The 115,343-nt window shown below is 48.5% G+C and carries 110 protein-coding genes, 1 pseudogene and 1 other annotated feature (2 of these 112 cut by a window edge); of the genes and pseudogenes, 64 read left to right on the forward strand and 47 right to left on the reverse strand.

Annotation, left to right across the window (positions count from 1 at the left end):
- The 6 genes from ACSTTG_RS06020 to ACSTTG_RS06045 form a co-directional block, all read right to left on the reverse strand.
- On the reverse strand, positions 1 to 349 hold the 5' portion of the coding sequence (locus tag ACSTTG_RS06020) for a hypothetical protein (RefSeq protein ID WP_438474120.1). The gene continues 11 nt to the left of window position 1, outside the view; only the first 349 of its 360 coding nucleotides appear in the window; the start codon lies at positions 347 to 349; the stop codon falls past the left edge of the window.
- A complete protein-coding gene (locus ACSTTG_RS06025; protein WP_438474121.1) occupies positions 339 to 740 on the reverse strand; it encodes a hypothetical protein in 402 nt (133 codons plus the stop codon). Before ACSTTG_RS06025 ends, ACSTTG_RS06020 begins: the two co-directional genes overlap by 11 nt.
- A gap of 165 nt (positions 741 to 905) precedes the next feature.
- A complete protein-coding gene (locus tag ACSTTG_RS06030) occupies positions 906 to 1,304 on the reverse strand; it encodes a hypothetical protein (protein ID WP_438474122.1) in 399 nt (132 codons plus the stop codon).
- Positions 1,301 to 1,747, reverse strand: a complete 447-nt coding sequence (locus ACSTTG_RS06035) for a hypothetical protein (RefSeq protein ID WP_438474123.1) — start codon at positions 1,745 to 1,747, stop codon at positions 1,301 to 1,303. Before ACSTTG_RS06035 ends, ACSTTG_RS06030 begins: the two co-directional genes overlap by 4 nt.
- A gap of 113 nt (positions 1,748 to 1,860) precedes the next feature.
- The gene (locus ACSTTG_RS06040) at positions 1,861 to 2,250 is read right to left on the reverse strand and encodes a hypothetical protein (protein ID WP_438474124.1); all 390 of its coding nucleotides are present in this window, start codon (positions 2,248 to 2,250) and stop codon (positions 1,861 to 1,863) included.
- A 109-nt stretch (positions 2,251 to 2,359) separates the two neighbouring features.
- Positions 2,360 to 4,108: a recombinase family protein gene (locus ACSTTG_RS06045; RefSeq protein WP_438474125.1), complete on the reverse strand. Its 1,749-nt coding sequence runs from the start codon at positions 4,106 to 4,108 to the stop codon at positions 2,360 to 2,362.
- A 44-nt stretch (positions 4,109 to 4,152) separates the two neighbouring features.
- Here ACSTTG_RS06045 and ACSTTG_RS06050 point away from each other — a divergent pair.
- Both ACSTTG_RS06050 and ACSTTG_RS06055 read left to right on the forward strand, forming a co-directional pair.
- A pseudogene (locus tag ACSTTG_RS06050) lies at positions 4,153 to 4,581 on the forward strand (solute carrier family 23 protein); the annotation flags it as partial.
- 120 nt (positions 4,582 to 4,701) lie between these two features.
- Complete coding sequence (locus ACSTTG_RS06055; RefSeq protein WP_438474126.1) at positions 4,702 to 5,778, forward strand: PQQ-dependent sugar dehydrogenase; 1,077 nt, start codon at positions 4,702 to 4,704, stop codon at positions 5,776 to 5,778.
- Positions 5,779 to 5,861: 83 nt separating this feature from the next.
- Here ACSTTG_RS06055 and rluB read toward each other — a convergent pair whose 3' ends face one another.
- From rluB to rnm, 3 genes are all read right to left on the reverse strand, one after another.
- Positions 5,862 to 6,830, reverse strand: a complete 969-nt coding sequence (gene rluB / locus ACSTTG_RS06060; RefSeq protein WP_438458158.1) for a 23S rRNA pseudouridine(2605) synthase RluB — start codon at positions 6,828 to 6,830, stop codon at positions 5,862 to 5,864.
- Positions 6,831 to 7,744: 914 nt separating this feature from the next.
- Positions 7,745 to 8,365: an L-threonylcarbamoyladenylate synthase gene (locus tag ACSTTG_RS06065; RefSeq protein ID WP_438474127.1), complete on the reverse strand. Its 621-nt coding sequence runs from the start codon at positions 8,363 to 8,365 to the stop codon at positions 7,745 to 7,747.
- Positions 8,362 to 9,234, reverse strand: a complete 873-nt coding sequence (gene rnm, locus ACSTTG_RS06070) for an RNase RNM (RefSeq protein ID WP_438474128.1) — start codon at positions 9,232 to 9,234, stop codon at positions 8,362 to 8,364. Before rnm ends, ACSTTG_RS06065 begins: the two co-directional genes overlap by 4 nt.
- An 85-nt stretch (positions 9,235 to 9,319) precedes the next feature.
- Here rnm and trpL2 point away from each other — a divergent pair, with 85 nt between their 5' ends.
- The 7 genes from trpL2 to trpA all read left to right on the forward strand — a co-directional run bounded on the left by trpL2 (position 9,320) and on the right by trpA (position 16,274).
- Positions 9,320 to 9,433, forward strand: coding sequence for a tryptophan operon leader peptide (trpL2, locus tag ACSTTG_RS06075; RefSeq protein ID WP_438458155.1), 114 nt, complete (start codon positions 9,320 to 9,322; stop codon positions 9,431 to 9,433).
- A gap of 188 nt (positions 9,434 to 9,621) precedes the next feature.
- Positions 9,622 to 11,184 carry an anthranilate synthase component 1 gene (locus ACSTTG_RS06080; RefSeq protein ID WP_438458154.1) on the forward strand — a complete coding sequence of 521 codons (1,563 nt, stop codon included), beginning with the start codon at positions 9,622 to 9,624 and terminating at the stop codon, positions 11,182 to 11,184.
- 5 nt (positions 11,185 to 11,189) lie between these two features.
- A complete protein-coding gene (locus tag ACSTTG_RS06085; RefSeq protein ID WP_438474129.1) occupies positions 11,190 to 11,771 on the forward strand; it encodes an aminodeoxychorismate/anthranilate synthase component II in 582 nt (193 codons plus the stop codon).
- A 25-nt stretch (positions 11,772 to 11,796) separates the two neighbouring features.
- Entirely contained in the window at positions 11,797 to 12,807 is a 1,011-nt protein-coding gene (gene trpD / locus ACSTTG_RS06090; RefSeq protein WP_438474130.1) for an anthranilate phosphoribosyltransferase, read from the forward strand.
- Between the two features lie 4 nt (positions 12,808 to 12,811).
- Positions 12,812 to 14,239 carry a bifunctional indole-3-glycerol-phosphate synthase TrpC/phosphoribosylanthranilate isomerase TrpF gene (trpCF, locus tag ACSTTG_RS06095; RefSeq protein ID WP_438474131.1) on the forward strand — a complete coding sequence of 476 codons (1,428 nt, stop codon included), beginning with the start codon at positions 12,812 to 12,814 and terminating at the stop codon, positions 14,237 to 14,239.
- Positions 14,240 to 14,280: 41 nt separating this feature from the next.
- Complete coding sequence (trpB, locus tag ACSTTG_RS06100) at positions 14,281 to 15,471, forward strand: tryptophan synthase subunit beta (protein ID WP_438458150.1); 1,191 nt, start codon at positions 14,281 to 14,283, stop codon at positions 15,469 to 15,471.
- Positions 15,471 to 16,274, forward strand: coding sequence for a tryptophan synthase subunit alpha (gene trpA, locus ACSTTG_RS06105; RefSeq protein WP_438474132.1), 804 nt, complete (start codon positions 15,471 to 15,473; stop codon positions 16,272 to 16,274). Before trpB ends, trpA begins: the two co-directional genes overlap by 1 nt.
- A gap of 87 nt (positions 16,275 to 16,361) precedes the next feature.
- On the opposite strand, the gene ACSTTG_RS06110 is transcribed toward trpA, so the two are convergent.
- Together ACSTTG_RS06110 and ACSTTG_RS06115 are read right to left on the reverse strand one after the other, a co-directional pair.
- Positions 16,362 to 18,896, reverse strand: a complete 2,535-nt coding sequence (locus tag ACSTTG_RS06110; RefSeq protein WP_438474133.1) for a PAS domain-containing sensor histidine kinase — start codon at positions 18,894 to 18,896, stop codon at positions 16,362 to 16,364.
- A gap of 141 nt (positions 18,897 to 19,037) precedes the next feature.
- Complete coding sequence (locus ACSTTG_RS06115) at positions 19,038 to 20,411, reverse strand: MATE family efflux transporter (RefSeq protein ID WP_438474134.1); 1,374 nt, start codon at positions 20,409 to 20,411, stop codon at positions 19,038 to 19,040.
- Positions 20,412 to 20,604: 193 nt separating this feature from the next.
- Here ACSTTG_RS06115 and ACSTTG_RS06120 point away from each other — a divergent pair, with 193 nt between their 5' ends.
- The 10 genes from ACSTTG_RS06120 to ACSTTG_RS06165 all read left to right on the forward strand — a co-directional run bounded on the left by ACSTTG_RS06120 (position 20,605) and on the right by ACSTTG_RS06165 (position 29,538).
- Positions 20,605 to 21,879, forward strand: a complete 1,275-nt coding sequence (locus ACSTTG_RS06120) for an alpha/beta fold hydrolase (RefSeq protein ID WP_438474135.1) — start codon at positions 20,605 to 20,607, stop codon at positions 21,877 to 21,879.
- 124 nt (positions 21,880 to 22,003) lie between these two features.
- Positions 22,004 to 23,386 (forward strand): DNA-3-methyladenine glycosylase 2 family protein, encoded by a 1,383-nt coding sequence (locus ACSTTG_RS06125; RefSeq protein WP_438474136.1) that lies wholly within the window; start codon positions 22,004 to 22,006, stop codon positions 23,384 to 23,386.
- Positions 23,383 to 23,868: a methylated-DNA--[protein]-cysteine S-methyltransferase gene (locus ACSTTG_RS06130; protein WP_438458145.1), complete on the forward strand. Its 486-nt coding sequence runs from the start codon at positions 23,383 to 23,385 to the stop codon at positions 23,866 to 23,868. The genes ACSTTG_RS06125 and ACSTTG_RS06130 overlap by 4 nt, the downstream gene beginning before the upstream one ends.
- A 260-nt stretch (positions 23,869 to 24,128) precedes the next feature.
- Positions 24,129 to 25,385 carry a dicarboxylate/amino acid:cation symporter gene (locus ACSTTG_RS06135; RefSeq protein WP_438458144.1) on the forward strand — a complete coding sequence of 419 codons (1,257 nt, stop codon included), beginning with the start codon at positions 24,129 to 24,131 and terminating at the stop codon, positions 25,383 to 25,385.
- A 129-nt stretch (positions 25,386 to 25,514) separates the two neighbouring features.
- On the forward strand, positions 25,515 to 26,993 hold the full coding sequence (locus ACSTTG_RS06140) for an FAD-binding domain-containing protein (RefSeq protein ID WP_438474137.1): 1,479 nt from the start codon (positions 25,515 to 25,517) through the stop codon (positions 26,991 to 26,993).
- A 169-nt stretch (positions 26,994 to 27,162) separates the two neighbouring features.
- Entirely contained in the window at positions 27,163 to 27,708 is a 546-nt protein-coding gene (locus ACSTTG_RS06145) for a septation protein A (protein ID WP_438458142.1), read from the forward strand.
- A 6-nt stretch (positions 27,709 to 27,714) separates the two neighbouring features.
- Positions 27,715 to 28,128: an acyl-CoA thioester hydrolase YciA gene (yciA, locus tag ACSTTG_RS06150; protein ID WP_438474138.1), complete on the forward strand. Its 414-nt coding sequence runs from the start codon at positions 27,715 to 27,717 to the stop codon at positions 28,126 to 28,128.
- A 40-nt stretch (positions 28,129 to 28,168) separates the two neighbouring features.
- Complete coding sequence (locus ACSTTG_RS06155; RefSeq protein ID WP_438474139.1) at positions 28,169 to 28,465, forward strand: YciI family protein; 297 nt, start codon at positions 28,169 to 28,171, stop codon at positions 28,463 to 28,465.
- Between the two features lie 2 nt (positions 28,466 to 28,467).
- A complete protein-coding gene (locus tag ACSTTG_RS06160) occupies positions 28,468 to 28,848 on the forward strand; it encodes a GspS/AspS pilotin family protein (RefSeq protein WP_438474140.1) in 381 nt (126 codons plus the stop codon).
- Between the two features lie 126 nt (positions 28,849 to 28,974).
- Positions 28,975 to 29,538, forward strand: a complete 564-nt coding sequence (locus tag ACSTTG_RS06165) for a VC2662 family protein (RefSeq protein WP_438458138.1) — start codon at positions 28,975 to 28,977, stop codon at positions 29,536 to 29,538.
- Positions 29,539 to 29,631: 93 nt separating this feature from the next.
- On the opposite strand, the gene ACSTTG_RS06170 is transcribed toward ACSTTG_RS06165, so the two are convergent.
- Positions 29,632 to 30,186, reverse strand: coding sequence for an NUDIX domain-containing protein (locus ACSTTG_RS06170; RefSeq protein WP_438458137.1), 555 nt, complete (start codon positions 30,184 to 30,186; stop codon positions 29,632 to 29,634).
- A 151-nt stretch (positions 30,187 to 30,337) separates the two neighbouring features.
- Here ACSTTG_RS06170 and ACSTTG_RS06175 point away from each other — a divergent pair, with 151 nt between their 5' ends.
- From ACSTTG_RS06175 to ACSTTG_RS06185, 3 genes are all read left to right on the forward strand, one after another.
- Positions 30,338 to 31,072 (forward strand): dienelactone hydrolase family protein, encoded by a 735-nt coding sequence (locus tag ACSTTG_RS06175; RefSeq protein WP_438458136.1) that lies wholly within the window; start codon positions 30,338 to 30,340, stop codon positions 31,070 to 31,072.
- Positions 31,073 to 31,277: 205 nt separating this feature from the next.
- Positions 31,278 to 31,976, forward strand: coding sequence for an aspartate/glutamate racemase family protein (locus ACSTTG_RS06180; protein ID WP_438474141.1), 699 nt, complete (start codon positions 31,278 to 31,280; stop codon positions 31,974 to 31,976).
- Positions 31,977 to 32,103: 127 nt separating this feature from the next.
- Positions 32,104 to 32,760: a nitroreductase family protein gene (locus tag ACSTTG_RS06185; RefSeq protein ID WP_438458134.1), complete on the forward strand. Its 657-nt coding sequence runs from the start codon at positions 32,104 to 32,106 to the stop codon at positions 32,758 to 32,760.
- 366 nt (positions 32,761 to 33,126) lie between these two features.
- Here the strand turns inward: ACSTTG_RS06185 and ACSTTG_RS06190 are convergent, their stop codons facing one another.
- The 4 genes from ACSTTG_RS06190 to ACSTTG_RS06205 all read right to left on the reverse strand — a co-directional run bounded on the left by ACSTTG_RS06190 (position 33,127) and on the right by ACSTTG_RS06205 (position 37,520).
- Entirely contained in the window at positions 33,127 to 34,032 is a 906-nt protein-coding gene (locus tag ACSTTG_RS06190; RefSeq protein ID WP_438474142.1) for a manganese-dependent inorganic pyrophosphatase, read from the reverse strand.
- 113 nt (positions 34,033 to 34,145) lie between these two features.
- Entirely contained in the window at positions 34,146 to 35,936 is a 1,791-nt protein-coding gene (locus ACSTTG_RS06195; protein ID WP_438474143.1) for a glycoside hydrolase family 36 protein, read from the reverse strand.
- 287 nt (positions 35,937 to 36,223) lie between these two features.
- Positions 36,224 to 37,195, reverse strand: coding sequence for a lytic murein transglycosylase (locus ACSTTG_RS06200; RefSeq protein ID WP_438458130.1), 972 nt, complete (start codon positions 37,193 to 37,195; stop codon positions 36,224 to 36,226).
- Between the two features lie 49 nt (positions 37,196 to 37,244).
- Positions 37,245 to 37,520 carry a YcgL domain-containing protein gene (locus ACSTTG_RS06205; protein WP_438458129.1) on the reverse strand — a complete coding sequence of 92 codons (276 nt, stop codon included), beginning with the start codon at positions 37,518 to 37,520 and terminating at the stop codon, positions 37,245 to 37,247.
- A 187-nt stretch (positions 37,521 to 37,707) separates the two neighbouring features.
- Between ACSTTG_RS06205 and minC the strand changes: the two genes are divergently transcribed.
- Genes minC through minE form a run of 3 tightly spaced genes read left to right on the forward strand, consistent with a single transcriptional unit; the run spans position 37,708 to position 39,466 of the window.
- Complete coding sequence (gene minC / locus ACSTTG_RS06210; protein WP_438474144.1) at positions 37,708 to 38,367, forward strand: septum site-determining protein MinC; 660 nt, start codon at positions 37,708 to 37,710, stop codon at positions 38,365 to 38,367.
- 19 nt (positions 38,368 to 38,386) lie between these two features.
- Positions 38,387 to 39,199, forward strand: coding sequence for a septum site-determining protein MinD (minD, locus tag ACSTTG_RS06215; RefSeq protein WP_438458127.1), 813 nt, complete (start codon positions 38,387 to 38,389; stop codon positions 39,197 to 39,199).
- Positions 39,200 to 39,205: 6 nt separating this feature from the next.
- Positions 39,206 to 39,466, forward strand: coding sequence for a cell division topological specificity factor MinE (minE, locus tag ACSTTG_RS06220; RefSeq protein ID WP_438458126.1), 261 nt, complete (start codon positions 39,206 to 39,208; stop codon positions 39,464 to 39,466).
- Positions 39,467 to 39,519: 53 nt separating this feature from the next.
- On the opposite strand, the gene serC is transcribed toward minE, so the two are convergent.
- Both serC and ACSTTG_RS06230 read right to left on the reverse strand, forming a co-directional pair.
- Positions 39,520 to 40,614, reverse strand: a complete 1,095-nt coding sequence (gene serC, locus ACSTTG_RS06225) for a 3-phosphoserine/phosphohydroxythreonine transaminase (protein ID WP_438458125.1) — start codon at positions 40,612 to 40,614, stop codon at positions 39,520 to 39,522.
- 140 nt (positions 40,615 to 40,754) lie between these two features.
- Positions 40,755 to 42,011 carry a DUF945 family protein gene (locus tag ACSTTG_RS06230; protein ID WP_438474145.1) on the reverse strand — a complete coding sequence of 419 codons (1,257 nt, stop codon included), beginning with the start codon at positions 42,009 to 42,011 and terminating at the stop codon, positions 40,755 to 40,757.
- 180 nt (positions 42,012 to 42,191) lie between these two features.
- Here ACSTTG_RS06230 and ACSTTG_RS06235 point away from each other — a divergent pair, with 180 nt between their 5' ends.
- The 3 genes from ACSTTG_RS06235 (at position 42,192) to ACSTTG_RS06245 (ending at position 45,352) form a co-directional block, all read left to right on the forward strand.
- Positions 42,192 to 44,135 (forward strand): ATP-binding protein, encoded by a 1,944-nt coding sequence (locus ACSTTG_RS06235; protein WP_438458123.1) that lies wholly within the window; start codon positions 42,192 to 42,194, stop codon positions 44,133 to 44,135.
- On the forward strand, positions 44,132 to 44,632 hold the full coding sequence (locus ACSTTG_RS06240) for a response regulator (RefSeq protein WP_438474146.1): 501 nt from the start codon (positions 44,132 to 44,134) through the stop codon (positions 44,630 to 44,632). Before ACSTTG_RS06235 ends, ACSTTG_RS06240 begins: the two co-directional genes overlap by 4 nt.
- Positions 44,633 to 44,809: 177 nt before the next feature.
- Complete coding sequence (locus ACSTTG_RS06245; RefSeq protein WP_438458121.1) at positions 44,810 to 45,352, forward strand: hypothetical protein; 543 nt, start codon at positions 44,810 to 44,812, stop codon at positions 45,350 to 45,352.
- A 75-nt stretch (positions 45,353 to 45,427) separates the two neighbouring features.
- Here the strand turns inward: ACSTTG_RS06245 and ACSTTG_RS06250 are convergent, their stop codons facing one another.
- Positions 45,428 to 45,997 (reverse strand): TfoX/Sxy family DNA transformation protein, encoded by a 570-nt coding sequence (locus tag ACSTTG_RS06250; RefSeq protein WP_438458120.1) that lies wholly within the window; start codon positions 45,995 to 45,997, stop codon positions 45,428 to 45,430.
- Between the two features lie 410 nt (positions 45,998 to 46,407).
- Here ACSTTG_RS06250 and ACSTTG_RS06255 point away from each other — a divergent pair, with 410 nt between their 5' ends.
- From ACSTTG_RS06255 to ACSTTG_RS06275, 5 genes are all read left to right on the forward strand, one after another.
- Entirely contained in the window at positions 46,408 to 47,328 is a 921-nt protein-coding gene (locus ACSTTG_RS06255) for an HDOD domain-containing protein (RefSeq protein WP_438458119.1), read from the forward strand.
- Positions 47,329 to 47,370: 42 nt separating this feature from the next.
- Positions 47,371 to 48,276 carry a LysO family transporter gene (locus tag ACSTTG_RS06260; RefSeq protein WP_438474147.1) on the forward strand — a complete coding sequence of 302 codons (906 nt, stop codon included), beginning with the start codon at positions 47,371 to 47,373 and terminating at the stop codon, positions 48,274 to 48,276.
- Between the two features lie 12 nt (positions 48,277 to 48,288).
- On the forward strand, positions 48,289 to 48,807 hold the full coding sequence (locus ACSTTG_RS06265; protein ID WP_438458117.1) for a hypothetical protein: 519 nt from the start codon (positions 48,289 to 48,291) through the stop codon (positions 48,805 to 48,807).
- A gap of 117 nt (positions 48,808 to 48,924) precedes the next feature.
- On the forward strand, positions 48,925 to 50,571 hold the full coding sequence (gene panP, locus ACSTTG_RS06270) for a pyridoxal-dependent aspartate 1-decarboxylase PanP (protein WP_438458116.1): 1,647 nt from the start codon (positions 48,925 to 48,927) through the stop codon (positions 50,569 to 50,571).
- Between the two features lie 312 nt (positions 50,572 to 50,883).
- Positions 50,884 to 51,738 carry a MurR/RpiR family transcriptional regulator gene (locus ACSTTG_RS06275; protein WP_438458115.1) on the forward strand — a complete coding sequence of 285 codons (855 nt, stop codon included), beginning with the start codon at positions 50,884 to 50,886 and terminating at the stop codon, positions 51,736 to 51,738.
- A gap of 59 nt (positions 51,739 to 51,797) precedes the next feature.
- Here ACSTTG_RS06275 and ACSTTG_RS06280 read toward each other — a convergent pair whose 3' ends face one another.
- Positions 51,798 to 53,045, reverse strand: a complete 1,248-nt coding sequence (locus tag ACSTTG_RS06280; RefSeq protein ID WP_438458114.1) for an iron-containing alcohol dehydrogenase — start codon at positions 53,043 to 53,045, stop codon at positions 51,798 to 51,800.
- A gap of 402 nt (positions 53,046 to 53,447) precedes the next feature.
- Here ACSTTG_RS06280 and ACSTTG_RS06285 point away from each other — a divergent pair, with 402 nt between their 5' ends.
- Positions 53,448 to 53,711, forward strand: a complete 264-nt coding sequence (locus ACSTTG_RS06285) for a GrxA family glutaredoxin (RefSeq protein WP_438458113.1) — start codon at positions 53,448 to 53,450, stop codon at positions 53,709 to 53,711.
- A gap of 248 nt (positions 53,712 to 53,959) precedes the next feature.
- Complete coding sequence (locus ACSTTG_RS06290) at positions 53,960 to 55,642, forward strand: aspartate:alanine antiporter (RefSeq protein ID WP_438458112.1); 1,683 nt, start codon at positions 53,960 to 53,962, stop codon at positions 55,640 to 55,642.
- 181 nt (positions 55,643 to 55,823) lie between these two features.
- Here the strand turns inward: ACSTTG_RS06290 and hisIE are convergent, their stop codons facing one another.
- Both hisIE and hisF read right to left on the reverse strand, forming a co-directional pair.
- Positions 55,824 to 56,459, reverse strand: a complete 636-nt coding sequence (gene hisIE / locus ACSTTG_RS06295; RefSeq protein ID WP_438458111.1) for a bifunctional phosphoribosyl-AMP cyclohydrolase/phosphoribosyl-ATP diphosphatase HisIE — start codon at positions 56,457 to 56,459, stop codon at positions 55,824 to 55,826.
- Positions 56,456 to 57,229 (reverse strand): imidazole glycerol phosphate synthase subunit HisF, encoded by a 774-nt coding sequence (hisF, locus tag ACSTTG_RS06300; RefSeq protein ID WP_438474148.1) that lies wholly within the window; start codon positions 57,227 to 57,229, stop codon positions 56,456 to 56,458. Before hisF ends, hisIE begins: the two co-directional genes overlap by 4 nt.
- Before the next feature lie 791 nt (positions 57,230 to 58,020).
- Between hisF and ACSTTG_RS06305 the strand changes: the two genes are divergently transcribed.
- Positions 58,021 to 58,950, forward strand: coding sequence for a polysaccharide lyase family 7 protein (locus ACSTTG_RS06305; protein ID WP_438458109.1), 930 nt, complete (start codon positions 58,021 to 58,023; stop codon positions 58,948 to 58,950).
- Between the two features lie 456 nt (positions 58,951 to 59,406).
- On the opposite strand, the gene ACSTTG_RS06310 is transcribed toward ACSTTG_RS06305, so the two are convergent.
- The 4 genes from ACSTTG_RS06310 to hutW all read right to left on the reverse strand — a co-directional run bounded on the left by ACSTTG_RS06310 (position 59,407) and on the right by hutW (position 63,817).
- Complete coding sequence (locus ACSTTG_RS06310) at positions 59,407 to 61,206, reverse strand: ABC transporter ATP-binding protein (RefSeq protein ID WP_438474149.1); 1,800 nt, start codon at positions 61,204 to 61,206, stop codon at positions 59,407 to 59,409.
- Positions 61,207 to 61,288: 82 nt separating this feature from the next.
- On the reverse strand, positions 61,289 to 61,831 hold the full coding sequence (hutZ, locus tag ACSTTG_RS06315; protein WP_438474150.1) for a heme utilization protein HutZ: 543 nt from the start codon (positions 61,829 to 61,831) through the stop codon (positions 61,289 to 61,291).
- A complete protein-coding gene (gene hutX / locus ACSTTG_RS06320; protein ID WP_438474151.1) occupies positions 61,828 to 62,346 on the reverse strand; it encodes a heme utilization cystosolic carrier protein HutX in 519 nt (172 codons plus the stop codon). Before hutX ends, hutZ begins: the two co-directional genes overlap by 4 nt.
- A gap of 121 nt (positions 62,347 to 62,467) precedes the next feature.
- Positions 62,468 to 63,817 carry a heme anaerobic degradation radical SAM methyltransferase ChuW/HutW gene (hutW, locus tag ACSTTG_RS06325; protein ID WP_438474152.1) on the reverse strand — a complete coding sequence of 450 codons (1,350 nt, stop codon included), beginning with the start codon at positions 63,815 to 63,817 and terminating at the stop codon, positions 62,468 to 62,470.
- A gap of 214 nt (positions 63,818 to 64,031) precedes the next feature.
- On the opposite strand from hutW, the gene ACSTTG_RS06330 reads away from it, so the two are divergent.
- The 6 genes from ACSTTG_RS06330 (at position 64,032) to ACSTTG_RS06355 (ending at position 70,580) form a co-directional block, all read left to right on the forward strand.
- Entirely contained in the window at positions 64,032 to 64,901 is an 870-nt protein-coding gene (locus ACSTTG_RS06330) for a heme/hemin ABC transporter substrate-binding protein (protein ID WP_438474153.1), read from the forward strand.
- Positions 64,901 to 65,944, forward strand: coding sequence for a FecCD family ABC transporter permease (locus ACSTTG_RS06335; protein WP_438458103.1), 1,044 nt, complete (start codon positions 64,901 to 64,903; stop codon positions 65,942 to 65,944). The genes ACSTTG_RS06330 and ACSTTG_RS06335 overlap by 1 nt, the downstream gene beginning before the upstream one ends.
- Positions 65,941 to 66,708, forward strand: coding sequence for a heme ABC transporter ATP-binding protein (locus ACSTTG_RS06340; RefSeq protein ID WP_438458102.1), 768 nt, complete (start codon positions 65,941 to 65,943; stop codon positions 66,706 to 66,708). The genes ACSTTG_RS06335 and ACSTTG_RS06340 overlap by 4 nt, the downstream gene beginning before the upstream one ends.
- 19 nt (positions 66,709 to 66,727) lie before the next feature.
- Complete coding sequence (locus ACSTTG_RS06345) at positions 66,728 to 67,369, forward strand: NAD(P)H-binding protein (RefSeq protein WP_438474154.1); 642 nt, start codon at positions 66,728 to 66,730, stop codon at positions 67,367 to 67,369.
- Between the two features lie 126 nt (positions 67,370 to 67,495).
- A complete protein-coding gene (locus tag ACSTTG_RS06350; protein ID WP_438474156.1) occupies positions 67,496 to 69,472 on the forward strand; it encodes a TonB-dependent receptor plug domain-containing protein in 1,977 nt (658 codons plus the stop codon).
- Positions 69,473 to 69,485: 13 nt separating this feature from the next.
- The gene (locus ACSTTG_RS06355; protein ID WP_438474157.1) at positions 69,486 to 70,580 is read left to right on the forward strand and encodes a hypothetical protein; all 1,095 of its coding nucleotides are present in this window, start codon (positions 69,486 to 69,488) and stop codon (positions 70,578 to 70,580) included.
- 255 nt (positions 70,581 to 70,835) lie between these two features.
- Here the strand turns inward: ACSTTG_RS06355 and ACSTTG_RS06360 are convergent, their stop codons facing one another.
- From ACSTTG_RS06360 to hisG, 9 genes are all read right to left on the reverse strand, one after another.
- Positions 70,836 to 72,233 (reverse strand): sensor histidine kinase, encoded by a 1,398-nt coding sequence (locus tag ACSTTG_RS06360; RefSeq protein WP_438474158.1) that lies wholly within the window; start codon positions 72,231 to 72,233, stop codon positions 70,836 to 70,838.
- 61 nt (positions 72,234 to 72,294) lie between these two features.
- Positions 72,295 to 72,438 carry a hypothetical protein gene (locus ACSTTG_RS06365; protein ID WP_438474159.1) on the reverse strand — a complete coding sequence of 48 codons (144 nt, stop codon included), beginning with the start codon at positions 72,436 to 72,438 and terminating at the stop codon, positions 72,295 to 72,297.
- Between the two features lie 292 nt (positions 72,439 to 72,730).
- A complete protein-coding gene (locus ACSTTG_RS06370; RefSeq protein ID WP_438474160.1) occupies positions 72,731 to 73,651 on the reverse strand; it encodes a glycosyl transferase family 90 in 921 nt (306 codons plus the stop codon).
- 165 nt (positions 73,652 to 73,816) lie between these two features.
- The gene (hisA, locus tag ACSTTG_RS06375) at positions 73,817 to 74,551 is read right to left on the reverse strand and encodes a 1-(5-phosphoribosyl)-5-[(5-phosphoribosylamino)methylideneamino]imidazole-4-carboxamide isomerase (RefSeq protein WP_438458096.1); all 735 of its coding nucleotides are present in this window, start codon (positions 74,549 to 74,551) and stop codon (positions 73,817 to 73,819) included.
- Positions 74,552 to 74,564: 13 nt separating this feature from the next.
- Positions 74,565 to 75,179 carry an imidazole glycerol phosphate synthase subunit HisH gene (gene hisH / locus ACSTTG_RS06380; RefSeq protein ID WP_438458095.1) on the reverse strand — a complete coding sequence of 205 codons (615 nt, stop codon included), beginning with the start codon at positions 75,177 to 75,179 and terminating at the stop codon, positions 74,565 to 74,567.
- 12 nt (positions 75,180 to 75,191) lie between these two features.
- Positions 75,192 to 76,265 (reverse strand): bifunctional histidinol-phosphatase/imidazoleglycerol-phosphate dehydratase HisB, encoded by a 1,074-nt coding sequence (hisB, locus tag ACSTTG_RS06385; RefSeq protein ID WP_438474161.1) that lies wholly within the window; start codon positions 76,263 to 76,265, stop codon positions 75,192 to 75,194.
- Between the two features lie 72 nt (positions 76,266 to 76,337).
- Positions 76,338 to 77,378 carry a histidinol-phosphate transaminase gene (hisC, locus tag ACSTTG_RS06390; RefSeq protein WP_438474162.1) on the reverse strand — a complete coding sequence of 347 codons (1,041 nt, stop codon included), beginning with the start codon at positions 77,376 to 77,378 and terminating at the stop codon, positions 76,338 to 76,340.
- Entirely contained in the window at positions 77,378 to 78,676 is a 1,299-nt protein-coding gene (gene hisD, locus ACSTTG_RS06395) for a histidinol dehydrogenase (RefSeq protein ID WP_438458092.1), read from the reverse strand. The genes hisC and hisD overlap by 1 nt, the downstream gene beginning before the upstream one ends.
- A gap of 4 nt (positions 78,677 to 78,680) precedes the next feature.
- Positions 78,681 to 79,577 (reverse strand): ATP phosphoribosyltransferase, encoded by an 897-nt coding sequence (gene hisG / locus ACSTTG_RS06400; RefSeq protein WP_438458091.1) that lies wholly within the window; start codon positions 79,575 to 79,577, stop codon positions 78,681 to 78,683.
- Between the two features lie 51 nt (positions 79,578 to 79,628).
- Positions 79,629 to 79,762, reverse strand: a sequence feature (His leader region).
- Between the two features lie 215 nt (positions 79,763 to 79,977).
- On the opposite strand from hisG, the gene imuA reads away from it, so the two are divergent.
- The 6 genes from imuA (at position 79,978) to ACSTTG_RS06430 (ending at position 87,708) form a co-directional block, all read left to right on the forward strand.
- Entirely contained in the window at positions 79,978 to 80,655 is a 678-nt protein-coding gene (gene imuA / locus ACSTTG_RS06405; protein WP_438474163.1) for a translesion DNA synthesis-associated protein ImuA, read from the forward strand.
- 3 nt (positions 80,656 to 80,658) lie between these two features.
- Entirely contained in the window at positions 80,659 to 82,122 is a 1,464-nt protein-coding gene (locus ACSTTG_RS06410; RefSeq protein ID WP_438474164.1) for a Y-family DNA polymerase, read from the forward strand.
- Between the two features lie 45 nt (positions 82,123 to 82,167).
- The gene (locus ACSTTG_RS06415) at positions 82,168 to 85,254 is read left to right on the forward strand and encodes an error-prone DNA polymerase (protein ID WP_438474165.1); all 3,087 of its coding nucleotides are present in this window, start codon (positions 82,168 to 82,170) and stop codon (positions 85,252 to 85,254) included.
- A gap of 134 nt (positions 85,255 to 85,388) precedes the next feature.
- Positions 85,389 to 85,988, forward strand: a complete 600-nt coding sequence (trmY, locus tag ACSTTG_RS06420; protein WP_438458087.1) for a tRNA (pseudouridine(54)-N(1))-methyltransferase TrmY — start codon at positions 85,389 to 85,391, stop codon at positions 85,986 to 85,988.
- Between the two features lie 241 nt (positions 85,989 to 86,229).
- Positions 86,230 to 86,622: a cytidine deaminase family protein gene (locus ACSTTG_RS06425; RefSeq protein WP_438474166.1), complete on the forward strand. Its 393-nt coding sequence runs from the start codon at positions 86,230 to 86,232 to the stop codon at positions 86,620 to 86,622.
- Between the two features lie 357 nt (positions 86,623 to 86,979).
- A complete protein-coding gene (locus ACSTTG_RS06430; RefSeq protein ID WP_438474167.1) occupies positions 86,980 to 87,708 on the forward strand; it encodes a CPBP family intramembrane glutamic endopeptidase in 729 nt (242 codons plus the stop codon).
- A 254-nt stretch (positions 87,709 to 87,962) separates the two neighbouring features.
- Here ACSTTG_RS06430 and ACSTTG_RS06435 read toward each other — a convergent pair whose 3' ends face one another.
- Positions 87,963 to 88,922, reverse strand: a complete 960-nt coding sequence (locus ACSTTG_RS06435) for a LysR substrate-binding domain-containing protein (RefSeq protein ID WP_438474168.1) — start codon at positions 88,920 to 88,922, stop codon at positions 87,963 to 87,965.
- 102 nt (positions 88,923 to 89,024) lie between these two features.
- Between ACSTTG_RS06435 and add the strand changes: the two genes are divergently transcribed.
- Entirely contained in the window at positions 89,025 to 90,032 is a 1,008-nt protein-coding gene (gene add / locus ACSTTG_RS06440) for an adenosine deaminase (protein ID WP_438474169.1), read from the forward strand.
- A gap of 528 nt (positions 90,033 to 90,560) precedes the next feature.
- On the opposite strand, the gene ACSTTG_RS06445 is transcribed toward add, so the two are convergent.
- On the reverse strand, positions 90,561 to 91,391 hold the full coding sequence (locus ACSTTG_RS06445) for a LysR family transcriptional regulator (RefSeq protein WP_438474170.1): 831 nt from the start codon (positions 91,389 to 91,391) through the stop codon (positions 90,561 to 90,563).
- 123 nt (positions 91,392 to 91,514) lie between these two features.
- Here ACSTTG_RS06445 and ACSTTG_RS06450 point away from each other — a divergent pair, with 123 nt between their 5' ends.
- The 4 genes from ACSTTG_RS06450 (at position 91,515) to ACSTTG_RS06465 (ending at position 96,961) form a co-directional block, all read left to right on the forward strand.
- The gene (locus ACSTTG_RS06450; RefSeq protein ID WP_438474171.1) at positions 91,515 to 92,162 is read left to right on the forward strand and encodes a glutathione S-transferase family protein; all 648 of its coding nucleotides are present in this window, start codon (positions 91,515 to 91,517) and stop codon (positions 92,160 to 92,162) included.
- 355 nt (positions 92,163 to 92,517) lie between these two features.
- Entirely contained in the window at positions 92,518 to 95,043 is a 2,526-nt protein-coding gene (locus ACSTTG_RS06455) for a metallophosphoesterase family protein (RefSeq protein ID WP_438474172.1), read from the forward strand.
- A 126-nt stretch (positions 95,044 to 95,169) separates the two neighbouring features.
- Entirely contained in the window at positions 95,170 to 96,024 is an 855-nt protein-coding gene (locus tag ACSTTG_RS06460) for a hypothetical protein (protein ID WP_438474173.1), read from the forward strand.
- Positions 96,014 to 96,961, forward strand: a complete 948-nt coding sequence (locus ACSTTG_RS06465) for a HupE/UreJ family protein (RefSeq protein ID WP_438474174.1) — start codon at positions 96,014 to 96,016, stop codon at positions 96,959 to 96,961. The genes ACSTTG_RS06460 and ACSTTG_RS06465 overlap by 11 nt, the downstream gene beginning before the upstream one ends.
- 182 nt (positions 96,962 to 97,143) lie before the next feature.
- Here the strand turns inward: ACSTTG_RS06465 and ACSTTG_RS06470 are convergent, their stop codons facing one another.
- On the reverse strand, positions 97,144 to 97,956 hold the full coding sequence (locus ACSTTG_RS06470) for a class I SAM-dependent methyltransferase (RefSeq protein WP_438474175.1): 813 nt from the start codon (positions 97,954 to 97,956) through the stop codon (positions 97,144 to 97,146).
- Positions 97,957 to 98,269: 313 nt separating this feature from the next.
- Here ACSTTG_RS06470 and ACSTTG_RS06475 point away from each other — a divergent pair, with 313 nt between their 5' ends.
- Positions 98,270 to 98,539 carry a type B 50S ribosomal protein L31 gene (locus ACSTTG_RS06475; protein WP_438474176.1) on the forward strand — a complete coding sequence of 90 codons (270 nt, stop codon included), beginning with the start codon at positions 98,270 to 98,272 and terminating at the stop codon, positions 98,537 to 98,539.
- Position 98,540: 1 nt separating this feature from the next.
- Positions 98,541 to 98,681, forward strand: a complete 141-nt coding sequence (ykgO, locus tag ACSTTG_RS06480) for a type B 50S ribosomal protein L36 (RefSeq protein ID WP_438458075.1) — start codon at positions 98,541 to 98,543, stop codon at positions 98,679 to 98,681.
- A 216-nt stretch (positions 98,682 to 98,897) separates the two neighbouring features.
- Here ykgO and glpD read toward each other — a convergent pair whose 3' ends face one another.
- From glpD to ACSTTG_RS06515, 7 genes are all read right to left on the reverse strand, one after another.
- A complete protein-coding gene (glpD, locus tag ACSTTG_RS06485; RefSeq protein ID WP_438474177.1) occupies positions 98,898 to 100,379 on the reverse strand; it encodes a glycerol-3-phosphate dehydrogenase in 1,482 nt (493 codons plus the stop codon).
- Positions 100,380 to 100,475: 96 nt separating this feature from the next.
- Positions 100,476 to 101,291 carry a phosphodiesterase gene (locus tag ACSTTG_RS06490; protein ID WP_438458073.1) on the reverse strand — a complete coding sequence of 272 codons (816 nt, stop codon included), beginning with the start codon at positions 101,289 to 101,291 and terminating at the stop codon, positions 100,476 to 100,478.
- 4 nt (positions 101,292 to 101,295) lie between these two features.
- Complete coding sequence (locus ACSTTG_RS06495; RefSeq protein WP_438474178.1) at positions 101,296 to 102,369, reverse strand: ABC transporter ATP-binding protein; 1,074 nt, start codon at positions 102,367 to 102,369, stop codon at positions 101,296 to 101,298.
- 10 nt (positions 102,370 to 102,379) lie between these two features.
- Positions 102,380 to 103,168, reverse strand: coding sequence for an ABC transporter permease (locus tag ACSTTG_RS06500; RefSeq protein WP_438458071.1), 789 nt, complete (start codon positions 103,166 to 103,168; stop codon positions 102,380 to 102,382).
- A 2-nt stretch (positions 103,169 to 103,170) separates the two neighbouring features.
- Positions 103,171 to 103,983, reverse strand: a complete 813-nt coding sequence (locus tag ACSTTG_RS06505) for an ABC transporter permease (protein ID WP_438458070.1) — start codon at positions 103,981 to 103,983, stop codon at positions 103,171 to 103,173.
- A 50-nt stretch (positions 103,984 to 104,033) separates the two neighbouring features.
- Positions 104,034 to 105,053, reverse strand: a complete 1,020-nt coding sequence (locus ACSTTG_RS06510) for an ABC transporter substrate-binding protein (RefSeq protein WP_438458069.1) — start codon at positions 105,051 to 105,053, stop codon at positions 104,034 to 104,036.
- Complete coding sequence (locus ACSTTG_RS06515; protein ID WP_438474179.1) at positions 105,043 to 106,086, reverse strand: substrate-binding domain-containing protein; 1,044 nt, start codon at positions 106,084 to 106,086, stop codon at positions 105,043 to 105,045. The genes ACSTTG_RS06510 and ACSTTG_RS06515 overlap by 11 nt, the downstream gene beginning before the upstream one ends.
- A gap of 507 nt (positions 106,087 to 106,593) precedes the next feature.
- Between ACSTTG_RS06515 and ACSTTG_RS06520 the strand changes: the two genes are divergently transcribed.
- The 9 genes from ACSTTG_RS06520 to ACSTTG_RS06560 all read left to right on the forward strand — a co-directional run bounded on the left by ACSTTG_RS06520 (position 106,594) and on the right by ACSTTG_RS06560 (position 114,635).
- On the forward strand, positions 106,594 to 106,749 hold the full coding sequence (locus ACSTTG_RS06520) for a hypothetical protein (protein WP_438458067.1): 156 nt from the start codon (positions 106,594 to 106,596) through the stop codon (positions 106,747 to 106,749).
- Positions 106,750 to 106,799: 50 nt separating this feature from the next.
- On the forward strand, positions 106,800 to 106,955 hold the full coding sequence (locus tag ACSTTG_RS06525; protein ID WP_438474180.1) for a hypothetical protein: 156 nt from the start codon (positions 106,800 to 106,802) through the stop codon (positions 106,953 to 106,955).
- Between the two features lie 49 nt (positions 106,956 to 107,004).
- Positions 107,005 to 107,163, forward strand: coding sequence for a hypothetical protein (locus ACSTTG_RS06530; protein WP_438458065.1), 159 nt, complete (start codon positions 107,005 to 107,007; stop codon positions 107,161 to 107,163).
- A 49-nt stretch (positions 107,164 to 107,212) separates the two neighbouring features.
- The gene (locus tag ACSTTG_RS06535; protein ID WP_438458064.1) at positions 107,213 to 107,371 is read left to right on the forward strand and encodes a hypothetical protein; all 159 of its coding nucleotides are present in this window, start codon (positions 107,213 to 107,215) and stop codon (positions 107,369 to 107,371) included.
- Positions 107,372 to 107,789: 418 nt separating this feature from the next.
- The gene (locus ACSTTG_RS06540) at positions 107,790 to 108,611 is read left to right on the forward strand and encodes a DUF4437 domain-containing protein (RefSeq protein WP_438474181.1); all 822 of its coding nucleotides are present in this window, start codon (positions 107,790 to 107,792) and stop codon (positions 108,609 to 108,611) included.
- 254 nt (positions 108,612 to 108,865) lie between these two features.
- Entirely contained in the window at positions 108,866 to 109,513 is a 648-nt protein-coding gene (locus ACSTTG_RS06545; RefSeq protein WP_438458062.1) for a recombinase family protein, read from the forward strand.
- A gap of 95 nt (positions 109,514 to 109,608) precedes the next feature.
- Positions 109,609 to 111,372, forward strand: coding sequence for an ABC transporter ATP-binding protein (locus ACSTTG_RS06550; protein ID WP_438474182.1), 1,764 nt, complete (start codon positions 109,609 to 109,611; stop codon positions 111,370 to 111,372).
- On the forward strand, positions 111,366 to 113,159 hold the full coding sequence (locus ACSTTG_RS06555) for an ABC transporter ATP-binding protein (protein ID WP_438474183.1): 1,794 nt from the start codon (positions 111,366 to 111,368) through the stop codon (positions 113,157 to 113,159). Before ACSTTG_RS06550 ends, ACSTTG_RS06555 begins: the two co-directional genes overlap by 7 nt.
- A gap of 249 nt (positions 113,160 to 113,408) precedes the next feature.
- Complete coding sequence (locus tag ACSTTG_RS06560) at positions 113,409 to 114,635, forward strand: GGDEF domain-containing protein (RefSeq protein ID WP_438458060.1); 1,227 nt, start codon at positions 113,409 to 113,411, stop codon at positions 114,633 to 114,635.
- A 122-nt stretch (positions 114,636 to 114,757) separates the two neighbouring features.
- Here the strand turns inward: ACSTTG_RS06560 and ACSTTG_RS06565 are convergent, their stop codons facing one another.
- The gene (locus ACSTTG_RS06565; protein WP_438474184.1) at positions 114,758 to 114,940 is read right to left on the reverse strand and encodes a hypothetical protein; all 183 of its coding nucleotides are present in this window, start codon (positions 114,938 to 114,940) and stop codon (positions 114,758 to 114,760) included.
- 13 nt (positions 114,941 to 114,953) lie between these two features.
- A protein-coding gene (locus ACSTTG_RS06570; protein ID WP_438474185.1) for a hypothetical protein crosses the window boundary here: on the reverse strand, positions 114,954 to 115,343 show its 3' portion. Its footprint extends 12 nt past the window's final position; the window shows 390 of its 402 coding nt (coding positions 13–402); the start codon falls outside the window, past its right edge; its stop codon occupies positions 114,954 to 114,956.

Consider the following 115,343-nt stretch of genomic DNA (forward strand, 5'->3'; position numbering starts at 1 on the left):
CGCCATCAGCGCCGGATGTTTGTTGAACTGCTTTGAGTACTGCTTGTTGGTCTCTAAGCATTTCGATTTCTGTGCGGAGCTTGGTTAGCTCCAGCTGATACAGGGTATTGCAATCTAGTGACTTGATACCGTTGCCGAACTTGTAACTAAGCTCGATCCCCGCCACCACTTCATCGACCTGATACCCGTAGTCGTTACCTCTGGCCGTCTCTGTGTAGGTCTTCAGCTCAAAGGGTTGATCATTCACGTTGTTAGAACAGCTAACCCCGCCCGATGTCCTGATGCTGTCCGCCGCCGCGTGGTTGGATATGGCGAGCAAGATTGTTAAGGCAATGGCTCTAGTCTTCATTTGGTCTCACCCCTATGATGCGAACCTTGGTACACACTGCGAAGCGCGCCCCGCCGTTGTTCTCCAGTTTCTCTATCGCAGCCAATGCGCACACTTTGTGTTCCTCTCGTTTGTACATCTCGCGAACTTTAACGGGCACATTCATGTAGCTGATCATCCCGTAGTCGATAGCTGGCGTGTAACCGTAGAACTCACCGTCAACATATATTTCGTATTTGGTCGGGCGGTCTTGGTCAGTGTTCTTAACGCCGATGCGGGCAATTTTGGTCCCGTTCATGGCGATAGACTCAAGGGGCTGATCCTTTCCGCCGATAACACTCGGCGTGATGCCGACTGCGTTGGCTCCAAAGCTCGCCGCAATCAATGCCGCTGCTAAAATCTGCTTTTTCATGGTCATCTCTCTCATGGTAGGATTTACCGTAAAGTTACCTACCTAGTTTTAAAAGGAAGGGGCTTTGTTCTTTTAGCGCGCCCCGTCTCTCTATGGGTCTTAATGTAACCTGACTTGTTTTCGTGGTCAAGCACTTTTTATAACTTTTTTCGTATCATTGCCGGATTATTTCGCAGCCAAGACCACCGCCGCCAAAAACTCGCCGAAAGTCATGTGCTTAAAGTCAGCACGCCACGCAGCCGCCAGTTTTTCGCGCCACTCACCAAACACTCGATCTTGTGCCAACTCCGCACGGCGCATGGCTATAACCTTTTCAAGTCGGTCAAGGTCTCGATCCGTGGCGTTCTCCAATAGGGCCAAGCAGGCTTGGCGACTATTTATTCCCGCCTTCGCCTTGGGCGTAAAGTAAGGCGCTACCACTACTGGGCTGACATTGTCGCCCCTAGGCGCGCTGTCAAGCTCTCTGAGCCCTTCTGACAGTGCCGCTAGTGCTACCCTACCGTTAGGCGTTCTTTGTTGCTCTCGGCGCATTAGAGCGCGATATGGTACGTGTTCTTGACTCATTCGCCCCACACCTCCATACATGTGTAATCAAGCTCTACACGTTTGTAGTCGGTCAGGGTGTAGGCAAAGTTCAATCGAACATCCTCAACGTTATCGAAGATAATGATCGCCTTGGCCAGCTTGGCTGACGGGTCACACACTCCAGTAACCATCGACTCTAGTTGCTCACTCATCAGGTCTTTAAACGCGACCATATCAAGATCATCGGACGCATAGTCAACCGAGTACGCATAGTTGATCGATAGCTTGGAATCGAAGTGAAGCGCGACAACCGAGTCTAGCATCGTCACGTCGTCAACTCGAACGCCAGCCATAGCGCTGAAGCTCTTGTTTAGCTCGTTGACGAGACCATGGTCGATGTTAATGCCCGTCTCTGGTAGGTCGAGCCCTGCCATAGCCGGAGCCGTGGCGAATAGTGCTAGTGCTAGTAATGTCTTCTTCATGTAACCCTCGCTCGTTGGTGGGGCACCGCGCCCCGTTGATGTACATATTACGCTTGACTGAATTTTATAGCAAGTACTTTATTCGTAAAACTACCTAATTTACTTCGAAAGTATTAGGCGTTGGTGTTGCGGTCAAGCGCGCCCTGAAGCTGATCGACCGTGTCGGTTAGCGTGCGGATGAACTGAATCAAGGCACGTTTCAAAGGCAACTTTTCGATCTGGCGGTCATCCATCTTGCCCACGTTGTCCATTACCTCGGCTGCTGTGTCGAACGTGTAGCGAGGCGTGTCTTGTGGGTCTGACACAAAGTTAAACGTATGACCTCCACCAATGAGCGCCATTACGTTCAAATAGCCGCCCGTGTAGCTTAGGTCTGATGCTAGGCGCACCACGTAAACGCCGTCAATGTTCTGCTCATTCAGCGCGTGCTTGGCGCTGTAAATCTTAGCGTTGATGTCGTCGATAGTATCTTGCATCAGGTCGATAGTTGCTTGCGTGATCATGGCGTAGCCCTCTTGGGTTGCTGGGATGGAACCGCTCCGCCCCTTCGATGTAGATAACTATACATGGGTGGCGGAGAGAAAGCAAGTAAAAATACGAATAAATTTACGGTTAATTTGTAAGTCCCTGTTCTATATGAAAATGTTGCCACTCTTCCGCCATAGGTCGGATGACACTTACCGCGCCCGTTTTGAACTCCACCACCGCAACCCCTTGCGTCCGGTCCTTGGTGGTGCCAACCTCTAGCGCATGGGCTATCACGTCCTCGTCGACTCCCATCGCCCGTAACTTGTCCGCGTGCGCCTCGGGGTCGGTCTTGTATCCGGTCCCATAGGTGTAGATCGTGATGCGCTCGATAAACCGATGAATGAGGATCTTAAGCTTCAGGCGCAGATCGTCGGGTATTCCGTCACCGTCTACCATGCTCACCAACTCCATGTATTGATCCTGTATGGTGGTTTCATCCCCTACCATGGAGTTGATCACGTCTTCCAGTTCCCCGACTTTCTCGGTCGCCTGTTTGATAGCCTCACGCCCTTGGGTAAACTTCTCTTTCAATAGCGGATCGTCGCCATCGGTCAAGGTGAAAAGCTCTATCAGTTTTGATTGCTGGCTGGTCAGCTTGGCGAGTATCGCTTGCTCGTCGGCTAGTGCGATCTTTGCCTTCTCCAACTCTTCGGCCTCATCCCCGAACGCGTCAGAAAAGTTAACCTTTGACGCACAAAACATCAGCAAAGCGTGTTCCAACTTCTCGGCGTTCATGGAGCCACCCGCGCATTGCAGTGAGTACTTTTTCACGTAGCCCGAGCAAACAAGCGAGCGGGTCACCTTGGCGTTGGGTCGCCTGCTGCGTCCGTCCGACTTGGCGATGATACCCGACCCACAATATCCGCATACACACAAGCGCTGGCCCGTAAGCATGGCTTGAACCAATGAGTTGCGCCCCTTGCCCCCTCCAGTGCCACGACTGGCTATGATTTCCTGAAGCTTGAGAAAGTTAGCCATGTTGATAACCTTGGGGTAATACCCGTCCACCACTACCGGATCATCGCCCGCACGGTTGAATGTCGCCTCGCCTATCAACGCCCTGTTCTTTATCATCCTACTGATGGTCGACGAGTGCCACACCCCTGATGTGTCGTTGTGGTTGCGCTTCTGCCCCTGAACGGTCCTGAACGGTGCCTCTCCGCGTTCGTTTAGCTCTTTGGCTATCATTCCCGCCCCCATGCCCGCCAAGCTCATGTCGACGATTTCACGCACGATTTTAGCCCGTTCTGGAATGAGCACCCACGATTGATCCTTGTCACGCTGGAGCCAAGCCGGAGCGCGCCCGATTTTAACCGCGCCGCTTTTGGTCTTGGCGTCTTTGAGTTGCTTGTCATATACGGCGGTCATCCGCTTTGACTTCTTCAAGCTCTCCTCGTGTGATAGGGATATGGAAAGGATCGAGGTTAGGATCTGTGATGTGTCGGCTATGCTTACACTGTCGATCAGTTCTTCGCGGTGGGCAATGTAAACGCGGATACCTTGATCCAGTATTCGCTTAAGGATCGAAAGTACTTCGAGGGGATCTTGTCTGGATAGGCGGTCAAAGTTCTCAAGCACCAACACTGACCCGCTCGGGATCATGGCCCCGCCGATGATATCGGACATGATACCCTCGGACGTGTTGACCCCATGGAAGGCGCTCAAGCCCTCATCCGCCACGGTGCCTACCCATGGCAGAGATAGATCATTCTCTAGGCGTTCGCCCGCCATGGTGACGACGTCGGTCTGTCTCTTGATGCCCTTCCCGTCCCTCGCTTGCTTGTCACTGGACACACGCAAGTAACCCAAAATACACGGCTTTTTATGCTTCATCTATCACCTTCCTTGTTACACAAATGTATACGACTTATTGGTCAAATACTACCTACAGTGAAGTGACTGGCGCGGTGATGCTCACCAAAGCCTTCAACCCTGTTGTTATGACTTGGGCCGCTGTGACTGCCATTATTCTCGCGCTGGTTGGCAAGCTGGGCGCGCTGCTACAGACCATTCCGGTCCCAGTAATGGGCGGTATCATGATCCTACTGTTTGGCTCTATCGCCACAGTGGGCCTGAACACACTAATCAAAAACCGCGTTGATCTGCATGACTCGCGCAACCTAGTTATTGTCGCTGTGACGCTCGTCTTTGGTATCGGTGGCATGGCGTTTGGTATCGGTGACTTCAGCCTTCAGGGTGTCAGTCTGTGCGGTATCGTCGCTATTACACTCAACTTGGTGCTACCGAGAAAACTGGGCGATAACCACGTGGTTGATAATGCACAAATGGACGATGAAAAGGCCTAATTTTACTTAACCTCTTTTTAATTCAGGCATCCTTTCTCCAAGTGGTGCCTTTTTCCCATCAATATTCCGCCTCGCGTGCTATAACTTTATATGAATCAGTAAAATAGTTATGGAGTCGATATGCGACGGTTTGCTCTAACTCTATTACTCAGCACCTTGGCAGCCACCAGCTCTGCACAAGACTATCACGCAGAAAAAGTCATTGAAGGGCTTTCTATTCCTTGGGCTATCGAATTTGTGTCTCCAACTGAAATGGTGATCAACGAGAAAAATGGCACCATCTCGCTACTCAATATCGAGACCAACCAACGCCAGCCCCTCTATTCTATTAACGATGTCTATCAATCGGGTCAGGGCGGGCTGCTCGATATCGCGCACCTTTCCAATCCCGATGGCTCACACACCCTTTACTTTTCCTACAGTAAGTCAACCCCAGATGGCGTCACACTCGCTGTCGCGCAAGCCGAATTGCGTGGCAATCAATTAGAAGAGTTCAACGATATCTTTGTCGCCAATGCTTACTCTAATACCTCACGTCATTTTGGCAGTCGAATTGAGGTTGCCAAGCAATATCTCTATATCACCATCGGAGACCGAGGAGAGCGGGAAAACGGTCAAGACCTGCAAACCCACGCAGGAACCATAGTCCGCCTTAATCTCGACGGCACAATCCCAGACGGTAACCCATTTGTTGCCAAGCCCGGGTTGGATGAGATTTGGAGCTATGGCCACCGTAATCCACAGGGCCTATTCTATGATCATAAAGAGCAACAACTGTGGTCTATCGAGCATGGTCCTCGCGGTGGGGATGAGATTAACCTGATTGAGCGCGGCAACAACTATGGTTGGCCAAAGGCCTCGCATGGCAAAGAGTATTGGGGTCCGCTCGATGTCGGTGAGGCAGAGTCATTACCTGGCATGGAAGATCCTCTGTTGGTCTATGTTCCCTCTATTGCGCCAAGTAATATGATTTTGTACCGCGGCGAAGCTTATCCTGATCTAGACGGGAAGTTACTCGCAGGCGCCCTCAAGCTCGCGCACATCAACGTAGTCTCTATTACTGACACTGGTTTAGTCGAGTCACAGCGTCTGCTTGAAGACCTTGGAGAGCGCATCCGAGACATCGCACAAAGTCCAGGAGGTGAAGTTTATTTTTCTGCCGACAGTGGCACTATCTACCGCTTAAAAGTTGAATAATCTTGAAATAATCCCTGTGCTCCGAAAAACAAAAAGCTCGCTATGAGAGCGAGCTTTTTAATATTTGAGTGATAAATCAGTGATTAACCGCGACGATTATTACGACTCGGGCGACCTTGATCTTGGCGAGTACCCTGAGCGTTACCAGTGCTAGAGCGACCTGGCTTACGCGTCGGTTTACCACGGCCACGACCTGGGCTGCTCACGCGCTCCTCATGGCGCTTAACCGCACGGCGGATCTTCTGACTCTTAGCACGCTCACGCTTGCGCGAGGTGTTGTCTTTGTTCAGATCCAGCATGGTCTCTTTTTCAGCGCGCAGCTCTACCATATCACGTAGGTAGTTCACGTCTTTCAGTGACAGTTCCATCCAACCGCCACGAGGCAGTTTCTTATCGAGGAAGATATCACCGTAGCGAACACGCTTCAGGCGAGACACGGTACAGTCTTGCGATTCCCACAAACGACGAACCTCACGGTTACGACCTTCGTTGATCACAACATAGAAGGTGTGGTTCATGCCTTCACCACCCGCATAAACCACGTCTTCGAAGCGTGCTAGGCCATCTTCAAGCTCTACGCCGCGAACTAGGCTCTTGATCTTCTGCTCATTCACATCACCGAACACGCGCACAAGGTATTCACGCTCAACCTGACGGCTTGGGTGCATTAGGCGGTTGGCAAGTTCACCATCGGTAGTAAATAGCAATAGGCCTGAGGTGTTGGCATCCAGACGACCAACCGAAATCCAACGTGAGCCACGAATCTTAGGTAGACGGTCAAATACGGTGCGACGACCCTCAGGGTCGTGACGAGTACACAGTTCACCTTCTGGCTTGTAGTAAGCAAGAACGCGACAAATGACCTCTTCTTGAGCCTTGCCTGAAACGGTATGTCCGTCGATACGGATAACAGCGTTTTCATCCTCGAGACGCTCACCCAGCTTAGCCACGATACCATTCACACTCACGCGACCCGCCTTGATCAGTGCTTCAAGTTCACGACGTGAACCGTGACCTGCTCGAGCTAAAACCTTCTGTAACTTTTCGTTCATTTATCTACCTAATGTTGTCGTCTTCACAGACGTCATAATGAATACGTTTAAAAACAATAACTTAGAAATACAAGTCACTGTTTGGGTGGGTATTATACACTGTCCACTCTGTTTTGTACTAAAAATGTCACCACTAAATAGTAAAGCACAGAATCCGCTCAATACGGTTAATAATCTCGCCTAACCTAGCAATGAACCATCTAGCCACACATCGACCTTTGCTCTAAAGAATTCACAAGCTAATACTGCAGCATTTCATATGCAAAACATAAAGTTACCAATATCGACATGCGCAATTGGGTTTATATTGTTCTATGCTTTAATTGAAAGGACGCAGAGCACTTGGTGACAAACTTCCTCCGGTCTAGCAACACCAAGTAACGATCCTTAGACATCCTACTTTTCCATATATTGCCAACCACAGGGAGTGTGTTGGCTTTTTTTTTCCCTCGGGGAAGAGGCGGGATCGCTGCGCTGCGAGAGGCGAGGTTATAAGCGCGCGCGTTCGGTTAGTCGGTCACCTTTATCTATGCAAGTTAAGAAAATTATGGGTCACAGAAAATAAGATTGCATATAACCATGTATGCAACAGAGCACCTATGAGTTACTGTAGTTGTGTGTTAGGGCTACAACTCTCCTAGCGCACGTATGACAAGTATTGGAATTATCCTTTTGCATTCGTTTAGCCAACCATTGCGGTTGGCTATTTTTTTCCCTATTGGGAAGAGGCGAGAAGCGAGATCGCTTTGCTGCGAGAGGCGAGAGTGATTCGTGCGCGCCTCGACTCTCGCTTCTTTATTCAAATTTTAGTTACGAGGAGCGAGTATCACTTCGTTCTGGGTCGCGAGGAGTACGTCATGTGCTAAACTCCTCGCACCTCGAAGGGCTTTGCCCGTCCCCGCACCTCGCACCTGCTATTCAAACGGTGCTGGATCGCCCGAACCAACTCGCATCACAACCGGGTCTTCATCGCTAAAGTCGACAACCGTGGTTGGCTGTTCGCCAAGGTAGCCGCCGTTTAGGATCACATCTACGGCATGCTCGAGCTTATCGCGGATCTCTTCCGGATCGGATTCTGCGATATCACTGCCTGGCAACATCAATGACGTTGACATTAATGGCTCACCCATCGCTTCAAGTAAGTCCAGGGCAATACGATTGTCAGGGACACGGATGCCGATGGTTTTACGCTTGGAGTTCATCAAGCGACGCGGAACTTCCTTGGTGCCCTTGAAGATAAAGGTGTAAGGACCGGGTGTGTTGTTCTTTAGCAAGCGAAACGCGGTGTTATCGACACGCGCATAGAGGGAAATCTCAGACAGATCGCGGCACAACAGAGTAAAGTTGTGCTTGTCATCGATGCGACGGATCTGACAGATCCGGTCCAGTGCTTGCTTATTTTCGAGTTGGCAACCGAGCGCATACCCAGAGTCCGTCGGGTAGACAATCACACCACCATTACGCACGATGGCAACCGCTTGACTGATCAAGCGCGCTTGCGGGTTCTCTGGATGGACATAAAAAAACTGGCTCATTCTTGTTCCTCTTCGTTGTTATCGTTTCCCAACGCCAAATTTTGCCAATCCTTCCACACCGGCTCGACACCAGCGGGAAGCCATAGGTTTCTCCCCAACTCCATCCATGGAGAGGGGTAATGAAAATCACTGCCTTGTGAGGCTAATAGTTTGTATTGTATAGCATAATCAGCCAAGTTGCGCCTTTCTTGTTGCGCTTGTTGTGGCTGAGCGACCTCCATCGCATCCCCGCCTGCTTCCACAAATGCCGCCAGCAGTCGCTTGACCCACTTCGCTGTTAGTTGATAGCGCCCTGGATGGGCTAGCACCGCTTGTCCCCCCGCTTGGTGGATCGCATCGACAGCATCACTCATTGAGCACCATGCCGGCGGGACATAGCCCGGGTTATTGCGGGTAAGGAATTTTTTAAATACCTGCTGAGGGTTTTTGGCAAACCCCTCTTCAACCAGCCATTTCGCAAAGTGCGCCCTGGTGACAGGTGCATCACCGGCAATCTGCTTGACCTCTTCCAATACGCCTTCTCGAGTGGCTTTTGCGAGCCTATGCGCAATCAGCTCTGCGCGCGACTCGCGGTGACGCTTTTGCTGCTCAATCAGCGCTTGCAAAGCACTAGAGTCCGGATCAACGTTAAGCCCAACGATATGAATGTCTTTGTTCTGCCAAACGGTTGAGATCTCAATGCCGTTTATCAATTGGATCGGCAACTGGTTATCTTGAATATATTGATGGGCCGGAGCAAGCCCCTCTAACGTATCGTGATCCGTGATCGCCAAAACATCTAAATCAAAGCTCATCGCCCGATCAATCAAGGCTTGGGGGGTAAGACGACCATCAGAGGCGGTTGTGTGACTGTGTAGATCTATTCGCATAATTATATAAAAAAGTAATTGACTTTTTGCCCTTGCACTAGTTAACTAGTACGCAATTACATAGTCACTGAACCAAAGGCTACTCATGTTACAAGAATTTAACCAAAAGCAAAGCAGCAATAGCGCAATTACCCAAGGTAATTGTGTCTCTGTTGTATGTTCTTGGTGGCGTTCTTGGACTCTTAACGAGTGGGCCTAGACGTGCGATAAAGTAAACACAAATTCATCGTCAAGCCCGCTCACCGTAGCGGGCTTTTTGTTTTGCCGTCTATCTCACATTTAACTGCTTAAACAATCAGCAAATCGACAAAATACAGGATTGGGTCAGTTTGCGCTTTGTGCGAGTATGTACGGCAGGAAGAGATACAACCATTAGAGGGATGTCTTGTGAACAAGACCATTGAAATAAATCACTTGGGTGAACTAGAGGTACTTAATGCAACCGTACCCTACTTCCAGGACCCTACCCGCCTGTTCCACACCCTGTGTGAGAACAAGACTGATAGCTTATTGCTCGAATCTGCGGAGATTGAATCAAAGCAAGACCTAAAGAGCCTACTAATCGTTGACTCTGCCGTGCGCATTGTCTGCTACGGCCACAAGGTGCAAATGACCGCGCTGACGGCCAATGGTCGCCACCTGCTGACTCACCTTGAGCAAAACATTCGCCACAACATCACCAGCGAGTTTTGTGGTGAGGTGCTTACCCTGCATTTTGCCACGCCATGCGATACGCTTGATGAAGACTCTCGCCTGCGTGAGGCGTCTTCTTTTGATGCACTGCGCCTGATACAGCATAGCTTTGATATCAGTGAACAAGATAAACACGCGATCTTTATCGGCGGTCTGTTTGCCTACGATCTTGTGGCCAACTTTGAGCCGCTTGGCGATGCTAAAGCGACCAACCAGTGTCCTGACTACGTGTTCTATGTCGCTGAGACCTTGCTGGTCGTTGACCATCAAACCGAGTCTTGTCAGTTGCAAGCTACCCTGTTTGCCAATCGTGAGCAAAAAGAGACCCTAACTGCGCGTATCGAAGAAATCGCAAAACTTTGCGCTGAGCCAAAACCGTTGCCGGCGGCGGTGAAGGTTGCGGATATGACAACGCAGGTTAGCGTCTCAGACGAAGACTTCTGCCAAACCGTACGCGATCTAAAAGAGTACGTGGTTAAGGGCGATATCTTCCAGGTTGTACCATCTCGTCGCTTCACGCTGCCGTGCCCATCGCCGCTGGCTGCCTACAAGCAACTGAAACAAAGTAACCCAAGCCCTTACATGTTCTACATGCAAGATGAACTATTTACCCTATTTGGTGCATCGCCAGAAAGCGCACTGAAATACGATACAGACACCAATCAAATCGAGATCTACCCAATTGCTGGTACGCGCCGTCGTGGTAAGCACCCTAGCGGTCAGATTGATTTTGATCTCGATAGCCGTATCGAGCTCGAGCTGCGCACTGATATCAAAGAGAACGCTGAGCATATGATGCTGGTAGACCTGGCACGTAACGATGTGGCGCGCATTTCTCAGGCTGGTACTCGTCACGTGGCAGATCTGCTTAAAGTTGACCGTTACAGCCACGTGATGCACTTAGTTTCTCGCGTTGTCGGCCAACTGCGCGGTGACTTAGATGCCCTGCACGCTTATCAAGCTTGTATGAACATGGGCACCCTGACTGGCGCGCCAAAAATTCGCGCCATGCAGCTGATCCGTGATGTTGAAGGCACACGACGTGGCAGCTATGGCGGTGCGGTAGGCTACCTGACCGGTGAGGGAACGCTCGACACCTGTATCGTGATCCGTTCAGCCTATGTTGAAAATGGCATCGCCCAAGTACAAGCCGGCGCCGGCGTTGTATTTGACTCCGACCCACAAGCTGAAGCCGACGAAACACGCGGTAAAGCACAAGCAGTCATCTCTGCTATCCAAGTTGCCCATCAGGAGTGATCATCATGGCGAATATTGTCTTTATCGATAACTTTGACTCATTTACCTACAACCTAGTCGATCAGTTCCGCTCTCTGGGTCATCAGGTCACAATCTACCGCAACAGCATTGCCGCTGATGCGATTGAACAAGCGGTCAGTGAGCTAGATAACCCGGTGATTCTGTTATCACCTGGACCTGGTGCACCGGCTGACGCGGGCTCGATGCCTGAGATTATTCAACGCTTTAAAGGTAAGGTCCCTATGATCGGTATCTGCCTTGGTCATCAAGCCATCGTTGAGGCCTACGGCGGTACGGTAGCTGGTGCTGGCGAGATTATTCACGGTAAGGTGTCGATGATGGCGCACGACGCGCACGCCACCTACGCTAATCTGCCTTCACCGCTTGCCATTGCCCGCTATCATTCTTTGGTAGCGACATCGGTACCATCTAGTCTTACCATTACCGCAGAGGTAGACGGACTGGTGATGTCAGTGGTACAAGAGCAGGACAAGGTGTGTGGCTTTCAGTTCCACCCTGAGTCCATTATGACAACTCAAGGCGCAACGTTGTTGGCAAATGCCATCGACTGGGCGCTGGCGAAATAACTGCGCAAGGATAGGAAGCAAGACCATGGAAACGATTTATAACAAACTGTATGACCAGCAATCACTTACGCAGGAAGAGAGTCAAACGCTATTTGATGCCATCATTCGGGGCGAAGTGAGTGATATCCTGTTGGCATCAGCACTGACCGCACTCAAGATTAAAGGCGAAACACCGGAAGAGATCGCGGGCGCAGCCAAAGCGCTGCTGGCGAACGCGAAAGCGTTTCCGACGCCTGATTACGATTTTGCCGATATCGTTGGCACGGGCGGTGATGGACATAACACCATCAACATCTCCACTACCGCGGCGTTTGTTGCTGCAGCCTGTGGCCTGAAAGTGGCGAAGCATGGTAACCGCAGCGTATCGAGCAAGTCAGGCTCTTCTGATCTCCTTGATTCGTTTGGTATCGACTTGGCGATGAGCCCAGAGACCACTCGCGAGGCGGTTGACGCCCTGGGCGTTGCCTTCTTGTTTGCGCCTCAGTATCACGGCGGTATCAAGCACGCGATGCCAGTGCGCACTACGATGAAAACGCGCACCATCTTCAATATCCTAGGTCCACTAATCAACCCAGCTCGACCAAATATCGAGTTGATGGGTGTCTACAGTGAATCATTAGTGGGCCCTATCGCTGAGACCATGCTCGAGATGAACATGAAGCGTGCTGCCGTCGTTCATGGCTCTGGTCTTGATGAGGTGGCGATTCATGGTGAAACTAAAGTGGCCGAAATTAAAGACGGCGTCATCACTGAGTATGTACTGACCCCTGCGGACTTCGGCCTAGAGAGCTACCCACTTGAGGCAATCAAAGGTGGCGAGCCTGAGGAGAACCGTGCGATTATCACCAATATCCTGACCGGTAAAGGGACGCCAGCTCAAGTTGGTGCGGTCGCAGCGAACGTTGCGCTATTGATGCGCCTATTTGGCCATGAAGACTTGAAAGCCAACACCCAGCAGGCGATTGAGGCAATGAACTCTGGCAAAGCGTTTGATCTGGTTCAGCGCCTAGCCAAGCAGCAATTTGGAAATGACTAAGCCAATGACAAATTCAACCAACCAACTGTCTGATCATGTATCAGTCGCCGAAGCCGAGATGGCCGAAGTGCTCGCCAAAATTGTGCGTGACAAGTATCAATGGGTAGCAGAGCGCAAACAAACTCAGCCGCTTGAGGGCTTTAAGTCCGAACTTACCCCCTCAGATCGTAGCTTCTATACTGCGCTAAGCGGTGAGCAATCAGCGTTTATCATGGAGTGTAAGAAAGCCTCGCCATCTAAGGGCTTGATCCGTGATGATTTTGACCTTGATTACATTGCATCGGTGTACAACAACCACGCCAACGCGATCTCGGTTTTGACCGATGAGAAATACTTCCAAGGCGATTTTGAGTTTCTGCCTCGAGTGCGCAAGCAGGCCAAACAGCCGATTTTGTGTAAAGACTTTATGGTCGATAGCTATCAAGTCTATCTTGCGCGCCACTACAGTGCGGATGCGATCCTGTTGATGCTGTCGGTCCTTGGCGATGAAGAGTACCAACAGCTTGCTGATATCGCACATAGCCTGAATATGGGTGTGCTAACCGAGGTCAGTAACGAAGAAGAACTGCACCGCGCGGTGAGGCTCAACGCTAAGGTAATTGGTATCAATAACCGCAACCTGCGTGACCTGTCGACTGACCTCGATCGCACCAAAGAGCTTGCGCCGCTGATCCGCAAACTGGCACCAGAGGCTACCGTGATCTCGGAATCGGGTATTTATACCCACCAGCAAGTGCGCGATTTGGCCGAGCATGCTGATGGCTTCTTGATTGGTAGCTCGCTGATGGCAGAAGAAAACTTAGAGCTTGCGGTGCGCAAGGTGACATTGGGCGAGAACAAGGTGTGTGGTCTGACCCACCCTGATGATGCGGCTAAAGCCTACCAATCTGGTGCGATTTTTGGCGGCCTGATTTTTGTCAGTCAATCCAAGCGCGCGGTCGACCTTGAAAGCGCACGCCTGACCATGAGTGGTGCCCCACTGCGTTACGTGGGTGTATTCCAAAATCACGACTCAGGCTTTGTTGCTGAAACGGCCAGCAGTCTGGGCCTTAGTGCGGTACAACTGCACGGCGATGAAGACCAGGACTACATCAAGCATCTGCGTGTACAGCTCGATGACAATGTCGAGATCTGGAAAGCCTATGGCGTGTCTGACTGTGCGCCTACACTTATTGATAAGTTTGTCGATCGTCACCTGTTCGATGCCCAAGTGGGCAATCAAAGCGGCGGTACCGGTCAGACCTTTGATTGGTCACTGATCGCAGAGCCGTGCCAAGTGATGCTCGCCGGTGGCCTAGGTCCCGACAATGCTAAACAAGCGGCGCAGCTTGGCTGCCTTGGGTTGGACCTCAACTCTGGAGTGGAATCGGCTCCCGGTAAAAAAGATCTGGTTAAGTTGCAGCAAGCCTTCGCGGCAATCCGTGATTACTGATGCAGCTTACCATTAATGAATTATTTTAAGGAATGAGAACCATGGCAAAACTCGATGCCTACTTTGGTGAATACGGCGGTCAGTATGTACCGCAGATCTTGGTCCCTGCCCTAGAGCAGTTGGAGCAAGCCTTTATTGACGCACAGCAAGACCCGGAATTTCAGAGCGAATTTATGGCGCTGCTGCAAGAGTATGCTGGCCGCCCTACCGCGCTGACTCTGACTCGTAACCTGACCAAGGGTACTAAAACCAAGCTTTACCTTAAGCGTGAAGACCTGCTGCACGGCGGCGCGCACAAGACCAACCAAGTGCTTGGTCAAGCGCTACTGGCCAAGCGTATGGGTAAAAACGAGATCATCGCAGAAACCGGCGCTGGTCAGCACGGCGTGGCAACCGCACTGGCGTGTGCACTCTTGGGCCTTAAGTGCCGCGTCTACATGGGTGCGAAAGATGTTGAGCGTCAAAGTCCAAACGTTTTCCGCATGAAACTAATGGGCGCTGAAGTGATCCCGGTCCATTCAGGCTCTGCAACACTGAAAGATGCGTGTAACGAAGCGCTGCGCGACTGGTCAGCAAGCTATGAAGAGGCCCACTACCTACTTGGTACTGCAGCTGGTCCTCACCCATTCCCAACTATCGTGCGTGAATTCCAGCACATGATTGGTGAAGAGACTAAGAACCAGATCCTCGCTCGCGAAGGTCGTCTTCCAGACGCTGTGATTGCGTGTGTTGGCGGTGGCTCAAACGCGATTGGTATGTTTGCCGACTTTATCGAGGAGCAGAGCGTGCGCCTAATTGGTGTTGAGCCAGCGGGTAAAGGTATTGACACTGATCAACACGGTGCACCGCTTAAGCATGGCACGACCGGCATCTTCTTCGGTATGAAAGCGCCACTGATGCAAGATGAACACGGCCAAATCGAAGAGTCGTACTCGGTGTCGGCTGGTCTCGACTTCCCATCAGTCGGCCCACAACACGCCCACCTCAATGCGATTGGCCGCGCGGAATACGACAACGTTACCGATGATGAAGCACTGGATGCCTTCCAAGAATTGGCGCGCAGCGAAGGCATCATCCCTGCTCTAGAATCGTCACACGCACTGGCTCAAGCGCTGAAAATGGCGCGTGAGAACCCAGAGAAAGAGCAGCTGCTGGTAGTCAACCTATCTGGACGTGGTGACAAAGACATCTTCACCGTACACGCCATCCTAGAAGAAAAAGGAGTGATCTAATGGATCGTTATAATGCGATGTTCGCGCGCCTCAACGACAAAAACCAAGGCGCTTTTGTACCGTTTGTAACGGTCTGTGACCCAAACCCTGAGCTGTCTTACCAGATCATGGAGACGCTGGTAGAGTCTGGCGCAGATGCCCTGGAGCTGGGTATCCCATTCTCAGACCCATTGGCTGATGGCCCAACGATTCAAGGTGCGAACATTCGCGCACTGGAGTCGGGTGCTACCCCTGCTATCTGTTTTGAGCAGATTGGCAAGATCCGCGCAAAATACCCTGAGCTACCAATCGGCTTGTTGATGTACGCTAACCTAGTGTACTCGCGCGGGATTGACAACTTCTACCAGCGCTGCGCTGAGGCGGGTATCGATTCTGTGTTGGTGGCTGATGTGCCAACCAACGAGGCGGACGAGTTTATTCAAGCAGCGCGTAAGCATGGTGTGCACCCAATCTTTATTGCGCCACCAACGGCTACAGACGAAACACTCAAGCAAGTTTCTGAGCTAGGCGGCGGTTACACCTACCTACTCTCACGTGCAGGCGTCACCGGCGCAGAGACCAAGGCGAACATGCCAGTTGGTGATATGCTAGGTCGCCTCAACCAATTTGATGCGCCACCAGCACTGCTTGGCTTTGGTATTTCTGAGCCAGCGCAGGTGAAGCAAGCCCTTGAAGCCGGTGCAGCAGGCGCAATCTCTGGCTCTGCCGTGGTGAAAATCATTGAGGCTAATGTTGAGCAGCCAGACACCATGCTCAGCGAGCTGAGCACGTTTGTTAGCTCGATGAAAGCTGCTACTGCTTAATTCCCCTGGGGGAAGAGGCGAGAGGCGGGAGCGCTTTGCTGCGAGAAGCGAGGGGTTCTCGCTTCTCGTCTGTGGAACAAAGAGGCGTCATACATGGGTTGAAGAATCTTGGCTCTCGCCTCTCGATTCTCGACTCTCGCTTCTCAGCGGGAGGCGAAGGTTAAACTCACTACCGACGCCTAACTTGCTTGAAGCTGTGATCTCTCCGCCCATATTCGTCACAAGCTGATGACATATGGTTAGCCCCAGCCCAGTGCCTCCGTATTGGCGGGTTGTGCTGTTGTCGGCTTGGTTGAACGGCTCGAAAATCGTTTCTAGTTGCGCCTCGCTCATGCCAATCCCGGTGTCGGTGATGGTCACCAGTAACTGCCCATCTTGATAAGCACCTTTAAGCTCTATCCTGCCCTGATGAGTAAACTTAACGGCATTACTCATCAGATGGTGCAATACCTGGCGAATACGCACCACATCGCCTTTTACCCACTCTTTTTCAGGTATAACTGAACAGAGAAAGTCTATCTTCTCAGCGCGACAAGCGGTGCGATAGTAATGCTCGATAGGACTGAATAACTCATCGAGGGCGAAGGGCTGGAGGTTGAATTCCATGTTGTCACTCTCAAGGGTAGAGAAATCGAGAATATCATTCACGATAGTCAGTAAATGCGCGCTTGAGCCCTCTATCACATCCAGTGCTTCATTCCACTCTTGTTGGTCATGCTCTGACCCTCTGAGCGCGTTCGCCATCCCCAAAATGCCGTTCAATGGTGTTCTTAGCTCATGTGTCATAGTGGCTAAAAACTGGCTTTTCGCTTGATTGGCTCGGTTGGCGGACTTGGTTGACGCCTTTAGGGCCTGCTCTTTCTGTTTGCGGTCAGAGATATCTCGCTCTATCGCTATCAAGTGTGATACCTGTTTGGCAGTATCAAACAAGGGCATAAGGTTGATATCCGCCCAGTAGCGCTCACCCGACTTGCGGTAATTGACCAACTCGATCTGGCAAGGTTGCTGTTGGTCAATCGCAGACTTAAACTTTGCCTTGATCTCTTGATTATCATCAACGCTAAACAAATGTTCGATGTAGTGTTTACCCATCAGATCATCGAGCTGGAAACCGTTGATATCCTGGCTGGCCCTATTGACCCAAATTACTCTGCCATGAGCATCACAGATAGTGATGCCGTCAATAGAGCTGGTGGCGACTTTGGCTAAAATCTCATTTTGCGTTTCGAGCTTACTCAGCGATTGCACCCAAGTATTCGGACCACCATCACTCTCAAGCAGAGGGTTACTTATTGGGCGTGAGGCGAGCTTAGAGACCACTATCGCAAACGCCGAAACCACCAAAACTAGTGCAATTGAACTTTGTAGGATGCGTTCTTCAACCACAATGAGGTCCGCATGCGCCTCTGCTAAGGAGATCTCCGAGAATACATACCAGATGTTGTTAATGACTTGGAGCTGATTAGCGAGTACCAATACCTGCTCGCCTTCAACATCGGTCGATATCGACAGTCTTTCGCCCTGTGAAACAAACGCGGTCACGTGAGGGGTAAGCTCTTGTAACAGCCCTATGGTCGAGCCTGAAGAGTTGATCATGCCGCTTAAGTCACTATCTTCTACTGCCGAACTTTTTAGCAGAAAGCCAAAAGGATCTTCAAGGTATGCACGCCTGTCACTGCGTAAGGTTTGGTCATTAGCAACCAGGTAGCTATCTCCTGTTTGACCCAACCCGACCGATGGCCAAGAAAAGTCATAGGTCATGATGCGATTGATTGTGTAGCGTGGTATTTGAAATACCAGCGCACCAACGAACACTTCACCTTGATATATGGGGTGTGAGACAAACGCTGCTGGGTCGTTAAATGAGGGAGGATAAGAGCTAAAGTCTTCAAAGTGGGTAAACCTCATACTTGGATCACTCACTGCGCTAAAGGCACGGGCCAGACCTGTATCGCTGTACATGTCACTTACCAGGTTGGTGGCAAAATCGACCTCTTTAAATACCGAGTAAACAATATTGGCCTCAGCATCGATCAAAAAGACATCGTAATAGCCGAAATCCTGTTGAATGGCATGCATAAAGGAGTGAATTTCGCGGTGGGCTCTATCATAGTCATCATTGACGCTCGAGGAGACGAGCTGATCTTTGTCACCAATGATATAGGGGTTATTGGCGATATAACGATATTGAAGCCCAAGTGTGCTGGGCGAAATTTCTATTCGACTGTCATCGTTTTCCGGGGCATCTAAAGTGACTTCAAGGTTAAAAACCTCACGATAAAATTGATTCAACGTGTCCAATTCTGCTTGACTATCACCAGGCTGAACAAGAGCAAAGGCTTGAGATAATGACTGGACGGCGGATACAATTGTCGGCGAGTTAGAATATAGCTCGATTTGGTGCTCAATTTGCTGAAAGTGGCGCTCAAGCTCAAATTTTTTGCTCTCGTTAATCGCACTCAGTTGATCGACGGCGCGTGACTTTATCGCTTCTTGTGAGGTACTGATTGACTGCCATGCCACCAGCCCGGCCGTCATACTGATACACAATATACAAATCACCGATACCGAAATAACGACTTTATTGACCAGTTTCATCCAATCCCCTTGCTTGATAGCCATCCATCTCCTTTCAAGTTAATACCTAAAAAGGCAATAAGGGTTTGATATTACTCACACAAATAAGCATGCAATTGCTTATAGAGTCGCGTTATATCTAAACGGTCAACAAAGTCGTCAATATGTACAACGCTTATATTGGCATTAATCGTACATCAGATGCTTAGCCTGCTCCTGATCAAAGCTGGCCAGAGTTCGTTTTGACAGGTTTCGTAGCGGAAATGCGCGAATAAATTCCTCAAAAGGCTGCACAGCAAACGCCCAGAAAAAACCGTTGTCGAGATAGACCACGATTGCGACACACAAAGGAATTGAGATCACCCACTGACCGACAAAGTTAATCTTAAATACTGCCGTAGTTTTGCCCAACGCACGCAGCACATTTCCATGCACAGTGTTGTAGCCACGCACAATAGGCAGCAAGATATACAGAGGCGCAATCAATGCTAGTGCTTGGTAGGTCGATTGATCCAAATCTGGATAGATGTTGCCAATAACAAGGCTTAAGCCAAAAAACGCTATGGCTATAGTCACCGAAATACCAATCGCTATCGTGATGCTAGTTCTGACGTTAGTCGCCAAGTCATTAAGTTTCCCTGAGCCAATTGCCTGGCTGACTGTGATGGCAGAAGACTGCGACCAAGCACCAATAAACTGGGTTCCTGAGCGAATCCAAGGTGCCATCAAACTGATCGCCACGTAGGCATGGATGTCCAATTGTGAGTACAGCAACTGATAGACCGTGGCACCGATCATCAAAATGGTAACATTAGCCGCTACCGGAAATATTTCCTTAAAATGCTGCACAGTATTGCGCGTCATGGCTTTTTCTTGGCGAACTGTCGCTAAATCTATATCACCTCCAAGACGCAACAAAAACGCAAACAGGAGCAGCCGCACCCCAATAGCGAACACACTGCCCACCGCTGCGCCTTGTACTCCCATTCCCGATAGCCATTCACTACCGTTAAAAGACAAGCCATAAATACACACATAACTCACTAGGGTGTTGACGGGCAGCTCGACAAGATAGCCACGAAAAGAGATCTTGCTTTTACCCATGCTATTAAACAGGGCTATCATCACTTGCGTCACCGCAGTGAAAAGAACCAGATACTTGGAGATACTGAGGTAAGTGGCTATATTCTCGACAAGTAGCGGGTCATCACTCAAGGCTGTAATCAAGGGTTGATCAAAGAGTGTCAGCAATACCCAGAACAAACTTGCCACGGAGCAATTGATGAGCAAAGCGGACACGAACGCCTTTGTTAATGAGCTCTTGACTCCTGACCCTACAGCACGGCTCAGTACCAGCTGACTTCCATTGGCCAGCGCCATTTGGATCGCAAGGATAAAGGCTAGAATCGTCGTCGCGATCCCCATTGCCGCTAGTGACACTTCACCCAGTGGAGAGACCAACAGGGTATCGATCATCAACATGGATTGCATTAACAGCCCATTCAATGCCAAAGGCCAAGCGATAGAGAGGTTCTTTTTTACATAGGATTTTGACGACACTGGACAACCTTATCAAAACGAAAATTACATACGCGCCAACTGGCTGAAATATAAAGTAATATGATATAACAACTCGAAACGATAACAAATGGATATATTTGCTGTAAGGTTCTCTTCTGTGCCTTAACTCGGTAAAGTAAAAACAGCGCATTACCTATGCAAGCTTATAAAAACACACAAAAAGGCAGCCACTATGAACGCTCAACCTTACGTCGATAATGGCGTTTACTATCAACCACACCAATTTCAGCTACCTCTAGACTATGCACAGCCAGATGGTGACCTGATCAAGGTATTTGCTCGTGAGGTGCGCCTCATCGATGAGCACAGTACGAATAAACCTTGGCTGGTGTTTTTTCAAGGCGGACCCGGTTTTGCTGCGCCACGCCCAATGGGCAATCAAGGTTGGCTTAAACGCGCTCTGAAGGAATATCGTGTCTTGCTCCTAGATCAGCGAGGTACCGGAAACAGCACTCCAATTACGCATCAAACTCTGGCCCATCTCTCTGCACAACAACAAGTCCACTATCTTTCTCATTTTCGCGCAGACAACATCGTGCGCGACGCAGAAGCGATTCGCCAGCAACTTGGCGTGACGCGCTGGGCAACACTTGGCCAGAGCTTTGGTGGCTTTTGCAGCCTCACCTATCTGTCAATGTTCCCAGGCAGCCTATTGCGCAGCTATATCACCGGAGGTATTCCTCCTTTAGAAGGCCATTGTGACCAAGTCTATCAAGCAACATTTGAACGCACCCTTGACAAAAACAAGGCGTTTTTTCGACAGTTTCCCGATGCACAAGCCCGCTGCCAAGCCATCGCTGATCATTTGCTGATTCAAGACGAGCGACTACCCAATGGGCAGCGTCTTACCGTTGAGCAGTTTCAACAGATTGGTATCTGTTTTGGCGTGAGCGACAGCTTTTTACCCACCTACCATCTACTTGAAGAGGCGTTTGTTGAGGTAGATGGAGTCCAACGTCTTAGTTACCACTTCCTCAATCAGGTACTCGAGCAACAGAGCTGTCAAACAAACCCGATTTATGCCCTATTGCATGAGGCCTGTTATTGTCAGGGATTCGCTTCAAACTGGAGCGCGCAGCGAGTACGTGATCAGAGGCAAGACTTTAACTATCAACCGGGTAAGCCTTTCCTCTTTACCGGAGAGATGATTTTCCCATGGATGTTCAAGCAATATCACAATCTTAAGCAACTCAAAGAGGCGGCAGATATCATCGCCGCTAAGTCAGATTGGCCAAGTCTTTACGATCCATCCGTTCTTGAGCAGAACTCGGTTCCAGTCAGTTGCGCAGTCTACGCAGAGGATATGTTTGTTGAATTTGACCTTAGCCGTGAGACCCTGCGTAAAATTCCGAATACTCACGCCTGGATAACCAATGAGTACGAACACAACGGGCTTCGCGCTGATGGAGAGCGCATTCTAGATCGTTTGATCACCATGACCCGTTAAATCCGTTCCGGCGGCCTAAGGCAGCTTAGGTCGCCGCAGGCAACAATAACAGTTCCGAAAATGGCTAGTAACACGAAGGGAAAGCGATACACTTGTGTTAGTCGCTCCAAGCAAGGAACTTAATGTGTCGCATGTAGCCAAGCTCGTCCCTAACCAAAAGCTGTACCAACAAGCGCGCCTGTCCCGAGACAGGCGTTTTGATGGGCTTTTTTTTGTTGCGGTAAAGACCACGGGTATTTTTTGCCGGCCGATCTGCCCGGCTAATTTGCCTAAAGAGCATAACGTAGAGTATTTCGAACACGCCGCAATGGCGCTCAAGGCCGGCTATCGACCTTGCAAGCGCTGCCATCCAGATAGTGCACCAACCTCTTGGCGTTGGTTGGGTACCGAGACCACGTTGCAAAGAGCAGTCCAATTGATCGACCAAGGCTATTTACAACACAATAGCCTCGCGGCACTGGCAGACAAACTTGGTATCAGTGACCGCTACCTGCGCACTTTATTCACTCGCTATATGGGGCTGTCACCAAAACAATACGCCCAATACCAACAGCTGATGTTTGCCAAAAATTTGCTGCATAATAGCTCACTAAGCATCACAGATATTGGGTTAGCCTCGGGGTTCAATAGCATTCGCCGCTTTAATGATGCGTTTCAAAAAGTGCTCCAGATGACCCCGACAGACCTGCGTCGGCAACAATCATCTGTGAAGAGCACCAATCAAGTTATGTTAGCCATTAGAACACCCTACGACTGGCGAACACTGCTGGCCTTCTATCAAACAAGGTCTATCCAAGGCGTGGAGACGGTATCAACGAGCAGTTATCGTCGCTCATTAATCTATCAGAACAAACTTTGCTGGTTTGAGGTCGACTTTAGCCCGTTAGAAAAAGGCCTGCATGTCGTCGAGCTGAGATTTGATCTTGCTGAACTTACTCAGTTGCGTACTCTATTAGTTAAGGTGCGTCGCATGCTGGATCTCGATACGGATACCGAGGTGATTGAGCGCCATCTATCGGTTCTCGAGCCACATCTAATCCTTAAACCAGGTCTGCGCATTCCAGGTGTCTGGGATACATGGGAAGCGGGTGTACGAGCGATACTCGGTCAGCAAGTATCGATTAAAGCCGCGATTGGTCAGCTCAACCTACTAGTCCAGACACTTTGCCACTCTGATAATCTTTACTTTCCAACACCAACTCAAGTCGCTCAGGCTGACCTGAGTTTTCTTCGCATGCCGCAAGCACGCAAAGATACCTTACGCAGGTTGGCAGAGTTTATGATTGAAAACCCAAACAATCACCCGGAGCAATGGCTTGAGTTAAAAGGGATTGGGCCTTGGACAGTCAATTACGCCATGCTACGTGGCCTGTCGGATCCCAACTGCTTTTTATCTAGCGATCTGGTAGTCAAAAAAGCACTCGGTCATTTTCCTAATCTCGATCCCAAAACGACTTCTCCGTGGGGAAGTTATGCCACCTTTCATTGCTGGAGTCATTACTCATGAATTACTTTACTGTATTTACTAGCCCGCTTGGCAAAATCACTGCACAAGCGAATCAGACCCAGTTACTTGGAGTCTGGTTTGAGATCCATACCACCAAGCCTGAATCACTCGGTGAGCGTAATGACAACCACCCTGTCCTACTCGCAGCAAAACAGCAGATCACGGAGTTCTTTTCAGGCCGACGTACCCAGTTTGACTTGCCGCTAAAGACCCAGGGGACCGACTTCCAACAGAGCGTTTGGCGAGCTCTGCAAGATATCCCCTTTGGCGAGACATGGAGCTACAAACAGCTTGCCGAGCATATCGGCAAGCCAAAGGCGGTGCGAGCGGTTGGCGCCGCCAATGGCAAGAACCCCATCTCTGTGATCATCCCCTGCCATCGGGTGGTGGCCAACGATGGTCGGCTGTCCGGTTATGCCGGAGGAGTTGAACGCAAACGGGCACTGCTAGATTTGGAAAGTTCGATCCAACCCACAAACTAACAACATTCATATAAACCCTCACCAACAATTTGACGCACTATGTTAGTGCGTCACTGCACCAAGTTAGCGCAATGACGCAAACGTTTGCTTTATGCGCTGACGCACACCTTTTTTGTGCCTAGATTTGGGCTAATTTAACCAATAAGCACTTGATCTCCCCACTACTTACCTGTAAAACAGCAACATAATCATCTGCACCTACGGTCGTTCATAGGCGCAATGACTATAAACATACAATATGACAGACAGGAGTTGCTAAAATGTTAAGTAAAGACGGACTACTTGGGAATCTAGGCGTGCAAGTCGTGCTCGCCATGATCGTTGGTACAGTAGTCGGTGCGTTGATGGGTGACAGCGCAGTTATGTTTGCCCCATTGGGTGCCATCTTCATCAACCTAATCAAAATGCTGGTGATCCCTTTGGTTGCTGTGGCGCTGATTTCAGGCGCGGCCGGTTTGGGCAACAGCTCAAATGCCGGTAAAGTGGGCTTAGTTACCCTTGGCTACTTCGGTATCACTTCCGCACTGGCCGTCGCACTAGCGCTGGTTATGGGTGCGATATTCCAACCAGGCATCGGTATTGATGTCACCGGTGTTGAGGGAATGTTCTCTACTGAGTACGCATCAAAAGGTGAACTACCTACCTTCTGGGCAACAATCACAGGTATGATCCCAGAGAACGTGTTCCAATCGCTTAACGAAGCAAACATCCTGCAAATCTTGGTATTCTGCCTATTTTTCGGTATTGCTCTATCTAAGCAGCCAAAAGAGCGTCGCGAGCCTATGGTGAATGGCGTTAACACTATCGTTGATTCTATGGTTTGGATGATCAATAAGGTGATGATCATCGCACCAATCGGTGTGTTCGGCTTGATGGCTGAAGCAGTAGGCTCATTCGGCTTCTCTGCCCTAATGGTGGTATTTAAACTGTTTGTGGTTTACGTTGCAGCAATCTTGGTGTTCGGTTTTGTTGCTTACCCGCTAATGATTCAACTGTTTACCAAAACCTCGGCTAAGAAGTTCCTTTCTGTGATGAAGAAGCCACAAGCGGTTGCACTGTCGACCTCTTCATCAATGGCAACTCTGCCAGTAACCATGAACACGGTTGAAAACGAGCTAGGTGTGAAGAACTCAACGGCGTCTTTCGTTCTACCGCTGGGCGCAACCATCAATATGTCTGGTAATGCGATCTACTACGGTTTGGTAGCGATTTTCTTCGCCCAACTGTTCAATATCGACCTGTCTATGGGTGCTTACATCGCTATCATCCTGACTTCAACTCTTGGCGCGGTTGGTCAAGCTGGTGTTCCAGGCCCATCATTCCTTGTAGTGGCGGTACTGCTGGCTGCGGGCATCCCAATCGAAGGTCTACCGCTTCTGTTCGCTCTCGACCGTATCTTCGATATGATCCGTACAGCACTCAACATCACAGGTGATGCAGCGTGTGCGCTTATCGTCGACTCTCTTGTTGACGAGGCGGACCTAGAGCAAGCTGAGCTAGAGCAGCAACAAGCATAATCTACCCTCTATTGTTTAAGCCCGGCCTTGGCCGGGCTTTTTTGGTTCTGTGTCCAAGTAAAACCAAACTAAATCCTCGCTTCACCATACAAAAACTACATTCGCCAGTAAAAAGCAGGCAACGCAATCATGCAGACCGTTAACCTTGTGTGGTTCAAGCGCGACTTGCGCCTGGAGGATCACGCCCCACTCAAATTCGCACAGCAGAGCGGTGTACCTTGCTTGCTGGTGTATATCTTCGAGCCGATGTTGCTCGACAACCCTCACTATTCTGAGCGACATTGGCGCTTCGTCTGGCAGTCCCTTGAAGATATCAATCGCCAGCTTGAAGCGCATCATACCAAGGTGCTGGTCATGCGCGGCGACGCGCTCGTTTGTTTCGAGTTTCTCTGTTCAACCTACCGGATTGAGAGCGTCTTTTCTCATCAGGAAATTGGCCTTAATTGTACGTTTGAGCGAGATAAATCCATTGCCCAATGGCTAGCAGCGCAGAATATCAGTTGGCATCAACTGCCAACTGGTGCTGTTATTCGCGGAGCGAGAACCCGAAACAACTGGGATAAACATTGGCAAGCCGTAATGCGCGCGCCTCTTGACTCGCCAAACCTCGAACAAATCCATCTTGTCACGCCCCCAAAATTGCCCAGCGAGTTGTCGATGCCAATTCCTGAATCATGGCAGCACAAGCACCCGGGCATACAAACAGGGGGGCCAACATTAGCTCGGCAAACTCTTGATGACTTTTTTGCCCGTCGGGGAGCCAAGTACTATTGCTCCATTTCTAGTCCCAGTCTGTCCAGAAATGCCTGCTCTCGACTGTCGCCCTATCTTGCTTGGGGCAACCTTTCCTTGCGCCAGGTTTATCAAACCTTGCTGGCACACTGGCAGCAGCCCGGATTTCGCCGCAGCCTGATAGCACTCTCATCTCGTTTACACTGGCATTGCCATTTTATCCAGAAATTTGAGTCTGAAATCGAGATGGAATACCGCTGTGTCAATCGAGCTTACGACGCCCTATTGGCTGAGCAAAAGGAGTCTAACACTGTGCTGCTTAATGCTTGGAAAACCGGACACACCGGTCTGCCACTAGTCGATGCCTGTATGCGCTGCCTAATCGACACCGGCTACATCAATTTTCGTATGCGCGCCATGCTCGTCAGTGTGCTGACCCATCATATGAACCTAGACTGGCGCTTAGGTGTTGCTCATCTTGCCTCGCTGTTCTTAGATTTTGAGCCAGGTATCCACTACCCTCAGTTTCAAATGCAGGCGGGCGTAACCGGCATAAACACGCTTAGAATCTACAACCCGATCAAGCAAGCCAAAGAGCACGACGCAGAGGGCGTGTTCATCAAACGCTGGGTACCCGAATTAGCCGAACTCCCACCACCATTGCTGTTCGCCCCCTGGACCATGACGGCAATGGAAGCGCAGATGTATTCATTGGCACCCGACAGCCGCTACCTCGATCCCGTGATTGACATCGAAACCGCCGCCAAGCAGGCACGAGATCGCCTTTGGAGCTGGCGCAAGCGACCCGATGTCAAACAAGAGGGCAAACGTATCCTCGCTACCCATGTCCGCCAAGACAGTTCACGCAACCACTAGTCTCATTGGCTACAAGAAGTTGAATCATTGACAATACTCCTCGCCCCCCGGAACGAAGTGTCCCCGTAACTTGCGCCCGTGTTTATCGTATTTAATTGTTATTTCCGCTAGGTTTCTGCCCGCTTTGTTGGGTACACTAGTTACTCGACGGTGACTTGTAGTATTAATTATGAAACAACTGATTGATTTTATCCCTCTGATCATCTTCTTTGTCCTGTACAAGATGTCTGACATCTACACGGCGACCGGTGCACTTATCATTGCAACGGCGATTCAGGTTGGCTTAACCTATGCCATCTACAAAAAAGTTGAAAAGATGCAGTTGATCACCTTTGTGATGGTGGCGATTTTTGGCGGCATGACCATCTTGCTTCAAGACGATAATTTCATTAAATGGAAGGTGACCATCGTCTACGCTGTTATGGCATCGGGACTGGCTGTCAGCCATCTGATGGGAAAATCCGCTATCAAAGCAATGCTGGGTAAGGAGCTCACCCTGCCGGAGCATGTATGGGCCAGTATCAACTGGGCCTGGGTCGGTTTCTTCAGCTTTTGTGCTGGATTAAACCTCTACGTCGCCTACCAAATGCCCCTGGATGTTTGGGTTAACTTTAAGGTCTTTGGTCTTCTGATCGCGACCTTTGGCTTCACTATTGCAACTGGCTTGTACCTGTACAAGCACCTACCTAAAGAAAATAACAAAGAACAGGAATAGTAAACTATGTCCCACTCTACCCCCAACCCCGCGGGCGATTTACTGTTGAGAACGCTGGCCATGCCTGCAGATACTAACGCCAATGGTGATATCTTCGGTGGCTGGATCATGTCTCAACTTGACCTTGCTGGTGGCATTTTAGCCAAAGAAATTTCGAGCGGCCGCATCGCGACGGTATCGGTATCAAGTATTGAATTTAAAAAACCGGTTAAAGTTGGTGATGTGGTGTGCTGTTATGGTGAATGTACTCGGGTAGGACGCACCTCGATGTCGATTCACCTTGAGGTTTGGGTCAAACCCGTCAAAGAAGACGGTGTGAAAGATCGTTACATGGTATGTAAAGCAACCTTTAATTATGTTGCTATCGATTCTAATGGTCGCCCACGTCCGATAAAGGCAGACCCAGTTAAAGCACAATAGTATAAACTCATAACACGTAATACAGTGAAAGGAACTCTGAATGTGGTACGTAATTTTTGCTCTAGATACTCCCGACTCTCTCGATAAGCGTTTGGCCGCTCGCCCAGAGCACCTAGCTCGTCTGCAATCGCTTCGTGACGAGGGTCGACTCCTTACCGCGGGCCCTATGCCTGCGATTGACAGTGATAACCCAGGTCAAGCTGGCTTCACTGGCTCCACCGTTATCGCTGACTTTGATTCATTGATCGCCGCAAAAGCTTGGGCGGATGATGACCCTTATCTTCATGCTGGTGTTTACCAGCATGTCACTGTTAAACCATATAAAAAAGTATTCTAATCATGCGAAAGACTCTTCTCATCGCCCTTATTACTGCCCTTGCTGGCTGTGCCTCTAACAACGACAAGCAGCAACAACTAGAACTGCTCGCGTCTAACCGTGCTAGCCTTCTCGCGGCTGAGCTGCCAATTGAGCAGGGCCCACTGTCCATCATGCGTGCATCCTCGCGCGGCAGTACCATCGAAATCATGATGATCTTCAACGATGATGCGCCGGGTACAGTGACAACCCAACAATTGCTCAACAACAGTATGGCGCAATACTGTTTCAATGAAAATGTGCGTCGAAACCTCGATGTGGGCTTGAGTTATCGACTTAAAATTCGCAATAGTCGCGGTCAATTAATTGTTGACCAAATGGTCGATGCCAGCCAATGTAAATAGATGATGCGACATTCGTCAGTCACATTCGATCAACGTGACTAGAAAGGCGGCAGTTCAAATTCTACTAAAATGCGGCGCTTGCGCCGCACTACTTTGCTGTAATGCATCAAGTAAATGGAGAGGCTCATGAAAAAAACACTCACCAGTCTTATCGCAACCACCCTGTTGGCATCGACGAGTGCGATAGCCGCTGCCCCTGTGATGTTTTCCACCTTAGACAACTTCAATGCTCCTAAAGACAATTCCGTCACCGGTGTTCGTCTTGCGGTTCTCCATGGGCATGTGGATGAGTTGAAAGGTCTCGACCTAGCGCTCTTGGGCATGTCAGAGACCAATTCAACGGTTGGCGTCAACCTCAACCTGGTTTTTGGTGCTAACAAGGTCAATCAAAGCATGAAGGGGGCGTCATTTGGTCTGTTTAACTGGAACACAGGCGAAACCATTGGCCTTAACCTAGGTGGTGTCAACGTGACCAATGATGTGAAAGGCGTCAATGCTAGCTTTGTCAACTACTCAACCGGTGACTCGATGGTGGATCTTGGCTTAGTCAGTCTCTCTGAGGCCTCTACCGTTCAAGTGGGCATTTTCAACAACACAGAAAAAATCAGAGGTGTTCAGGTGGGGTTGATTAATTGTGCCAGCAATGGCTTCGTGCGCTGCTTCCCATTGTTCAACTTTGGTGTCAACTAAATATGTCCGTGAGCCGCTTTTTACGCGGCTCACGTTACTGATATCTCACCTTACGCTGTTACCTTAGGTAGCGGCAAAATTTAGTGCGATTCATTAAGCACCTGCGAGTAATTGAGGCGCTTTGAGTTTTGCCAACCCATAAGCGGCGCACGTCACATTGTCTTGGATCGTGCCGTCGATCAGCATTTGCTCAAAGGTTTTGAGCGGAAACGCACAACTCACCAAGTCTTCCTCCTCATTATCAAGCTGGGCACCAACAAAACTCAACTGAGTCGCGAGATAGATATGACAAGTTTGATTCAAAAATCCATAGGCGATGAATTGACTGCCCAAGTAATGCATCTGTGAGGCGAGCAAGCCGGTCTCTTCACGCAACTCACCCTTCGCTAGCTCTAGGTGATCTGCACTTGGATTACTCTCCCAAGCACCCTGCGGCAGCTCCCAGCAGCGCTTAGACACCGTATAGCGATACTGCTCGACTAAATGGATCTGCCCTTCATCGACAGCGATGATCACTGCGCAATCGGGCTTATCCACCACGCCATAAATTCCTTCGCTGCCGCTGGAGCGCAATATCGTATCCTCGCGAACCGTCATCCATTTATTTTGGTAAACGACTCGGCTGTCTAATGTCTTAATGTCAGTCATCGTCCTGATCCTGTCCCTTGATAGTTTGCTATTGACCATACCCAAGTTGCTCTCATAGCTCAAGATTTCATCACAATGAGCGGAACTTGCTCTCATTACGTACTACAGTGTGATTTATACCCCTGTAAACTATCAATAAAAGGAACCAATAATGCATCAGAAGGCTATTGTTGCGATCGCGCTTTGCTCGTCGTTCACGTGGGCAGGTGACAACACGACCTACACGGTTGATCAAATGGAGTACGAAGGGTACTGGGCACCGGTTGACGGTGACGCTCCCCTTGTCCTGTTAGTCCACGATTGGGATGGACTAACCGATTACGAGAAACAGCGCGCTAAAATGCTCAACGACATGGGTTACAGCGTTTTCGCGGCTGATTTATTTGGTAAAGGGGTACGCCCAACCGCAGTAGAGGATAAAAGACAGCATACTGGGGAGTTGTATAAGGACCGAGATAAACTGCGCGCCTTAATGCAAGGGAGCCTAGACTATGCCGTGAGCCTAGGCGGTGACAAAGACAACGTGGTAGTGATGGGCTATTGCTTTGGTGGTGCAGCGGTTTTGGAGTCGGCGCGAGCGGGTATGAAGGCCAATGGCTTTGCTACTTTCCACGGTGGGTTAGGTACCCCGGATGGACAAAACTATGAGCAGGTTTCTGCGCCAATCCTAGTTTTGCATGGCACCGCAGACAGTGCGATACCCATGACTCAGTTCGCTGATCTGGCTGAGCGCTTAGAAACCGCCGGGGTTGATCATGAAATGATCACCTACAGCGGTGCGCCGCACGCGTTCACTGTCTTTGGTAGCGATCGCTATCGAGAAGTTGCCGATAATAAGTCATGGAATGCGTTTAACCAGTTTTTAGACGAAACCTTATCACGTTAGTCTCCACTTCTATCTAGGCTGCGCAGTGCCTCTGACTCAACACACCTAGCTCGCGCAGCCTGCTTGTCCCTTCCATTGCCAAAACAACCTTCCCAGACGGATCAAGGCTTTGCTCTGTCCGGGTTATATTGGACTGTATTATCTAGTAATCTGATGCTTTTAAAGCCTAAACCGCTACGACTAAACTCAACAAGGAACAGAGAGCATGAAGACCATTGGTTTACTGGGTGGAATGAGTTGGGAATCAACCAGCCATTATTACAGCGCAATCAATCAGGGAGTTAAGCGTCAACTTGGCGGCTTACACTCGGCAAAACTGGTTCTCTACAGTGTGGATTTCCAGCAAATTGAACAGCTGCAGCACCAAGGTGATTGGCAACAATGTGCAATGCTGCTCGGTGATGCAGCACTCTCTTTGCAGGCAGCGGGCGCCGAGTGCCTGGTGATTGCGACCAACACCATGCACAAAGTTGCGCCACAGATCGAAGCGCAGTTAGAGATCCCACTGCTACACATTGCCGATACCACCACCTTGCAATTACAGCGCGATGGCATTCGTAAGGTCGCCCTGCTCGGCACCCGTTTTACCATGGAACAAGACTTCTACAAATCCCGAGTGGAACAACAGTCCACCATCAAGGTCATGGTGCCCAATCGAGACGACCAGACCCTGATCCACGACATTATCTACCAAGAGCTGTGCAAAGGAATTGTCAGTGACGCATCCAGACAAGTTTATCTGCGCATCATTGAGAACTTGGCTGACCTAGGTGCTGAAGCAGTGATTCTCGGTTGTACTGAGATTGCAATGCTGGTTAAGCAGCACGATACCGAGGTCCCCCTCTACGACACGACACAAATTCATGCTCAGGCGGCGGTGGACTTTTCTCTGGAGCAAAAATAGCCCAAGCGTCTTGAATCGAGCATCAATTTTCCGCTGACACTGATTTGAACTAAGCTCTTTTTGTGTACCAAACGCGTCGATAACGGCGCCCGGTTTTATGAGCATTCAAACAAATAAGGGTCAGCGTATGCATACAATCGTAAGAGATCTCGAAAGTCGTTACACCGTGAAGCAGTACGACTCTGGAAAACGTATTCCCCAAGAGCGAATCGATATCCTCAAACAGGCGATGCGCCTGTCTGCTTCCTCGATTAACTCTCAGCCATGGAAGTTTATCCTGCTAGAAAGCGATGAAGCCAAGCAACGCTTTCACCGCACTTTTGCGATCAAGTACCAGTTCAACCAGCACCACGCCTTAGAAGCCTCACATGTGATTCTGTTTGCGTATAACCCTAAGTTCACCAAAGAGCAATACGCTCGCTGTGTGGATGTTGAGGTAGCCTCAGGACACCTACCCCCTGAGATGTACGATAACATGCTCAACGGCGGTTACACGTTCGCTGAGCTCAACACCGATGACAACGGCTACAACGGCAATTGGACACGCGCACAGATGTATCTCGCTCTCGGTAACACTCTGCATGTTCTCGCTCGTTTAGAGATAGAGTCCACACCGATGGAAGGAGTCGATTCAGACATGATAGCCGAGGAGTTCAAACAGGAACTAGACGGTTATGTCTGCGAAGTCGCCCTAGCAATGGGCTACCACAAACAAGGCGAAGACTACAACCACGGCCTGCCGAAGGCACGGCTGCCGCTCTCAGAGATATTTGTCACGCTATAAACAAAGGGGCGGGGCTCGGGGACGGGCTTTGCCCTACGAGGCACGAGGGATTTATCGCACCTGGCTAACTTTTCGCAATCCGAAACGAAGTGAAATCCTTTCCCCAAACCCAAAAGTGCTGTTGCGAGAAATCTATCTCACGTGACCAATTCCTCGCAACTCGGAACAAAGTGAAACCCGCTCCTCGCACCTGAAAAGCGTAGGGGCGAGGTGCGGGGACGGGCTTCGCCCTACGAGGTGCGAGGTATCTATCGCGCGTTGCCAACTCCTCGCTACTCGGAACGCAGTGTAACCCGCTCCTCGCCCCCCTAAAATAAAGCCCAGCGTACGCTGGGCTTTAAAGAAATCAACTAAACTAGAAGCACATTAAGCAAGTTCAGCTTGGAGCCAAGGCCAGCCCTGTTTCTTACGGCTTAATGTGTTTTCCATCATTAGCATGCCGTCTTTTTCGTGCTTAACTAGCTTCTCTGCCCACTCGCCTTTGTACAGTAGACGAGTTTGTGCTGTGGTGATGTCTGTTAGCATCACAGCGGCAAACGCAAGGCCTTCTTCAGCGCAGCGACGCTCAAGGTCCGCTTCCAATGCTTCAATCATGCCATCAACCTGCTCAAGGGTGGCTAGCTCGACCTGACCAACCACAACGTCGCGCTCGTTGAATGGGTATGCTTTTAGGTCTTTCTCAACCAGCTCAGCCGCTGATAGGCCTTCGATGTTAGTCTTAGCAATCAGAAGGTCTTTGATAAACGCATCTAGGTCTTCAACGCCAGCAATGGCTGCTAGCTCTTGAACTGCGTCTTTGTCTTTTTGCGTGCACGTTGGTGAAGCAAAGCCAACCGTGTCAGATAGGATAGCCGACATCATCATGATCGCTAGTGGACGTGTGATCTCCGCTTGTTCCATCTTGAATAGGTTAAATAGGATGGTACAAGTACAACCAACAGGCCAGATCCACGCCTCAAGCGGGTTAACCGTCATCACGTCACCTAGACGGTGGTGATCAACAATGCCGAGAATTTCTGCTTGAGCAATGTCGTCTGGTGCCTGAGCAACATCGGTGTAGTCTACAAGCCAGATTTTTTCGCCCGCGACTGAAGTGCACATCTCTGGTTGATCGACACCAGCAGTTTCTAGAATGTGTTGCGTTTCACGGTTGATGTCACCTTGACGAACCGCTTTCGCTTCAAGACCACGTGCTTTTAGAAGTTCAGCAGCAACCAATGCGCCACAAATGCTATCACTATCTGGGTTTTTATGACCAACAACTAGAATCATCTTGCTTCCTATATCATCACTTTGTTACAAGCCAATCACGTTATCGCATTGGCTTGCCAAGATTGTTCAAATTTCTCACGTGCCAAAATCTGGCACCAGTAAAGAGCGCTACTCTACCTGATTTTTACCTCGGTATCCATCTTTCTAGGTGGCAGTTTATCACCCACATCACCCGTTATAATTGCCCGAGCACTGAGGTGGTTAATAAGCTCAATCTCAAACATCTGCGTTTTCTCATGGCTTAGGCGCGCACCAGTCCAATAATCAAACCAAAGGACTGGCCTGCTTGAGGTCAGTGTAAAAGTGGTCGGCTGAGAATTGAAATTGAACAAACAATGCAGCTCATTGTTATTGGTTAGACTTAATCTCGCATGATTCATCGCCAGAGAGTCAAAGCGCGCAGCTTGTTGGGTCTTGGCCGCACGCAGCAGGAGCTTGCGCCAGCTATTGTGGACAAACAGCGTCATCTCCTGCAAAGGATCACCACTGAGTAGCCAGCCGCTACTGGCGAGAATTGCAGTGCGATGAAAGTCGTAGTAGCGGCGCTCGGTGCCCTGGTTAGGCAGTGACGTCAAGGTCACGCAATCGGGATCGAGATGCCACAGACGTTGATGCTGCCAACTACGGAAAAAGGCCTGTTTGGCGATTTGTCCAAAACGATAGGGCTCTCGCTCAACATCATCAGAGACTCGCATCGCGTCAACCAACCCCAAAGAGGGCCACATCGGCGCATTACAGCCAAGAATCCACCCATCACCAACCCCCTGCGCAATAGCTTGCATCCCCATGCGGTAGGCCTCAACGCCCGTCACGCCGCGCCCAAGCCGGGTGCCTTTCAATGTCCCCCAATAATTGGCATCGAGTTTGAACAGCTCAACCCCCCACTCTTGACGCATCACGCTGACCACATAAGTTAAATGCTCGAGCACCTCAGGTTTTGAGGTATCAAGCACATACCAAGGTGTGCAGCGCCAGCCACCATAAGTCACCGTTTCTGCTTTAAGTGGTTGGCCATGCTCATCTTGAACAAACCAATCTGGGTGGTGGCGAAAAACACGCGACTGTGGCTGAGCAATAAAGGGAGCTAACCAAATACCCGCGCGCTTGCCTTGGTGCTTAATTCGCTCAACTAAGGCGGGCACACCCGACTCAAACTTGTCAGATGGGTCTAACCAATCGCCCATAAAGGCTTGATAGCCGTCATCAAGCAGCACCCACTCAAGCGCATCAAGCTGCCCTGTCATTAACGCCAAATTTTCATCGATATGGCGCTCACTGACGTCCGCATAGTACGCATACCATGAACACCAACCGACCGGACTTGGCTGGGCGACTTTTGCTCTCGGAGGATGCGAACGCGCGATAAGCTCGCTGTAGCTTTGATAGAGTTGCTCAAGGTCGGATGCCTCGAGTAGCGTTAGGCTCTCAAGCTGATTATCAGGCCAATCTTGAGGATGGGTATTTTCGCCGTCAATATAGGCGGTCACCAGACTGCCATGTGGCCCATGCTCTATCTCAAAATATCCGGCAAAACGTCGACAAGAGGTAAAGCCAAATAAGACGTAGCTTTGTTCAAGTTCAATGACTAAGGTGTTGTAATGTCGCTTAGGGGCATCGATTGGATAAATGCGGTAATCCGCATTGTTATCGGGGCATCGTCCCAGCTCAATCGCATCGCCAAGAGTGCCTGTAGACTGCGATAGCATCTGAAAGCCCTCGCCGACAAACCTTGAGTCATGTGCAGCAACTAACTCAAAGTGGCAGAGTGCGTAACGCTCATCAACGGGCGAGTTGTGTAAGCCGATATGGGTAAAGCTTAAGTTATCACCGTTTAACGTGGCTTCAACATCGAGGTTGTAAACGAGTGCTTCGCGCTGACATGAAAAGAGTATCTTGTTGGTCATCCCTAGACCTAATATTGATTAATACATCGACAATGGCGCTAGAGCATGACGCCTGGTGATTTATCTGTCATGAGTTTTTACTCTAACAGAGCGATGAACGTTAAGCTGATCACATTTCACACAAATAAAAACGACCGCAACGTGCGGCCGCTTCAAAAAACTCTGATCAATGCCATCCTTCGCAGAGAAACGAGATTTAGCGTGGGTGGCTTCCTACAAGATGCAATAGTCTTTACACACTCGTACCTCGGAACGGAGTGTACCCCGCTCCCCGCCCCTTAAATCGGTTAGAACACAATCCGGTCAGCAAGATGACTCACGGCTAACGCGAAATAATATGATCGATTCCATTTCATTAGCACATTGTAGTTATTATACACCAAGTAAGTTCGCCCCTGATGATCATCAGGCATAATCAACCAAGCTTCAATATCCTGGTCAAGCTTTGGCAAAGGTGACCCATCAAAGCGGGTGATCCCGAGCTCACCCCACTCTTGTAAGTACTTGGCTTTTTCAGCAGAGCGCCCCTGTAACTCTTTATCTAGAGTTTCAGGCACAAGTACCTGCCGACCCCAAGTGTACTCATCGTCCCACCCTGAGCGGCTCAAATAATTGGCCGTAGACGCAAACACGTCCTCAACGTTATTCCAGATATCCTTTTTACCATCACCACTGCCATCTGCGGCATAGGCGATGAATGAGCTTGGCATAAACTGACTCTGCCCCATAGCGCCGGCCCAAGAGCCCTTCATATCCTCAAGCTCAATGTGGCCCTGCTCGAGGATCTTCAGCGCCGCCATGAGCTCGCTTTTGAAGAAGGCTTCGCGGCGACCATCAAACGCCATCGTGGTCAGTGCATCAACGACCTTGTAATTTCCGGTAAAGCGGCCAAAGTTACTCTCAACCCCCCACAGGGCCACGATAAAACGCGGCTGAACGCCATAAGCATCGCCAATACGCTTGAGCTCTGCATAATGCTTCTGATACAGATCTTTGGCTTGATCAACTTTCCACTGCGGCACGGCGCGCGGAATGTACTCATCCAAGGTTAGTCGACGCTCAGGCTGATTTCGATCCGCTACCACGGCGCGCGGCCGATGCTCTACATTAGCAAATGCACGCTCGACCAACTCAGCATCCACCCCTTGCTCTACGGCTTCTCGTTTAAGTTGCTCAACATACATCTCAAAATTTTTTTCGCTTGCCAGCGCGCTCACAGATAGCGCAGCTGATAATGCTCCAATAACCCAACGTTTCACACTACACTCCTTGTTATCGGTTTTGCGAACAATTTACCCTGAATTTAGTTTACTTCGCGTCTTTATTGAGCGCTTTAAACTCTTCGAGAACGTTTTCTTTTTGCGGGGGTAATTGCAAGAAGAACCCTTGCTCAATCAGATCATTTTTGACCTTTTCTACATCTACCTGAGCAAGCTCACGGCTGGTAATATTGAGTGTCATCACCAAGATTGGCTTGCCAAACATTTGCATTAACTGCTCCGGAACTTGGGAGAAGTCATCTTTTTTCGCCACGTACAGATACGTGCCTTCTTTCTTTGCGCTTTTATAGATCGTACAAAGCATAGCCATCCTACCGGGTTTCGCGCCACAAAGCGCCGCAAACCCCTTATTAACCCACATAAATAGACAAATTCATACCAACAACACTTGCTGATAGATTAGGGGAAATATAACATGATAGGCCTATATAAAGGCAACGTGCTTTGTAAAAGCGACGTCATTTATTCGCATATATCTAGGCTGAAATAGAATGTCTCAAACTCCCGATTTAAAAGGCAGCAGTTTCACGCTGTCAGTGCTTCATCTTGCCGATATCGATGTGGAAGGCAACCTGACCTTTCTTAGGGAGAAAACCGAGCAGGCACCGGCTTTTTTTGCCCATGCCCCGGTGGTGATTAATGTCTCTTGCGTGTCGGGCGATATCGACTACAAGAGCTTAAAATCCGGGGTACTGGAGACTGGTATGTTTCCAGTCGGTGTGACTGGCTGCAAGACTAAACGACAGCAAACACTGGCTATTGAGGCGGGTCTCGCAGTCATGACGGCGAGCAGCAGCTCGAAAACCTCAGCTCCACTCGCTCCGCTAAAAGTGATCCGCACACCTGTACGCTCAGGACAACAGGTCTATGCTAAAGATGGTGATCTGCTACTGATGAGTCATGTTAGTGCGGGAGCAGAAGTGATCGCCGACGGCTCAATTCATGTTCTCGGCACTTTGCGTGGTCGCGCTATTGCCGGAGCGAGCGGTCAATTAGGGGCAAGAATAATTTGTAACGATCTACAAGCAGAGCTAGTGTCTATCGCAGGTAACTACTGGCTCAGCGATCAAATTAGTAGTGATTATTGGAAACAGAAGGTGATGGTCAGTCTTGAGAACCAACTTCTGCACATTGAATCACTCAAAGTATAAAAACTAAAAAGGATACAATATGGCACGCGTAATTGTAGTGACCTCAGGAAAAGGCGGCGTTGGTAAGACGACCTCAAGCGCAGCGATCGCCTCTGGCTTGGCACTCAAAGGCAAAAAAACGGCAGTTATCGACTTTGATATTGGCTTACGTAACCTCGATCTCATCATGGGTTGTGAACGTCGTGTAGTGTACGACTTCGTCAACGTAATTAACGGTGAAGCCACCCTTAACCAAGCGCTGATCAAAGACAAGCGCAACGACAATCTGTTTATTCTTCCCGCCTCACAGACACGTGATAAAGATGCCCTAACCCGTGAGGGGGTTGAGCGAGTATTGCAAGAGCTGGACGAAGCCGGTTTTGAATTTGTGATTTGCGACTCGCCCGCTGGTATTGAACAAGGCGCACTGATGGCACTCTACTTTGCTGATGAAGCGATTGTGACTACGAACCCAGAGGTGTCTTCGGTACGTGACTCAGACCGAATTCTTGGTATTTTGGACTCAAAATCACGCCGCGCCGAAGAGAACTTACCGCCAGTCAAACAACACCTGTTGTTGACTCGCTACAGCCCTGCGCGCGTTGAGCAAGGTGAGATGTTGAGCGTCGAAGATGTGGAAGAGATCCTCCATATTCCACTAATGGGTGTGATCCCAGAAAGCCAGGCGGTTCTCAATGCCTCAAATAAGGGTGTTCCCGTGATCTTCGATGAAGAATCTGATGCGGGTATGGCCTACGCTGATACCGTAGAACGTCTGCTTGGTGAAGAGGTGACTTTCCGTTTCCTAACTGAACAGAAGAAAGGTATTTTCCAACGACTGTTTGGAGGCTAACCGTCTATGTCACTCCTTGAATTTTTCAAACCGGCAAAGAAAAACACTGCAAGCCTAGCGAAAGAGCGCCTGCAGATCATTGTTGCTGAGCGTCGCAGCCATGACGACCCTGCGCCAGACTACTTACCACAATTAAAAGAAGACATTCTGAAAGTGATTGGTAAGTATGTCGCCGTGGACCCGAGCATGGTCGATGTGACCTTCGAGCACAAAGATGACGATATCTCGGTGTTAGAGCTTAATGTGAAGCTCCCTGACGATAATTAATACAAAAAGAGCCAGCAGATGCTGGCTCTTTGTTTTTCTCACTCTTGGCTGAGTTAGGCGTACTGCGCCTCAAATTCACGCATAAACTCGACCAGTGCTTTAACGCCCTCAAGCGGCATCGCGTTGTAGATGGACGCACGCATACCACCGACGGCGCGGTGGCCTTTTAGTGCGGCAAGCCCCTGCTCTGCGGCAAGCTCAAGGAACTTGGCATCCAGCTCAGGTTTTGCCAACTGGAAGGGCACGTTCATCAATGAACGGTTATTCTCATGGATGTTATTGCGGTAAAACGGCGACTGATCGATATAGTTATATAAGATCGCGGCTTTCTCACGATTGATTTTCTCTATCGCTTCGACGCCGCCCTGCTCTTTAAGCCACTTAAACACCAAACCCGATAGGTACCAAGCGAATGTCGGTGGAGTGTTGAACATCGACTCTTTCTCAGCGAGTACTTTGTAGCTAAGAATACTTGGTAAGGCGTCTTGGGCAAGCTCTAGTAGATCATCACGAACAATCGCAATTGCGATCCCCGCTGGGCCAATATTTTTCTGTGCCCCGGCATAAATCACGCCGTATTTTGATACATCAATCTTACGCGATAAGATCGTCGAAGACATATCGGCCACTATCGGCTTATCCGTTACTGGCAAATCATTGATTTCAATACCATCAATGGTTTCGTTTGGACAGAAGTGTACGTAAGCCGCGTCTGGGTCTATTGTCCACTCTGATGCAGGCACAACGGCCACTTTGCCATCAATATCGGTTTTGGCATCAAACACATCGACGTCACAGTATTTCTTGGCTTCTGCTACCGCGCTGATCGCCCAATAGCCACCATCGATGTAAGTCGCTTTATTTTTATCACCAAGAAGGTTTAAAGGGACTGCTGCAAATTGCGCACGCGCGCCACCTTGGCAAAACAACACCTTGTAGTTCTCTGGAATATTGAGCAAGTCACGTAAGTCTTGCTCTGCTTCCGCCGCAACCTGAATAAACTCTTTACTGCGGTGACTGATCTCCATCACAGATGTACCCATCTGATTCCAGTCAACTAGCTCTTGTTGAGCTTTGAGCATTACGGCCTTAGGCAAGGCTGCTGGACCCGCACTAAAATTAAAAACTTGGTCGTTTACAGACTCCATGATTTCGGTTGCTCCTGCATAAATATGTATTAGTTGTTGGTTTAATACCATTTTTTCGGCAAATAAAAAAGCCCTTCAGCGTATCCAAGTCAACTCGATGACTTGTGTACGCCAAAGGGCTAGTTCGTCTTTTGCTGAAATTAGCGCATCATCAATGGCATAATCAGTGCAAATAACGGGATTTTCTGCCCACTTGCAAACACAAGGCTACCTTGCTCAAGCGAGGCTTTAATAATGAAACCTGTCTCCGTCATCTCAACGATTTCCATGATAATCGCTTCATCGATAGCTTCTTGGATAAATGGGTATTCATCGACAAGCTCATGGGTAAATACCGTTTCCAGTTGTCCGGTCACTGCGCTGGCCACTGACATAGGATCTGACAACAGTCCCTGCGTTCCCTCCGGTACCTCAAGTTTCCAGTGCGACTGAAAATCGCCATCGCCAAGCTTGAGCGCCATATTGTTCATCTGCAGATGAAAACCACGTTCAACCAAGGACTCAATGTGAGGCAAACTGCTTATCACATCCTGCTCGGTTAATACCGTTGCCTCTTGGTAAATATCCATGATGGCCGCGAAAGACGGCTGGTCAAGATCACCAATCGTGAAATCGATATCCAGATCTCTGACGACACCATCTTGGGTCGTTACTTGGCCAATTTCGACCTTATGGGTGCTACTTAAACGCCCCGTTTCCATATCTTCAAATGCCGAGAACGTGTATTTCGCACTCTCAAGTCCGGTGGTCTGGCCAACTTCGACTAGGCGAATTTGCTCGACTTCGACGCTTTGCTCTCCCAGCCAGATGTATTTGGCTTTTTTGCCTTCACCCTGTGCCTTGAGCCCATCAACACGCACCCCTTCGCCCGTTGAGCTGAAGTCTAGCGAAATCGATGGGACGTCGAGCAAGAAATCAATCTCACCCAACACCGTCATAGTGCCTGTGGCAGATGATGGTGAAATGGTCAGCACTAGCTCTGGATTATCTTGTGGCTGGAAGTGCCAACTCGAGACATCAAGTTGATAGTCGGTGTTGCCATTAAGCTGAGTTACTGTATTCAGCTCAGCTGGAATGGGCAAGTCAGCGATGGTTGAACGCGCGGAAATGCTGGCTAAACCATGAGATAACTCGCTGTTTACGCGCACTTCTGTTGGCATGCCCGCTTGCTCTAGCTCAGCTCTAAGATCCGGATCGATGATTGTGTATCGAGTTTGTACATCAGCGGATAGGTAACCACGGTCATAATGGATGATCTCAGCACTGATTAGGTCACTGTTCGCATCAGCAATACCATCTTCAATCACTCTCTCGCCAATCTGCCCTACCGCCAAAGGCCAGCACAGTACCAAGGCAACCACACCACCTGCGGCGGCCATTTTTTTCAGTTGTGTCATAAATTACTCGTTTAAACTACATCAAAAACCTTGAGATAAATCAGAGTATTGCTTTTATTTAGTGGAAGAGCAAATTTCTCATACCAAGCTCTCATACTCTGTGTGTTTTCGCTGTTAAAGTAATCGTATTACTGCTCGGTGTGTCAACCGCCGGCGATTAGTTCGCAAAATGGAGTTTCGGTGAAGCGATTCGCAATTTTAAGTGTTTTTGAAGATCAACACGCTCAAACACAACTCAAGTCACTGTTCGAAGAACTTGACCCCTTGTTTGATATCCGTCATGTCAACTCACTCGACTGTGCTCGTGATATTATCAATTCAACCTCCAACCAGCAGCCACTCGCTATGGTTATAGCGCAGCACTACGACGTGCTCGAAGGCTCACAGTTGCTGATTGAACTCGAGCACAGCACCCTACATACACCCGCCAGACGAATCCTGGTCGCCAGTGAAGCGGAGATCGGTGCGATTATCAACGCCGTCAACCTTGGCCGGCTAGATCACTGTCAAACTACGCCGTTAGATTCCCATGAGCTGCGCCCTGTTATCATCAAGGAGCTCACCACTTTTGTTATTGAACAGGAAAAGGAGCACCTGCTTAATTACACCTCAGTACTCGACCAAAAACGCATTCTAAGAAGCCATATCGACGCTAAGGTTAAGCACTATCAACGCGGCTTCATTGACTATCATCTTGTTTCTGATCAAGAGCTCACTGATAAAGTAATCCAAGCACTGGGTGAATTCTTCGCCAAAGGCGATGAGTCCAATGCATGCCGAACTTACTCTGCCGATCACCTCTTAACTAAGGAGGGAGAAGAGAATCACTTCTTGTGGTTTATCACTAAGGGCGAGGTGGCGCTGTACAAAAAAGACGATTTTGGTATTCAGCGTGAGGTTGTGCGGCACGGTAAAGGCAACATTGTTGGTGGTATGTCATTTGTCACTGGCGAGCTGTCGTTTTCAACCGGCTTAACCCTGTGCCAAACCGAAGTGATCAAGCTTGATCGTGACATCTTTACCTTGGTGATGAATTCCAATACCGATTTGTTACCGCTGTTCACCAACCTGCTACTTAGACACTTTAACCGCCGCCTTCAGCGCAGTATCTTCACCAAGCTGGAGTTACAAAAAACCATCGAATCACTCGAAGTCGCGCATCAACAATTGATCGAGCGTGAGAAGCTGGCGGTCCTCGGTCAACTCGTCGCTGGTGTTGCGCATGAAATCAATAACCCTATCGCCGCCATCATGCGTGGTACTGAACTGGTGACGAATAATGTTCAGAAATTGGTGGAAATGGACCATCAGCCGATCGATACCCAGCTCAGCCGTCAGCTGTTTGAGCACGCATTAAGCTCCAATCCCCTCTCCACCGCCGAGCTGCGCAAAAGAGCGCGTGCCCTCGAAAAACACACCGGTGATCGGTTGATCGCTAAAAAGCTGGTCAACCTTGGAATGGAAAATAATCAGACTTTACTGGCTAAAATCAAGGCTGATCCCAATGGGGCTATCGACCTGGTCAAACACTACGAGTCGTTTCACCAAACGGGCAGTACCTTGCGCAGTATGGAGCATTGCGCCAAGCGTATCGGAGAGATGGTGCGTAGCCTAAAAGGCTATGCCAAACCTGGAGAGGAGCATTTTCAGTTTGCGGATGTGATTGAGGGTATCGACGATACCTTGGTTATGTTCGAAAACAGGCTAAAGTTCCACAAAGTGGATAAGGTCTACAACCCTACTCCGCCACTTTATTGTCAACCTAATGCGCTGCAACAAGTTTGGACAAACTTGATCGCTAACGCTATCGATGCCTTTCCCGAGCAACACGGTCATTTAACGGTGACAACCGGGATTAAAACGGATGACGAGCATCGTTGGATTACTGTCAGCGTGCAAGACAATGGTCATGGTATTCCACCAGAGCTGATTGATAAGGTGTTTACCCTGAACTTTACCACCAAGAGCGAGGGGCACTTTGGCCTTGGAATAGGTCTCTCTGTCTGTCAGCAGGTGGTCGCGCTTCATCAAGGGAAAATTGAGCTGCAATCGACGCCAAATGAAGGCACCTGCTTCACCGTTTGGTTACCGATACTCCAACAACAAATTAAGGAGAACTTATGAACAAGTACCTCATATTGTGCGTCGATGACGAAAGACATGTTTTAGACAGTGTCCTGCAAGATCTTGAGTCATTCGAGGCGAACTTTATCATCGAGGCGGCGGAATCGGTTGCTGAAGCCAAGGAAGTATTAGACTCCTTTTCCAATCAGGATGACGTCGCCTTGGCCCTGATCCTATGCGATCATATTATGCCTGCGCAAACGGGGATCTCTTTCCTTGTCGAGCTCGACAACCAAGCCCAAACCCAAGGGGCAAAGAAGGTGTTGTTGACCGGGCAAGCTGACCTCGAGGATACCATCCTTGCAGTTAATCAAGCCCACCTAGATTATTACATCGCCAAACCTTGGGATGGCGCCACTTTACGTGACAACGTCACTAACCTGCTCACTGATTATGTGATTGAGCACGACCCTGATCTGATGCACTGGACCTCAATCCTGGATACCGAACGAATTCTCAATGCATTAAGTGAACAAAGAACACAGTTTGGTGAGTAAAACGCCCACGGACCGGGTGACTTGAGAAAGCTGATGGATTATGATGGTCGGTATTAAGGGATAAAAGTCGGTATTGTCCCCAATACCGCTCATTAACAGGCCAATGTTGTTGATACACAACACATGGAGCAGTCCACGGCCTGGAAAATAATTAGTCAAATAAGGTGTTATTTACGTATGCGTAAAACTGTAGTCGCAGTCGCTATTGCTGTGCTTTCAACTCAGGCAATGGCTAACTCAGATCGTGATCGCGAACGCGCTGTCATGAGCAACTTTGGTTACGATTATCTTGAAACTCGCGTTGGTATTAGCCCTGTCACAGTCGGCGCTCAGTTTAGTAAGGCCATTCACCCAAATGCACACTTCGTTGCACGTATCGACACTGAGATGGAAGGCGACTATGATGCGGCTGCGGGTCTTGGTTTCCATGCCCCAGCGACCAACTGGGCAGATGTGACTGGTGAAATGCTGTTTCGCGCTCAGTACTTTGATGCCACCGAAACAGGTGTCGAGGTAAACCTAGGTGTGCGTCAGTGGCTCGGTCCACAGCTGGAAGTTGGTGCAAAGATCGGTTACGTGTCGATTAACAGTGAAGAAGATGTCATTGGTTCACTCCATGCTCGCTTCCACTCAACTGAGCTTTTCTCACTGGGTGCAGAGTTCCGCATCAATGACACCTACAACGAGCAACTGATGCTAACCACTCGATTTATGTTCTAACCAGTTGAAAACCCAAGGCAAAGCCTTGGGTTTTTTTGCTTTGTGCTTTTGATGGTTGATAGTATCTGGGCGCGCTCAAGTGCTCTTTCGCTCATTAAATGCTTGTAGTACCTTCCAATGAACCCCCTCAATGGCCCCTATCAACTTCCAAAGCAGCTTGTTATCTAAGTCATTTCCATAGGTCAATTTAACCCGCTCAAAGACCTTTAACGGCCCAAGTTCAATCAAGGTTTCAACATCTTCAACACCCGACTTCTTTAACATCCGCTCTAGCGTCAGCTGCATGTTAGGCAAATCTCTCAACCGCTTGGTACGTAGTGTGCTTTTCCTCGTCCGCTGCGAAACGGCGACGTCGATCGACTCTTTGATCAAGCCATCTAACAGGCCCCTATCGTCCTGATACAAATGGGTCACATCATAGTAATTGACCATTGCACTGGTTTGCTTTTTTATCTGGCAATACCGCTGACATCCTTGTTTTAGCAACTTGTCAGTGAGACCTCCACCGCCGCGAAGATAAAACCGCCCACCTCTAAACTGGCAGAACATGGCGCCTTGCTCGAATAATCCGGTCGCACCAAACATGGCACGCTTGTGAAATTGACCTAGTTTGTCGGTGTAATCTAAAAATTGTTGTTCTGTCATACCCTTTGACCTATTAACCCAAACCCCGATTAACTTTGATCTCCAGATAGCAGTAGCGAAAATAATCCAACTGATTTTTATTATGCAACAAATTGCAAAATAATATGCAACTATGTTTTTTAAATATTTTAGCTGACGCAGCGATGTGTGTCACATCATGGTCTTTTAAAAGACCGAAAACAGCGCTTTGTATCGCATTAGCGCGAGTATTCAAAGCGATCATTGTCCGATAATTGCACAGCTACAGTTAGCATAAGACTAATAATTTGTGCGATTAATGTAATATCGGTCGTAAATGATGTGATGTTCCACCGACAAATCTCATGATTACAATCCTGTGCTAGATAAAGTATTGCTTTTGGGGAACATAAGTCGGTAAAATTTCGGCATCGAAGTTTTGGTACCGTCTAATGCAACATCTGTCATTTTTTTGGCTCTCCCCCGAGCGAGACACTATTCTAAAGGGCCTTGAAAGTGAGTTCTCACAACGAGTGACCCAATCCATCTCTGCTGGAAAAATATCTCTTCCGCCGATCCCTGTCGCTGTCACCAATATTCAGCGACTTGCAACAGAAGAAAATACCACGGTCTCTGATATTGCCGATTGCCTGCTAGAAGATCCTAGTCTGGCAGCAACCGTCATCAAAGTAGCAAACTCGGTGATTTTTAACCGACGCAACATTACTTGCACTGATTTGGTTACGGCGGTGTCACGCCTAGGTATTATTCGCGTTCGAGATATCGTAACTGCACAAGCCATTCAACAGCTTAAAATGTCCATCTCATTCAACCCTGTGTGTGAGAAAATACTGGCTAAGAGCGCGGTTTCCTCGCGTGAGCTCGGTGCGACGATGGTGGTTGCTCTGCGAGAACTCAAGGCGCTTGAACCCGCCAATTTCCGCCTCGTCGGCCTAGACAAAGCCTTGCTTGTTGGCCTACTCGCTGACATCGGCTTATACAGCTTGGTTAACGAGTATCATTTCTACCTTGAAGAAGGGAACTATCTTGACCCTGAACTGGCGTTGCCGGTTTTCGAGTCGCTGTGCATCACGGCCAGTAAGTTGGTGTTAGAGCATTGGGGTTTTGATGCTGACTTTATTAATGTCGCCACCAACCGAGCCAGTGATAAGACCGAAGAAAGCTTTGGCTATCTCGATCTAGCTCGTATTGCTAACCACATCCTACTGTATCGTCGTCAAGATGAAGCACTTGATTCGCACTTCGTTGAAATTGATGCAAACGGTGCTGAGGTGCTGTATAACCTGTCTAACTTAAGTGAGTCAGATTTCCGTGAAAAATTAGTCGATGTACTTCAAGCTAGCGGACTGTAACTGACTCGTAGCACCAACTTAGTCCAGCGGAAATTACAAACTATGTTTTCAGGGATGATTTTTATCTTTGCCCCGTTGTGTTTGGGGTATTTGTTTGTCGTGCGCAACGAGCAACGTTTAGCGACCGTCAACCAAGCGACATCCTACCTTATCTATGTGATTCTCACGCTGATGGGACTCAGTCTAGCAGCACTTGATGACCTGGGTTCCAACCTGCAATTGATCTTGACCTATACCGTCACGTTTCTTGGGTTTATTAGCCTAGCAAACCTCTGCGCCCTGCCTTGGGTAGACAAGTGGATGCCAATCGAAACCGGTACCAGCCAAAATCGATTGCGTTTGTCACAAATGGCGATGGAGTCGGTAAAGCTGATTTTCGTTGTTGGGGGTGGGCTTATCGCGGGCCTCGTGTTGCCTATTAGCCTTGGCTGGGTGGATAAAGCGAGCGAGTATATCTTGATTTTATTGCTGTTTTTCATAGGCATACAGCTAAGAAACAGTGGTTTAACCCTTAAGCAGATCCTGATCAATAAGCACGGGATGATGCTGGCTTTATTGATCGTGCTGAGTTCATGGTTAGGCGGTTTCCTCGCAGCGCTGGTCCTCGATATTCCGATTTTTCAAGCATTGGCACTCTCATCTGGCTTTGGCTGGTATTCGTTAGCTGGAATTCTGATGGGGGACGCATTTGGTCCCGTTTTTGGTGGCGCTTCGTTTTTGATAGAGCTTGGACGAGAGCTCATCGCCTTGGTGTTTATCCCGCTTTTGATCCGCAATTGGCCGTGTACGGCTATCGGATATGCCGGAGCAACCGCGATGGATTTTACTTTGCCGGTCATCCAGACAAACGGTGGTGTCCGCTGCGTGCCTGTCGCCATTGTCAGTGGGTTTATTCTAAGCTTGCTGGTACCCGTTCTTATGTTATTCTTTGTGTCTCTCGTTGCATAATAAGGAAATACAATGAAACGCTATGCTGTTGCGACTTTGACCGCCCTACTCTCGCTCAATGCGCTGGCTGAGAACAAGAGTGATTGCTACGCCGCGATTTATGACGGATATATCGACGCCTCTATGCAGTGGTATCAAGACCTGACGCAACTCACCGTCGAGCAATACCCTCAGCTTGAAGAGGTCAGTGCGTGGTTTCTCCAAGGTCGAAAAAACCACTTTGAGCTAAATCGTGTTGCGGTTCATTATTACCTTGTCAATGAGCCGCAAAAAGTCGCCACCGAGCAACCGGTTGAATCTTGGCTCAACCTCGAGCAAACCGAAGTAAAAACCTTAAGTGAACGCGATGACGCCTTAGGTAGAGCTGCACTCACAACCTACCAAGATCGCCAAGCCAAGCCCCATGAGCAAAACTATGAGCTTCGCTCTGCGTTCGCTGACTTGCTCAGCCACCCAGTACAGATCCAACCTCTACTCAACAAATACAACCAATCCATTGATCAGTTGCAACTCCAAGTCTGTAACAAATAGTAGACAGTCCCGATATGGCAGCACGTTCAGCTAAATTATTACAAGACATTACCGTCAAATTGGTTTAGATTGTGCTGCTCGCTTGGATTAGGTATCAGATAAACACGCGAAAGAGTTATGGATCAAAAAACAGCAGACGTCAGCTTCGACAGCTTGTTACGTATTTTCACTGTGCCTGAAGGGCCAGATTCCACGTTAACCCAGATAGAAGCCAAAATTTCACAAAACCTCAATCATTTTCTGCGCGAGCATATCGTCGCGGAAGAGAAACCGCTGCGCGAAATTGAGAAAGACTTCTGCAATCCGGCGATACCAGAACAACCTCAGTTTGTTTCTGACCATACCCAGCACCTACTCGATACCTTGGTATCACATTCAGTGCATACCTCATCACCGAGTTTTATTGGCCATATGACCTCGGCTTTGCCGTACTTTTTGATGCCGCTATCCAAAATCATGATTGCGCTCAATCAGAACTTAGTCAAAATCGAAACCTCAAAGGCATTTACGCCTCTTGAGCGCCAAGTGCTTGGGATGCTGCATCGACTTATCTATCGTGCTGATGATAACTTTTATCAGCAGTGGATGCACAGCGCGAACCACTCGTTAGGGGCATTTTGCTCAGGTGGCACCATTGCCAACATTACCGCGCTTTGGGTTGCTCGCAACAACGCACTCAAAGCTCAGGGCGAATTCCAAGGTGTAGAAAAAGAGGGCCTGTTTGCAGCGATGATGCACTATGGCTACAAGGGGCTGGCAATTTTGGTCTCAGAGCGTGGGCATTACTCTCTAAAGAAAGCGGCTGATGTACTTGGCATCGGTCAACAGGGCTTGGTTGCGGTCAAAACCGACAGCAATAATCGTATCATTCCATCAGCACTCAAAGCTAAGATCGCTGAACTTAAGCAGCAGGGCATCAAGCCATTTGCGGTGGTCGGTGTCGCGGGTACCACTGAGACGGGCAGTATCGACCCTCTGCAAGATATTGCCACTATCTGTCAGCAAGAAGCCTGTCATTTCCATGTGGATGCGGCATGGGGCGGCGCTACCTTAATGTCCAACAATCATCGTCATCTACTTAATGGTATTGAGCTGGCCGACTCAGTCACTATCGATGCGCACAAGCAGTTGTATATCCCTATGGGCGCGGGCATGGTGTTGTTCCGCTCTCCCGAGGCGATGAAGTCAATTGAGCACCATGCGCAATACATTCTGCGCAAAGGTTCTAAAGATCTTGGCAGTCACACCTTAGAGGGGTCGCGCTCAGGCATGGCAATGCTGGTTTATGCTGCAATGCATATTATCAGCCGGCCAGGTTATGAGATGCTCATTGATCAGGGCATCCAAAAAGCGCGTTACTTTGCGGATTTAATCAAGCAGCAGGAAGATTTTGAACTGGTGTCTGAACCCGAGCTCTGCCTGTTGACCTACCGCTACATACCGGCTCATGTTAAACAAGTGCTCGAGTATGCCGAACCGGAGCAAAGTGAACTCATCCATGAGCTGCTTAATGACCTCACCAAATTTATTCAAAAACGCCAGCGTGAAACGGGTAAATCGTTCGTTTCTCGCACACAGTTAAACCCGATTAAATGGCAAGGTCGAAATACTATCGTCTTCCGAGTGGTGCTGGCAAACCCACTGTCAACACAGTCGGTTTTAGCCAGCGTTCTCAAAGAACAAAGAGAGATTGCCGAGCAGGCACCTAGGTTACTCGCAAAACTAGACGAGGCATGTGCATTAGCTTTGCAATCTGAGGCTTGATCTCCCCAATCCAAGAGCCCAATGGCGAGTGTTGATACATTCGCCAAACTGAAAATTTATTTCTATAATCTTGTAATTGAACCGACAAAACTCACAAAAAACACCCGTTCCAGTGCGTGGGAGCGCTGGATCTCGTAGTTTTATTAAATTAAGTTTGAGGCGGGTCATATTATCAATATTTAGATAAAGGATTTATTTTTTAACAGTTTATACTGATTTTGTGGTGCTGGTTGCCTTGTTTATATACAGTTTAAGTGAATCGGGTATTGACCCTAACCAGCGAGTTGTTCTCTCTTCCCCGTCGTGAACATTATGAATACATTAGAGAAAATTCAAAATAACATCGAGAACTTTAGTAAGTCTGAACGTAAAGTTGCCGAAGTCATAATGGCATCACCGCAGACAGCTATCCACTCTAGTATCGCAACACTGGCTAAAATGGCAGATGTCAGTGAGCCGACCGTCAACCGTTTTTGTCGCCGTTTGGATACCAAGGGCTTCCCTGACTTTAAACTGCACTTAGCACAGAGCCTTGCCAACGGCACGCCTTACGTTAACCGTAACGTAGAGGAAAGTGACGGACCAGAAGCATATACTCATAAAATTTTTGAATCGACTATGGCTTGTCTCGATGTTGCCAAAAATAGCCTCGATTCTATCCAAGTTAACCGCGCCGTCGATTTACTTACCCAGGCCAAGCGTATCTCATTCTTCGGTTTGGGCGCGTCATCATCGGTTGCACGCGATGCGCAAAACAAGTTTATTCGCTTTAATATCCCAATCAGTTGCTTTGAAGACATTGTCATGCAGCGAATGCAGTGTATTAACTGCTCGGATAACGATGTGTTTGTCTTGATCTCTCATACCGGTCGTACCAAAAGCCTGGTTGAGATAGCCCATCTTGCGCGTGAAAACGGCTCAACCGTGATCGCAATTACCGCCAAGGACTCTCCGCTTGATAAGGCGGCCTCGCTATCAATTTGTCTCGATGTTCCCGAGGATACCGATGTTTACATGCCAATGGCGAGTCGCGTGGTGCAAATGACCGTCATTGACGTTCTCGCCACGGGCTTCACCTTGCGCCGTGGCACTGGGTTTAGAGAAAACCTTCGCCGCGTCAAAGACGCACTGAAAGACTCTCGTTATGAGAAGCTTAATCAAGCGTAGATAGAAACTTCTGAAAAAATGCCCTCCATTCGAGGGCATTTTTTATGCTTCTGCACGAACTAACGTGGTGCCTCGCTCATTGCTGCCATTGAATCTGCGACTAATTCTCGTAAGTAGTAACCATTAACTGGTTCGAGTTGCGTTGTCTGACACTCTTCAAAAGCACACGCTGACTCTAAGATAGTGATCATTCTTTGCTTATCGATTTGGCCATTATTACCACCGATGTCCTCAGATTTTAGGGCGTTATCAGCCACTTCATCAAAGCGAGTGTGGCACATACCAAATTCCGTTAGGGACGGTACGCCTAATGTCGCCAGCACGCTCTCTACCCACTGTACGCCATCAAAAACATTCGCGTTGCTTTTCATCGTTAGCATTTGTGCCATCTTTTGGTAACGCTCTAGAACCACTTTTTGGTTATTTGCCTCTGCGTTAAGAATGTTCTCGCGCATCACAAAGGGCGCCAGGCGCGCTGTGATCACGCCATGTGGTGCATTGAGCTCGCCCCCTAATGCTGACGCCAGCCCATGCACCGCGCCAAGCTTGGCGTTGGCTAGGGCCATACCTCCCAGCATTGCGGCAAATGATAAGTCCTGACGTGCTTTGTGATTATCGTATAGGCATGCCTCTACCAACGAACGACTGATGCGACGAAATCCCTCTTCACACAACATATCGCTAAAGGGGTTTGGTTGATTACACACATACGCTTCCATTAGATGGGTAAAGCTATCCATAGCCCCGCGTGCCGACACATCCCTACTCGTGCCATAGGTTAATGTCGGGTCAATAATCGCAAGCCTAGGCAACATGTCAGGGTCCCGTAGGCTGACCTTAAGTTTGTCTTGTCCAGAGCGCAACACCGCATTTTGGGTGACCTCACTGCCAGTCCCCGCAGTGGTTGGGATAGCGACAATAGGCAGTGGTCTTGTTTTCAGGGGGACTGCACGTCCGAGTGTCTCAACATAGTCATAGACATTGCCCTGATTCGGGATCACCGCAGCCAGTGCCTTGCCCATATCGATGACGCTGCCGCCACCGAAGGCCACCACCACCTCTGGGCGAAATTTCCGCCCCATTGTCGCGGCCTCTTCCACCATGGTGATATTCGGCTCATTGCCGATAACGATATGTTGATAGCGTAATTTTTGCTGATCGAGATAGTCAAGGATTACCGACGAGCGTTGGGTTCCCTTCCCGGTCACCAAGAGTACACTGTAGCCGTACTGCCGTATCAAAGAAAGCGAGTTAACTAAGGCACCGGCTCCAAACACCACACGACCACTGGTCATAAAATTGAACATAGACACTCTACCTCTCGTTAGAATCTTGTTCGATCATTTATCAACTCGACTTTGCATGGCTTGACCTAGTGCAATGCTTTCACCATCGCTTTGATTCGATTAGGAGATCTTTGAAAACAGTCACGTTGTGCACTTGCTTGCTGCCCCTCTCGAACCGACCTGCCATTTCAAGCCTACCCGCTGACAACCGACCTATTGCACTCTAAGTCTAGTGTCTTCATCTATACTCGTCGTCAAACGCTCGGATTCGATGAACCAATAACCCAATGAGGTAAAAAAACGGGGACTGCCCCCCGTCATCTCAATTGATAGATTTTATCTATCGCAGTAACAGGTAAGCACCACTTTATTTATCAACGGCTTTCAGGCATAGTTACACCCATAAAACAAAGGAGAATAATTATGTTTGTCGTTATTTTTGGTCGCCCAGGTTGCCCTTACTGCGTTCGTGCAAAAGAGTATGCAGAAACTCTTAAAGAGAAGCGCGATGATTTCAACTTCCGCTACGTTGACATCCACGCAGAAGGCATCTCAAAAGCTGACCTTGAGAAAACCGTAGGTAAGCCAGTTGAGACGGTACCTCAGATCTTTATCGATCAAGAGCACATTGGTGGCTGTGACGACTTCGAAGCGTACGCAAAAGAGCACCTAGGTCTATTCGCTTAAGAATAAGCAAAGATTTTTAGGAAACCGCTGAAATTTCAGCGGTTTTTTTGTTTTTTCCGTCGCACAAATGAGATCCTTGTTCCTATCAAGTCAACGCTACGAAAATAATTGTTCGATTTTCATCTTTTAGGCTTATCTTTTACAGATAATTCGCTACAATTCGCCCATTCTTAACCCGAGTAATTCCGAGATGCAGTTGCACCGAGATTTGCTTGGTACATCCACCCCCCTGATTCTGGTTTAAAGCCGTGAACATTGATGTTGTTAGCCTCTTAGAGCACAACCCTATACTATTAATTTTTGTCGTTCTCGCGATTGGTTTGGCGATTGGTAAAATTCGCCTTGGTAATTTTCAACTCGGTAATTCAATCGGTGTGTTGATCACCTCCCTAGTGATGGGACACTTAGGTTTTACCTTTAACCCCGAAGCTATTGCCATTGGCTTTATGCTGTTCATCTACTGCGTCGGTATCGAGGCTGGCCCGAACTTCTTTGGTATCTTCTTTCGCGATGGCAAACACTATTTTATCCTCAGTATGGTGGTATTGGTCAGCGCAATTTCAATCACTTATATTTCGACCCAGTTTCTTCAGCTCGATCTAGGCCTCGCGACGGGCATGATGGCCGGCGCTCTTACCTCGACGCCAGTGTTGGTTGGCGCTCAAGATGCGCTCAACTCTGGCCTGGCTGAAATTCCTCGTAATATGGAATTCGCAGCTGTCGTTGAGAACCTATCAGTGGGTTATGCGATGGCCTATCTGGTTGGTCTGATCAGCATGATCGTATTCGCGAAGCTGTTACCTAAGCTGCAAAAGCAAAATCTGTCTGACTCAGCACAGCAGATTGCTAAAGAGCGCGGCCTCGGAAGCTCAGGACAACGAAAGGTCTACCTGCCAATCATCCGAGCCTACCGTGTCGGTCCAGAACTTATTGATTGGACCGATGGTAAAAACCTCCGTGAGCTTGGCATTTATCGACAAACGGGTTGTTATATCGAGCGTATTCGCCGCAATGGTATCCTTGCACACCCTGATGGCGATGCGATTTTGCAAGAAGGGGACGAGATAGCACTGGTTGGCTTTCCTGACAGCCACGCGCGTCTGGACCCAAGCTTTCGTAATGGAAAAGAGGTGTTTGACCGCAACCTGCTCGATTTGCGTATCGTCGAAGAAGAGATCGTGGTTAAAAATGACTCCATCGCAGGCAAACGCTTGTCTGATCTTAACCTGTCCGAATACGGCTGTTTCCTCAATCGCGTCGTCCGTGCTCAAATTGAGATGCCAATGGACCATGATATCGTCCTAGCAAAAGGTGACGTGATTCAGGTCAGTGGCGAGAAAAGCCGAGTCCATGGCCTTGCAGAGCGCATCGGTTTCATCTCAATCCACTCACAAATGGCGGACCTATTAGCGTTCTGCAGTTTCTTTATCATGGGAATCATGTTCGGTCTGGTCACCATGACCTTTGGTCAAGTCTCATTCGGACTTGGTAATGCGGTAGGCTTGTTGCTCTCAGGGATCACACTGGGCTTTTTGCGTGCCAACCACCCGACCTTTGGTTATGTCCCTCAAGGTGGGCTGAATATGGTCAAAGACCTTGGCCTAGCGTTTTTCATGGTCGGTATCGGTCTAAGCGCAGGCGGTAAGATGTTTGATCACCTAGCCGATGTGGGCTTTCAGGTGATCACCCTAGCCTTCGTGATCAGCGTCGTGCCTGTCGTACTCGCCTATCTAGTTGGCGCCTACGTACTCAAAATGAACAGCGCCTTGTTATTCGGCGCCATCATCGGCGCCCGCACCTGCGCACCGGCCATGGACATTGTTAACGACCACGCCAAATCCACCATCCCGGCCCTAGGCTATGCCGGTACTTATGCCATCGCCAATATTCTGATGACGCTGGCGGGGACGATACTTATTATCATCTACTGATGCCCTTTGGGCAGAGGCGAGAAGCGAGAGACGAGAAGCGAGAAAAGGACGCACTAGGTTTGAAGTGCGTCGAAAGGGTCAATTGCGGCATTCAAAGTGCGTGCAAAAGAAGTGAGAGTCGAGGAGGTTAAACGATCTCCCCCCTCGTCTCTCGCAGCGAAGCGATCTCGCCTCTCGACTCTTATTTATGTCGCTCTTTAAGCTTGTTGATCACATCATCCATCGACAAGCCCTGATCTTGAAGTAGCACTAACAAGTGGTACATCAAGTCTGCAGACTCACACACTAACTCCGCCTTATCACCCGACGTCGCTGCAAGCGCAACCTCAACGCCCTCTTCGCCGACTTTTTGCGATATACGCTTGGTGCCACGGGCATAGAGGCTTGCGGTGTAAGATGAGTCTGGGTCGGCACTCTTGCGGGCAGCCAGTAGTTGCTCAAGTTGATGAAGCCAAACCATTTGCGACTCTTCTTGCTTGTCCCCGTCCCAGCAGGTCGTAGTGCCGGTGTGGCACGTTGGGCCAATTGGGTCGACTTTAACTAGCAAGGTATCGTTGTCGCAATCAAGGGCGATGTTTTTCAGTTGAAGTACGTTGCCCGACGTTTCTCCTTTGGTCCAAAGGCGCTCTTTGGTGCGAGAGAAAAACGTAACCTGCCCGGTATCACCGGTTTTTGCCAACGCATCGCGGTTCATGTAGCCCATCATCAAGACTTGGCTCGATTGAAAGTCTTGAACGATAGCAGGGACCAAGCCCCCGACCTTTTCCCAATCAATGCGCTCAGCTAGTGCGCTAATTTCTGCGGTTGCAAAACTCATAGTCGCACCTCGATATCCTGTTTATTTAAATACTGTTTTAACTCGCCAATGTTGATCACCTGTTTGTGGAATACCGAGGCAGCCAACGCCCCATCAACATTCGCTTTGAGATAGGCCTCCGCAAAGTGCTCCATCGCACCCGCACCGCCCGAGGCAATCAAAGGCACATGGCAGACTTCTCGCACCATATTCAGCTGCTCAATATCATAACCATTGCGCACACCGTCTTGGTTCATCATATTTAGTACGATTTCACCAGCACCGCGCTTTTGCACCTCTTGAACCCAGTCGCGAGTCTCCCACTGCGTCGCCTTGGTGCGTGCCTCGTCACCGGTAAATTGATAGACCTGATACTTCCCCGTCTCTTTGTCATAGTAAGAGTCAATCCCAACCACGATACACTGCACGCCAAACTTATCGGCCAAGTCAGTAATCAGCTCAGGATTCGCTAGTGCGGGGGAGTTAATTGAGACCTTGTCGGCACCAAATTCGAGGATACGCGCTGCGTCATCTGCCGATTTAATACCACCAGCCACACAGAACGGGATATCAATGACCTCTGCAACACGTGCGACCCAGCTTTTGTCAACAACACGACCATCACTCGAGGCGGTAATGTCATAGAAAACCAGCTCATCAGCACCCTCTTCAGCATAGCGCTGAGCGAGTGGCACGATATCACCAATTATTTCATGATTGCGGAACTGTACGCCTTTAACAACTTGTCCATCGCGGACATCAAGGCAAGGAATGATTCTCTTGGCAAGCATTATGACAACACCTCCCAACTGCGCTTCTGATTCAAACTAAACTCCATTTCAAGGTGTTGTTTTCTACCGGTTGATCGAGCGTCAATGCTCTGTGGTAGAACTCACTTACGTTCAATTTACACATTTTCACTGACCAGTAAAGCGCTATTGTCTATTCTCGTTTGATTTAATCTTGCAACCTAACCATCCCAAATGGTTTTGTCACCTTTGGGAGGGTATTTATGCCGGCTAATCACCTGATGAGCCATACACTTTTTTAGTCGTGACAAAAATTGCCCGACCCCCGAACAAATCATACAAAACACTTTAAAACACTCAATGTCGTGACAACTGAATTTTTATCCTGCCATCAGCAAGTCCATACGATCAGCTCTGTAACACGCAATGTAAGTGCATTGTGAACAACTAGCGCTCTATGTAAACGTTATCAAAAATTCTACAAATCGCCATATTTTCATTACTTTAGCGCTTATGTCGTGAGTAAAACTTGCGTACAAACGTGATCAAAGTAGCGATAAATGTATCAATTAACCTTCAATTGCCCCTGTTTGGTCACATAATGCTGACATGCCAATTGCACCGAAAACATTTGTATTATTATATGTACACATAACGAGTTAACGGAAATAGAGGCGATTCAAATTAGACCTCCCCGTTCGTTAAGTACAACTTTAGCGTGTTTTTTCCTCAGCTTTACCTCATTTTGTGCGGTATGGGATTGATTTCCACTGAGGCTAAAAGAATTGACAACAATCGCATCCTCACAATGCATTATCTCTAGGAAGAGAGTTATGAAAAAATTAGCACTTATCGCCGCGATTACAGCGGCAACTTCTGCCCCAGCCATGGCCGAGAAAACCCCTGCCGACGTTCTTGACCTGTCTTGTTGGAAAGTGACACTACCAGTTTCACTCACTGGCGGTGACCGTCCAACTGAATTCGAAGAAAAAGAGATCGCCGAAGGTGCCCAGCACCCTGAGTACTTCTTTGTTAACGAAGCGGGCGATGGTGTGGTTTTCCGCTCTCCAATCTCCGGAACCAAAACCTCAGAGAACACTAAGTATGTGCGTACTGAGCTGCGCGGCATGCTACGCTGTGGCGACACGTCAATCAGCACGCGTGGCACTAATGGCAATAACTGGGTATTCGGCTCAGCGCCAGAAGGCGATCACAAGAAAGCTGGCGGCGTAAATGGCCGTATGGAAGTGACGATGTCAGTTGATGAAGTGACAACGACAGGTGTTGATTGGCAGCAGGGCCGCGTGATCATCGGCCAAATCCATGCGCCAAACGATGAGCCAATCAAGGTTTACTACCGCAAGATGCCTCAGCACGAAACTGGCTCAATCTGGTTTAACATCGAACCTGATCGCCGCTCTGGTCTACGCGATGGCGATATTACTTTCCCAGTACTTGGCTCAACCAAACCAAACTTCTGGCGCGATGGCGAGAAGAACACACCGAAGAAATTTGATGACGGTATCGCACTGGGTGAAAAATTCTCTTACGTTATCGATGTTCAGGGCAGCATGATGACGTTTGAGCTTCACCAAGAAGGTCAAGATGTTCGCTCTGTCACTGTTGACATGGATATCTATGGTGTCAGCCTAGAAGACAGCTGGAACTACTTTAAAGCCGGTGTTTACGTGCAAAACCGCACAGGTGACGCGGACGACTACACTCAAGCAACGATTTACAAGCTAGACGTAACGCACGACTAATTCGTCGCACTGTTTAGTTCACTAAGATTAAGTCCATAAGTCATATCGCCCAAGTTCACTGCGCTTGGGCGATATTTTTTCAATTAGAACTGTTTCTCCGCGTTAAGGGTGACTAAGTGTCACCATTTCTCTGATTTTTGGTTGATACTTGGCATTGCTGCTCTGACCCACAGCATCCGCTTTTAATAGGCTTACGCGATAAAAGCACACCGATTGCAAGAAGTAGCATGCAACTTAGAAAAACAACAACAGTTAAAATAAACACCATAGACGCCTCCGACTTGCTGTCATTTTGCAAAGCCCCACCCAAAGAATCAGCTTCATGAGCGGTAAAGACTTTAGTAGTTAAACCTTTATAGGTTTGAGGTAGCTGCCAGATCACCTACCTCTGTATTAGCAAGCTTTTAGGACATTCGTGATAAGCCGTCGCATTGCTGGCAACGACAAATGACACAGCTAACTAGCCTGCAAATCACCATACAAGGCTTGGTACAAACCTGGCTGCGCAACCAAATCGCTGTGTCGCCCAGACTGTTTGACCTGCCCATCTTCGAGCACATAAATCAGATCTGCCTGCTTCACTGCAGACAAACGATGCGCAACAATCAAGGTGGTACGATTGGCAAGAAATCGCTGCAGCGCCTCATGCAGGGCCGCTTCGGTTGCCGTATCGAGTGCTGAGGTTGCCTCATCAAGGATCACAAACTGAGGGTCAGTCAGTACCATCCGGGCAATCGCCAAGCGCTGGCGCTGACCACCCGAGAGGCGGATACCATTACGGCCAAGCTCTGACTCTAAACCCGCGTTAAGCTGCTCTACGACATCCTTAAGCTGGGCGACTTCAAGGGCATGCCAGAGCTGCTCGTCACTATAGCGCTCGTCCCCGAGTGTTAGGTTAGCTCTTAGCGTGTCATTGAAGATAGCTGGCTGTTGCAGCACCACTGCCATATGTTCACGCAGGGCCTCGTAGCTGACCTGCTCCACCTCATGGCCATTGACTAGAATCTCACCCTGATCTTTGCGATAGATCCCCATCAATAGCTGGATTAGGGTCGACTTACCGCCCCCTGAAGCCCCAACCAACGCCACTCGTTTGCCACGTGGGATACTTAGGCTTAGGTTATCGAGCACCAATCTCTCATCATCATACTGAAAGCTCAGGTTACGTACTTCAATCTCTAGTGGCTCGCCTTGATTAAACGGATTCACTGTTGAGGCTGGTCGCGCCTCCTCTTCAAGACCTAGGATGGTATTAAGACGCTTGATGGCCGCTGAGGCACTAAACCAAGCATATTGAACGCCAAGCAGTTCCTGAACCGGGCCTAACATGTACCAAAGGTAGCCAAAGATAGCGAAGATCTGACCGATCGTTAGATCACTAAACAGCACCATGATCATGGCTGCAGCGCGAAAAATCTCAAAACCGATGAGAAACATTAGGAATGACAGACGATTCGCGGCGTCCGATTGCCAGGCATAGCGGTCGGCATCTTGGCGAATATCTTCTGCATCACTCTTGAGCGATTGCAAGAAAGCCAACTCTCGATTTGCCGCGCGCAGTTGATAAATGCCCTCGAGCGTCTCGACCAAGCGCTGCTGAAATCGCTCAAACGATTGGTTTTCAAATTTTTTAAGACGCTTTACCCGCTGACCGAGCTTTTGTGACGCAAAAACGATCACTGGGTTCATAGCGAGAATAAACAGCCCCAATCGCCACTCCATCCACAGTAATATCGCCGCCGTGCCTATGATGCTGAGCACCCCAACGATCAATCGACTCAAGGTATCGCCAATGAACTTATCGATTGTCTCGACATCCGTCACCAAGCGCGAGCTGATCCCACCACTGCCTTGCAGTTCGTATTGGCGCATACTCACTCGCCCTAGCTTATCGATTAGGACTTGACGTATCTGACAGGTGAGCGTTTTCGCAACTAAAGTAAATTGGCGGTTCTGGATGATATTCAGTAGCTGGCTCACCACACGCATGGCCATAATCAATAGCAGGCAAAACACTATGTATGCGGTGGGTGTCTGCCATTGGCTCGGCAGCAGCTGGTTCATGATCCCAACACCCGTACCTGGCTGTGCGAGCAATACCTCATCCACCATTAGGGGCAATAGGAGGGGGATAGGTACCGCAATCAGTGTCGCGACAATCGCGAGCAGATTGGCAATAACCAATCTCGGTTTGTGTTTTAAAGCTTGTTGATATAGCCAGTTAGGCGAAAGATGTGTTAAGCGTTCAGTGTTCACGCCCTGCTCCAAGTCAGTAATTTAAAACGATTAAGCCCCGTAAATCATTACAGGGCTTAATCGGGTTGTTTGCAAGTTGACGTTAATTAGATGCCTGTTGTTTTGCTCTTTGTACGTGCCCCTCAGTTAAGTGGACTACGTCCACCATATCAAAACCTGTTACATCAAAGGCCTGACCGAAGCCTTTTACATAACGGCCTTTCTCTGGCTGTAAACGGTACAGATTAAAGTCACCCAATTGACTCAGGTTATCCACGATCTCACCAAAACGACGTTGCAGCGCCGTGACACCTTCGGTCCATAAAGGCGTTTCACGCTCGATATGCTTAGCCTGCGCTTCAAATGACAGTCGGCGGCGGGCAAAAATGTGCTTTGCTTGCGCCTCGTCTTCTATCAGCATAATGGCCAGGTTTGGATTCAGCTTGAGGTTTTGGCCGTGGGCGGCAATGTCACTGATCAGGATGAAAAAACCTGACTCGGTGAAGGCAAAAGGCACGTAACTGGCGGTTGGCAGGTTGTTGCTGTCGATAGTGGCCAGTTGCAGCGTCTGGCAATGGTCACGAAACTCTTGCATCTCCGGTACGAGTCGCGACTGAAGTCGCTCCTGCTTCACTTCTGGATTCATATCGACAGTTCCTTTTTCATGCTGTTAAATGCTTCAACCTGCTCTGGGATCAAGTTACGTGCCTTGTCGCGGCCAAGGTAAACGCGAAACACACAATTGCCGTCTTGGTTGAAAAACGCAATGTGGTGGGTTTGAGTGCCGTGAAATAGCTTACTAACAAACGCAATGTCAGTCATCACATCCAGTTTCAAGTGACCATGCAGCCCCGCCCTGCCCATGATATTGTAATAACCATGCGCAGACTTACCTTTTGGAAATGGACCTTTAAACTCAAAAATTGAACCAAATGAATTGGTAATTGTAGTTAGATTGCCCCACTCTGTCAGTTGCGTCAGGATCCACTCTGCATGCTCACCCTTTACCGCCGTGACCATCTCTTGTGGCAGCGCAAGACTGGCCTCTGCCTCAGTCAGTGATAGGCGAGTCGCAATATCCGTAACCGACAAACTTGGCTCGGCCGTGCATAGCTCGGCGACTTGGTTTTTCGCTTCCTCAAATGTGTACTGTGCAAACATTTCTTTCTCCTTTAATCGCATCTACCTTGATGCTGTTGTGTTTATTCTTTTGATGGTTAGTTAACTTTCTTGACTAGCAACCTTGACTAGCAACATTGACTAGCAGCAGTGGTCACTTTTATTACGCCGCCGCTCGCGCTTGGCTTAAGCTAGTCACAACATTGATTAGGTTCTGTGAGAGTGTGACGTTCCAAAACTCACCGGCAAGGGTCAACACCACATAGTCTTGGTTGGCATTGATCAAACCATTGGCTTGCCACTTACCTAACAGTGGTTCTATCGCGGTAGAAACATCCCAACCAGCAATCACGTTAAGTTGTTGCCGAGACAAGACACCTCGGTCAAATCCAGCTCGGATGCAGCTGTTAAGCTCACGGTTGGCATCGGCACGCATCATCATTGCAACCGGATAGTCACCCGCTTCGATGGCCGCGACATACTTATCCATATCTCGGATCTGCATCATTTGCAGACTACCAAGATTACCGCCAGCTCCAGCACCAATAGGGAGCACTTCCGCGGTAGTCTTGGCCAAACTGTTGTAAAGGCTTCGCTCGCGATTCCCGCGCGCCCAGTGATTGCAACTCAGGCGACGCTGATGATGCTCAGCCATAAACTTGACGCCCATTTCAAACATGCTCGCTTTGGTCGGTGTATCCGCAGGCTCAGGTAATTTGCCCTGCGCAACCATGCGCTCCATTGGCAGGCCTTGCATACCAATCAACTGATAGAGATCGACGCCATCAGCGCCAGATTCAATGTACGCCTCTAGGTCTTGTTGCCAAATTTCGAGACTTTGATGTGGCAAACCAAAGAGCAAATCAATCACAATAGGTGCACTGTTGTAGGCAACCATTCGCTGAATCGCTGCCATTGCAGTATCACCGTCATCTAGTCGTTTTGCCGCGCGGCGCACTTGTGTATTAAAGCTCTGAATACCGAATGAAAAACGGTTAAAGCCGCCTTCAAGCGCCGACTCAAACTTGTCATCGCCAAATTTGCTGATCCGCCCCTCTAGGGTAACTTCACAATCTGGCGTGAGTGGAAAGTGGCTATGAATCAGCTGACCAAGAGTCCTCAACTGCTCTGCACTCAAATCCGTTGGTGTCCCTCCCCCCACATAAACGGCATGAAACGGCGCTGATTGAGTCCAGGCCTGCGCCGCCTTGCGCTTAATTTCCACCGTCAGCGCGGAAAAATACGCTTCGATGAGCTGTTTACTCGAGGCGTTTTGGAAAAAATTACAGTAGGTACAGCGAACACGACAGAAAGGAATGTGGATATACAAACACCTTGAAGTGCGTTTCTCGCTGGGTGTTGCGAGTGCTTTAGATAGCTCCGTTTGAGTATCAGGAATGGGCACGGGACGAGTTGCCCCACCTGAGTGCGCGCTGCGTTTGCGGGTGAAGGCATAGCGAAGTGGGTCTGGCGTGTGCTGGCCAACTAATTCTGGGTTTTCTAGATCAATCATACAACCAAGTTCTTGTGAAGTGGTGGTTAGCTATCATGCCAACCCTTTCATTTTGCGAAATATAATACTTGGGAAAAAAACAAATGCAAACGTAAATGATAATTGATCTTATTTTCATTTCGTTGGATAATTGCACCCACAGAGCAGGTTTATCGCCAATCCTGTCAATAAATTAGCCAATTAAGGCGAAAAAGTAAGTTAGGGACACGTCATCATGTCGAACATTTTCGTTAAAGCACCGATCATCGCCCTGGTTAGTGCTCTTGCCACTCACTCAACTGCTATTGCACAGTCACATACACCACGCATCATCAGTGCAGGCTCTACGGTAACCGAACTGATCTACGCACTGGGGGCTGAAGAGTCGCTGGTGGCTGTCGATTCCACCAGTCGCACTTTTGTCCGAGGTAGCGACATTCCACAAGTCGGTTATCACCGTCAGCTATCGACTGAAGGGTTACTATCACTTGCTCCTGATATGATCATTGGCTCATCAGAGATGGGCCCTGAAACCACTATTGCTTCATTGAGCAATGCAGGCGTTCAGGTGGAGACCATCTCAACTGGCATTGACCGTGAAGATCTGAATCAAAGAGTTGAACATATCGCTCGCCTGACGGGTAAAGAGCAAAAAGCCGCCGTGCTTAAACGCCAGATCAACGTACGTTTGGATACCCTTGAAGCAAACCCGCTTACCCATTCACCAAAAGTCGTGTTTGTTATGCTAAGCGAGGGTCGCCCGATCACAGTCGCGGGCAGCGAAACGCCAGTGGACGCTGTCATAGAACTGGCCGGTGCTACCAACCCTGCCTCGGCACAGTTTGAATCGTACAAACCGATGTCGATAGAGGCGGTGTTGGACCTACAGCCGGACTATATCCTTATCGCAGAGCGCACCTTAGAGGCCATGGGCAGTATCGATGACATCATGGCTAAAATGCCCCTCCTCGCAGCAACACCTGCTGGAATGAACGGTCAGATTATCCCTATTCCCAGCCGTGCCATCATAGGAGGCTTTGGGCTAGAGAGTTTGGCACTGGCCGAAACACTGCACGCACAATTTGAGTCAGGTCGCGCGCAATAATGAGTCTTTCTTGTCAGCGTTTACCCCTTTCAGGGCTGATCATCAGTGGTATTGCTGTGCTTTATGTCGCGGTCATTACCTCTATTGCGATGGGTCCTATGGATATCGGCTTTGTCGATAGCATGCGCGCCCTGCTGCCTGTCGATAATGACTTGCCGCAACATGTTTTGATGGTGATTCAGCAAGTACGCCTGCCACGCACATTGTTGTGCCTCGCCGTTGGCGGATTGCTTGCGATGTGCGGTACCGTGATGCAAGGCTTGTTTCGTAACCCTTTGGCCGACCCTGGCATCATCGGTGTCTCGGCAGGAGCCTCATTGGGCGCAGCCGTTGCTATCGTGTTGTTTGGTTCACTGGCTGCGTCATACCCAGTACTGCTGCTCATGGGTACCGTGCCTCTCTTTGCGTTTTTAGGCGGTGCTATCTCGACAGTGTTGGTCTACAAGCTCGGCACCAGCGCGACAGGGACATCCGTTGCAATGATGTTGCTCGCTGGCGTTGCTATCAGCGCGTTGGCTGGGGCGGGTCTTGGCCTGATGAATTATTACGCCGATGATCAAGCGCTGCGTGACCTATCACTATGGAGCATGGGCTCACTGGCCGGGGCCGACTGGAAAGGTATTCTACTCGGCTTTAGCGCTTTGATTATTCTATTTGTGCTGTTTTATCGTGACGCCAACAAGCTCAACGCATTATTGCTCGGTGAAGCAGAAGCCAATCACATGGGTATTGATGTCCAATTACTCAAAAAACGGCTGATCTTGCTCACAGCTGCAGGGGTTGGGATCACGGTTTCTCTCGCAGGCATGATTGGGTTTATCGGTCTGATTGTCCCCCATATAGGGCGGATGATTGGCGGGCCTAACCATCGTCGCCTGCTCCCGCTGGCAGCGATTTTGGGTGCACTGCTGCTCTTGGTCGCCGATATGTTAGCTCGCACTATTGTTGCGCCTTTGGACATGCCCGTCGGCATCGTCACGGCGTTACTTGGTGCACCATTTTTTATTTGGCTCCTAATCCAGCAAAAAGGTAGGCTCGCGTGAACGCTATCGAATTTTCAGGTCTCGACCTCACGCTTGGTCGCAAAACTATCCTCAAGCAGGTCTCATCATCGATCAAGGCCGGTGAATTTACCATCTTGCTTGGGCCCAATGGCACCGGTAAGAGCAGCTTGCTTAAGCTCATTAGTCGTGAGTGGAAAACCAAGGGTAACGTGACCTATTTTGGCCGCGATCTTGAGCAATGGAGCCCTGCTCACCTAGCCAAACACCTAGGGGTTCTTCCTCAACACAGTAATCTCACTTTTGCTTTCACCGCCAAGGAAGTGGTGGAACTGGGGGGACTCAATCTCCATTCCTGCCAAAAAGGCATTGAGAAAATTGCCCAAGAGAACATGGTGAAAACGGACGTCAGCCACCTTGCTGAGCGCCTATTTCCCTCGTTATCCGGCGGTGAAAAGCAGCGGGTTCATCTGGCGCGAGTGCTGACCCAAATTTCCCAAAATAACGGTCAATGCGCGCTACTATTGGATGAGCCGACTTCTGCGCTTGACCTTGGCCATCAGCACAAAACCTTACAACTGGCGAAAAAGATGGCCAGTGAGGGCGCAGCTGTGGTTGCCGTGCTCCACGACCTTAATCTAGCCGCTCAGTATGGCGATCGCTTGATTGTACTTAACAATGGCACAATCGCCGCAGACGGCAGTCCAGAGCAAGTGCTCACACCACAATTAATCCAGTCTGTCTATCAATGGACAGTCAACATCATTCGACATCCGAGTGAACACTACCCGGTTGTCATTAGCTAATACTATTTTGGAGCAATTAATGAATAAAGTTGTTGTATGGGGCGCAGGCAGTGGCTTAGGGCTTGCGATTACCCAATACTTTCATTTGCAAGGATTCACTGTCTACGGCGTATCACGCAACCCTATCAAGCCGGACTCAATGATTGCGGCCTGTACACAAGCATTGACCTGCGATGCTGTCGATAAGCAGGCCGTAGATTCAATAGTCCGCGAACTACCAACTGATGTCTGGCACATATCGACAATGGGAAGCTTTCGTGCCGATGTCCCTGTCGATTACATCGGCCATCGTCACCTAATCGATGCGCTTGAACAACATGGTGCCGCACGCTTCCTGCTCGTCACTTCGCTCGGTTGTGGTGATTCATGGTCGTTTCTGTCTGATGCTGCCAAAAAGGGTTTTGGAGCAGCCGTAAGGGAGAAGACACTTGCAGAGAGCTGGCTTCAAACCAGCAACCTAGATTACACAATTTTGCGCCCTGGGGGGCTTGTTGATGGACCAGCGACAGGCACTGGTGAACTCTCTCAAGGTCGAGAGGTGCACGGTATTATCCACCGCTCTGAGGTCGCTCGCTTGAGCCTTGAATTACTCTCTAAGCCCGAGTCTATTGGTTGTATTTTCCAATGCATCGATACCCAAGCCGTCCGTCCGGAAAAATAATTACTCTCTAAGCAAAAAATACTAAGCAAAAATAACTGGTCATAATACGCAATAATTTTATTGATAATGATAATCACTCTCATTACAATGCGTATTATCAAAACGGAAGTGAAATAGGTAAACCTCGTGCGCCCCACTAAAATTTGTACCTTTGTGATGCTTGCTTTATTCAGTCAAGTTTCATCAGCTCAAGAACATCAAGAGATCATGGTGATCACCGGGACTAAAACTGCAAAGTCAATCCTTGATACGCCAATCAGAACAGAAGTCATCACTGCGCAAGAGTTAGAGAGAACCCACGCCACCAACCTGAGTGAGGCCTTGCAGAATATCCCTGGACTCACCATTCGCAATATTCACGGTAAAAGCGGCACAGAGGTATCTATGCAGGGCTTTGATGGCAATCGTGTACTTATTTTAGTTGATGGCATGCCGGTCTCTCCCTCAACGGGCTCAACGGTTGATCTGACTCAGCTTGGTGTGGCCAATATTGAGCAAATCGAAATTATCCGTGGGTCGGTTTCAGCGCTCTACGGCAGCGAGTCTATGGGCGGAGTAATCAATATTATTACCACTACCCCGGATACGCCGTTTGGATTTAAAGGCACTATTCGAGTCGGTACCTATGGCTCTCGTGATGTAGAGAGTCACATCCCTAATGATGCGAACTACACCATCAACACCCATTTTGCCGGAGATAACGCTTACTTGCTGCTCTCTGCTGATCATCGTCAATTGGGCGGGAATGATTTAGATGCCAATGTTATGGGCTATGACAACGATAGCGGCAGCAAAAGTAACTACTCCCTGACTGCTGGATATAAGTTTAATCATGGTGGTCACCTTAAAATAACGCCATCTTATTATTCTGAGGATGTCGAAGTCGACTATGGCGTTGATAATACTGCAGCCCCGGGTGGTGTGGACCTTTATCGACGTCAAAGTAATGTAGATCGTTATAACCTTAGTATTAATTATTCAGGACCTGTAGCTGAGCAAGCCTATATCACCAGCTACTTTATTACTGAAAAATATAACAGTGGCACTACACAAGATAGGGTCCAAGGTAGTGAAGGTGGACCCACTCAAAGAGACAGTGAAATACTATTTAACAAAGGTGAGTTTCAGATTGATTTTCCGATCGGTGAAAACCACCTTATTACCACAGGCTTGGTCGGTTATCAGGGAAGCTTGACCCAAACTAAGGATGGTCAAAGCGAAATTGATCCAACTAAGCCTACTCAAGAAAATATCGAGTTCTATCTTCAGGATGATTATTTTATTACCGATAACCTCGAGCTTCTTCCTGGTTTTAGAGCGCTCTATGATACCGAGTTTGGCCACCACTTTTCGCCAAAACTCAACCTAATGTACAGCCCCGAGCGTCTATCACAATACGACCTTAAGGTGAGAGCGGGGGTTGGAACCGGTTACCGTGTACCAAACCTTAAAGAGCGATATTACCTCTTCGACCACAGTCATTTGGGGTACATGGTGTTGGGTAACCCCGACCTAGAGCCAGAATCCTCAATCAGCATGCAGTTTGGCATCGAAGCAAAACTCAATAAGGTCCTATCCGGTGATATTAACTTTTATCGAAATGATACTGAAAACCTTATTGCCGAGGATTTCTCACACAGAGAAAACGGTATTGATATCTATATGTATCAAAATCAAGCTGAAACCTTTTCTCAAGGTGTCGACCTGCAGCTCAACATCGCCGAAACATCAGGCTGGAGCAGCAGCCTAGGTTATAGCTTTTTGCATGCGGAAGATAAGCAAACCGGAAATCAATTAGCCAAATTACCTCAGCACCAAGTCAAGGGTAATATTAATTACAACATTGCGCTAATTAGTACTGAATTATCGTTATATGGCCGCTACGAAACAGAGTCCTTTGCCGATAGTGCTAACACCCAAAAATCACCGGCACACTCAGTATTTGATTTCAAAATAAATACGTGGGTCACCGACCAATTTAAAGTCTTTGCCGGTGTCGATAACCTCACCGACACGATTATTGATACAGCAGTGGGAGCTGGTCAAGATTTTCGCCCAACAACCGGCCGATTTATCTATTTAGGCCTAACTTTCGATTATTAAGGAAACATTTAAAATGCAAAAAAGTCATGCCTTTGCGCTTAGCGCCTTATCTCTAGCGTTGGCTGCCTGTGGAAGCGACAGTAGCTCGAATGAGCAACCTGAACAAGAAAGTCGTGTGTTTATGTATAGCCAGGATACCGCCGATGGCGCGATGGCTGGTCCTGCTAGCTACGGCGCATTGGAGTATAATGTCGCGGGCAGTCACAAGATGTGGCCAACTTACACCACTTACCTACTCAAAAATGACCAAGATCAGCACTATAAGGTCCAGATCCTGAGCAACTATGGTCAGGATGGCACCCTGGCAAGCGGTAATCTTGTGGTGAGATATGAAATCCTCGATGGGGGCGGTGTCGAGGTTGTCGATCTTGATGCCGTTGACGGCAGTGCTCCAGCCAAGCTAGACCTTGATAGCGGCGCAACGGTAACTGACGATAGTTGGGAGCTCGCTTATCAAAAATTCATTGGTTTTACGCTTAATGGCGGCATCTCGGGCGATGGCAGCATCAGTGGTTGCGTTGCCCATGACTACCCAGAGCTGTACGATGACGAAGGTGCTGCGGTAGAGCAAGTATTTAGGGATCTCACGGCCGACAACACCCTTGCAGATTTCGAGGCTGTGACGACTGACAGCTGTGATGACTTCATCTTTGATAAGGTCAAACCAAGCATCAACACCGAAGACTGGTACCAAGACGGCGAGCTGGTTCAAGATAACGGTTTTATCGTCCGTCATGCTGATGGTCAGAACTACAGCCGTGTCAGCGTCACCGACAAAGATGGCAATGATATCGAGTTTACGATTGAGACTTGGGATGAGAATGCCCAGCAATGGGACCCTGAGTTCAAAACAGGCTTAATCTCAATTGGTGGCAACCCATCAACAGGCTTTAAAACCTACTATGACATCGATTCCCAACAAGTCGTCGAAGCGGGAGATGATTGGGATATTGAGTATAACTACAGCTATATGCCAGACCACCTACTCAGCCTGCGTACCAACGGCGGCGCATCAGGTGAAAGAAACGGCGGCAGCGCGGTTATGCTTGATGGACAGACGGTTTGGGATATTACCAACCCGGTTCCAGACAGTAGCTCACCACAGTAACTAATTGGATTAATAAGCACTCTGTGTCTTATCAGATGGTTAGCCACTCCGCATCAACCGAGTAAGTGGAATAGCTGTAGCATTTAGTTCATACTCAATCGCGCCTTTACTAGCAACTCAAGTCAAGGCGCCCTTGCCACAGCTATATATACTCACTTGGATCTGTGCCTTGGGGCTAATTTAGGTACAAACGAGACTTTGGATTGTCTCCTTTTGTTGAGTTTGTTAAGAGATATATCGGCCTTGGCGGCCTGATTACTCTATCAGTTCTAATGGTGTTTTATCACTCACACTCATTGAATTAAGCTTCTGTTGTAACTTAACCATCACAACAAACTTGCTCCCACTCCCTATTTCACTCTCCACTTTAATGTCTCCCCCCATTGCGTCACAGATCATTTTGATAATAGCCAGGCCAAGTCCAGCCCCATCATGCGAGCGGGTTAAGCCCTTTTCCGACTGCTCAAACGCCTGAAATATCTGATCAAGCACTTCCTTTTCTATCCCTATACCAGTATCAGTAACCGTAATCATCAGCTGACTAACCTCGCTGTGATACGCAACGGATAGTGAAATACTGCCCTGCTGGGTGAATTTAAAGGCATTGCCCAATAGGTTAACCATAATTTGTCGAACCCTACCGATATCACCAATAAATACACTACCGGGCGTGATAGTGTTAAATAATTTGAAACTGATACCCTGCTCATCACTTTTTTGTTGGAAGGTCGACTCTATTGGTGCCACTAAACTATCGATTGAGAACTCACTCTGCTTTAGCTCCAACTTATTTTGCTCCATTTTGGAGTAATCCAAAATATCGTCTAATAAAGTCAGTAGGTGGTTACCTGACTCGATTAAAATCTCTACGCTTGCACGTTGAGTTTGGCCCAGGGTGTCGTCATCTTTAAGTACCTCGGCAATACCAAGCACCCCATTCATCGGTGTTTTTAGCTCATGTGACATAGCCGACAGAAATAGTGATTTGGCGTGGCTAGCTTGCTCTGCCTTGACTAGAGATTGTTCTAGTTCCTTTTGTGCCAATCTCAAGGCCTTGATATGAGTGTACAAGTGAAGGAACACGATCAGCACAACCATCAAGCCCGTAATCGCAAAGGCATTCACCATCTTTTTGTTAGCAGAAAAGATCAGTGCCATCAGGTGTTCGTGGATAACAACACCACTATGGTGTACATCTGGGTTGATGATCGACTGGATATTTTCCAACTGCTGCGGTTGTTCAGCGAGTATATTCTCATTAGATTGATCAATAAAAGTCTGACTATATGAAGCAAGGAAGTTTAGATAGCTACTAGCCGTAGTGTAAAAATCGTATACCTCATCGATGATGGTACCACTAGGCCAAAATAGGCTTGGGAAATCACGCTCAATACGTTGAGTCGCCACAAATGATAACTCTAACTCTTGTGCCGCCCTCTCAACCTGTGCGTGTAACTCTTGGGCATAGGTATGCTCAACATAGGGCAGCTGTAGAGCACTATTTTTTATCACCACCAAATTTTCTGACTGGTTAACAAAGGTATGCTCTAGCTCGCCAAACAGCGTGTACTGACTCTTAAAGGCAAAAAATGCACTTATTGAGAAAGCGGTAAGCGTAATCAATGCTGCTTCGATAAAGTTCTTGATGCTCATTGAGCGACCTCTTGATTCACCATATTTTAAAAAATGGGCGTCATTATAAAAATCGTTACAATTAATGCTGATGGTGGCTGGCATGAGCGGACAACTGCTCAATCTCTGGAATGGTGTGTCTGGATTCAAAATTCTCAAAGTACAGGTAGGAACCCAATGCACAGCACACGGCCATGACCCAGAGAAACACTCTTAACTTTGCCATACCTATCCTCATTACTAACGCAATTGAATTTATGTTTACTAACAACAAATTAGGACAAATATCTCTGTTCCCAAGATTAATAATCAATCAACTGAACTAAATAACTTTACATTGGTAGTGTTCTGATAAGTCAGCCGTTTTCATTGCTGGCTAAGCAGCGGAGCGCATTAATTGGAAGGGTAATTGGGTTGACACAAGAGCGCTCACCGAGGACAAGCACCCACTCGTCACTCAAAAACATTAACGTTCGAGCAGAGTGAGAGTATCAGTCCTCGGCAATAGAGGGCGCTAGTTAAGGATTAGTTACCGAGAAGTATTTTTCCAGCGTCTTTATACACACAAGGTCCTCTTTCTTCGGGTCTAGGAATTGAGCAACATGTCGATGTGCGCTTTGGAGCATCTTTTCAGCCTCATCAGGATGATTGAGGTAATAGTCGACTTTTTCGTCAAAGTCTGACCAATCGTCCTTCACTTCTATGTAGTGCTCACCAGCTTTCAAAGTGCCTTCCATAAACCATGTTTCAAAGCGCATCTTTGGCGAAATCACCAAACTGTTTGAAGAGAGCGCCCATTTTAAGTTGGTGGCGACATCATTACCCTCTATACAAATTAGAAACTTGTTCTGAAGCTGCTCTTCAACTGTCATGAATGGTTTTTTCCATTGAGGGTTTTCTTGCGAGGCATTGGTTTGCCCTGCATCGACAAGCGGATGGTCAAACATTTTTTCCATAAAGCGCTTTCGATGTTTTTGGTACGCGGCGCCACGAAAAACTGCCATATCGCGTTTTGCACTGAATGGCGTAGTATCATTAACAAATCGAAAATGTCTTAGCTGGTTAAGTTTAAACAAGACTGAAGTCGAGTTATCACCTTGAATTGGCCTTGCCTTGTAAAGGGTTGGATGCGGCTCAACTGCAACATGATCGCCAAAGTAGTAAGCGAACTTCAAGCGCTTTGGAAAGTAATATAGGTACTTTTTGAGATCATAAAAGTAGGCACTCTTCTTGCCACCTCTTTTGTAGTTGTACTGTGAAACAGCATCATCAGGAAGCTCACACAATAAATTTGGCTTACAGTAATAGTCAACTCGGTTTTGTATCTCTTGCAAGTCATCAGCAAACTGTGCCTCCAGCTGTTGTTTTCGATAGTTGAAGTAAGCAGAGGGAACTAGATTCAAGGCGAGGTTTTTTGTGTAGAAGATTAGTTTTTTCACTGAGTCACTCAAATAGATAGAGGCTTGTAAGCGTATATGACCACAAACATACCTAAATCAGCATAATTTAACAATAGATCGCGGCGCTAGTTCTGATTGAGCCCTGCATAAATGCAGGGCTCACTTTTATACTTAGCTCAGCACTAACCCAGTACAAGCTATCAACTAGCTTGCCCAGCTTGTAAACGCTTGCTCTGCAGTAAACTTACCATCAAGCAGCGCTCGTCCAACGATAACGCCAGCTACACCACTGCCTTTCAAAGCCTCAATGTCCGCCAGTGAGCCGATACCACCTGATGACTGGAACTGCACTTGTGGGTATTGCTCGCATAAGTCGACATAGAGCTCAACGTTAGAACCTGCGAGCGTACCGTCTCGAGAAATATCGGTACACAATACGTGTTTCAGACCAACAGTGAGGTAGTCATCAATCAAGGCTTCAATGGTCACGCCGGAGTCTTCCTGCCAGCCAGAGATAGCTACCTTGCGCGTGCCACTCTCATCGATGTTGATGTCCAGCGCTAAGACAATTTTCTCTGCGCCATATTTCTCCATCCAGCCTTTGACCAACTCTGGCTGTTTAACCGCAGTAGAGCCTACCACCACGCGCTGCGCGCCGGCCTCGAGCAAGTCGACAACGTCTTGCTCGGTGCGCACACCACCGCCAATCTGGATATTGGCTGGGGTGCTCGCCAGTAGCTTAGCGATTAAGTCAAGCTGGCGTGCAGTCGTGTCTTTTGCCCCAGTTAGGTCGACTAGGTGCAGCCAGTTAGCACCGGCTTGATGATAAAGATTAAATTGCTCTGATGGGTCAACTTTGTATTCGGTCACCTGACCATAATCACCCTGATAAAGGCGTACTACTTGTCCTTCAATGAGGTCGAGCGCGGGAATAATCACGTCTGCTATATCCTTATAGTTCGAGGAAATTTTTGATCAAGGTTGCACCCGCTTTGGATGAACGCTCTGGGTGGAACTGCACTCCATAGTAGTTGCCACTTTGCACCGCGGCTGTAAATGGCTTGCCGTAGTCGCAGCTAGCGATGGTGTAATCCCCGACAGGCATGGCAAAGCTGTGCACGAAATAGAAATACTCACCCTCTTCAATGCCCTTAAACAGCGGGTGCTCAGGCTTGGCCGTGACCGTATTCCAGCCCATGTGTGGTAATGGTAGATCGCCAGTTTCAAGTAGGCGCACCTCGCCATCGCATAGGCCAAGACACTCCACCAGCTCGTCGGCTTTTTGTCCTTTCTCTTGCGATAGTTTGCCAAGCAACTGCATGCCCAGGCAGATACCCAGCAGCGGTTTTTCAACGCGCTTAACCAAGTCGATTAGGTCACGCTCAGCAAGGTTTTTCATTGCCTCGCTCGCGGTGCCAACCCCTGGCAGGAATAGCTTATCTGCCGCTAGGACCACCTCGGGCTCTTTAGAGATAGTCACCTCGTAGCCTAGGCGCTGAATGGCAAATTTCACCGATGATACGTTGGCACAGCCGGTGTCAATAATGACGACTTTTTGTTCTGTCATAGTTCTAATCCCTTACAATACGCCCTTGCTGCTCGGCAGCTCATTGCCTTCAACTTTCACCGCCTGACGCAAGGTGCGGCCAAAGGCTTTAAACAGGCTCTCGATGATGTGGTGATCATTGCTGCCCGTTGATGAGAGGTGCAAGGTACACGCCAGCGTATCCGTCAGTGAACGGAAGAAGTGCACGACCATCTCAGTAGACAGGTCGCCCACCATCTCGCGGCTAAACTGGGCATCGAACTTGAGGTATGGGCGGCCAGAGAGATCCAGGCCACATTGCGCCAGACACTCATCCATCGGTAGGCTAAAGCCAAAGCGACCAATACCACGCTTATCACCGAGCGCATCTTTTAGCGCCTGACCAAGTGCCAATGCGGTGTCTTCTACCGTGTGGTGATCATCAATATGCAGATCGCCCTCGACTTGACACTTCATCTGGAAGCCGCCGTGGGTCGCAATCTGATCCAGCATGTGGTCAAAAAAGCCCAAACCGGTGACAATCTCATTGCCGCCCTGCTCGTCGAGGTTAACAAACACCTTGATATCGGTCTCTTTGGTGGTACGAACCACCTCAGCGGTGCGTGCTTTCACGGTCAGATCTTTAAGAATTTGCGCCCAACCCATGGTTTGTGGATTGTACTGGATGCCGCGGATAGCCATATTCTCAGCCAGTTGCAGATCCGTCTCGCGATCACCAATCACTGCCGATTGCTGAAAGTCCACCTTACCGGCTTGCAGATACTCTTTAACCAAGCCAAGCTTTGGCTTGCGGCATGAGCAGTTTTCGTGTTCGAAGTGCGGGCAGATCAGCACATCATCAAACTTAATGCCCTGAGACTCAAAGATCGCCATCATCATATTATGAGGCGCATCAAAGTCTTGCTGTGGATAGCTGTCGGTGCCCAAGCCGTCTTGATTAGTGACCATCACCAGACGATAGCCTGCGTCTTGCAGGGCAAGTAGGCTCGGGATGACCAAAGGCTCTAGCTTTAGCTTATCCAATCGGTCGACCTGAAAATCCACCGGTGGCTCTTCAATCAAGGTGCCATCTCGATCGATAAACAGAATTTTTTGTTGCTTGCTCACTCAAACTTCCTTATTTCAATTTTTCGGCTTGGCCTGTGTACTCGCCAAGCCGCTGTATTCTTTAGCTGTTATTTAGCTGTAGTAGTTGCGGATAAAGCTGAGTGTCTTGTCACACTCCTCGCGACTACCGATGCTGATGCGGACACAGTCCTCAATTGGCGAATTACGTAAGATAATACCGTTATCCCACGCAGCCTTAAATAGCGCATCGCCTTGATTAAATTTCACCAGTAGATAGTTACCCCAGCCGGCAAACACCTGCAAATCGCTTAGTTCACTCAGTGCTGCCTGCAGATAGTCGCGGTTGGCATTCAGTTCAGCGACCTGACTGCGGGCGCGATCGAGCCCTTGCTCAGACAAGGCTTGGGTCGCAATATCAGTCACTGGAATCGGCACTGGATATGGCGCAATAACCTTAAGCAGCACATTAATCAGCGCCTCATTCGCGAGGGTAAAACCACAGCGCAAACCGGCAAGCGCGAACGCCTTAGACAGGGTGCGCAGGATGGCTAGGTTCGGATACTTAGCGAGCAAATCGACCGTTGACGCCTCAGGACAAAAATCAATGTACGCCTCGTCCATCACCACGATTGCACGATCTTTGGTCATCTCCAACAGAGTAATGATATCGTCACGCTCAACTAGATTCCCAGTTGGGTTATTCGGACTACAGACAAACACCAACTTGACGTTATCTAGGTTTTGCGCGATGCCATCGAGATCTAACTGCCAGTCTGCGGTGAGTGGCACGGTTTTACGCTCAACACCGATGGTTTCAGCGCTGATGGCATACATGCCATAGGTCGGAGGACAGTAAAGGATCGCGTCCTCACCCGGCTCGCAAAATGCGCGGATCAACAGCTCAATTCCTTCATCGGCGCCGCGAGAAGTGAGCGTTTGCTCTGGCTTCACGCCCGCATAAGAAGCATAGGCTTCGATAAGCTCTTTCGGCTGACACTCGCTGTAACGATTAAGGCGAGCAAAATCGGTGCTGTACTGATTATCAAACGGAGACTCATTGGCATTAAGCCACACGTCTCCCGAGCCACCAATGCGGCGCGCAGAGAGATAAGGCGTCAATGCCTGTACCTGCTTTCTGGCTAGTTGTTCCATTACGCCTCTCCTTGACTGAGCTTTTCAACTCGAATCGTTACCGCGCGTTTGTGCGCGTCCAAGCCTTCTGCCTCCGCCATGGTCACCACCGTTGGCGCAAGCTCCAATAGACCTTGCTTAGACAACTCTTGCACTGTCATACGCTTGCTAAAGTCTGCTAAACCTAGGCTTGAGTATGTACGCGTGTAACCATAGGTTGGCAGCACATGGTTAGTCCCTGAGGCATAATCACCGGCTGACTCTGGCGACCAATCACCAAGGAAGATCGAGCCGGCATTATCCAATAGCGGAAGTAGCTCACGTGGATTTTTGGTCTGGACAATCAGGTGCTCAGGGCCGTAGTAGTTCGAGATAGAGACTGCTTGAGTTAGAGACTCTGAGATAATGATCAGGCTTGATGCCAGTGCTTTCTGCGCGATATCGGCGCGCGACAGCTCAGCTAATTGGCGCTGCACCGCATCGGTGACTTGGTCAGCAATGATTGGCGATGGCGTGACGAGAACCACTTGAGAGTCTGGGCCGTGCTCAGCTTGAGAGAGGAGGTCCGCCGCAATAAAATCAGGGTCTGCACTTTCATCGGCCAATACCAACACCTCAGAAGGACCCGCTGGCATATCGATGGCTGCGCCGCGAAAATCGTTGCTCACCTGACGTTTAGCCTCGGTCACATAAGCGTTGCCTGGGCCAAAGATCTTATCCACTTTGCTGACGGTTTCGGTGCCATAGGCCATCGCCGCTACCGCTTGTCCGCCGCCAACATTGTAAACCTCATCGATATTACACAGCTTAGCGACATACAAGATCTCATCAGCAATTGGCGGTGGTGAGCACAATACCACTTTGCGACAACCAGCGATCTGCGCCGGCACACCCAACATCAGTACCGTTGATGGTAGTGGCGCGCTGCCACCAGGAATATACAACCCGACCTTGTTAATCGGACGCGTCACCTGCTCACATACCACACCTGGCTGAGTTTCTACTCGCAGTGGCTGTGGCTTTTGTGCTTGGTGGAACTTGGCGATATTAGCGTACGCTTGCTCAAGCGCCTGCTTCATTTTGTCTGAAAGACGCGCCGACGCCTGCTCTATTTCTTCATCGCTGACGCGAATCGACTCAGGCTTAACGCGATCAAATTTCTCGGTCAGCTCAAGCAGCGCCGCATCTCCTTCGCTTCGCACCTTAGCAATCACCTCAGTCACGGCGGCGGTAATGTTCGCCCCTTCGGTGATCGCTGGGCGCTCAAGGATCGCATCTTGCTGCTGCTCACTCAGTGATGGCCATACAACTGTTCTCATCGTCTTACCCCATCATCTTTTCAATTGGTAGCACTAGGATTGAGCTTGCACCTAGCTCTTTGAGCTGCTCCATGGTTTCCCAGAACAGGTTCTCGGTGCTCACCAGGTGTACGGCAACCTTATCCTTGTCGCTTGAAAGTGGTAGCACGGTTGGATCTTCGGCGCCAGGCAGCAAGGCTTTGACTTGATCAAGACGATCAACCGGCGCGTGAAGCATAATGTACTTCGACTCTTTGGCCTGTTGCACGCCCTGCATGCGAGTCAGTAATTTCTCGATCAGTGCTTGACGATCAGCGTCAAATTCACCCGTGCGTTGAATCAGCGTTGCTTTCGATTGGAAGATGACTTCTGCTTCTTTAAGACCATTGGCCTCAAGGGTCGCACCCGTCGATACCAAATCAGCAATCGCATCAGACAGACCAGCGCGCGGCGCAACTTCTACAGAGCCAGTCAGCATACACGTCGAGAAAGGCACCCCTTGCTCATCCATGTAAGCCTTAAGCAGTTGTGGGTAGGTGGTAGCGATACGTTTACCCGCTAGATCTTGCGGGCCGTTATATTCAGCGTCTTTGTCAATCGCGATAGATAGACGACAGCCACCAAAGTCCATGCGGCGCAGCGTAACGAACTCGCACGGCTCACCTAGGGCTTTGCGGTCTAGGCGCACCTCTTCAAGCTCGTTTTCACCGATAAAGCCAAGGTCAACCACGCCGTCCATGACCAGACCTGGGATATCGTCGTCACGTACTAACAACAGGTCGATTGGCATGTTCAGTGAGTGAACCACCAAACGCTCACCCATCACGTTAAATTTCACGCCACATTTTTTGAGTAGCTCTTGGCTCTCTTTGCTTAGGCGGCCTTTCTTTTGAATCGCAATTCTTAAACGCTGTGCTGTCATGACTATTCCCTGTTTCTATATCTTTAAAATTTTTAAACCTGATAAAAAGCAAAAAACCCTCGAGAGATGTTGGTCTCCCGAGGGTTGGTATCTTGTTAGTATGAGATTCAAACCACCGGGAGCTACCTGTCTCCCGGATACGCGTACATCGCCCGAAAGACTAAAATGGGTGATGGTGATGATGGATTTTCATTCCGTATGTACGCATAACTATGAGTTCTTTTCCTTAACACTATGGTGTTCACACTAACTAAGCTGAAACTAATTTTCAACCGTTAATTACAACTTTTTCCAATTTCCTTTTTGTTTACTCTCTCGCCACATCGCACTGATTTGCCAACGCGGCACTTGCAGTCTTAACTTAAGTGAATATACTGTACAAATATACAGGTATCTTATTATGCATGAACTCATCTCCAACCTAAAAGACAAACAGTGGCTGTGGCAAGGCAGTCAACAACCGGCCGAGATTGACCGAACCAGCTCTGGGTTTGAATTACTCGATCGCGAGTTAGCTGGCGGCTATCCCAATAATGGCGTGGTTGAGCTCGTCTCACCGCTCGGTATTGGTGAGCTCAGATTACTGCAACCTCACCTCGCGGCAGCCTCGCAGCAGCGCTTGATTGCGCTAGTTGGGCTACCTGACCAACTGTGCCTAGAATCTTTTAGCGCGATGGGGATTGAGGCCTCACAACTGCTAGTGATCAATCATGATGACCCAAATTCGCTACTCTGGGCCAGTGAGCAGTGCCTAAAAAGCGGTGCCTGCAGTCATGTGATCACTTGGCTTGAGCAGATGGAGGTCCATCAGGCACGCAGATTACAAGTCGCCGCAGAGCAAGGCAATGCCATTCAATTTTTATTCACTCAAGATATGCAGCGCAGTTTCTCACTGCCGGTCAATCTCAGTATGACGTTAAGCCCAGCGCCGCAAGGTCTATCTATTACCATTACCAAGCAGAAAGGCGGTTGGTCGAGAAAACCCGTTGTGGTTGATTTTCGCTCCCACTGGCCGCAACTGGCCAGCAAAGTGCGCCCGGCGCATGTGCTGCCTTTCCCGCTTCGCAAACAGGGGTAAGCTATGTCAGCTTGGATTTATCTGCATTTTCCGCGCTTGCAGCTCGATAGCCTATTCACCGAGTTACACCAGAGTAACGCCAGTGAAGAGCCGTCAGCGGATATTACCGATGAATTGGCTACCATCGTGGTGGATACGCGTCACCACCACATCGTGCAAATGGATGATAAGGCGGCCGACTATGGCATTAGTCTGGGTATGGGGCTCGGCAGCGCCTCGGCACTTTGCTCGGCGCTGAATGTTCACCCTTATGATGAGACAATAGAGCAACACCAGCTAGATACTATTGCTCAGTGGCTGTATCTGGTCACCTCCGATATGGTGCTCTACCCGCCCAATGGACTGCTACTTAAAGCCAGTCATATGCTGGCGCTTTATAGCGACCTTCACGGCTTTTGGCAGGCTGTCCAGCACCAACTTGAGCACCATGCTATTAGCTATCAATTTGCCAGTGGTTTTTCCCCGTATTGTGCCATGCTGCTCGCCAAACAAGGGACAAACCTGATCACCGACTGCCGAGAAGCGCTTCTCAATCGTCTATCTTCACAACCTTTGCCAGCGAGCGAGCTTGACTGCAAGCAGGTTGAACAGCTCCAGCGCGTTGGCATCCGCGATTTTAGCAGCCTGCTCAAATTACCCCTTAAAGAAGTGGCGCGGCGATTTAACATCGACCTTGTCAACTATCTTGGTCGGCTACTTGGCGAGCTATCGCATCCGCTGGACTACTTCCAGCCCCCTGAGCGTTTCGTCCACAGCCTTGAGCTGCTCTATGACATCGAAAACACTCAGTGGTTATTGCGCCCTCTTACGCGCCTGCTAAAACAGCTCGATGATTTTTTAACTCTACGCAACCAGGTCGCCTACGAGCTTTGCCTGACCTTGCATCAGCGTGACCATGAGCCAGAAAGTATCACCTTTACCTCCGGAGGTGGAGATTCGCGCTTTGAAAAGTGGCTTAAGCTGTGTGAGTTATCGCTTGAGTCGCTATCACTCAGCGCACCTGTCTACCAGTTAACCCTAGAAGCCGTGCGTACTGGACAAGCTAATCAGCACTACATTGATATCTTTGAGGGTGATAAGGGGCAAGCCAATCGACACGATCTGATTGCTCTTCTGCAGGCAAAGCTTGGCACCGAAAGCGTCCTAAGCCCAGTGGCGAGAGCCGATCATCGTCCAGAGAGAGCGACTCAGTTTGTGCCAGCAAACCAACAAGAAAAGCTGCAAGCCAAGGCAAGCAATGACAGCACAATCATATCGCGCCTGAGGCCTACTCGCTTGGTTTCCCCACCCACGCCTTTGCAAGATAAAGTTGAGCTGATCCATGGCCCAGAACGGATTGTCAGCGGCTGGTGGGACGGCGATGAGGTGACTCGTGACTATTTTATTGCTCAATCTGCACAAGGCCAATGGCTCTGGGTGTATCGCACCGAGCAGAAGCTGTGGTTTTTGCACGGCTATTTTAGTTAAGCGTTATTTGGTTATTGGTTTTAGGTCCTATTTGTTTTTAGTACGATGTCTTATTCTGAGCTGTTCTGTCAGAGCAATTTCTCGTTTCTTACCGGTGCTTCACACCCCGAAGAGCTGGTTCTCCAAGCGGCAAAGCTTGGCTACGAGGCGATCGCTATCACCGATGAGTGCTCTGTGGCGGGCGTTGTGCGCGCTCACAGCGCCATCAAGCAGTATCAGTTGCCAATTAAACAGATCGTTGGCAGCATGTTTTGGCTTAATCAAGAGTGCCAAGTCGTGCTGCTGTGCCCTAATCGTCAGGCCTATGCGGAACTCTGTCGGATCATCACCAATGCGCGGCGCCGTGCCGAAAAAGGCGAGTATCAACTCTCGGAGTGGGATCTGATGAGTATCAAGCACTGCCTGATCATCTGGCTGCCTCGTCATCACTCAAGCGATCAACACTGGGCCAAATGGCTCCACCAGCGCCACGCTCAGCGTCTCTGGCTCGGTGTGATCCGCCACCTTAAGCATGATGAGATCCAATATATCGAGCACTGTGAGCAGCTTGCCGCCGAGTGGCAACTGCCCATCACCGCCTGTGGTGGCGTGCTCTATCACGAGACCAGTCGCCAGCCCCTGCAGCACACCCTTACTGCCATCAAGCATGGCTGCGCGGTGGATCAGCTTGGGCACAGCTTAACCCCCAATAGCGAGCAAGCCCTGCGCAGCTACGATAAGCTCACTCGCCTTTACCGCAATGAGTGGCTCCAGCAAGCTCAGCATATTGCTCAGCGCTGCGACTTTCGCTTAGACAGACTCAAATACGAATATCCTAGTGAGTTGGTTCCGGATGGTTTGACGGCAATGACTCACCTAAGACAACTGGTTGAGTACGGAAAGCAATTACGCTTCCCTGAAGGCATACCTGCAACGATTAATGCCACAATTGATAAAGAGCTCGAGCTTATTGAGGAGCTCGATTACCCCTATTACTTTCTCACCATTCATGACTTGGTGATGTTCGCCAAGCAGCAAGGCATCCTTTATCAAGGGCGCGGCTCAGCCGCCAACTCGGTGGTGTGCTACTGCCTCGAAATCACCTCGGTCGACCCACGCCAGATCTCGGTATTGTTCGAACGTTTTATCAGTAAAGAGCGTAATGAGCCGCCCGATATTGATGTCGACTTTGAGCATCAGCGCCGAGAAGAAGTGATCCAGTACATCTATCAGAAATACGGCCGCGCACGTGCTGCGCTGGCGGCCACAGTGATCTCCTATCGGTTTAAAAGCGCAGTACGAGATGTTGGTAAGGCACTTGGGATCAACGAAACCCAGCTAGACTACTTTATCAAGAACGTGGATCGCCGCGATCGCAAATCAGGCTGGCAAGCGCAAATTATCCAGCTTGGCCTTGACCCTAAAAGCCTCAAGGGTGAGCAGTTTATTCGTTTGGTTAACGAGATATTGGGCTTTCCTCGTCACCTTTCTCAACACGTGGGGGGCTTTGTGATCTCGTCAGGTCCACTGTACGAATTGGTTGCGGTCGAAAATGCCGCCATGCACGAGCGCACCGTGATCCAGTGGGATAAGGATGATCTGGAAAGCTTGGGGCTGCTCAAGGTCGACGTGCTGGCGTTAGGCATGCTAACTGCCATCCGAAAATGCTTTACGCTAGTCGAAAAGCACTATGGTACCACACTCAGTATTGCCGATATTACCCGTCGACATGACGACCCTGGCGTGTACGCCATGATCCAAAAAGCCGATACCGTGGGTGTATTCCAGATTGAGTCACGCGCGCAGATGAGTATGTTACCCAGACTCAAACCCCGTTGTTATTACGATCTAGTGATCCAGATCGCCATCGTCCGCCCCGGCCCTATCCAGGGCGACATGGTTCACCCTTTTCTTAAAAGACGCAATGGGCTCGAACCTGTCACCTACCCTTCAGAGGAGGTCAAATCAGTGCTGTCTCGAACCATGGGCGTGCCTATCTTTCAAGAGCAGGTGATCAAACTAGCTATGGTCGCGGCCGGGTTTAGTGGTGGTGAGGCGGATCAACTGCGCCGAGCGATGGCGGCCTGGAAGAAAAATGGCAATCTGGCCAAGTTTGAGCAAAAGCTGATTGATGGCATGAAGGCACGCGGCTATCAAGAAACCTTTGCCCGTCAACTGTTTCAGCAAATCTGCGGCTTTGGCGAATACGGCTTCCCGGAAAGCCACTCGGCCTCATTTGCCGTGCTCGCCTACTGCTCTGCATGGCTAAAATTCCACTACCCAAGCGCGTTTTACTCCTCGCTACTTAATAGCCTACCCATGGGGTTTTACAGTGCCTCGCAGTTGCTGCAAGATGCGAAGCGTCACGGTATTGAGGTACTTCCCGCTTGCGTCAATCAATCCACTTATGACCATCACCTCGATGACCAACGTCTTGAAAATATAGGCCCTACCGGCGCGATTCGTCTTGGTCTAAGGATCATCAAAGGACTCAGCGCGGAAGGAGCTGAGCTCGTGGTATCACAGCGACCAAACGAGGGGTATCACCATACCCGTCAACTCAAGCATATTGGCCTCAGCCAAAAGGATCTCAATGCCCTCGCCTCTGCCAACGCTATGCAAAGCTTTGCCGAGCATCGCTACGCTACCCGCTGGCAGATGATGGATAACCTCTCTGATCTGCCTTTGTTTGCTAACCTCGATGAGTACGATGAGCTATTGCCATCCTCCCCATCTGAGATGGAAGATGTGATTGAAGATTACAGCGTGACCGGGCTTTCGCTTGGCAAACACCCCATCACTTTGCTGGATGAAGCGCGCCTACTACCAAGGTTCACCCGCATGACGGAGCTTATCCAGCGCGAACACAAGTCTTTAGTCAGTGTGGTCGGTATTGTCACTGGTAAGCAATCCCCAGGCACCGCTGGAGGCGTGACGTTTTTCACCCTAGAGGACGATACCGGCAATATCAACGTCGTGGTGTGGAAGGCCACTGCGCAAGCACAGAAGCAAGCCTATCTCACGGCGAAAGTGCTGATGGTCAAAGGTATCTTGGAGCGCGAGGGCGAAGTGACCCACATTATTGCTGGGCGTTTGATTGACCTAAGTGACCGATTAGGCAAACTCGATAGTCCGTCACGCGAGTTTCATTAATTCATGCCGTCATTACCCTTAGCCAGTCAGGCAAGGGTTAGGCGACTACACAAACGTAGATATATCCATCCTTCGATAGACATCGCCTAGCAAATCGTTATATAAAGACGACCTTTTCTAATTGGTGGTTATTTATGAATAAAGCCTTTGTTGTCCGCGCTCGCGCCGCGTCGACTGACCCAAAAACGTTTGTTGCTGGAGTTGGTGCTGATGCGCATTCTGAAATCCTCGCTCATGTGTTGATGAACGCGATTTTCACCGCTCAATCTCATCGTGATGATGTGACCGTCTATCTCGTGATTGAGAGCACCACAGATTTCTCTCGCACTATTCGTTTTGAATCCTCAGAGCTGCGCGATATTGGTGGCTTTCATGAGTCGGCTTTGATTGCTTTAATCACAAAAGCACTAGAGCACTCAGTCGGTATGAAGAAAGAGGAATCGCGCAATGTCAGCGGCGGCTTGAGTGTTGAAACCATCAGTTTTGAAAGATTAGTCCAGCGCCTAGCTGAGGACTACACCCTCTACCTCCTGGATAAAAAGGGCACCGACATTCGTGACGAACCCTTTGATGGTAACGCCTGTTTTATCTTAACCGACCATATCCCAATGCCGAAAAAGAGCTGGAATAGCTTAAAGCGTTTAGGCACGCAGAAGATCAGCCTCGGACCACAAATGCTGTTTGCATCTCAGTGTGTGGTGCTGATTCATAACGAATTTGATCGTCGAGGGTAGCTCTCTGTGAAGTCAGCATATTGAGTTTATGCCCCAGCTTAAAGCCTAATACCATCATCAATGGGCACTTCAAAACTCAAAAGTGCCCCTTTCTTTGTTTCGATACTTTAACATCGCATTTCAAAGTGAAGCTACTTGACTGAATTATGCTAATCCGAATATCTTGGCGCTCAGAACGTACGGGTGATTTTCATACGCTCAGCCGTTTTATTCTTGTTACGTCGTTTAGAGGATTACGCGAATGTTTCAAAGACTCATTGATTTAGCACAGTCAAAATTAAGAAAGCAGCAGTTTAGTGGCAAAGTGAGTTGCGGCCAGGTCTCTTCGGCGATTGAAACATCATCTGGTAGATTGTTTGTTGGCGTGTGCATCGACACTTCCTGCTCGTTAGGTATATGTGCAGAAAGGAATGCAATCGGTGCGATGGTAACGGAAGGCGAGTTTCATATAACAAAGCTTGTTTGTATTAAAGGTAGTGACGTAATTCTTCCATGTGGCGCTTGCCAGGAACTCCTGATGCAGTTACATCCCCAAAATGCTGAATTAACGCTCCTCACTGACATGGATGGTTCGTTCCTAAAGCTTAAAGAGCTCATGCCACATTGGTGGGGGAACAGACCATCAAAAGATTAGGGTTTCAATACATACTTTTCTAATCTGAGGTAACGGTTTGACCAGTGTGCTAAACCGAGATTGCCCCTTTTCGTGTCTCGCCTTAATGCAGCTCGCGAGACAATACCCCAGATCGCTTCAGGTTTTCTAATCTGATTATCATCAAATATGGTCAGATCTTTTTCACTAAATGGTCGTCTTAATGGTGTGCAAAGGGTACCAAAACAACACGCATGGGCGTGTTTGCGTAAGCCAGTCAAAGCACACATAATAAAATTATTTATAATCAATTACATAATGATAGATTGTTCATCGCGTGCTCTTCGAAGAAAGTGACCGCACATGCTAGTAAATTGTTAGGCTTTCAGGGAGGAGAGTATGATTTTTCAGCAGATTATTGAGATTCCGTTCAAGCTTTGGGCGCTGCTTACTGCTGGCCCTATGCTGTTCTTTGTAGGGTTTGTTGGGGTTTCAGTATGGCTAAGTGTGCAAGGCGTTCCCGCATCAAAAATTCCAGTTCAAGTCCCAACGTATATGCCACATATCTTACTTGGAGTACTCTCGTGTCTCTTTATTTTAATGGCGTTGTTAGCGCCTAAAATCAACGAGGTGTGGAGTATATCAGGGTTTAGCAAAACCCTTAGCGATGCTGTGCTCGGAGTATTTGTGGGTGCGTTGCTTGCACTAGCCTACATTTATTGGTTAGCGCCTTTTCTTGAGGTCTTACAGCGCACATTTGGGGACTATGTTCCGCCTGGTTCGGTGTTGACGGTGGTATCAGGAAGCATTGGGTTGTTCTTTGTTGCGAATGTCATATTAGCACCTCTGGTTGAGGAAACACTTTACCGCGGTATTGCTATTTCGACGATCGAATCGCACCTGGGTATAACAGGGGCTATAGTGTTGAGTTGCTTGTTCTTTGGCCTGTTACATTGGGCTGGAGGTGTTTGGTACATGGTACTTACAGGTGTTGTTGCGGGAGGTATCTTTGCTGGCCTGTACTACCAGACGGGCAGCATCGTTGCTCCTTTTACCGCGCACCTTGCTCTCAACTTAATTGAGTTTGTGTATGCATATCGTATTCAAGAGCATGTTCAACAAGTGTAGTGGATGAGTTTTTTTGGCCAATTTATAAGAGGATTCGCAATACCTCAGATTATCCGTCAAATGCTAATTTAGCAAAACCACTGACTCACTTTTGTCCAAAGCCTTCGCGGCGGGCACTTCATAACTCAGAAATGCCCCATTCCGTGCTGGCAACCAGGAAGAAATCCTTCTCGGTTGCCTAAATCACCTTTGCCCCTTTTCGAGACCGCACGTTTAGCCATCGAGTTATATTTATGGATACCTTTCTCACTTTTCTAATCTGCATTTTTACCGTTGATAACGCTGCAACGTTCAACGATCAAATCTTTTAGCCACGTATGGCTAGGATCGGTATTAAAGTACTTGTGCCAAAATAGAAACAACGCGCCAGGTTCTAGGCGTATTGGTATAGGCTTGGTGACTAAAATACCTTCTTCGATGATTTTCTTTACTGCGCTGTATGGGTAGCACATAATAAGATCACTCTCTTGGCACACAGTGACTGCGCTGCCTAAATCTGGCACGTTTAAGGCGACATCAAGCTGTATTTCATTGTTGTTGAGAAGATCAAACAGAAGCCAACTTCCCACGCCACCAGTAATCACATGTATATGACGAAACTGTAGGAATGTTGATAGTTCCCATTCCAGTGTTAACGCAGGATGATCGGGGCGCATAAGGCAGACAGCATGGTCTCGCATCACCTCAACGCATTCTAAGTCTTTAGGTAGGTGATGCACTTGAGGCTTCGCTCTTTCGTCAAACTCAACCATGCCGATACCAAAATCAATCTCTCGCTTTAACAAACGCTCAAACGTAGCCTCATTCCATGTCTTTGTTTTTAAAGCGACCTTTGGTGCTTGGGCTAAGGCTTCTACCGCGATGTTTGGATAAATCGAGTTGTATGCCGTTTCGACGAGTTCTAGTTGGAACGAGCGCGTACTCTCGCAAGGCGCAAAGTCCTTGTCCAAGCTTAACATTTCAACTTGTAGCAGGATTTTTTGTATCTGCGGTGCAAGGAGTAGGGCTTTCGGGGTGGGTAACAAACCTTTGGCAGAACGTTCGAATAGAGGATCGTTGAACCATGTACGAAGCCGAGTGAGTTGTTTGCTGACAGCAGATTGCGATAGATATAACCGCTCTGCCGCGCGGCTGACGTTTTGCTCTTCTATGAGTACTTGAAAGCAGAGCAGTAAATTCATATCGCATTTTAGGAGGGTATCAACGTTAAGCACTATTATTCCTTAGGTTCATAGCTTCTTGGAAATATCGTCAATTCTAATCATACAATGATTTGGATAGATTAGCCTGAGAATCCACAAGTTAGATCGAGATATATGAACTATTTAGCCCTTCCCAAGATTGATCTCCATTGCCATTTAGATGGCAGCGTTAGGCCAGAAACCGTATTTGAACTTGCAGTAAAGCAAGGCTTTGCAATGCCTGAAGATAAAGAGGCAGTAATCAACTCGTTATCCGCACCTGAAGACTGTCAGAACCTTGATGAGTACATTGATTGCTTCGATTTACCGATAAAGGTTATGCAAACGAAGGATTCATTAGAGCGTATTTCATTTGAGTTATTCGAAGATGCTGCCAATGAAAACGTAAAGTATCTCGAAGTGCGATTTGGTCCATTGCTGCACCAACACTTGGGATTAAGTATTTCCGACATTATTGAAAGTGTTGTCAGCGGAATGAAGAGAGCAGAAGCAATCTACAACATTCACGGTAACTACATTCTGTCTGTGCTGAGAGATATGCCTCAAGATAAAATCAAAGCGGTTATCGATGCTGGTGTTCCTTGGCTAAACAATGGCGTTGTCGCATTTGATGTTGCTGGTGGCGAGCGCCCAAATTTCTGTGCTGATTTCCCAGAGTTTACTCAGTATGCCGTGGATCAAGGCTATCGGTTAACCATTCATGCTGGCGAACAGTGGTGCGGTCAGAATGTTTATGATGCCGTTACTATGCTTGATGCAGAACGCATTGGTCACGGCGTTCATATGAAAGATCACAGCGAGGCATACTCGATTGTAAAAGACAAAGCGATTGCTTTAGAGATCTGTCCAACGAGTAATGTTCACACGAAATGCATCGAGGCATTTTCTGAACACCCTATTAGTGAGTTTTACAAAGACGGGATTGTGGTTACGATCAACACGGACAATAGAACCGTATCCCAAACTACGATGACTGATGAGGTCAAAAAGGTCGTCGAAACCTTCCAATTGACGAAAGAAGACTATTCAAAGATATACACCTACAGTGTAAATAACTCTTTCGCGTCAGAAGCAGTTAAGCAGCACTTGCTAGAACTCAAGAATCAAATAGCTTTATCATAAAACGGCCTTAATACTAGGTATACCTTGTATGTGTAGTGGTATACCTAGTGTTTTAAAGCCAAATTGATTATCAGACGGCTAAAAAATCCGCTCAAGTCAGGATTTGTTTGAGCAGATAAGAATTGATACTGGCGGGTGAGATTAAGTTACTTACTTCCGGCTAATTAGATTTTTTATTCTAAATTGTTTCTGTCCAAAGCAGTTGCGGTTGGCGTCGTCATCTTTTGTGATCACCAAGCGAATCTGTCGTATGCTAATTACCAAGCGATTTTGTCGTTAAGCTAATTACCAAGGGAAAGTGACGGAACGGATTAGCGCACCTTTTAAAGTAATCAAAACCAGCTTTAAAGGGTGCTAAGGATGTTCTAGATGGATTCAAAATCTCAGTTTACTGTCGATATCATTAGCAAAGTCATTGATGGCAAAATTACTATAAATAGCGCGGACAAAATTGCTCGAACATCAACAACAAATTTATCGCGAATTTGTGCAAGGCGAAAGGCTAGGCCAGCGTCAACCCCACACTCATCAAGGCATCAGCTCGGCCAGTTGCCCTAGACAGTCTTTATCCAACACCGGATGAGGATCAACACTGGTAATAAGCACAATATCCACCGCCGGCAGCGGTGGCATATTATCGAGAATAATCAGATCCTCGCTGACACTCACCCGCCCCATCGCACCAATAGCCATCTTTGAGCGCACAATAGCTCGCTGTGCTGATGCGGTGTTACAGCAGGCAACCAGTTGGTAGGACACGCCACGTTTGGTCAGGCCATCGATGGCCGCAGCGTGGTACTTGCAATCAGTTTGAAATAGCGCCAGTGGCAACGGTTTGTCTGTATTGGGCTGAAAATCTGGATGGCTGATCCATACCCCTTTATCACGCGAAATCCAGTAGCCCTCCTCACTATCGGGCGCGCGAGTAACAATCGCAGCATCCAACTGACCTTCATCCAACTTCGCTCTAAGAATTACGCTAGGCTCGCTGTACACTTGAATCGAACACGTGGGCTCAGCTTGTCGCACAAGCTCGATAAATTTGGGCAAAATGGTGTCGTTATAATCCTCAGGGCAGCCTATACGCAGCGGGCGTTTGTTCTCATAGCGCTTCACATTTTTAAGTGCTTGGTTGTGCAAGCTCACCAACTGCTCGGCGTGCGAATGCAGAGCCAATCCTGCCTCACTTAGAGTCAGGTTGCGGCCGCGTTTCTCAAACAAACTCACCCCCAGCTCGTCTTCAAGCTTGCGCATCTGGGCACTAAACGCCGATTGGGTACGATTAATCTGTTTAGCAGCACGGGTAAAACTGCCAGTCTCAATAAACGCTAAAAAACTGCGCAACGCATCGATATCCATATTGAACTGTATCCATCGCTTTTTCTGATGTGTGCCATCAAAACTATCCGTTAGTCGCGATAAACACAATAGGCTAATTTGTTTGGCAGGTAAGCAATCAAATTCAAAGAGATGGAGATTCACATGCAACTGTTTATTGGCAATCAAAATTACTCTAGCTGGTCACTTAGGGCTTGGCTGATCTTTTCTCACTACCAACTCGATGTTCAGGTCACCAAACTCAAACTGTTCACGCCCGAGTTCTACTCGGCTCTTGAGGACGTGACACCCTGTGCCAAAGTACCCACGCTTGTCGACAACGATGTCACTGTATGGGACTCGCTGGCGATTTTAGAGTACGTGAACGAGCAGTATTTGCAGGGTAAGGCCTGGCCTAGTCATCCGGCTGAGCGAGCTAAAGCCCGCGCCGTTGCTGCCGAAATGCACTCGGGATTTTTTGCACTACGAGATGAGCTACCAATGAATATCCGCGCGCACAGAAAAGTGGAACTGAGTGAACAGGCACAAAAAGATATCGCTCGCATTGATGCGCTATGGTCAGAGCAAGCCGATGCTTACCCAGATGGGTGGTTGTTTGGCGCGTGGTCCATCGCTGATGCTATGTATGCACCTGTTGCATTGCGCTTTGAAACCTACGGCATAGCGCTCTCACCCGGTGCAAAAGCCTACCAAGATAAAGTGCTAGCCAGTAAAGCGCTGCAGCCTTGGTTGACTGAAGCTCGCACCGAGCTTGACGTAGTGACCGAAGATGAGGCGGGCGTCGAACTGTAACGCCATCACCTTTATCGTTATCAACTCCGAGGGGAACTGACGCTGTTTCAACTGTGCACTTCAGATCTGTCGTCTGTTGCCCTCAATTTACGCTCAAGACTTCGAAGCCGCTTTGCCAAGCTAACTCAAATCAATTAGCGATATATACCGCTATTATTTCACCATCATTAAGCTTAAATCACTAAACAAAGTATAGAGTTAATCTTTTCTTACTGGTTTGTTTTGGGTTGATTAAGTTTTCCCTACAAAAGCTACCTGCAACATCTCTGTCATAAGCCACCTATTGAATAACACCGTCATTAATATCAACCAGTGACATATTAATAATAATATCTTTCAATATTTGGAGTATAACATGCGTATTATGTTGCCTTTATTGGCGATGGCAGTACTGACAGCTTGTAACAGCTCAAACTCAGACAAAGAGGATAGCCAACCTTTGCTGCCTCTTACAGGTTTTGCGCTCGGTGAGTTCGTCGTCAATGGCGAAGTTACGGCACGAAAACTCTTCTCTGAAGACGAGCATTCTGTTCAGACTATTACGGCACAAAATGGGCAATTTGTCTTTTCTGGCAAAGGTGGCCTTGGTCTAGAGGAAGGCGAAGTTTATCTGATCGAGGTAACCGGAGGGCAGTTAACACGCTCTGGCTCACAAAATGATAGCAGCTTTACGACAAGCTTTAATGGGCACACCTTATCAGCTTTGATTGAGGCTGGCGCTAACCAAGAGCTGATCATCAACCCCTTCACAACCGGAATTTCGCGCTGGGTGATGGATAACGGCCTTGGTTACCAAGACTATCAGAACCTTATGCAAAACTTACCTGAGCAAGTACTGACGATGACCGAACTTGATGAAAACTGGTCTTCGGTGAATGAGCTTGGCTATGCGATTAGCTATTTTAACCAAGCAGTTGCAGGGACGACTGAGTCAACGCTCACCGGTATGAACAAGGTGATTGCCTCACTCGAGGACAACGCCCAGTTTGATCAATATGACCTGGTTACGCCAGAGATGGTTGATGAGTTTGCACCGCTCGCACACCACTACGCTAAGCGAGCACATAACCACATTAATGCCGCAGGACAGTACGCCGCAACACTTAATGGCAATGAAGAACGTGTCAAAGTGGGCGTCGTACCAGACACCCAAGGCAGCGGTGACAACAACTCCTGGATCCTTCAAGATGGATTGATGAATTTTTACAAACAGCAAGGTGTTGATCTCGTCCTCGCAGTTGGTGATTTGACCAACAGCAATACCCAGTACGAATATGATAACTGGCTCAGAATCATGGAAAAGTACCTCGATGAAACCGATGTAACGATACTACCAGTGCGCGGTAACCATGAGAAAAATAGTATCTCTATCGCTGATCCGTCTGGCGGCGCTAATATCTTTAAGGAAAACCTCCACTTTATGACCGAAGGGGGGGAACACCTAGAGGGCTACGAAGGCCTGACCTACGCGCATAAATACAAAAATGTCCTCGCTATCAGTATTGACGTTTATAAACACAACAATAGCAACGACCTAAACCTGAAAAACCCGTGGTTAACCGCTTACCCATGGATTCAATCTCTAGTAGAAAAGTACCATGACGAGGTTGACCATATCTTCATTTCTACCCACGAGCCGATGTTTGGACGCCGACGCAATGGTTACTGGAGCAGTATTGCTCAATGGCCTGTTACCGGTGGCGCGGATAAATTGAAAGAGATGATGAAGTTCTTCTCGGACAATAATATCACTTACGTTTCTGGTCACGACCACCAATACTCTCGCTCGGCAATCCTAGTAGACCGAGAGCGCACTGTCGCGGATGAGTTACAAAAACTCGTTCCAGTTGAGTATTTTGACCACATGATCAGCGGTAACGCGTCATTTAAAGAGTACACCACCCGCTACCATGCTGGTGCACACCACTCGAATGATGATGAGGCCGTTCATGAAAGAATGGTATCTCGTCACACTATGGCGGGCATTGATACGGTAGGTTTGAACGCCTCAATCTTCGATATTCGCGGTAACCTAATTGAGTACACAGGCTATGTAGCACCGCACACCTATACTCAAGCAATCCAAGACGAGCATGAAGCTAACGAAGAGTGGGATGCATTTGATTATGATATCCCATTCAAGCTGATTGACCGTTACAGTAAGGTGAAAGGCGCTCACTCTTATATCCTTGATAGTGAGTTCAATAGCGCTGCTGAGACTGGGCTGATCCATTTGAATGCTGACGCAGACAAGGGTTATGCCGGTACTCAAGCCAAGCTGCTGAATTACATCAACTACACCTTCAATACTTATGACAGTGAGGGTAATGGTGGTATTTCAGCGCGCACGATGAACCAAGATACGCTGCTAACTTTCTCTTTCCTAGCGGATTCTGAGAGCAGCGAGACCCTGACCGATGTACTGATGGTGAGTGGTACACAACAGCAAGATGGTGTGCACCTTAACTCTGCTGGTGTGAACGTCACTGATGAACACCGTTTCGATTCTAATCGTATTCGTTACGACGATGAGTCTATGGACGGCTTCATTGAAGACATCAAAGGTGACCTTTACGCGCTCGGTTTCATTGTGCCTGAAGGTGTAGAGATCAACGAAGTTGAACCTGCTCGCTACGACGACAGCAGTGGCCAATGGATTTCACAAGCCTACCCTGAAGGCTCACTGGATAAAGGGCGTCCGTTTGCTGACATCTACTTGCAAGCCGGAAGTTACCTGCCAACAGAAATTGCCAACCTGACCGACACTGAGCGCCACAAAATCAATGGCGTTGTTCCTGAATCGCGCATGATTTGGTTCTTGTCGAACCAAGATGGCAAATTTGCCCTGGTACGTAAAGGCTCTGCAGTACTTGCACAGTAATTCCAACCTATCGATCAGCAGAGGTCTTATGACCTCTGCTTGTTCGAGCTTGTTCCAAATACATCACCGGCTCTTTGAGCCTCACCTTGCAGCCAGTTGACTGCATGAGATCAGTAAGAAAACCTTATGTTGAAAAAGAACTGTATTTTTATCCTTTTTTTATTTCTTTCAGTGGCCTATACCTACACTGACTACCACTTGTCATCAAGTAACAAACAGATCAGGGTTGATAAAACTGCAGTCAACAATTATCTCCATCACACGCTTGAGATTGTCCACCCTGACGCATTCGAAAACTTCCAAACCGGGCTGGATAGTGCAGCGCAGCAAACCCTGATTGACAATCTGATCACCGATCAAATCTTGTATGAGTACGGTATGCGTAATAACTTTGCTGACAACGACGAAGATATTAAGCAGATCGTGATTGGCAAAGCGCAAAATGATATTGAAATGACGTTGCTCGCCGAAATCGATATCAGTCCAGATCAAGTCTACGCCCATTATGTAGAGAATATGACGGATTATGTTTCAGGGGATAAGATCACTCTTGAGCTAATCAACCTAGAGGGGGGCTCTGAGAGGGAAATCGCAGCAGCACTAAGCGCCGCCAATAACGGACAGACTGCTGCAGAAATATCAACGCTAGCAAACATGCCTAACGTGATGCGCAATGCCGACCTACAGAGGCTTAGCCTTGTGTTTGGAACAGAGATCGCTGACATGCTTGTCAAACAGGCTCAGGCTGAAACTCTTGATCAATGGCAATCCGGCTTTACATCCAAGCACGGACACCACCTTTACCGTATCTCTCACTACCAAGCATCACAACCGATCCCATTTAGCCATGTGCAGCAAAGCGTCGCTCAAGAGCTATTGATGAACGAATTACGTAGTGCGTACGACGCCCGTATGGCGGAAAAAAGACAAGCTTTTGAAATCATCGTTGATTTAGAGCAAGGGAATCAAAATGCTTCGTAGATTCATCTCTATCTGCCTGGTGTGGATATGTTCATTTAACGCGTTTGCTCACTCACTCGATGCTATGTTTGTCTCGATTGCTGAGTTTGCACCCAATCAATACCGTGCGGTAGTGACCCCGAGTGCCAAGGCCGATGCGGGTAACACACCACGCTTGGTCTTTCCTGACTACTGTACTAACGAGTCTATCCTTGAGAACTTCTATACATTAAGCTGTACTCAAAGCCTAATAGGGGCAGAGATAAATGTGGATTACTTCCTCGCTGATCTGTGGGTCAGTATGGTCGTGAGTTTCCGCGATCTGTCCGGGCACTCTTCAGCCATCGAGATTCATCAAGACAATCGTTTCATTCTCTCATCCGACGCCCCAAGCCAGCAAAGCTTCTCGATTAAGGCCGGATTTGAGCATATGTTGGCGGGCGTCGAGCACGTTCTCATGGTTGTCTTGATGGTCATGCTCTTTCCAAGGTGGCAGGCGCTGCTTAAAGTGATTTCCCTGTTTACCCTCGCGCACCTGTCCGCGATGTGGGCTGGCGAGCAACTCTCCCACTACATCAGCTCCCAAAGCGCTGAGTATGTGATCTATTTGGCTCTCGTCATAGGTTTCTATCGACTGGTGATCTCACCAAAATCTCACTTAATACCACCAGCGTTCTTTGCTGTTGTCGGCCTATTCCATGGCTTGGCGATGTATGGCGTCATTGCGGAGCTCGCGGATAGTGGGCAATCGCCCTTGGAGTTAGTGTATTTTAACCTAGGGATAGAGCTTGCTCAGCTACTCGTGATTGCCGTGTTGTTACTCGTCTCAACACTCACCCGACAATTTGCATTACCACAGCAAGAGATAGCTAAACACCTCACTTTTGCCAAGTACGCTATGAGCTTGTTAAGCCTGTACTTTATGGTCGATTTTATCGCCTTCAATCACATCTTTTAGTTGATACACCCAAGTCATCAAACATATTTGGCGATTTGGGTGTGCTCTCAATGCTAAAGATGCTAGAAATGCTACAGAAGAAGTCGCTTTATTTGTCACATGAGCGCCAATCGATCAATCTAGCAGGGTATTAGGCTAGTTGTCTTTTAAGACTACTATTTCAATAAACCGCCCTGCTCAGTTCAACTTATTACCAGCTTTCTTGCCCTTGTAGCGAAATAGTCACTCATATAATGCGATAGCCCTTCATCAAGCTTATCCTCAACGAAACGATCGATCACAAAACCTGCGTCTAACTGTCCGCCGATGATTTGCTCCATCGTATGGCTAAACTCAATCGCTTTTTTATCCGCAATAAACTGGCGTTGTTCATCCTCATCAAGCTCATCCATTGAGTTAAATGGTAGGCGATTTGTGACCTGGAAGATCCCCTGATCCCACAAATCGGCATCAAACAGATAAATGGATGGATGAGGCGCGGCAAGCATAAAGCAGCCTTCTGGTTTAAGCACACGAAAACACTCTTGATACAGGGTCTTCAACTCGGGGATATAAGTAATCGACACTGGGCACAGGATAATGTCAAAAAGCTCTGATGAAAATCGCGACAAGTCACGCATGTCCCCTTGCTCTGTCTGGATAGATAAACCGTTGAGCTCTGCGCTTTTAATATCCGCCGCCAGTTGGCCCGCAGAGAGGTCCATCACAGTTACAGCCGCTCCCATTGCCGCAAGCAAAGGGCCTTGCTGACCGCCGCCTCCAGCTAAACAAAGGACCTTCAAACCGTTCATATCACTCGGGAACCACTTACGTTCAATCGGGCGTTTTAGACCAAGATGAACCTCGAAGTTGCCCTCTTTCGCACGTGCAATCGCGTCAGCATCCACCGCTTGAGTCCAACTGACCCCTTGCTCAACATAGTGATCCCATGCTCGCTCATTGTGCTTTACGCTATCGGATAGACTGGCGCTGCCCTTGGTTTTTAGTTCATTCATCGCTCACTCCTGCTCACTATTTGGGATGGCGTTATACCATGGGAAAGTACAATTAAAAGTGCATAAACTAAAAAAATAACCATACATCACAGAAACTTACCAAAAATACAAACGAATATTCCTGACTTTTTCTCTCCTAGTTTTTCGTCTCAAGAGCAGGAGTAACTTACGGACAATCACTCTGACTTTGTTGCCAAACTCTAGGCGAGCCTACCCAGAACCTGAGGTCGCTCGGTGCAAATGATAACAATTATCACTTGCAATAAGATTTGTTATAACATAACATTTGTGCGCAATTTTAGAGGACAGCATTATGAAATCAGGAATCCACCCACAGTATCGAACCGTCGTATTTCACGATACAAGTATTGATGAATACTTCCTTATTGGTTCGACATTACAAACCGACCGCACAATTGAGTGGCAAGATGGCAAAACCTACCCTTACTTCACGATTGAGGTATCAGCGAAATCACACCCATTCTACACAGGCAAACAGCGTGTGCTGCACAAAGAAGGACGCGTTGCCAACTTCAACCGTCGTTTCGGTAATTTAGGCTCAAAGAAAACACAAGGGGAATAGAATGAAAGTGCTTAGTTCATTAAAAAGTGCCAAAAAGCGTAGCCCAGACTGTCAGGTCGTAAAGCGACGTGGTCGAGTATACGTAATCTGTAAGTCGAATCCGCGCTTTAAAGCAGTTCAGGGTAAAAAGAAAAAGAAATAGCCAAGCAGACCCTACTTGTTGGCACATATCCTAGTGAGTCGCTACGAAAACGATCTCCTCTTACAAAACCGTCTGGCTCAGAGAGGAGATCGTCGATTAGCTCTTGTTGGCGAGATTGGATGGCTTGCAGTTGGTATTGGTCACCATCGATTAATCACCACTAAACCTTGGAATATGCCGTGGCCGTAAACCAAGCAAACTTGCTCAGCGACTAACCTATTTAATAGCGTCTGCTACCGCTTGTGTCTGCTCCGGGGTATAAGTCAAACCCAATTTCGTTCTTCTCATTAGGACATCCTCAGCTTGATAAGCAAATTCGTTATCGACCAAATAACCTAGCTCGAGTTCATAAAGCCCAGGCGCAATTTGCTTGCCCATACCCACAAGGCTATTGGCGCCACTGAGCAAGACATGTGTCTCGCTGCCGTATTGCGCAGCAAATCGGCTTCTTAACTCAGGGGCTAACCATGGGAAATCCACTGCCAACTCTTGCTCTAGCTCATCGATAGAGTTTATGTCCCCACCAGGCAATACGCTTTGTCGCGTCCACTTGGGTCCCATTGAGGGAAAGCAAGGACTGAGCTTGTCTAGTGCCGCTTCGGCTAACTTTCTATACGTGGTCAGCTTACCACCAAAGACAGATAACAGCGCAGGCTGTCCCTGTTGGTGCTCAAGCTCAAGCGTGTAGTCGCGAGTAATCGCCTGAGGAGATGACGACTCATCTTCACATAACGGTCTGACACCACTGTAGCTGCTGATGATATCTTGCTTGCTAATACCGTTAACAAAATGCTGATTGACAACATCAATAAGGTAATCCGTTTCTTGTTCACTGATAGCGCAATCACGTGGGTCTCCGCTGTACTCCACGTCGGTAGTACCGATGATGGAGTAGCGATCAAGGTAAGGGATAACAAACACAATCCGTTGGTCTTGATTTTGCAGAATATACGCCTGCTCTTGCGTGTGGATCTTCGGCACTATGATGTGCGACCCCTTGACCAGTCGTATGCGACGTGGTGATTTTCGCTGCATGGTACCTTGAATGAAAGACTCTACCCATGGTCCGGCGGCATTGACTAGCGCCCGTGAGGTGTAATCGCAAGTCTCGCCGCTGCGCTTATCTAGCACCGTCACCTGCCACAATCCATCAGCTTGCTCAACGCACGTCACTTCGCTGTAGTTGAATACACTCGCGCCACGTCGCTGCGCATCAAGGACATTAGCCAAAACCAGTCGTGCATCGTCCACCCAACAATCAGAGTATTCAAAGCCTTTTTTTATCCCACGGACAAACAAGCCACTTTCCGTCAAATCTACAGCTCGTGTTCCTGGAAGCGTATTTCTAACCGCCAGCATATCGTACAAAAACAGTCCGGCTCGGATCATCCAGGCGGGACGCAAGAATGGCCGATGAGGCAAACGAAAACGCATTGGCTTGGTGATATGTCGCGCCTTATTCAGCACCACTTCTCGCTCAGCTAGCGCCTCTGACACCAAGCGAAACTCGTAATGTTCAAGGTATCTCAATCCACCGTGGATCAGCTTAGAGCTGGTACTGGAGGTTGCGCTGGCAAAGTCTTGCGCCTCAAAAAGCGCAACATCTAGCCCTCGGCCAGCTGCGTCGGCTGCAATCCCTGCCCCATTAATTCCACCACCAACGATAATCAGATCCAAAATCTTATCTTGTTGTGCCATAAATCTAACTTAATTCTCTGTGTATGAATGCTGTGTAACAAGACAGCCACCTTTACAGAGACAGCCATCTGTACCAAGACAAACTAGGCAAGTCGCCTAGTCAATCAAATTTCCTTGTTGGTCGAAGAAGGGAAAAGGGCCTTCACTATCGCTGATATAGCTAATGTGAGAAACGACGGATTCACCCTCAAGTGTCAGCAGTTGGATAGCGCATGGCTCCAATGAGAACGACGAAGGGGCACTTGGATCAAGGTCCAGAGTCACTGAATGACTGTGAGAGGGCCCAACCCACACTGGGATCCCCTTCCAAACTGCACTGACTGGGCGGTGAAGATGTCCTGCACAAATACCGCTGATATTGCTGTGCTGTGACAACACATCGTATAGCTCATCGGCATTGGTTAGGTTTTGCACATCCATATGATTCAGTCCCACCTGCATCGGAGGATGATGGAGAAACAACATGACCGGTCGTGCGTGGTATTTGGTCAGTATGTCATCCAGCCAAGCCAAGGTCTGAACTGATAAATGACCATAAGGCTGCCCAATAACAGAAGAGTCTAGACCAACTAGGACATGATCCTCATGATCAACCACAAAGTTACAAAATTCTGGATGATCAAACTCCGCAAGACCCACAAGCCCCTCGCGCAAGTTATCGCGATGATCGTGGTTACCCGGCACCACCAACAATGGCATATGGAACTTAAGCAGCTCCTGCTTTATGACTTGATACTCTTCCGGGCTACCAAAATCGCCGAGATCGCCAGTGATCGCTACATAATCTGGCTGCGGTTTGAGATTATTAATGTGGCGAATCGCTTTGCGCAGACAAGCAAGAGTGTCCACTTTTTGATAAGCAGGTCTACCGCCCTGCTTGATATGTAAATCAGTTAACTGAGCAATGAGCATAATGTTATTTCTTTAATGGGATCAGTCTAGAGGGTTCAAATGTCAGGGTCACGACCTGACCCGGGCGATACTCCATTCGCTCAAAACAGTCCACCATCACATCACTCGCCTTTTGCACGCCAGACAGCATCACACGCGTTCTATCGCCTAGGAAAACACTACTGACCACAGTGGCTGTCAGTGCCTTGGGATCATCGGTAATTTCCGTCAGCTGAATATCTTCAGGTCTTAGCATTACATTAAGCGCTCGATTGTCAGCAATCAGGTTAGCGGGCAATGACAATAGTTTACCCGTATCAAGTTGCAGTGAATCACCGACAATCTCGCCTTCAAAGCGGTTCATTTGACCAATAAAATCCGCAACAAAGCGGCTGCTCGGCTGAAGATAGATCTCGCGCGCGCTACCAATCTGAGCGATCTCACCATGGTCAAGCACCGCAATGCGATCACCCATCGCCATCGCTTCTTCTTGATCGTGTGTCACATAGACAGCGGTGATACCCAGATTTTTTAACAGGGAACGAATATCCCCACGCAGGCGCTGCTTGAGCAGTGCATCCAACGCTGAAAGCGGCTCATCTAGCAGCAAAACATCTGGCTCAGTAATGATTGCCCGTGCAAGTGCCACGCGCTGACGCTGACCACCAGAGAGTTGATGTACCCCTCGTTTAGCGTATTTCTCAAGATCAAACATCTCAAGCATCTGCTGCAACTTTTGCTCTCGAACCGAGGCATCAACGCCGCGCACCTTGAGGCCATAAGTGATATTGTCACTTACGTTCATGTTCGGAAACAGGGCGTAAGATTGAAAGACCATTCCCACTTTACGCTGCTCGATCGGTAGGCTAGTCACCGTGCGTCCACCAAATGCAATCTCACCGCCATTATCATCGGCAAACTCAAGCCCGGCAATCAGGCGCAAGGTAGTGGTTTTCCCGCATCCTGAGGGACCAAGCAGGACTAAGATTTCTCCAGCTTCAATGGTTAAATCAGTTGGCTTAAGTGCCAATGTGCCATCAGAAAAGGTTTTGGTAATATTGTTGAGCGTGATTTCTACGCCATTCTGTCGTTCTAACATTTTATCTATCTTAGCTATTTGTCACTGGCTTGCGGTTAAGTAACTGCGCTAGCACCAGCAGCGGTAAAATGAGGCAAAGGAAAATCAGCGTATAAGCTGAGCTTATTTCTAGGCGCATCGAGGCATAAGAATCTGCCAATCCAACTGGTAAGGTTTTGGTCAGCGGGGTATGCAGCATCCAAGTCAGATTAAATTCACCAATGGAAAGGGTCAGTGTCATCAGCATCCCAGCAACGATGCCCGCTTTGCAGTTGGGCACAATCACATCAAAGAAGCGTTGCCAAAAACTGGCCCCTAAACTGGCCGCACCCTCTTCAAGGACACGAAAATTAATGCTCTGTAGTACTGCTAATACCGATTTGACCATAAATGGCAGCGTAAAGATCACATGACCGACAAGGATAAACAACCAACTGGCGCGAAAGTCACTAAAGCCGCCATACGCCAGGATCAGGCCTAATGAGATTGCCATACCAGGAATCGCGATTGGCAAAGTTAGGATCTCATCAAACAACTGTGCCCAGCGACTCTTGCTCTGTGCAAGCACATAGGCGCAAGGCACACCGACAATCACGTTGATCAGCGTGGTTGCTAGAGCAATCTGCAGCGTCAACCAAATGGTTTCAGAATACAGCGACCAAACCTGTTCTACCCAGCGAAAGGTAAAACCGCTCTTCATACCGACAAAGTAGTTGTTGGTTAAACCGGCCAGAACCGACATGATCACCGGCACAATCAAGAAGGCGCACACCAACAAGGTAAACAGCAGTTGAATATAAAAATACTGATCTTTTTTCATCGTTATCCCCCCATTGCCATCGTAGAGTCACCCTGACGCTTAGCGAGCGCCAAACACAGCCAGGTCACAAACCCTAAGATCAGACTTAATGCTGCTGCCATAGCGAAGTTGGCGTTGAGAGTAAACTCGGTATAGATGGTCATGGGTAATACATTAATATTTGTCGCCAGAGTAAACGCCGTGCCAAATGCCCCCATCGAGGTCGCAAAACAGATTGAGCCAGAGGAAATCAAGCCAGGCTTGAGCGCGGGTAATGTGACATCCTTAAAGATTTGCCAACGATTTGCGCCTAGAGAGCGTCCAGCCTCAAGCAGGTTATGGTCTAACTTTTCGGCCGCGCCCATTACCGTCAGCACCACGCGTGGAATCGAAAAATACAGATAGCCCAAGAACAGCCCCGCCATTGAATAGGCAAACATCCAGCGCTCACCTGTTAACAACAAACCCGCTTGGGCAAACAGTCCCTGGCGTCCTGCTAGCATGATGACGAAAAAGCCGATGACCACACCAGGAAAAGCGAGTGGGAAGCTCAGCATAGCAACCAGCAGCGCCTTACCGCTAAACTCATACCGAGTCAAAAACAGACCGGTAACGGTGGCAATTGCTAGACTCACAATGGTCACCAACATCGATAACATGACGGTCGAGAATAGGCTCTTGAGGTACATAGGCTGAGTAACGATATGCCAGTAACTTACCGCACCGCCATCCACCAGCGACACCTGCACCAGTTGCACGACTGGAAGCAGAAAAAACGCACAACTGATGACCAGTGCGGGCAGCACGAGCCAAAATGAGAGATTGATTTTTTTCATAGTATTTATGGTGGGCACTCGTCCCACCACCTAATATCGACTGATGTGAACTAGTTCACTTCACGCAGATAGCGCTCAGCAAAAGCTGCTTGGTTTTCAGACATCTTGGCAAAATCCACTGAGCCTGCTCGCTGATACTCGGATTCTGGCAAGAACTTGGCTTGCGCCTGCTCATCCATTACGCCATCAATCACTGGACGAAGGTAAGCATTCGCCCATACTTGCTGGCCTTTTTCAGATAAAACGAAATCTAAGATTTTGTCGGCATTGTCAGGGTTCGGCGAGTTTTTCACCTTGCTCATCACGTAAGGCACCGCAATCGTACCCTCTTGAGGAATGACAAATTCAACATTAGAAAAATCGTCATACTTAGCACGGTAGGCGTTGAAATCGTAATCAAGCAAGATTGGAATTTCGCCAGAAATTACACGTGCATAGCTGGTCTGCTTTGGCACGATTGGGCGGTTATTACGCAGTTTATTGAAGTACTCGATGGCAGGTGAGAAGTCATCAATATTGCCTCCCATCGCTTGGTTAATCGCAACCGCACTGGCATAACCGACAAAGGCGCTGGTTGGGTCAAGGTAACCGATCATCCCGCGGTACTCTGGCTTGAGGAGATCTTCCCAGCTCTGTGGAACATCCGCACCATCAAGTGCATCGACATTGACGAAGAAACCAATCGTACCTGAGTGAATCGCAAACCAGTTGCCCTGTGGATCTTTCATGCCCTCAGGAATTAACTCCCAGTTAGTCGGTTTGTAGGCCTCAACCACCTCCTGGTTGGCGGCGTTAATACCAAACGAGACGCCGTAGTACACCACATCCGCTACCGGGTTATTCTTCTCGGCCACTAGCTGCGACAAGGATTGCCCCGAGTTTTTGTTGTCCATCGGGACGCGAATACCCAGCTCTTTATTGATCAATTGCAGCTGACCGCCCCAGTTTGCCCATTCTGGAGGACAGTTGTAGCAAATCGCATCCGATGCTTGAGCTTGAAAAGATGCGCAAGCGAGACCTATCAGTGCCGCGGCAGCTTTCTTGAATTTTGCACGTGCTTTAACAGCCATTTTTACTCTCCAATAATAAACTCTTCGTTCGTATTTTGTTTGGGGCTACACCGAGTGAGCCATTCATTTGTATTTCGTGCTCCAAAGCAATACTGGTGCTTAACCTTGCTCCCGCTTTGGAATTGAATAAGATATCCACTGCCACTTGACCCATTTTCAAATGCGGTACAGCCACAGTCGCCAAGCTTGGTGTCACTAATTGACCCAAGCTCATACCATCAAACCCGATGATGGATACATCATCCGGGACAGAAAAACCTAAGGCCTGCAATGCGTTTAGGGCTTTCAATGCCAGCAAGTCGTTACTACAAAACCACACGGTCGGCGCATTCTCACTGCCAAGGATGCGGCGTTGATGAGCACCAAAGCTATCAAGCTTGTTCTGCTCTACCTCCAGTAAGCACTCTAGAGTGATGCCATGCTCACTCAAGCCATCAACAAAGCCCTGATAACGCCGTTTGGCCCGATCAGAGGTTCGAAACCGCCCCGTGATCATGCCCACGTGACGATGACCAAGCTCCACAACTCGTTTGGCAACGTCGATGCCAGCCTGATAGTTATCCACGTACACGCACGGCTCGCCTGCCAAGGATTGGTTATGCAGCAAGCAATAGGGAAATCTAAAGTCTCGCAGTACCTCGAGTGCTCGATTTTCTGATGCATCTGCGATGGTCAATACCACGCCCTCGACGCGTTGTCTGACTAAATCTGCTACCGCCTGCTGCTCTTGATCGCAGGCATATTGGGTATCAATAACCAGAGTCGAATAACCAAAATGTCTGGCTCGTTGTTGTATTCCTGCAACAATTTCCGAAAAAACCGGATTCAACAGACTTGGGATGATCACGCCAATAGTCGGATTTTTATTGAGTTCTACCCTTTTTGACTGACGCGCTGTGCTGTATCCAGTCAGTGAAATGACGCGCTCAATCTTTCTGCCGGTATCAGCCGCAACGGCATCTGAACAATTGAGATATCTCGACACGGTTGCTGCTGACACTCCCGCCAGTTCCGCGACATCTTTAATGTTCATCCGCTCTCCTTTATTCATCGAGAGTAAGTAGTGGTCGAGGGCAAGATTAGGTGAGGTCGATGACACTTTTATTAAGCAAATTTGGCAATTTTGCGACTTTTAGCGTCATATACAAACACGTTAATGACATTTGGCGGCCATATATTTAATGAAACACAATCGTTTCATTAAAAGTCGCCTTTTTTAAGGTCATTTAAATTTTTTGATTAAACCGAAGATAAGCAAAAATTCCCAAGTACGTGGTTTTACATCGCCGCGTACAACAAGCCCAATGAAGTGTCTTTCTCCCCTAAATAAGCGACCTAGGGGCAGCATACTGTGGTCTATCAGCGATAGTCCCTTTACTACGTTAGTAAATAAGAAGTTGTCATATGTCTGTAATAAAATTACAGCTGATGATTTTGAAAGCAAAAAATCACAATTTTTTGTGATCTAGGTCTTGCTTATGAGCTAGTTTAGAGTAAGATATAACCATACTGAAAGTTAATTACAAAAAGGAAGATTATTATGATTAATGAATATGCAGGTCTATATTTCGTCGCTTTCACTGCTAAAGAGCAGCTAAACCAAGAGATTGCCGAGACTAACTCGAATAAACCTGGCAAAAGTCAGCGCCGTAAACCAAGTCGTTTTGCTAGCCTAGTGAAACGCAAAGCTAAGTAATAGCGTAAACCAGTACAAAACTGAAAGTAAATTACCAAAAGGACAATATTATGATTAACGAATACGCAGGCCTATATTACATCGCATTCAGTGCTAAAGAGCAGCTAAACCAAGAACTTGCTGAAGCAAACTTCGACAAGCCAAGCAAAAGCCAGCGCCGTAAACTAAGCCGTTTCGCCAGCTTAGTTAAGCGCAAAGCCAAGTAACTAGCACTAACCTATCGTCATTCTGAACATTAACATAAGGAAGGAAACTATGATTATTAACGAATACTCAGGTCTATATTACATCGCATTCAATGCACGTGAACAGCTTAGCCAAGATATTGCTGAAGCTAACATCGACAAACCAAGTAAGCGTCAGCGCCGTAAGCCAAGTCGTTTCGCAAGCCTTGTCAAACGCAAAGCAAAATAATTAATAGACATTTGTCATTACCACAAAAATTAACGCAAGGAAGATAATTATGGTAGTTAACGAACACGTCGGTCTTTACTTTATCAGTCTCATTGCTAAAGAGCAGCTAAGCCAAGACATTACTGAGGCTAATGTCAATAAACCAAGCAAGAGTCAACGCCGCAAACCAAGCCGTTTTGCGAGCTTAGTAAAACGTAAAGCCAAATAATCAAACCCAGTAGTACATTACCACTCTAATACTTGTCACACCGTAAACCTATATGACACTGTGTAAGTCGTTTTCACAGGGGTCATGTATGTTTATAGGTTGTTCTTTATGACTTCGTAAGCCTCAGCCTCGCTCAGTACCAACACAAATCCAAATCGATCTACTTTCGATTACCGCTTTACACTCAAATGACCTAAACACCAACTCTATTTAATATTGCTTATAATCATTCCTCATTTCTATTGATTGCAGCCCATTTGTGCGCCTCTCCAATATTCTTAGTTTGCAGTCGGTTGAACTTAATCAGTAACAATCGATTATCAGCGTTTTCGCAAAACTGAATTCGACAATCTCTCATTTATCGAACCAATTCCCACTTCTAAACTTAACCGCACACCAAGTAAAAAGAGACGCGAGAATGAAAACTACCATCACCGCATCGACGTTAGCACTCGCAGCTATTGGCTTTGCTGTTCCCTCTTTTGCCGACGATAGCCAATCCAAAGTCGTTTCTGCGCAGAATATCGAGTGGGGTTACCTTAACCCACTGCGCGGTGCGTTAAGTCCGGGTGCTGCAGACCTTTGGGGTGATCGCACCACTGACACCGCCACGGGTATGTTAGTCCGCTTCAATCAAGGCTTTGAGTCTCCACCACACATTCATAACATTACTTATCGTGGTATCGTCATCGATGGGCTTATGCATAATGACGACCCGAGCGCAGAAAAAATGTGGATGCCTACCGGGTCTTTTTGGACCCAGCCCGCCGGTGAAGATCACACCACTGCAGCCAATGGTGAGACTAACCTGATTTATCTCGAGATTAATGCCGGCCCTTACCTCGTCCAGCCCTCTGCTGAGCAGTTTGATAATGGTGAGCGACCGTTGAATCTGCATGCCAACAATATCGTTTGGCTCGACAGCAACGACTTACACGACATCCGTGCACAAGGTGTTCAATCAACCTATGTATGGGGTGAGCCCGCCCAGATGAGTGGCTCGATGATCAAGCTCCCGGCCGGGTTTAAGGGCACAATTGCAACCACGGCAAGTGAGTTTCGCGCCGTAGTGATTGCTGGTGATGTCAACTACAACTCGAGCGAGCAAACAGCCGCGCAAGATCTGGCTGCTGGGAGCTATTTTGAGTCAACTGGCGAGTTCACTCACGCTTTGACCAACAGCGGTGATAGCGAAGCAACCATCTACATTCGCACTAACAATAAATATCAAGTTAAATAGGTTATCTATCAATCTCCAGTGATCCCGCCTCACGATCACTGGAGCTATCTGTAGTTTCGCTGAGACTGAGCATATTATGAATAATTGACTTAGACTGATATCGGCTAACAAGGCTTTTTCACCCTTTGCTACAAAGTCCCCTGCTATTACCACCTCCAAACGCAAATCATATCGCACAAGCTTGCGCGAACAATAATTAACCACTATTATGACCCATAACATCAAATGAACCATTGCATTGGTGGGCGTCAACTATGGCTAATCATCTTGGATACATCCGTCTATCACCTAAAATTGAAGATATCGATCAACGCCTCGATGCTTTTCGCCAAGCTTCTGCATCGGTCGAGCTGTTCATAGAACGAGGCATTCGCGGTAACGTCCCCCTGGATGAAAGGCCACAGTACAGTACCATGTTGAGTCATCTACAATCCGGTGACCATCTGTTTGTTTGGTGGATAGATGAGCTTGGCTGTGAATTTGATACCTGCCTGTTGCATCTTAAATCACTATTGGCAGCCGGTGTCACAGTGCAAACCTTGTCACGTCCACTCAAGTTCAAACTGCATGATCCCGTGACCGATGCTTTGTTGACTCTAATTGAGGGTTACGCGCATTCTCACCACCACCGGCGCCTGGTTGCCGCTGAGATGGGGCGCAGAGCCCTCAAAGAAACCCCGGAGATCTGGAAGTCAAAGTTTCGTGGGCGTAAAAAAGACGATGAAAAGCATCAGCAGGTTGCCAAGGCGCTCTTTGAGGGGAAAACCTTACAAGCTGTCGCTGATGAAACGGGGGTAAGCATCTCAACGGTCAAAAGAATTAAAGCCAAGATCAAACAAAATGATGAGCTTGGTCGACTGCGCTGCCGTGCTCAGCGGTCAGATACACAATCAGTGGATTGATGCTCACAACTTATGGGTCTCGCATCAAGCTTTCATGACCACTTGATATTGTTCCAACGGTGTCTTTCTCACCAACTTTGACCAAGATAGAATCTATGACCAAAAAACAACTGATCATCCACTACCTGCACTTGAACCGTAAATCCTATCTATTAGCGATCGTGTTTATTTTCTTGGTCAACTGGCTGCAAGTCGAAATACCACGCTATATCCAATTAGCGATTGACCTCATCGATAGTGCCGACATTGGTGATCATCAGCAATTAAAGACCTACGTTGGCCTTGTTGTGCTTATGTCTGTGTCAATGGTGTTGGTGCGGATCCTGTCGCGAATCTATGCGCTGAACCCCGGGCGGATCACGGAAGCGAACCTAAAAAACACCCTACTAAACAAGCTCAACCGATTGCCGAGTAGCTTTCATGGCAAGTTCGCCTCTGGCAAGCTTATCTCTATCATAAACAATGATTTAATTGGTGTTCGCTTACTATTTGGCACCGGATTTCTGCAGTTTTTTAATGCGCTGCTCGCCTTGTCACTTACGCCGTTGTGGATGTGGCGTATTTCTCCACAACTCACCCTCTATTCGGTGGTACCGATCTCGATTGCTTTTGTGATTTTCCGAATTGGTTTTACGCGGATGAAAAAGCTGCATATGGAGTATCAAGATCGCCTCCAAACCCTATCTGCCCAGCTAATGAGTTACCTGTCTGGCATAGATTTGATCAAAAGTCAGCAGATGTCACCTTGGGTCCAATCTGAGATTGAGAAGCTCAATCGGCTATTACTCCAGTGCCGCAGGCAAATCACGCGCATCCAAGTCTACTACATGCCGGTCTTGGATTATGCCAATGACTTTATGAAGATCCTGATCCTTGGCCTAGGTGGTTACATGCTGATGAAACAACAGCTGACGCTCGGTGAGATCACCGCATTTCTCACCTACTCCGTTCTGCTAGCCATGCCATTAGTGCAATTAGGGCGCATAGCAAGTATTTATCAGCGCGGTATGGTGGGGATTGATAGCGTGCAATCGATTCTCAATGGCGAAGTGCCAACATCTGATCAAACCCAACTCGCCCAGCACGATCTCGATGCACTTTCAGGTAAGACTGTGTCGGTGAGACATCTGAGTTTTCGCTACCCGGGCGGTGAGCGACTTATCTTAGATGACATCAGCTTTGATATTCCACCGGGAAAGAAAGTCGGTATTCTGGGTGGCATTGGCGCGGGTAAGACAACATTAGTGAACTGTCTTAACCACTACCTCAATGTCCCTGAGGGGCATATCTTTCTTGATAATCAAGACATCACGACGTTCTCTCGCAAAGATTTACGCCGCTATATCAAGACCATTACCCAAGAGCCCTACCTGTTTTCTGCCACCGTTGAGGAAAATATCCGCTTTGGCACGGCAGGTGATGACATCGAAATGGCTCAGGTGAACGATGTAATGGCGCTTAGCCAACTGGCTAAAGACATCAAAAGCTTTGAAAATGGGCTGCAAACCGTGGTCGGTGAGAAAGGCATTATGCTGTCTGGCGGACAAAAACAGCGCGTGAGCATTGCCAGGGCCCTACTCAAACCCTGCGACTTAATTATTCTCGATAACGTGCTTTCCGCAGTCGATTATGAGACCGAACGCCGCATCCTTGAAGGGCTATTTGAACACCTTAAAGACCGCTCGATGTTGGTGGTCTCCCATCGCGTCAATGCCCTTGAATACATGGACGAGATCATTGTACTTAATCAAGGCAAGGTGATTGCTCGAGGCGACCATGACACGCTGCTGAGCACCTGTCCCTACTACCTTGAGACGTGGCAACTTCAGCAAAACGACTCCGAGGAACAAGCATGCTAAAAGCCATCGACTTTCAGTACATGAAGCACTTCTTGGGCTTCGCGAAAAAATATCAACGCTCGGCCTTTATCGGCATCAGTATGCTGCCACTGTCGATTGCAACCAGCTTGCTGTTTCCTTGGCTGATCATTCAAATCATCGATGTCCATTTATCGCAAGGTGATATGAGTGGTCTTTTGCTCTACGCGTTTTATCTTATTTTAGTACTGGTGGTTAACTACTTGGTTGATACCACATACTCCTACAACCTGCGTATGACTGGGCAAAACACCATTACTGACATGCGCTCAGCTCTGTTTGAGCGGGTCCTCAAGCTGCCACGCAGCTACTACGACAATACGCCAACTGGAGTGACCCTGTCACGACTGACCGGCGATTTGGAAACCATTGGCGAGACCTTTATCCAATCTGTGGTGGGGCTCGTTAAAGATAGCCTAAACACCATAGCGCTCATCATCATGATGCTTATCATAGACTGGCAACTGACCCTGATCCTGCTAGTTGTCATGCCGCCTGTTGCTTGGCTAACCGTGCACATTCGCAATCGCTTGAGAGGCATGTATCAGGTCACACGTAAATCGCTCGCCCAAGGGATTGGTTATCTTCAAGAAGCGATCCTCGGTGTGAAAACCGTGCAGTTCTATCGCGCCGAACAAGAGGTTGAGGGCAAATACAAACGCTTCACTGATGAGTTTCTTAAGGCGCAAAAGAAGGTCAACAAGTACGATGCCATCTTGTTTGCGTTTATCTCTGGAGTCACGTCAATCACGATTGCACTCATGATTTGGATTGGCTCAGGCCTGGTCCTTCAAGGCACCCTTACCCTAGGCGTGCTGATTGCCTTTATCAATACACTTGAGAAGGTATTCGTCCCGATTCGCGACTTTTCCTCACAGATCGCCTCTATCCAAAGCTCATTTGCCGCGTTTGACCATGTCGAGGAGCTGTTTGTTGAACCGCTTGAAGAGGAGGGTCGTACGCTGCTTCCGAGTGCAGAAGTAAAACCTCGGCTCACTCACTTCGAGTCCCTCGAGTTTCGTGATGTGAGCTTTCGCTATAAGCCCGACTCGCCGTATGTGTTAAAAAACATCTCATTTGTCCTAGATAAAGGGCATCAAATCGCCTTGGTCGGCTCAACGGGCTCTGGCAAGTCAACCATCATCCGCCTGATCTCGAAAACCTACCAGGATTACGAGGGCAGTATTCTTCTCAACGGCATTGAGCTGCGCCAGATTGCTATCGCTGACTGCGCACATATCTTCTCTTTGATGATGCAGGACGTGCACCTGTTTGAAGAGAGCATCAACTTCAACATCGCATTGGGCAAGTCTGAAATCAACGCTGATGCGGTCAAGAAGGCTGCTCGCTATGTTTACGCCGATACCTTTATCCGGGATTTACCACAGAGCTATGATTTCCGTTTGGATAAAAACGGAGCCAACCTTTCTGCGGGTCAAAAACAACTGATCTCTTTTGCGCGTGCAGTCGCTCAAGGTGGTCAAGTCATGATGCTTGATGAGGCCACCAGCTCAGTAGATTCGATCACTGAAAGCCTGATCCAAAAAGCCATGCAGCGCCTGTATACAGATAAAACCGTAATAGCAATTGCTCATCGACTTAGTACCATCAGGCATTCAGACACGATTCTGGTGCTGGAGCACGGACAGATCATTGAGCGTGGTAGTCACGAGCAGCTTATCTCGGCTCAAGGCTTATACGCTAACCTACTCAGCGACACCTTATCCTCAACACAAGCACCCAATAAATTTGCGGCAACGGGAAGCTAATCATTGCAACTCTATCGCCAAAAATTGGCGGTAGAGTTAATTTCCTTAGTAAACCCCGCCTAACTTCACAAAAGCGAAAACCACTTTTTTCCAGATCTTAAATCAAAAACCACAAATACTTTTGTTCTGCGAAGTCCACCCAATATCACGCCCATGATTACCACAAAGACTTCATGATAAGTTCATGAATAACTTAATATTTGCACCCGCCACACAAAAAATTGACACAGTACTCTCACCCGCCAAAATATGAAAACAAAAATCGAAATTACCAGCATTGCTCTGCCTATTATCATACTGCTTGGCGCTGTTGCAGCGCTGTACAATTACCCCAAGACGAGTGTAACCACCCAGGATTTACTCACCTGGTTACCTTATGGTCTAGGTGCTATTGCGCTCACCTTTGCTTGGATGTTTAATCGTCGACAGTTGATCATGTCAGTGCTGGTTTGTTGTTACTCGTATTGGTTAATCCAGCATTTTTTGCAACAACCGCTCAGTCGTCACGATGCGATAATCTGCTTTAGCCTTTTGTGTGGGTTTATACCGATCAATCTACTGATTAACCAGATCCCTGAAAATGGTGCGGCAACGCGGCGAGCACAGATTTTCTATGCGACCTTTGCCATTCAGGTGATCATCATTTACGCATTAGCTCGGACTCAACCTGCACTGCTCGTCGAGTGGGCGTTTGAGTTTTTCCCAACCCGCCCAATGGGCTTGCCGATAATGACCTCGACTTATGGCCTAGTAGTCACAGGCTTTTGCTTATTGGTGAGCTTGTCCCTGTTTATTTATCGGCCAAACACCCTTTCGATGGGTTTGCTATTTAGTTTAATGGCGGCGGTGTTGCCTCTGACTTTTCTTCAGCAAGAGGGAATTTCCTCGATTTTCTTTAGCGCATCGATGCTTATTGTACTTATCAGCGGTATGCGCACCTCTCATGAGTTGGCCTATCGCGATGAACTCACTGGCTTACTGGGTCGTCGGATGCTGTTTGAGCGCCTGTCGGGAGTGGGTCGTCACTACACCATCGCCATGGTCGATATCGATCACTTTAAGAGCTTCAACGACACCTACGGCCACGATGTGGGTGATGACGTATTAGCAATGGTTGCCTCACGCCTCGCGACAATTGGCGGGGGTGCCCAGGTGTTTCGTTACGGCGGTGAAGAGTTTACTGTGCTGTTTAAGTCTGGTGACCGAGCCCATGCCATTGAGCATCTAGATGCAATCCGCCAAGAAATAGCCAATCGCCCCTTTGCTATCCGTGATAAGGCAAAGCGTAAGAAAAGCAGCAAGGAAAACCGCAAAAAAGGTACCAAGCCACAAAAGACCGTTAAGATCACGGTCAGTATCGGGGTCGCAGTGAAAAAGGACAAACACAACAATCCTGAAGAGGTGATCAAAGACGCCGATAAGGCGCTTTATCGCGCCAAACGTGCCGGACGCAATAAGGTGGCGGCTGTCAGATAACAACCACCACCTCGCCATAAAAATTGATAAAGACACCGACCGGTTATTGCTTATTGTTTTGGCTTTGGTCGGTGTCTCTCTCAGCGCCGTTTAACGTTGTTAACTAGCAAACTTTTTAGCCGCTACTTCTTCACGCAAAGGAAATGCGTTCGCAGCTCTAAGCCATTTCTCTGCGACACGCCCTTCTGCCAGTCCTTGCCTGCCACCTCACAGCTTTGCTGACTGGTAAAATCACTGATGTGCTCTATCTGACTGATTTCAAAGTTGAGAGTGTAGGAGGTCAGTATCAATACCCAAGTTATCATGCTCTCTCCTCCCCTATTTGAATTTTATCTTGGTTGAGTTTTGTGTCACTTGCATCTGCTTGGCAAGCCTGGCTTCCAACTCTTGGACTTTCATTTCTAGCTGTTTGGTGTGCGCTTCCTGCTCTCTCTCCACAATCGATTGAAAACGTGCGCAGTCTATCGCTTGAGCACCGCCGAATGAGTAAGTGATTTGCGCGCCAATATACGTGCCTTTGTTATCCACATCAGAAGATGAATAGTCACTCGGGTAGCCATCGTGTGAGTAATCACGATTGTCTTGACCACCACCAAAGCTGAGCTCCCAAGGCTGAAAATCTGATTGTTCGCATGATGCCCCCGATGAAGAGCGGATCTCAGACGAGGCCAAAGCATTCGCGGATCCAAGCAAGATAGCCAAAAGTAA

The organism is Vibrio glycogenivorans (genome assembly GCF_051660965.1).
GTDB lineage: Bacteria > Pseudomonadota > Gammaproteobacteria > Enterobacterales > Vibrionaceae > Vibrio.

What these genes read in the sequence shown, in the direction of transcription:
- ACSTTG_RS06055 (WP_438474126.1), top strand. Translation starts at nt 4,702, where the DNA reads ATGCGACGGTTTGCTCTAACTCTATTACTCAGCACCTTGGCAGCCACC.
- hisIE (WP_438458111.1), bottom strand. Translation starts at nt 56,459, where the DNA reads ATGAGTTTTGCAACCGCAGAAATTAGCGCACTAGCTGAGCGCATTGAT.
- trpCF (WP_438474131.1), top strand. Translation starts at nt 12,812, where the DNA reads ATGACAAATTCAACCAACCAACTGTCTGATCATGTATCAGTCGCCGAA.
- ACSTTG_RS06430 (WP_438474167.1), top strand. Translation starts at nt 86,980, where the DNA reads ATGATTTTTCAGCAGATTATTGAGATTCCGTTCAAGCTTTGGGCGCTG.
- ACSTTG_RS06545 (WP_438458062.1), top strand. Translation starts at nt 108,866, where the DNA reads ATGGCTAATCATCTTGGATACATCCGTCTATCACCTAAAATTGAAGAT.
- panP (WP_438458116.1), top strand. Translation starts at nt 48,925, where the DNA reads ATGGATCAAAAAACAGCAGACGTCAGCTTCGACAGCTTGTTACGTATT.
- minE (WP_438458126.1), top strand. Translation starts at nt 39,206, where the DNA reads ATGTCACTCCTTGAATTTTTCAAACCGGCAAAGAAAAACACTGCAAGC.
- ACSTTG_RS06445 (WP_438474170.1), bottom strand. Translation starts at nt 91,391, where the DNA reads ATGGATATCGATGCGTTGCGCAGTTTTTTAGCGTTTATTGAGACTGGC.
- ACSTTG_RS06345 (WP_438474154.1), top strand. Translation starts at nt 66,728, where the DNA reads ATGAATAAAGTTGTTGTATGGGGCGCAGGCAGTGGCTTAGGGCTTGCG.
- rnm (WP_438474128.1), bottom strand. Translation starts at nt 9,234, where the DNA reads ATGCGAATAGATCTACACAGTCACACAACCGCCTCTGATGGTCGTCTT.
- ACSTTG_RS06165 (WP_438458138.1), top strand. Translation starts at nt 28,975, where the DNA reads ATGAAAAAAACACTCACCAGTCTTATCGCAACCACCCTGTTGGCATCG.
- ACSTTG_RS06245 (WP_438458121.1), top strand. Translation starts at nt 44,810, where the DNA reads ATGCGTAAAACTGTAGTCGCAGTCGCTATTGCTGTGCTTTCAACTCAG.
- ACSTTG_RS06255 (WP_438458119.1), top strand. Translation starts at nt 46,408, where the DNA reads ATGCAACATCTGTCATTTTTTTGGCTCTCCCCCGAGCGAGACACTATT.
- ACSTTG_RS06040 (WP_438474124.1), bottom strand. Translation starts at nt 2,250, where the DNA reads ATGATCACGCAAGCAACTATCGACCTGATGCAAGATACTATCGACGAC.
- ykgO (WP_438458075.1), top strand. Translation starts at nt 98,541, where the DNA reads ATGAAAGTGCTTAGTTCATTAAAAAGTGCCAAAAAGCGTAGCCCAGAC.
- ACSTTG_RS06475 (WP_438474176.1), top strand. Translation starts at nt 98,270, where the DNA reads ATGAAATCAGGAATCCACCCACAGTATCGAACCGTCGTATTTCACGAT.
- ACSTTG_RS06465 (WP_438474174.1), top strand. Translation starts at nt 96,014, where the DNA reads ATGCTTCGTAGATTCATCTCTATCTGCCTGGTGTGGATATGTTCATTT.
- rluB (WP_438458158.1), bottom strand. Translation starts at nt 6,830, where the DNA reads ATGAACGAAAAGTTACAGAAGGTTTTAGCTCGAGCAGGTCACGGTTCA.
- ACSTTG_RS06030 (WP_438474122.1), bottom strand. Translation starts at nt 1,304, where the DNA reads ATGAGTCAAGAACACGTACCATATCGCGCTCTAATGCGCCGAGAGCAA.
- ACSTTG_RS06195 (WP_438474143.1), bottom strand. Translation starts at nt 35,936, where the DNA reads ATGACCAACAAGATACTCTTTTCATGTCAGCGCGAAGCACTCGTTTAC.
- ACSTTG_RS06355 (WP_438474157.1), top strand. Translation starts at nt 69,486, where the DNA reads ATGCAAAAAAGTCATGCCTTTGCGCTTAGCGCCTTATCTCTAGCGTTG.
- ACSTTG_RS06130 (WP_438458145.1), top strand. Translation starts at nt 23,383, where the DNA reads ATGAATTACTTTACTGTATTTACTAGCCCGCTTGGCAAAATCACTGCA.
- ACSTTG_RS06515 (WP_438474179.1), bottom strand. Translation starts at nt 106,086, where the DNA reads ATGAACATTAAAGATGTCGCGGAACTGGCGGGAGTGTCAGCAGCAACC.
- serC (WP_438458125.1), bottom strand. Translation starts at nt 40,614, where the DNA reads ATGGAGTCTGTAAACGACCAAGTTTTTAATTTTAGTGCGGGTCCAGCA.
- hutX (WP_438474151.1), bottom strand. Translation starts at nt 62,346, where the DNA reads ATGTTTGCACAGTACACATTTGAGGAAGCGAAAAACCAAGTCGCCGAG.
- ACSTTG_RS06540 (WP_438474181.1), top strand. Translation starts at nt 107,790, where the DNA reads ATGAAAACTACCATCACCGCATCGACGTTAGCACTCGCAGCTATTGGC.
- ACSTTG_RS06180 (WP_438474141.1), top strand. Translation starts at nt 31,278, where the DNA reads ATGAAGACCATTGGTTTACTGGGTGGAATGAGTTGGGAATCAACCAGC.
- ACSTTG_RS06185 (WP_438458134.1), top strand. Translation starts at nt 32,104, where the DNA reads ATGCATACAATCGTAAGAGATCTCGAAAGTCGTTACACCGTGAAGCAG.
- ACSTTG_RS06205 (WP_438458129.1), bottom strand. Translation starts at nt 37,520, where the DNA reads ATGCTTTGTACGATCTATAAAAGCGCAAAGAAAGAAGGCACGTATCTG.
- ACSTTG_RS06450 (WP_438474171.1), top strand. Translation starts at nt 91,515, where the DNA reads ATGCAACTGTTTATTGGCAATCAAAATTACTCTAGCTGGTCACTTAGG.
- ACSTTG_RS06365 (WP_438474159.1), bottom strand. Translation starts at nt 72,438, where the DNA reads ATGGCAAAGTTAAGAGTGTTTCTCTGGGTCATGGCCGTGTGCTGTGCA.
- ACSTTG_RS06275 (WP_438458115.1), top strand. Translation starts at nt 50,884, where the DNA reads ATGAATACATTAGAGAAAATTCAAAATAACATCGAGAACTTTAGTAAG.
- ACSTTG_RS06280 (WP_438458114.1), bottom strand. Translation starts at nt 53,045, where the DNA reads ATGTTCAATTTTATGACCAGTGGTCGTGTGGTGTTTGGAGCCGGTGCC.
- ACSTTG_RS06190 (WP_438474142.1), bottom strand. Translation starts at nt 34,032, where the DNA reads ATGATTCTAGTTGTTGGTCATAAAAACCCAGATAGTGATAGCATTTGT.
- trmY (WP_438458087.1), top strand. Translation starts at nt 85,389, where the DNA reads ATGAATAAAGCCTTTGTTGTCCGCGCTCGCGCCGCGTCGACTGACCCA.
- ACSTTG_RS06555 (WP_438474183.1), top strand. Translation starts at nt 111,366, where the DNA reads ATGCTAAAAGCCATCGACTTTCAGTACATGAAGCACTTCTTGGGCTTC.
- ACSTTG_RS06495 (WP_438474178.1), bottom strand. Translation starts at nt 102,369, where the DNA reads ATGTTAGAACGACAGAATGGCGTAGAAATCACGCTCAACAATATTACC.
- ACSTTG_RS06120 (WP_438474135.1), top strand. Translation starts at nt 20,605, where the DNA reads ATGAACGCTCAACCTTACGTCGATAATGGCGTTTACTATCAACCACAC.
- ACSTTG_RS06065 (WP_438474127.1), bottom strand. Translation starts at nt 8,365, where the DNA reads ATGAGCCAGTTTTTTTATGTCCATCCAGAGAACCCGCAAGCGCGCTTG.
- hisC (WP_438474162.1), bottom strand. Translation starts at nt 77,378, where the DNA reads ATGGAACAACTAGCCAGAAAGCAGGTACAGGCATTGACGCCTTATCTC.
- ACSTTG_RS06305 (WP_438458109.1), top strand. Translation starts at nt 58,021, where the DNA reads ATGAAAAAATTAGCACTTATCGCCGCGATTACAGCGGCAACTTCTGCC.
- ACSTTG_RS06500 (WP_438458071.1), bottom strand. Translation starts at nt 103,168, where the DNA reads ATGAAAAAAGATCAGTATTTTTATATTCAACTGCTGTTTACCTTGTTG.
- ACSTTG_RS06110 (WP_438474133.1), bottom strand. Translation starts at nt 18,896, where the DNA reads ATGGCTATCAAGCAAGGGGATTGGATGAAACTGGTCAATAAAGTCGTT.
- minD (WP_438458127.1), top strand. Translation starts at nt 38,387, where the DNA reads ATGGCACGCGTAATTGTAGTGACCTCAGGAAAAGGCGGCGTTGGTAAG.
- hutZ (WP_438474150.1), bottom strand. Translation starts at nt 61,831, where the DNA reads ATGAATCCAGAAGTGAAGCAGGAGCGACTTCAGTCGCGACTCGTACCG.
- ACSTTG_RS06525 (WP_438474180.1), top strand. Translation starts at nt 106,800, where the DNA reads ATGATTAACGAATACGCAGGCCTATATTACATCGCATTCAGTGCTAAA.
- ACSTTG_RS06560 (WP_438458060.1), top strand. Translation starts at nt 113,409, where the DNA reads ATGAAAACAAAAATCGAAATTACCAGCATTGCTCTGCCTATTATCATA.
- add (WP_438474169.1), top strand. Translation starts at nt 89,025, where the DNA reads ATGAACTATTTAGCCCTTCCCAAGATTGATCTCCATTGCCATTTAGAT.
- ACSTTG_RS06330 (WP_438474153.1), top strand. Translation starts at nt 64,032, where the DNA reads ATGTCGAACATTTTCGTTAAAGCACCGATCATCGCCCTGGTTAGTGCT.
- ACSTTG_RS06170 (WP_438458137.1), bottom strand. Translation starts at nt 30,186, where the DNA reads ATGACTGACATTAAGACATTAGACAGCCGAGTCGTTTACCAAAATAAA.
- trpD (WP_438474130.1), top strand. Translation starts at nt 11,797, where the DNA reads ATGGAAACGATTTATAACAAACTGTATGACCAGCAATCACTTACGCAG.
- ACSTTG_RS06520 (WP_438458067.1), top strand. Translation starts at nt 106,594, where the DNA reads ATGATTAATGAATATGCAGGTCTATATTTCGTCGCTTTCACTGCTAAA.
- ACSTTG_RS06265 (WP_438458117.1), top strand. Translation starts at nt 48,289, where the DNA reads ATGAAACGCTATGCTGTTGCGACTTTGACCGCCCTACTCTCGCTCAAT.
- ACSTTG_RS06415 (WP_438474165.1), top strand. Translation starts at nt 82,168, where the DNA reads ATGTCTTATTCTGAGCTGTTCTGTCAGAGCAATTTCTCGTTTCTTACC.
- ACSTTG_RS06085 (WP_438474129.1), top strand. Translation starts at nt 11,190, where the DNA reads ATGGCGAATATTGTCTTTATCGATAACTTTGACTCATTTACCTACAAC.
- hisF (WP_438474148.1), bottom strand. Translation starts at nt 57,229, where the DNA reads ATGCTTGCCAAGAGAATCATTCCTTGCCTTGATGTCCGCGATGGACAA.
- hutW (WP_438474152.1), bottom strand. Translation starts at nt 63,817, where the DNA reads ATGATTGATCTAGAAAACCCAGAATTAGTTGGCCAGCACACGCCAGAC.
- ACSTTG_RS06035 (WP_438474123.1), bottom strand. Translation starts at nt 1,747, where the DNA reads ATGAAGAAGACATTACTAGCACTAGCACTATTCGCCACGGCTCCGGCT.
- minC (WP_438474144.1), top strand. Translation starts at nt 37,708, where the DNA reads ATGTCTCAAACTCCCGATTTAAAAGGCAGCAGTTTCACGCTGTCAGTG.
- ACSTTG_RS06550 (WP_438474182.1), top strand. Translation starts at nt 109,609, where the DNA reads ATGACCAAAAAACAACTGATCATCCACTACCTGCACTTGAACCGTAAA.
- ACSTTG_RS06505 (WP_438458070.1), bottom strand. Translation starts at nt 103,983, where the DNA reads ATGAAAAAAATCAATCTCTCATTTTGGCTCGTGCTGCCCGCACTGGTC.
- hisD (WP_438458092.1), bottom strand. Translation starts at nt 78,676, where the DNA reads ATGAGAACAGTTGTATGGCCATCACTGAGTGAGCAGCAGCAAGATGCG.
- ACSTTG_RS06045 (WP_438474125.1), bottom strand. Translation starts at nt 4,108, where the DNA reads ATGAAGCATAAAAAGCCGTGTATTTTGGGTTACTTGCGTGTGTCCAGT.
- ACSTTG_RS06230 (WP_438474145.1), bottom strand. Translation starts at nt 42,011, where the DNA reads ATGACACAACTGAAAAAAATGGCCGCCGCAGGTGGTGTGGTTGCCTTG.
- ACSTTG_RS06175 (WP_438458136.1), top strand. Translation starts at nt 30,338, where the DNA reads ATGCATCAGAAGGCTATTGTTGCGATCGCGCTTTGCTCGTCGTTCACG.
- ACSTTG_RS06455 (WP_438474172.1), top strand. Translation starts at nt 92,518, where the DNA reads ATGCGTATTATGTTGCCTTTATTGGCGATGGCAGTACTGACAGCTTGT.
- ACSTTG_RS06490 (WP_438458073.1), bottom strand. Translation starts at nt 101,291, where the DNA reads ATGCTCATTGCTCAGTTAACTGATTTACATATCAAGCAGGGCGGTAGA.
- ACSTTG_RS06565 (WP_438474184.1), bottom strand. Translation starts at nt 114,940, where the DNA reads ATGATAACTTGGGTATTGATACTGACCTCCTACACTCTCAACTTTGAA.
- ACSTTG_RS06410 (WP_438474164.1), top strand. Translation starts at nt 80,659, where the DNA reads ATGTCAGCTTGGATTTATCTGCATTTTCCGCGCTTGCAGCTCGATAGC.
- ACSTTG_RS06155 (WP_438474139.1), top strand. Translation starts at nt 28,169, where the DNA reads ATGTGGTACGTAATTTTTGCTCTAGATACTCCCGACTCTCTCGATAAG.
- ACSTTG_RS06140 (WP_438474137.1), top strand. Translation starts at nt 25,515, where the DNA reads ATGCAGACCGTTAACCTTGTGTGGTTCAAGCGCGACTTGCGCCTGGAG.
- ACSTTG_RS06135 (WP_438458144.1), top strand. Translation starts at nt 24,129, where the DNA reads ATGTTAAGTAAAGACGGACTACTTGGGAATCTAGGCGTGCAAGTCGTG.
- ACSTTG_RS06240 (WP_438474146.1), top strand. Translation starts at nt 44,132, where the DNA reads ATGAACAAGTACCTCATATTGTGCGTCGATGACGAAAGACATGTTTTA.
- ACSTTG_RS06530 (WP_438458065.1), top strand. Translation starts at nt 107,005, where the DNA reads ATGATTATTAACGAATACTCAGGTCTATATTACATCGCATTCAATGCA.
- ACSTTG_RS06535 (WP_438458064.1), top strand. Translation starts at nt 107,213, where the DNA reads ATGGTAGTTAACGAACACGTCGGTCTTTACTTTATCAGTCTCATTGCT.
- yciA (WP_438474138.1), top strand. Translation starts at nt 27,715, where the DNA reads ATGTCCCACTCTACCCCCAACCCCGCGGGCGATTTACTGTTGAGAACG.
- trpL2 (WP_438458155.1), top strand. Translation starts at nt 9,320, where the DNA reads ATGTTACAAGAATTTAACCAAAAGCAAAGCAGCAATAGCGCAATTACC.
- ACSTTG_RS06025 (WP_438474121.1), bottom strand. Translation starts at nt 740, where the DNA reads ATGAAAAAGCAGATTTTAGCAGCGGCATTGATTGCGGCGAGCTTTGGA.
- imuA (WP_438474163.1), top strand. Translation starts at nt 79,978, where the DNA reads ATGCATGAACTCATCTCCAACCTAAAAGACAAACAGTGGCTGTGGCAA.
- ACSTTG_RS06360 (WP_438474158.1), bottom strand. Translation starts at nt 72,233, where the DNA reads ATGAGCATCAAGAACTTTATCGAAGCAGCATTGATTACGCTTACCGCT.
- ACSTTG_RS06285 (WP_438458113.1), top strand. Translation starts at nt 53,448, where the DNA reads ATGTTTGTCGTTATTTTTGGTCGCCCAGGTTGCCCTTACTGCGTTCGT.
- hisG (WP_438458091.1), bottom strand. Translation starts at nt 79,577, where the DNA reads ATGACAGCACAGCGTTTAAGAATTGCGATTCAAAAGAAAGGCCGCCTA.
- ACSTTG_RS06460 (WP_438474173.1), top strand. Translation starts at nt 95,170, where the DNA reads ATGTTGAAAAAGAACTGTATTTTTATCCTTTTTTTATTTCTTTCAGTG.
- ACSTTG_RS06260 (WP_438474147.1), top strand. Translation starts at nt 47,371, where the DNA reads ATGTTTTCAGGGATGATTTTTATCTTTGCCCCGTTGTGTTTGGGGTAT.
- hisH (WP_438458095.1), bottom strand. Translation starts at nt 75,179, where the DNA reads ATGACAGAACAAAAAGTCGTCATTATTGACACCGGCTGTGCCAACGTA.
- trpA (WP_438474132.1), top strand. Translation starts at nt 15,471, where the DNA reads ATGGATCGTTATAATGCGATGTTCGCGCGCCTCAACGACAAAAACCAA.
- ACSTTG_RS06145 (WP_438458142.1), top strand. Translation starts at nt 27,163, where the DNA reads ATGAAACAACTGATTGATTTTATCCCTCTGATCATCTTCTTTGTCCTG.
- ACSTTG_RS06470 (WP_438474175.1), bottom strand. Translation starts at nt 97,956, where the DNA reads ATGAATGAACTAAAAACCAAGGGCAGCGCCAGTCTATCCGATAGCGTA.
- ACSTTG_RS06510 (WP_438458069.1), bottom strand. Translation starts at nt 105,053, where the DNA reads ATGGCTGTTAAAGCACGTGCAAAATTCAAGAAAGCTGCCGCGGCACTG.
- ACSTTG_RS06425 (WP_438474166.1), top strand. Translation starts at nt 86,230, where the DNA reads ATGTTTCAAAGACTCATTGATTTAGCACAGTCAAAATTAAGAAAGCAG.
- glpD (WP_438474177.1), bottom strand. Translation starts at nt 100,379, where the DNA reads ATGGCACAACAAGATAAGATTTTGGATCTGATTATCGTTGGTGGTGGA.
- ACSTTG_RS06250 (WP_438458120.1), bottom strand. Translation starts at nt 45,997, where the DNA reads ATGACAGAACAACAATTTTTAGATTACACCGACAAACTAGGTCAATTT.
- ACSTTG_RS06335 (WP_438458103.1), top strand. Translation starts at nt 64,901, where the DNA reads ATGAGTCTTTCTTGTCAGCGTTTACCCCTTTCAGGGCTGATCATCAGT.
- ACSTTG_RS06160 (WP_438474140.1), top strand. Translation starts at nt 28,468, where the DNA reads ATGCGAAAGACTCTTCTCATCGCCCTTATTACTGCCCTTGCTGGCTGT.
- trpB (WP_438458150.1), top strand. Translation starts at nt 14,281, where the DNA reads ATGGCAAAACTCGATGCCTACTTTGGTGAATACGGCGGTCAGTATGTA.